The organism is Thauera sp. SWB20 (assembly GCF_000831325.1).
In the GTDB taxonomy this organism is placed as follows: domain Bacteria; phylum Pseudomonadota; class Gammaproteobacteria; order Burkholderiales; family Rhodocyclaceae; genus Thauera; species Thauera aminoaromatica.
Window position 1 is genome coordinate 112,635 of record NZ_JTDM01000015.1, and the last position, 115,343, is coordinate 227,977.

At 69.0% G+C, this 115,343-nt stretch carries 99 protein-coding genes and 1 tRNA gene (2 of these 100 cut by a window edge); 41 read left to right on the forward strand and 59 right to left on the reverse strand.

Annotated features, from left to right (window positions below; all coding sequences use genetic code 11):
• From PO78_RS06630 to PO78_RS06640, 3 genes are all read right to left on the reverse strand, one after another.
• Positions 1-397 carry the beginning of a fumarate reductase flavoprotein subunit gene (locus tag PO78_RS06630; RefSeq protein WP_043742838.1) on the reverse strand. The gene continues 1,607 nt to the left of window position 1, outside the view, so only the first 397 of its 2,004 coding nucleotides appear in the window; it begins with the start codon at positions 395-397; its stop codon lies off the left edge, out of view.
• A complete protein-coding gene (locus tag PO78_RS06635; protein ID WP_012585047.1) occupies positions 394-1,158 on the reverse strand; it encodes a fumarate reductase cytochrome b subunit in 765 nt (254 codons plus the stop codon). Before PO78_RS06635 ends, PO78_RS06630 begins: the two co-directional genes overlap by 4 nt.
• Positions 1,159-1,344: 186 nt before the next feature.
• Positions 1,345-2,463, reverse strand: a complete 1,119-nt coding sequence (locus tag PO78_RS06640) for an SGNH/GDSL hydrolase family protein (protein WP_012585046.1) — start codon at positions 2,461-2,463, stop codon at positions 1,345-1,347.
• A gap of 177 nt (positions 2,464-2,640) precedes the next feature.
• Between PO78_RS06640 and pyk the strand changes: the two genes are divergently transcribed.
• The 3 genes from pyk (at position 2,641) to PO78_RS06655 (ending at position 6,702) form a co-directional block, all read left to right on the forward strand.
• A complete protein-coding gene (gene pyk / locus PO78_RS06645; protein WP_004299849.1) occupies positions 2,641-4,095 on the forward strand; it encodes a pyruvate kinase in 1,455 nt (484 codons plus the stop codon).
• A gap of 107 nt (positions 4,096-4,202) precedes the next feature.
• The gene (fba, locus tag PO78_RS06650) at positions 4,203-5,267 is read left to right on the forward strand and encodes a class II fructose-bisphosphate aldolase (protein WP_004299846.1); all 1,065 of its coding nucleotides are present in this window, start codon (positions 4,203-4,205) and stop codon (positions 5,265-5,267) included.
• 133 nt (positions 5,268-5,400) lie between these two features.
• Positions 5,401-6,702, forward strand: a complete 1,302-nt coding sequence (locus tag PO78_RS06655; protein WP_012585045.1) for a DUF3422 family protein — start codon at positions 5,401-5,403, stop codon at positions 6,700-6,702.
• 25 nt (positions 6,703-6,727) lie between these two features.
• On the opposite strand, the gene PO78_RS06660 is transcribed toward PO78_RS06655, so the two are convergent.
• Entirely contained in the window at positions 6,728-7,834 is a 1,107-nt protein-coding gene (locus PO78_RS06660; protein WP_012585044.1) for an Acg family FMN-binding oxidoreductase, read from the reverse strand.
• Positions 7,835-8,019: 185 nt separating this feature from the next.
• On the opposite strand from PO78_RS06660, the gene PO78_RS06665 reads away from it, so the two are divergent.
• A complete protein-coding gene (locus tag PO78_RS06665; RefSeq protein WP_004299840.1) occupies positions 8,020-8,682 on the forward strand; it encodes a dioxygenase family protein in 663 nt (220 codons plus the stop codon).
• A gap of 115 nt (positions 8,683-8,797) precedes the next feature.
• Here PO78_RS06665 and PO78_RS06670 read toward each other — a convergent pair whose 3' ends face one another.
• Positions 8,798-9,343, reverse strand: coding sequence for a hypothetical protein (locus tag PO78_RS06670; protein WP_004299838.1), 546 nt, complete (start codon positions 9,341-9,343; stop codon positions 8,798-8,800).
• Between the two features lie 755 nt (positions 9,344-10,098).
• Between PO78_RS06670 and PO78_RS06675 the strand changes: the two genes are divergently transcribed.
• The 4 genes from PO78_RS06675 (at position 10,099) to PO78_RS06690 (ending at position 16,028) form a co-directional block, all read left to right on the forward strand.
• The gene (locus tag PO78_RS06675; RefSeq protein ID WP_004301215.1) at positions 10,099-11,421 is read left to right on the forward strand and encodes an IS1182 family transposase; all 1,323 of its coding nucleotides are present in this window, start codon (positions 10,099-10,101) and stop codon (positions 11,419-11,421) included.
• Between the two features lie 365 nt (positions 11,422-11,786).
• Positions 11,787-12,722, forward strand: coding sequence for a phosphoribosylaminoimidazolesuccinocarboxamide synthase (locus PO78_RS06680; RefSeq protein ID WP_043742839.1), 936 nt, complete (start codon positions 11,787-11,789; stop codon positions 12,720-12,722).
• A 301-nt stretch (positions 12,723-13,023) separates the two neighbouring features.
• Positions 13,024-13,797: a DUF2189 domain-containing protein gene (locus tag PO78_RS06685; RefSeq protein WP_043742840.1), complete on the forward strand. Its 774-nt coding sequence runs from the start codon at positions 13,024-13,026 to the stop codon at positions 13,795-13,797.
• 110 nt (positions 13,798-13,907) lie between these two features.
• Positions 13,908-16,028: a M3 family metallopeptidase gene (locus tag PO78_RS06690; protein WP_052484376.1), complete on the forward strand. Its 2,121-nt coding sequence runs from the start codon at positions 13,908-13,910 to the stop codon at positions 16,026-16,028.
• Positions 16,029-16,123: 95 nt separating this feature from the next.
• Here PO78_RS06690 and PO78_RS06695 read toward each other — a convergent pair whose 3' ends face one another.
• Both PO78_RS06695 and PO78_RS06700 read right to left on the reverse strand, forming a co-directional pair.
• Positions 16,124-18,493: an arylsulfatase gene (locus tag PO78_RS06695; protein WP_156147784.1), complete on the reverse strand. Its 2,370-nt coding sequence runs from the start codon at positions 18,491-18,493 to the stop codon at positions 16,124-16,126.
• A gap of 144 nt (positions 18,494-18,637) precedes the next feature.
• Positions 18,638-19,882, reverse strand: a complete 1,245-nt coding sequence (locus PO78_RS06700) for an anaerobic sulfatase maturase (protein ID WP_043742844.1) — start codon at positions 19,880-19,882, stop codon at positions 18,638-18,640.
• 200 nt (positions 19,883-20,082) lie between these two features.
• On the opposite strand from PO78_RS06700, the gene PO78_RS06705 reads away from it, so the two are divergent.
• The 3 genes from PO78_RS06705 to PO78_RS06715 all read left to right on the forward strand — a co-directional run bounded on the left by PO78_RS06705 (position 20,083) and on the right by PO78_RS06715 (position 24,289).
• Positions 20,083-21,759 carry a sulfatase-like hydrolase/transferase gene (locus PO78_RS06705; RefSeq protein ID WP_012585039.1) on the forward strand — a complete coding sequence of 559 codons (1,677 nt, stop codon included), beginning with the start codon at positions 20,083-20,085 and terminating at the stop codon, positions 21,757-21,759.
• 83 nt (positions 21,760-21,842) lie between these two features.
• Positions 21,843-23,231 carry a carbohydrate porin gene (locus PO78_RS06710; RefSeq protein ID WP_012585038.1) on the forward strand — a complete coding sequence of 463 codons (1,389 nt, stop codon included), beginning with the start codon at positions 21,843-21,845 and terminating at the stop codon, positions 23,229-23,231.
• 47 nt (positions 23,232-23,278) lie between these two features.
• Complete coding sequence (locus PO78_RS06715) at positions 23,279-24,289, forward strand: DUF1214 domain-containing protein (RefSeq protein WP_012585037.1); 1,011 nt, start codon at positions 23,279-23,281, stop codon at positions 24,287-24,289.
• A 63-nt stretch (positions 24,290-24,352) separates the two neighbouring features.
• On the opposite strand, the gene PO78_RS06720 is transcribed toward PO78_RS06715, so the two are convergent.
• The 12 genes from PO78_RS06720 to PO78_RS06775 form a co-directional block, all read right to left on the reverse strand.
• Complete coding sequence (locus PO78_RS06720) at positions 24,353-25,561, reverse strand: hypothetical protein (RefSeq protein ID WP_043742845.1); 1,209 nt, start codon at positions 25,559-25,561, stop codon at positions 24,353-24,355.
• Positions 25,558-27,198, reverse strand: a complete 1,641-nt coding sequence (locus tag PO78_RS06725) for a mechanosensitive ion channel family protein (protein ID WP_156147785.1) — start codon at positions 27,196-27,198, stop codon at positions 25,558-25,560. Before PO78_RS06725 ends, PO78_RS06720 begins: the two co-directional genes overlap by 4 nt.
• A 102-nt stretch (positions 27,199-27,300) precedes the next feature.
• A complete protein-coding gene (locus PO78_RS06730) occupies positions 27,301-29,478 on the reverse strand; it encodes a patatin-like phospholipase family protein (protein WP_231570639.1) in 2,178 nt (725 codons plus the stop codon).
• A 128-nt stretch (positions 29,479-29,606) separates the two neighbouring features.
• The gene (locus PO78_RS06735) at positions 29,607-30,419 is read right to left on the reverse strand and encodes an Lnb N-terminal periplasmic domain-containing protein (protein ID WP_231570640.1); all 813 of its coding nucleotides are present in this window, start codon (positions 30,417-30,419) and stop codon (positions 29,607-29,609) included.
• Between the two features lie 225 nt (positions 30,420-30,644).
• The gene (locus PO78_RS06740; protein ID WP_052484379.1) at positions 30,645-31,223 is read right to left on the reverse strand and encodes a YSC84-related protein; all 579 of its coding nucleotides are present in this window, start codon (positions 31,221-31,223) and stop codon (positions 30,645-30,647) included.
• Positions 31,224-31,295: 72 nt separating this feature from the next.
• Entirely contained in the window at positions 31,296-32,129 is an 834-nt protein-coding gene (locus PO78_RS06745) for a hypothetical protein (protein WP_043742849.1), read from the reverse strand.
• A gap of 89 nt (positions 32,130-32,218) precedes the next feature.
• Positions 32,219-33,148, reverse strand: coding sequence for a hypothetical protein (locus PO78_RS06750; RefSeq protein ID WP_043742851.1), 930 nt, complete (start codon positions 33,146-33,148; stop codon positions 32,219-32,221).
• On the reverse strand, positions 33,145-33,981 hold the full coding sequence (locus PO78_RS06755; RefSeq protein WP_052484380.1) for a DUF2092 domain-containing protein: 837 nt from the start codon (positions 33,979-33,981) through the stop codon (positions 33,145-33,147). The genes PO78_RS06750 and PO78_RS06755 overlap by 4 nt, the downstream gene beginning before the upstream one ends.
• A 99-nt stretch (positions 33,982-34,080) precedes the next feature.
• Complete coding sequence (locus tag PO78_RS06760; RefSeq protein ID WP_043742852.1) at positions 34,081-34,716, reverse strand: DUF3313 domain-containing protein; 636 nt, start codon at positions 34,714-34,716, stop codon at positions 34,081-34,083.
• Between the two features lie 122 nt (positions 34,717-34,838).
• Positions 34,839-35,234, reverse strand: a complete 396-nt coding sequence (locus PO78_RS06765) for a response regulator transcription factor (RefSeq protein WP_012585027.1) — start codon at positions 35,232-35,234, stop codon at positions 34,839-34,841.
• A 139-nt stretch (positions 35,235-35,373) separates the two neighbouring features.
• Positions 35,374-36,117 (reverse strand): response regulator transcription factor, encoded by a 744-nt coding sequence (locus PO78_RS06770; protein WP_052484381.1) that lies wholly within the window; start codon positions 36,115-36,117, stop codon positions 35,374-35,376.
• A 65-nt stretch (positions 36,118-36,182) separates the two neighbouring features.
• Positions 36,183-37,937, reverse strand: coding sequence for a sensor histidine kinase (locus PO78_RS06775; protein WP_231570642.1), 1,755 nt, complete (start codon positions 37,935-37,937; stop codon positions 36,183-36,185).
• A gap of 353 nt (positions 37,938-38,290) precedes the next feature.
• Between PO78_RS06775 and PO78_RS06780 the strand changes: the two genes are divergently transcribed.
• From PO78_RS06780 to PO78_RS06810, 7 genes are all read left to right on the forward strand, one after another.
• Complete coding sequence (locus PO78_RS06780) at positions 38,291-39,475, forward strand: IS4 family transposase (RefSeq protein ID WP_110820759.1); 1,185 nt, start codon at positions 38,291-38,293, stop codon at positions 39,473-39,475.
• A 556-nt stretch (positions 39,476-40,031) separates the two neighbouring features.
• Positions 40,032-40,592, forward strand: a complete 561-nt coding sequence (locus PO78_RS06785) for a YidH family protein (protein ID WP_043742857.1) — start codon at positions 40,032-40,034, stop codon at positions 40,590-40,592.
• A gap of 8 nt (positions 40,593-40,600) precedes the next feature.
• Positions 40,601-41,335 carry a hypothetical protein gene (locus tag PO78_RS06790; RefSeq protein WP_004299823.1) on the forward strand — a complete coding sequence of 245 codons (735 nt, stop codon included), beginning with the start codon at positions 40,601-40,603 and terminating at the stop codon, positions 41,333-41,335.
• Between the two features lie 32 nt (positions 41,336-41,367).
• Positions 41,368-41,745, forward strand: coding sequence for a hypothetical protein (locus tag PO78_RS06795; RefSeq protein ID WP_004299822.1), 378 nt, complete (start codon positions 41,368-41,370; stop codon positions 41,743-41,745).
• Positions 41,746-41,814: 69 nt separating this feature from the next.
• Positions 41,815-42,579 (forward strand): exodeoxyribonuclease III, encoded by a 765-nt coding sequence (gene xth / locus PO78_RS06800; protein ID WP_043742859.1) that lies wholly within the window; start codon positions 41,815-41,817, stop codon positions 42,577-42,579.
• A gap of 4 nt (positions 42,580-42,583) precedes the next feature.
• A complete protein-coding gene (locus PO78_RS06805) occupies positions 42,584-43,270 on the forward strand; it encodes a Crp/Fnr family transcriptional regulator (protein WP_043742861.1) in 687 nt (228 codons plus the stop codon).
• Between the two features lie 146 nt (positions 43,271-43,416).
• Entirely contained in the window at positions 43,417-43,608 is a 192-nt protein-coding gene (locus tag PO78_RS06810) for a YgaP family membrane protein (protein ID WP_004299818.1), read from the forward strand.
• 67 nt (positions 43,609-43,675) lie between these two features.
• Here the strand turns inward: PO78_RS06810 and rsmA are convergent, their stop codons facing one another.
• From rsmA to PO78_RS06830, 4 genes are read right to left on the reverse strand one after another with little or no spacing between them, the layout of a single operon-like run.
• Positions 43,676-44,494: a 16S rRNA (adenine(1518)-N(6)/adenine(1519)-N(6))-dimethyltransferase RsmA gene (gene rsmA / locus PO78_RS06815; RefSeq protein ID WP_012585021.1), complete on the reverse strand. Its 819-nt coding sequence runs from the start codon at positions 44,492-44,494 to the stop codon at positions 43,676-43,678.
• Between the two features lie 43 nt (positions 44,495-44,537).
• Complete coding sequence (gene pdxA / locus PO78_RS06820) at positions 44,538-45,554, reverse strand: 4-hydroxythreonine-4-phosphate dehydrogenase PdxA (RefSeq protein WP_043742865.1); 1,017 nt, start codon at positions 45,552-45,554, stop codon at positions 44,538-44,540.
• Complete coding sequence (locus tag PO78_RS06825) at positions 45,551-46,867, reverse strand: peptidylprolyl isomerase (protein ID WP_043742867.1); 1,317 nt, start codon at positions 46,865-46,867, stop codon at positions 45,551-45,553. The genes pdxA and PO78_RS06825 overlap by 4 nt, the downstream gene beginning before the upstream one ends.
• Before the next feature lie 30 nt (positions 46,868-46,897).
• Complete coding sequence (locus PO78_RS06830; RefSeq protein ID WP_043742963.1) at positions 46,898-49,432, reverse strand: LPS-assembly protein LptD; 2,535 nt, start codon at positions 49,430-49,432, stop codon at positions 46,898-46,900.
• A gap of 102 nt (positions 49,433-49,534) precedes the next feature.
• On the opposite strand from PO78_RS06830, the gene PO78_RS06835 reads away from it, so the two are divergent.
• The 6 genes from PO78_RS06835 (at position 49,535) to PO78_RS06860 (ending at position 57,857) form a co-directional block, all read left to right on the forward strand.
• On the forward strand, positions 49,535-50,575 hold the full coding sequence (locus PO78_RS06835) for an aminoglycoside phosphotransferase family protein (protein WP_004308719.1): 1,041 nt from the start codon (positions 49,535-49,537) through the stop codon (positions 50,573-50,575).
• 79 nt (positions 50,576-50,654) lie between these two features.
• A complete protein-coding gene (murU, locus tag PO78_RS06840; protein ID WP_043742868.1) occupies positions 50,655-51,341 on the forward strand; it encodes an N-acetylmuramate alpha-1-phosphate uridylyltransferase MurU in 687 nt (228 codons plus the stop codon).
• Entirely contained in the window at positions 51,338-53,923 is a 2,586-nt protein-coding gene (gene mprF / locus PO78_RS06845) for a bifunctional lysylphosphatidylglycerol flippase/synthetase MprF (RefSeq protein ID WP_052484382.1), read from the forward strand. The genes murU and mprF overlap by 4 nt, the downstream gene beginning before the upstream one ends.
• Entirely contained in the window at positions 53,920-55,266 is a 1,347-nt protein-coding gene (locus PO78_RS06850) for a virulence factor family protein (protein ID WP_043742869.1), read from the forward strand. The genes mprF and PO78_RS06850 overlap by 4 nt, the downstream gene beginning before the upstream one ends.
• 43 nt (positions 55,267-55,309) lie before the next feature.
• Positions 55,310-56,653, forward strand: a complete 1,344-nt coding sequence (locus tag PO78_RS06855) for an aminopeptidase P N-terminal domain-containing protein (protein ID WP_043742870.1) — start codon at positions 55,310-55,312, stop codon at positions 56,651-56,653.
• The gene (locus PO78_RS06860) at positions 56,646-57,857 is read left to right on the forward strand and encodes an FAD-dependent monooxygenase (protein WP_043742871.1); all 1,212 of its coding nucleotides are present in this window, start codon (positions 56,646-56,648) and stop codon (positions 57,855-57,857) included. Before PO78_RS06855 ends, PO78_RS06860 begins: the two co-directional genes overlap by 8 nt.
• A 241-nt stretch (positions 57,858-58,098) precedes the next feature.
• Here PO78_RS06860 and PO78_RS06865 read toward each other — a convergent pair whose 3' ends face one another.
• The 3 genes from PO78_RS06865 to PO78_RS06875 are packed head-to-tail and all read right to left on the reverse strand — an operon-like array spanning position 58,099 to position 60,610.
• Positions 58,099-58,899 carry a MetQ/NlpA family ABC transporter substrate-binding protein gene (locus tag PO78_RS06865; RefSeq protein WP_043742872.1) on the reverse strand — a complete coding sequence of 267 codons (801 nt, stop codon included), beginning with the start codon at positions 58,897-58,899 and terminating at the stop codon, positions 58,099-58,101.
• A 23-nt stretch (positions 58,900-58,922) separates the two neighbouring features.
• On the reverse strand, positions 58,923-59,582 hold the full coding sequence (locus PO78_RS06870; RefSeq protein WP_004308713.1) for a methionine ABC transporter permease: 660 nt from the start codon (positions 59,580-59,582) through the stop codon (positions 58,923-58,925).
• A complete protein-coding gene (locus PO78_RS06875; RefSeq protein ID WP_012585016.1) occupies positions 59,582-60,610 on the reverse strand; it encodes a methionine ABC transporter ATP-binding protein in 1,029 nt (342 codons plus the stop codon). Before PO78_RS06875 ends, PO78_RS06870 begins: the two co-directional genes overlap by 1 nt.
• A gap of 148 nt (positions 60,611-60,758) precedes the next feature.
• Between PO78_RS06875 and PO78_RS06880 the strand changes: the two genes are divergently transcribed.
• The 6 genes from PO78_RS06880 to hemF all read left to right on the forward strand — a co-directional run bounded on the left by PO78_RS06880 (position 60,759) and on the right by hemF (position 67,632).
• Positions 60,759-61,907, forward strand: coding sequence for a trans-sulfuration enzyme family protein (locus tag PO78_RS06880; protein WP_004308709.1), 1,149 nt, complete (start codon positions 60,759-60,761; stop codon positions 61,905-61,907).
• 458 nt (positions 61,908-62,365) lie between these two features.
• On the forward strand, positions 62,366-63,406 hold the full coding sequence (dusB, locus tag PO78_RS06885) for a tRNA dihydrouridine synthase DusB (RefSeq protein ID WP_012585015.1): 1,041 nt from the start codon (positions 62,366-62,368) through the stop codon (positions 63,404-63,406).
• A complete protein-coding gene (locus PO78_RS06890) occupies positions 63,403-63,639 on the forward strand; it encodes a helix-turn-helix domain-containing protein (protein ID WP_004308706.1) in 237 nt (78 codons plus the stop codon). The genes dusB and PO78_RS06890 overlap by 4 nt, the downstream gene beginning before the upstream one ends.
• Before the next feature lie 46 nt (positions 63,640-63,685).
• Positions 63,686-65,275: a bifunctional phosphoribosylaminoimidazolecarboxamide formyltransferase/IMP cyclohydrolase gene (purH, locus tag PO78_RS06895; protein ID WP_004308704.1), complete on the forward strand. Its 1,590-nt coding sequence runs from the start codon at positions 63,686-63,688 to the stop codon at positions 65,273-65,275.
• Between the two features lie 34 nt (positions 65,276-65,309).
• Positions 65,310-66,590: a phosphoribosylamine--glycine ligase gene (purD, locus tag PO78_RS06900; protein ID WP_004308702.1), complete on the forward strand. Its 1,281-nt coding sequence runs from the start codon at positions 65,310-65,312 to the stop codon at positions 66,588-66,590.
• A 133-nt stretch (positions 66,591-66,723) separates the two neighbouring features.
• Entirely contained in the window at positions 66,724-67,632 is a 909-nt protein-coding gene (gene hemF, locus PO78_RS06905; RefSeq protein ID WP_004308701.1) for an oxygen-dependent coproporphyrinogen oxidase, read from the forward strand.
• 73 nt (positions 67,633-67,705) lie between these two features.
• Here the strand turns inward: hemF and PO78_RS06910 are convergent, their stop codons facing one another.
• The 4 genes from PO78_RS06910 to hemC all read right to left on the reverse strand — a co-directional run bounded on the left by PO78_RS06910 (position 67,706) and on the right by hemC (position 72,158).
• Positions 67,706-68,899, reverse strand: a complete 1,194-nt coding sequence (locus PO78_RS06910) for a heme biosynthesis HemY N-terminal domain-containing protein (RefSeq protein ID WP_004308699.1) — start codon at positions 68,897-68,899, stop codon at positions 67,706-67,708.
• 10 nt (positions 68,900-68,909) lie between these two features.
• Positions 68,910-70,388, reverse strand: a complete 1,479-nt coding sequence (locus PO78_RS06915) for a uroporphyrinogen-III C-methyltransferase (protein WP_012585014.1) — start codon at positions 70,386-70,388, stop codon at positions 68,910-68,912.
• Between the two features lie 10 nt (positions 70,389-70,398).
• On the reverse strand, positions 70,399-71,133 hold the full coding sequence (locus PO78_RS06920) for a uroporphyrinogen-III synthase (protein WP_043742968.1): 735 nt from the start codon (positions 71,131-71,133) through the stop codon (positions 70,399-70,401).
• 92 nt (positions 71,134-71,225) lie between these two features.
• Positions 71,226-72,158 (reverse strand): hydroxymethylbilane synthase, encoded by a 933-nt coding sequence (hemC, locus tag PO78_RS06925; protein WP_004308695.1) that lies wholly within the window; start codon positions 72,156-72,158, stop codon positions 71,226-71,228.
• 257 nt (positions 72,159-72,415) lie between these two features.
• On the opposite strand from hemC, the gene ppc reads away from it, so the two are divergent.
• Positions 72,416-75,178: a phosphoenolpyruvate carboxylase gene (gene ppc, locus PO78_RS06930; protein WP_004308693.1), complete on the forward strand. Its 2,763-nt coding sequence runs from the start codon at positions 72,416-72,418 to the stop codon at positions 75,176-75,178.
• A 6-nt stretch (positions 75,179-75,184) separates the two neighbouring features.
• On the opposite strand, the gene PO78_RS06935 is transcribed toward ppc, so the two are convergent.
• Entirely contained in the window at positions 75,185-75,979 is a 795-nt protein-coding gene (locus tag PO78_RS06935) for a LytR/AlgR family response regulator transcription factor (protein WP_043742873.1), read from the reverse strand.
• Entirely contained in the window at positions 75,976-77,085 is a 1,110-nt protein-coding gene (locus tag PO78_RS06940; RefSeq protein ID WP_043742875.1) for a sensor histidine kinase, read from the reverse strand. The genes PO78_RS06935 and PO78_RS06940 overlap by 4 nt, the downstream gene beginning before the upstream one ends.
• A 96-nt stretch (positions 77,086-77,181) precedes the next feature.
• On the opposite strand from PO78_RS06940, the gene argH reads away from it, so the two are divergent.
• From argH to PO78_RS06975, 7 genes are read left to right on the forward strand one after another with little or no spacing between them, the layout of a single operon-like run.
• Positions 77,182-78,639: an argininosuccinate lyase gene (gene argH / locus PO78_RS06945; RefSeq protein ID WP_004311463.1), complete on the forward strand. Its 1,458-nt coding sequence runs from the start codon at positions 77,182-77,184 to the stop codon at positions 78,637-78,639.
• 16 nt (positions 78,640-78,655) lie between these two features.
• Entirely contained in the window at positions 78,656-79,951 is a 1,296-nt protein-coding gene (locus tag PO78_RS06950; protein WP_012585011.1) for a protein kinase domain-containing protein, read from the forward strand.
• Positions 79,948-80,871, forward strand: coding sequence for a fructosamine kinase family protein (locus tag PO78_RS06955; RefSeq protein WP_004311466.1), 924 nt, complete (start codon positions 79,948-79,950; stop codon positions 80,869-80,871). The genes PO78_RS06950 and PO78_RS06955 overlap by 4 nt, the downstream gene beginning before the upstream one ends.
• Positions 80,872-80,892: 21 nt before the next feature.
• Positions 80,893-81,645 carry a hypothetical protein gene (locus tag PO78_RS22800; protein ID WP_156147786.1) on the forward strand — a complete coding sequence of 251 codons (753 nt, stop codon included), beginning with the start codon at positions 80,893-80,895 and terminating at the stop codon, positions 81,643-81,645.
• A 6-nt stretch (positions 81,646-81,651) separates the two neighbouring features.
• Positions 81,652-81,939: a hypothetical protein gene (locus PO78_RS06965; RefSeq protein WP_004311471.1), complete on the forward strand. Its 288-nt coding sequence runs from the start codon at positions 81,652-81,654 to the stop codon at positions 81,937-81,939.
• Positions 81,940-81,950: 11 nt separating this feature from the next.
• Positions 81,951-82,808, forward strand: a complete 858-nt coding sequence (locus PO78_RS06970; RefSeq protein ID WP_012585009.1) for an HprK-related kinase A — start codon at positions 81,951-81,953, stop codon at positions 82,806-82,808.
• Positions 82,805-83,908 carry a nucleotidyltransferase domain-containing protein gene (locus PO78_RS06975; protein WP_004311474.1) on the forward strand — a complete coding sequence of 368 codons (1,104 nt, stop codon included), beginning with the start codon at positions 82,805-82,807 and terminating at the stop codon, positions 83,906-83,908. The genes PO78_RS06970 and PO78_RS06975 overlap by 4 nt, the downstream gene beginning before the upstream one ends.
• Positions 83,909-83,955: 47 nt before the next feature.
• Here the strand turns inward: PO78_RS06975 and grxD are convergent, their stop codons facing one another.
• The 9 genes from grxD to groES form a co-directional block, all read right to left on the reverse strand.
• Positions 83,956-84,285, reverse strand: coding sequence for a Grx4 family monothiol glutaredoxin (grxD, locus tag PO78_RS06980; RefSeq protein ID WP_004311475.1), 330 nt, complete (start codon positions 84,283-84,285; stop codon positions 83,956-83,958).
• 64 nt (positions 84,286-84,349) lie between these two features.
• Complete coding sequence (gene prmC, locus PO78_RS06985; RefSeq protein ID WP_004311476.1) at positions 84,350-85,219, reverse strand: peptide chain release factor N(5)-glutamine methyltransferase; 870 nt, start codon at positions 85,217-85,219, stop codon at positions 84,350-84,352.
• On the reverse strand, positions 85,216-86,298 hold the full coding sequence (gene prfA / locus PO78_RS06990; RefSeq protein WP_043742877.1) for a peptide chain release factor 1: 1,083 nt from the start codon (positions 86,296-86,298) through the stop codon (positions 85,216-85,218). Before prfA ends, prmC begins: the two co-directional genes overlap by 4 nt.
• Before the next feature lie 57 nt (positions 86,299-86,355).
• Complete coding sequence (gene hemA / locus PO78_RS06995; protein ID WP_004311478.1) at positions 86,356-87,612, reverse strand: glutamyl-tRNA reductase; 1,257 nt, start codon at positions 87,610-87,612, stop codon at positions 86,356-86,358.
• A gap of 139 nt (positions 87,613-87,751) precedes the next feature.
• A tRNA-Phe gene (locus PO78_RS07000) sits at positions 87,752-87,827 on the reverse strand.
• A 67-nt stretch (positions 87,828-87,894) separates the two neighbouring features.
• Positions 87,895-89,394: a sensor histidine kinase gene (locus PO78_RS07005; RefSeq protein WP_004311479.1), complete on the reverse strand. Its 1,500-nt coding sequence runs from the start codon at positions 89,392-89,394 to the stop codon at positions 87,895-87,897.
• Positions 89,363-90,055 carry a response regulator transcription factor gene (locus PO78_RS07010; RefSeq protein WP_004311480.1) on the reverse strand — a complete coding sequence of 231 codons (693 nt, stop codon included), beginning with the start codon at positions 90,053-90,055 and terminating at the stop codon, positions 89,363-89,365. The genes PO78_RS07005 and PO78_RS07010 overlap by 32 nt, the downstream gene beginning before the upstream one ends.
• Before the next feature lie 348 nt (positions 90,056-90,403).
• Positions 90,404-92,053 carry a chaperonin GroEL gene (gene groL, locus PO78_RS07015; protein ID WP_004311481.1) on the reverse strand — a complete coding sequence of 550 codons (1,650 nt, stop codon included), beginning with the start codon at positions 92,051-92,053 and terminating at the stop codon, positions 90,404-90,406.
• A 52-nt stretch (positions 92,054-92,105) separates the two neighbouring features.
• Positions 92,106-92,396, reverse strand: coding sequence for a co-chaperone GroES (groES, locus tag PO78_RS07020; RefSeq protein WP_004311482.1), 291 nt, complete (start codon positions 92,394-92,396; stop codon positions 92,106-92,108).
• Between the two features lie 265 nt (positions 92,397-92,661).
• Between groES and PO78_RS07025 the strand changes: the two genes are divergently transcribed.
• Together PO78_RS07025 and PO78_RS07030 are read left to right on the forward strand one after the other, a co-directional pair.
• On the forward strand, positions 92,662-93,795 hold the full coding sequence (locus PO78_RS07025; protein WP_231570645.1) for a glycoside hydrolase family 2 TIM barrel-domain containing protein: 1,134 nt from the start codon (positions 92,662-92,664) through the stop codon (positions 93,793-93,795).
• 178 nt (positions 93,796-93,973) lie between these two features.
• On the forward strand, positions 93,974-96,433 hold the full coding sequence (locus PO78_RS07030) for a Lon protease family protein (protein WP_043742881.1): 2,460 nt from the start codon (positions 93,974-93,976) through the stop codon (positions 96,431-96,433).
• Positions 96,434-96,508: 75 nt separating this feature from the next.
• Here PO78_RS07030 and PO78_RS07035 read toward each other — a convergent pair whose 3' ends face one another.
• The 9 genes from PO78_RS07035 to PO78_RS07070 form a co-directional block, all read right to left on the reverse strand.
• Positions 96,509-96,763 carry an acyl carrier protein gene (locus PO78_RS07035; protein WP_004328524.1) on the reverse strand — a complete coding sequence of 85 codons (255 nt, stop codon included), beginning with the start codon at positions 96,761-96,763 and terminating at the stop codon, positions 96,509-96,511.
• 24 nt (positions 96,764-96,787) lie between these two features.
• Positions 96,788-98,002 carry a dihydrolipoamide acetyltransferase family protein gene (locus tag PO78_RS07040; RefSeq protein ID WP_043742883.1) on the reverse strand — a complete coding sequence of 405 codons (1,215 nt, stop codon included), beginning with the start codon at positions 98,000-98,002 and terminating at the stop codon, positions 96,788-96,790.
• Complete coding sequence (locus PO78_RS07045; RefSeq protein ID WP_012585002.1) at positions 97,995-98,966, reverse strand: alpha-ketoacid dehydrogenase subunit beta; 972 nt, start codon at positions 98,964-98,966, stop codon at positions 97,995-97,997. Before PO78_RS07045 ends, PO78_RS07040 begins: the two co-directional genes overlap by 8 nt.
• Entirely contained in the window at positions 98,963-99,976 is a 1,014-nt protein-coding gene (gene pdhA / locus PO78_RS07050) for a pyruvate dehydrogenase (acetyl-transferring) E1 component subunit alpha (RefSeq protein ID WP_004322103.1), read from the reverse strand. Before pdhA ends, PO78_RS07045 begins: the two co-directional genes overlap by 4 nt.
• Positions 99,973-101,736, reverse strand: a complete 1,764-nt coding sequence (gene acsA / locus PO78_RS07055; RefSeq protein WP_043742971.1) for an acetate--CoA ligase — start codon at positions 101,734-101,736, stop codon at positions 99,973-99,975. The genes pdhA and acsA overlap by 4 nt, the downstream gene beginning before the upstream one ends.
• 75 nt (positions 101,737-101,811) lie before the next feature.
• On the reverse strand, positions 101,812-101,940 hold the full coding sequence (locus tag PO78_RS23510) for a hypothetical protein (RefSeq protein WP_269429727.1): 129 nt from the start codon (positions 101,938-101,940) through the stop codon (positions 101,812-101,814).
• Positions 101,937-103,538 (reverse strand): chaperonin GroEL, encoded by a 1,602-nt coding sequence (gene groL, locus PO78_RS07060; RefSeq protein WP_043742885.1) that lies wholly within the window; start codon positions 103,536-103,538, stop codon positions 101,937-101,939. Before groL (PO78_RS07060) ends, PO78_RS23510 begins: the two co-directional genes overlap by 4 nt.
• A 174-nt stretch (positions 103,539-103,712) precedes the next feature.
• Positions 103,713-105,458 (reverse strand): autotransporter assembly complex protein TamA, encoded by a 1,746-nt coding sequence (locus PO78_RS07065; RefSeq protein WP_231570646.1) that lies wholly within the window; start codon positions 105,456-105,458, stop codon positions 103,713-103,715.
• A gap of 16 nt (positions 105,459-105,474) precedes the next feature.
• Positions 105,475-106,476, reverse strand: coding sequence for a class 1 fructose-bisphosphatase (locus tag PO78_RS07070; protein WP_004322114.1), 1,002 nt, complete (start codon positions 106,474-106,476; stop codon positions 105,475-105,477).
• 153 nt (positions 106,477-106,629) lie between these two features.
• On the opposite strand from PO78_RS07070, the gene PO78_RS07075 reads away from it, so the two are divergent.
• Positions 106,630-107,898 carry a D-amino acid dehydrogenase gene (locus PO78_RS07075; RefSeq protein WP_004322115.1) on the forward strand — a complete coding sequence of 423 codons (1,269 nt, stop codon included), beginning with the start codon at positions 106,630-106,632 and terminating at the stop codon, positions 107,896-107,898.
• A gap of 59 nt (positions 107,899-107,957) precedes the next feature.
• Here the strand turns inward: PO78_RS07075 and PO78_RS07080 are convergent, their stop codons facing one another.
• From PO78_RS07080 to dnaX, 9 genes are all read right to left on the reverse strand, one after another.
• Positions 107,958-108,458, reverse strand: a complete 501-nt coding sequence (locus PO78_RS07080) for a hemerythrin domain-containing protein (protein ID WP_043742890.1) — start codon at positions 108,456-108,458, stop codon at positions 107,958-107,960.
• A gap of 9 nt (positions 108,459-108,467) precedes the next feature.
• The gene (locus PO78_RS07085) at positions 108,468-108,938 is read right to left on the reverse strand and encodes a ClpXP protease specificity-enhancing factor (protein WP_004325183.1); all 471 of its coding nucleotides are present in this window, start codon (positions 108,936-108,938) and stop codon (positions 108,468-108,470) included.
• A gap of 64 nt (positions 108,939-109,002) precedes the next feature.
• Entirely contained in the window at positions 109,003-109,599 is a 597-nt protein-coding gene (locus PO78_RS07090; protein WP_004325185.1) for a glutathione S-transferase N-terminal domain-containing protein, read from the reverse strand.
• Positions 109,600-109,706: 107 nt separating this feature from the next.
• Positions 109,707-110,462 carry a cytochrome c1 gene (locus PO78_RS07095; RefSeq protein WP_004325187.1) on the reverse strand — a complete coding sequence of 252 codons (756 nt, stop codon included), beginning with the start codon at positions 110,460-110,462 and terminating at the stop codon, positions 109,707-109,709.
• Complete coding sequence (locus PO78_RS07100; RefSeq protein ID WP_004325188.1) at positions 110,459-111,727, reverse strand: cytochrome b; 1,269 nt, start codon at positions 111,725-111,727, stop codon at positions 110,459-110,461. The genes PO78_RS07095 and PO78_RS07100 overlap by 4 nt, the downstream gene beginning before the upstream one ends.
• 3 nt (positions 111,728-111,730) lie before the next feature.
• Positions 111,731-112,324 (reverse strand): ubiquinol-cytochrome c reductase iron-sulfur subunit, encoded by a 594-nt coding sequence (gene petA / locus PO78_RS07105; protein WP_004325190.1) that lies wholly within the window; start codon positions 112,322-112,324, stop codon positions 111,731-111,733.
• 185 nt (positions 112,325-112,509) lie between these two features.
• Positions 112,510-113,103, reverse strand: coding sequence for a recombination mediator RecR (gene recR, locus PO78_RS07110; protein ID WP_004325192.1), 594 nt, complete (start codon positions 113,101-113,103; stop codon positions 112,510-112,512).
• Between the two features lie 11 nt (positions 113,104-113,114).
• The gene (locus PO78_RS07115) at positions 113,115-113,438 is read right to left on the reverse strand and encodes a YbaB/EbfC family nucleoid-associated protein (RefSeq protein ID WP_004325193.1); all 324 of its coding nucleotides are present in this window, start codon (positions 113,436-113,438) and stop codon (positions 113,115-113,117) included.
• A gap of 73 nt (positions 113,439-113,511) precedes the next feature.
• Positions 113,512-115,343, reverse strand: partial view of a DNA polymerase III subunit gamma/tau gene (gene dnaX, locus PO78_RS07120; RefSeq protein WP_012585001.1) — the 3' portion only. It continues 319 nt past the right edge of the window; only the last 1,832 of its 2,151 coding nucleotides appear in the window; its start codon lies off the right edge, out of view; its stop codon occupies positions 113,512-113,514.

The window sequence follows — 115,343 nt, forward strand, 5'->3', positions numbered from 1 at the left end:
GGGCCTCGTCGCGCTCGGTCAGCGTGACGCGCTCGCCGTTGATGACCACCTCGTGGGCGCCGCGCTGCACGCGGTTCCAGGGCACGCCCCAGGCCGCGAGCTCGCGCACCGCCTTGGGCGCCATGTGGGCGAACATGCGCGCGACGAGCTGGTCGCAGCCCCAGTCCGAGCCGCGCACGGTGTCGCCGAAGTGCACGTCCTCGTTGTCGCCCATGCCCTTGAAGGCGTTGCCCAGGCTCGCCTGCATGCCGCCCTGCGCCGCCACCGAGTGCGAGCGCTTGGCCGGCACCAGCGACAGCACCTCGACCCGCAGCCGGCGCCTTGCCGCGCCCACCGCGGTGCGCAGGCCGGCCAGGCCGCCGCCCACCACCAGCACGTCGGTGTATTCGATCCTCATCGCGCCTCCTCCACCGCAGTCGGGCTGCGCTGCCAGGTCGGTACGTAGCGCTCGCCGGCGCGCGGCGCATGCTCGATGCCCATGCGGATCTCCGCCAACAGCGTGGTCAGCCCCAGCGTGAGCAGGAAGGCGATCAGGCCCCACATCGCCAGCTTCAGCCGGCGCCGCGTCGTGCGCGCGTCGCGGCCCTCGAACCAGCCCCACTTCACCGCCAGGCGGTACAGGCCCACGCTGCCATGCACCTCGACTGCGAACAGCAAGGCGAGATAGAGCGGCCAGAAGCCGCCGGTCCACACGCGATCGGCGGACTCGTAAGGGCCGATGAGGTCGGGATGCATGAACATGGCGTACAGATGCACCGGCGCGAGGAAGAACATCGCGAAGCCGGTCGCCACCTGCACGAACCACAGCGTCGTGTCGCCATGGCGCAGACGGCTGCCGTGGCGCGCGGCGATGCGGTACTGGCGCCAGTCGGCGGGAAACCTGCGCAGCGCCAGCAGCGCATGCAGGGCGAACAGGAGCGCGATCGAAGCGACGAAGGCCGTCACCAGCCACGCCTGCGGACGCGGCAGGAAGAAGTAGCCCTCGAAGAAACGCGCCACCGCCCACGCGAAGTCCGCGCTGATCAGGATCGCGGACACGAAGCCCATGTGCAGCCACATGAAGAGGGCGAGGGCGAGGCCGGACAGGCTCTGGAGCAGATCCAGGCGTGCCGGCCAGGGCGAGGCGGCCGAAGCTGCGCAAGGTCGCGGGAGCGTCATGAAGATGCGATGTGCAGGACAGGCAGCACACTATACAACGGATGCCGCAGTGCACAACCCAGATCGCCGCGCCCGACGCCGCGCAAAGTCTCATTCAGTGGATTAAGTCACGCCCCCCGTTGCCGCAATGCAACAGCCCGAAAGGCGAAGCGCGCCGCCGCGCACGAAGCTGCGCGCTCCCGACGCCTACAGCGGCCTGGTCAGCCGCAGGCGACGAATAACGCCGAGGAACAACGCGCCCACCACGAGCAGCGCCGGCAGCGGGGGCTCGGGCACGAAGGCGGTGCGCACCTCGCGGTACATCTCGTCCGCGAGGATCACATGGGCGGCCGCCGACGGATGCACCACGTCCCAGAACAGATGCTCGTCCGGATTCGAGCAGATCGTCGGTGCGGGCGCACCGGGCGTCGGCGCGATGTACAGCCCCTGCAGGCAGGCCGTGTCGATGTCGGTGAAGCCGTTCGCCGCGGGATCGCGGACGACCTCGTCGAGCAGCCCGAACGCATCGAAGCGCAGCACCTCGAGTGCGGGGATGCCGGCGAAGGACTGCAAGGCCTGGTCGATCGCCTGGTTGAACGCGATGCTGTACTGGCGGGCGATTCCCTGGGCCTGCGCACCGAAGGCGGCCACCACCGGCAGCGCGCCGATGTCCGGCACCGTGGGCACGAGGAGCTGGCGCGCGCCCAGGCCGACCAGCCCGCCGATCACGCCGGCCACATCGCCGACCGCCTCGGCCAGCCGCGCACCGGCCGCGGCGGGGCCGCTCAGCTGGGCGAGCCGGAGCACGTCCTGCAGGTCGTTCGCACCGGCCCAGACCAGATACAGCGCCGACGCGTCCGCAGCGCCACCGGCGAGCCCGTCGCGGTAGCCCTGGAACTGTCCGGTCAGGCTGAAGGACGCGAAGTTGGCGGGCCACACGAGCGGCGGCAGGCCGTCGGGGCCGACATCGAAGGAGTGGTAGCGCGAGCGCGCCCCGCCTACCGCATGGTTCGTGCCGCCCGGCAGCGCCGCAGGAGCGAGCTCCCCGGGAAGGCCGAGCCTGTCCCAAAGGCGCTCCGCGTATACCGGGCCATTGGTGAAGGTTCCCTGCTCATAGGGGGGCGACACCGGGATCGGCAAGCCGAAGGTCACCGGATTCGACGGATTCGAAGTCCAGGCATACAGGTTGCCGTTGTCCGAAAGGCTGTCGCCGAACACGTACAGGCTGGACGGCACGGCCGCCGCGCTTGCGGACAGCATGCACAACACGACGCTCGACACCGCCATCGCGGCTGTGCGACGGCTCGGTTTGCCGGGTAGGGCCATGACGCTCCTCCAGTGGGTGGCGAGGCTGGCTCCGGTACCCGGGCGCCATCCGCGAACAGACTTCATCCAATATATGCCATGCAGGCCGATCCGCAAGCCTCGCATACGGTGCGCGCGAAGTCGCCGTCGCGGCCGCGCTGCTAGAATGCGGGCACGCCACCGACCGGAGCAGCCCGGATGTCCCGCCACACCAAGATCGTCGCCACCCTCGGCCCCGCCTCGTCCGACCTCCTCACCCTCGAGCGCATGGTGCACGCCGGCCTCGACGTGGTGCGGATGAACTTCTCCCATGGCAAGCCCGAGGACCACGTCGCCCGCGCCGAGACCATCCGCGACGCCTCCGCACGCGCCGGCCGCCCGATCGGCATCCTCGCCGACCTGCAGGGCCCCAAGATCCGCGTCGGCAAGTTCGAGGAAGGCCGCGTGACGCTGACCCGCGACGCGCCCTTCATCCTCGACGCCCGCTGCGAGCTCGGCAACGTCCAGCGCGTCGGCCTCGACTACAAGGACCTGCCCAAGGACGTGAAGCCGGGCGACGTGCTGCTGCTCGACGACGGCCGCCTCAAGCTCACCGTGCAGCGCGTGCTCGGCCACGAGATCCACACCACGGTGAAGGTGGGCGGCGAGCTGTCCAACAACAAGGGCATCAACCGCCAGGGCGGCGGGCTCACCGCGCCCGCGCTCACCGCCAAGGACATGGACGACATCCGCACCGCCGCGCTCATCGGCGTGGACTTCGTCGCGGTGTCCTTCCCCAAGAGCGCGGCCGACATGTACATGGCGCGCCAGCTCATGCGCGCCGCCGGCTGTTCGGCGCTGCTGATCGCCAAGATCGAGCGCACCGAGGCGGTGGCCAACCTCGACGAGATCCTCGACGCCTCCGACGGCATCATGGTGGCGCGCGGCGACCTCGCGGTGGAGGTGGGCGACGCCGCGGTGCCGGCGCTGCAGAAGAAGATGATCCGCGCCGCGCGCGACCGCAACAAGCTCACCATCACCGCCACGCAGATGATGGAATCCATGATCACCAGCCCGGTGCCCACCCGCGCCGAGGTCTCCGACGTGGCCAACGCGGTGCTCGACGGCACCGACGCGGTGATGCTGTCGGCCGAGACCGCCGCCGGCAAGTACCCGGTGGAGGTGGTCGAGGCCATGAGCCGGGTCTGCCTGGAGGCGGAGAAGTCCTACGACACCGGGCTCGACCGCGAGATGCTCGACCGCGTGTTCACCCGCATCGACCAGTCGATCGCGATGGCGGCAATCTGGACCGCCTACCATCTCAAGGTCAAGGCGATCGCCTCGCTCACCCAGACCGGCTCGACCGCGCTGTGGATGAGCCGCCTGATCGCCGGCGTGCCGATCTACGCGCTCACCCCCGAGGTCTCGGCGCGCAACCAGATGACGCTCTACCGCGAGGTCCATCCGCTGCTGATGAGCCAGACCCACCAGGACCGCGACGTGCTGCTGTGGGAGGCGGAGCAGGTCCTGCTCGAGCAGGGCGTGGTCGATTACGGCGACCTCATCGTGCTCACCATCGGCGAGCCGATCGGCAGCGCGGGTGGCACCAACACGCTCAAGATCGTGCGCGTGGGCGAACACCACCGCCCCGGCACGCTCGACGACCCCGTCTGAATACCCGTCCGCGACGGGAGACACGGTCAGCGTCCCCGCGCACACGCTAAAATAGAACTTTCGATCGTCCGGCCGCCCCGCCCGGCGGCCTTTTCCGGAGAGATTCCATGCCCCTCGTTTCCATGCGCCAGCTGCTCGACCACGCCGCCGAACACAGCTATGGCCTGCCCGCCTTCAACGTGAACAACCTCGAACAGGTGCAGGCGATCATGGAAGCGGCCGCCGAGTGCGACGCCCCGGTGATCATGCAGGCCTCGGCCGGCGCGCGCAAATACGCGGGCGAAGCCTTCCTGCGCCACCTCATCGATGCCGCGATCGAGGCCTATCCGCACATCCCGGTCGTCATGCACCAGGATCACGGCCAGTCGCCGGCGATCTGCATGGGTGCGATCCGCTCGGGCTTCTCGAGCGTGATGATGGACGGGTCGCTGCTGGAAGACGGCAAGACCCCCTCCTCCTACGAATACAACGTCGCCGTCACCCGCGAGGTGGTCAAGTTCTCGCATGCGATCGGCGTCAGCGTCGAGGCCGAGCTTGGCTGCCTCGGCTCGCTCGAGACCGGCCAGGCCGGCGAGGAAGACGGCGTAGGCGCCGAGGGCACGCTCGACCACAGCCAGATGCTCACCGACCCCGACCAGGCCGCCGACTTCGTCAAGCAGACCGACTGCGACGCGCTCGCCATCGCCATCGGCACCAGCCACGGCGCCTACAAGTTCACCCGCAAGCCCACCGGCGACATCCTCGCCATCGAGCGCGTCAAGGCCATCCATGCCCGCATCCCCAACACCCATCTGGTGATGCACGGCTCCTCCTCGGTGCCGCAGGAGCTCCTCGAGATCATCCGCCAGTACGGCGGCGACATGAAGGAGACCTACGGCGTACCGGTCGAGGAGATCGTCCAGGGCATCAAGTACGGCGTGCGCAAGATCAACATCGACACCGACATCCGCCTCGCCATGACCGGGGCGATCCGCAAGTTCATGTTCGAGAACCCGTCGAAGTTCGACCCGCGCGAGTACAACAAGCCCGCGCGCGAGGCCGCCAAGCTGGTCTGCAAGGCGCGCTACGAAGCCTTCGGCTGCGCCGGCATGGCCTCGAAGATCAAGCCCGTCGCGCTCGACAAGATCGCGGCGCGTTACAAGGCCGGCGAGCTGAGCCAGATCGTGCGCTGAACCAGCGCGGAGCACATGCTTGAAGCGACGACCGCGCCAGCTGGCGCGGTCGTCGCTTCAAGCGGCCGTGGATCCATTGTCTTCGATCGCGTCGCCCTCATCCAACCCGCCGCCGACTGCTCTGCGAGCCACCATGTCCTCCCTCTTCGAACAGCACCCCCTGCGCCAGACGCTCAGCGACGAGGTGCACGCGCGCCCGCCGGTGCCGCTGGACACCCCGGAATTCGTCACCTACCTCGCCTTCCTGCACCACGAAGGCAGCGCCGGGCGCGAGGCGGACCACCTCGCGGCGCTGGCCGGGCAGCTCGGCCAGCCCGCGCCGGACATCGACTCGGGCCACGTGCTGCTCGAGGCCGAGGGTTTCCGGCTGAAGTGGGAGCGCCACAACGAGTTCTCCAGCTACTGCTTCTTCCGCCGCATCGAGCCCGACGACAGCCCCGACGACTACGCCCTGCTGCACGTGCCCGCGGCCTGGCGCAAGGCCATCCCCGGCCTGCTGATCGCCGCCACCCACATCGAGCTGCGCGACGTCGGCGAGGTGCCGCTGGAGACGGTGCTGCACCAGCAGTCGCGCCACGGCCAGGCGCTGGTCGCCTCCGGCGTCTCGGACGGCGCCGGCTGGGTGCTCACCGACTTCCACCTGCACGACGGCTTCTCGCACTTCCTGCTGCTCGACAAGGGCTTCACCCCGCGCCAGGCCGGCCGCATCGCCCAGCGCCTGGTCGAGATCGAGACCTACCGCGTCATGGCGCTGCTCGCCTTCCCGGTGGCCAAGGACACCGGCCGCCTGGTCTCGCGCGCCGAGGACGAGCTCGCCGACCTCATGGACGGCATGGGCCGGTCGCGCAGCGCCGAGGACGACCGCGCGGTGCTCGCCCGCCTGTCCCGCCTGGCCGCCGAGGTCGAGCGCTCGGTGGCGCGCACCACCTTCCGCTTCGGCGCCGCCGCGGCCTACTACCGCCTGGTGCGCCAGCGCATCGACGACCTGCGCGAACAGCGCCTGCCCGGCTTCTCGCCGATCGGCGAGTTCATGGACCGCCGCCTCGTCCCCGCGATCGACACCTGCACCTCGATCGCGCGCCGCCAGGACGACCTCTCCGGCCGCATCGCGCGCAACTCGCAGCTGCTGCGCACCCGCGTCGACATCGAGATCGAGCGCCAGAACCAGGAGCTGCTCGCGCAGATGAACCGCCGCGCCAAGATCCAGCTCCACCTTCAGGAGACCGTTGAAGGGCTGTCGGTGGTGGCGATCACCTACTACGCCTCGCAGCTGGTGAACTACGTCGCCAAGGGCGCAAAGCACCTGATCGAGCCGCTGACGCCGGAGGTGCTCACCGCGGTGTCGATCCCGGTCATCGCCGGCATCGTCTTCATGGGGCTGCGGCGGATGCGCAAGCTGCTGGGCACGGAAGAGGACGGCCAGGCCCACCCTTGAGGTGGCCGGCGGCGGGCGCCGCCCCTCACAGCAGCACGGCGTCGAGCGGACGGCGCAGGGATCGGGGCATCGCCGGCCCCCTGCCGAAACGGATCACCAGATCCGGCCGGCCGTTCGTGATGCCCAGGTCGGCGGCAAAGGCGGGGCGCAGCGTGGCGAGCTCGACCGGCTGGTTGAGATGCGCGGTGCGGACGCCGATCGCGGTCGCCTGCAGCGCGAAGCGCTGGAAGCAACGCCCCGCCTCGATCCAGTGCGCGCGATCGTCGCGCTCCGAGACGAACACCGCGATCCCCGCGGCGCTGCGGACCTGCCGCGCGTACTTGTCGTTCTCGGCCGCCGCGGTGAAGAAGGCATCGAACAGCAGGCCGCCAAGCCAGGCCGGGGCGGAGGGGTTTCCGGACGCCCCTGCGAACAGGCCGTCGCCGGTGCGCGCCGCATCGCTGCCGTTGAAGCGGATCCACGCCTTCAGCTCGCGCACGAACGCCGGGTCCCGCATCTGCGCCGTGTTCCCCGCGACGACGAACTCCAGGACGCGTTCCAACGCCTGCGCCCCGGTGAGCAGGCGCACGCTCACGCCCCTGCCCGAGCCGGCCGCCTCGAGCCGCCGCAGCTCCTCGTTCGAAAGCGGCCGCGAGTCGAACTCGCCGCGGGTCGATTGACGCTGCGGAATGGCCTCGAACAGGGCGGTTCGTCGGCTCGGCGCGGGCGCCAGCGCGCAGTTCAGGACCTCGGCGGCCTCCCCGTCGAAGGCGGCCTCGCAGTGGAAACCCATCGCCGGCGCCGCCTGCACGAGGTTCTCGGCAGCGCAGCCCAGGCTGACGAAGAGGTGGTGATCGTCGGGATCCACCACCGGGCAGCGCCGCGAGTAGTCGGGGAGAATGGAAACCGACCGCTCCGCCAGCGCGAACTTCCAACACTGCGTGTTGTGGCTGGACGGCGCGAGGGTGGCGTAGCGCACGAGCTCGCGCAGTGCCGCACGCGTGTCCCGCTGCGCCGGCTCGCCATGGCGCCAGGTCGCACCCGCTGCTGCCTCGTAGACCGCCACGCTCTGCCGATGGGAAAGGACGCCGGTCCCGCCCGCCACCCCCAGCCCGGCCAGCGCCGCGGCGGCGATGAATCGTCTTCGCTCCATGCCCCGCCTCCGTCCGACCACCCAATCTCCAAGGCAGTCTGGACGCGCCTGCGGGCACGCGCGAGACCGCCTGCGCCGCCTGCGCCCCCACCGCCCGCCAAGCCCGACGCGCGCGTCCGGGCACGCGCGGAACCGCGCCCCACCGCGACGGTCTTCACGGCATGTCCACAGCCGGAGCCGCAAGCATGTCGCACCATTCCGGACTCCGCCGCCGCCTCGTCCTCGGCGGCAGCGCCACCCTGCTCTCCGCGCCGCTCGCCGCGGCGCAGCGCGTGCTGACGCCGAGCCAGATGCCCGGCCCCTTCTACCCGGTCACCCCGCCGCTGCACAAGGACAACGACCTCACCCGGGTCGAAGGCCGCAGCGGTCGTGCCGCCGGGCAGATCGCCGACCTGTCGGGCCGCGTGCTCGACCTCGACGGCCGCCCGCTGGCCGGCCTGCGCGTGGAGATCTGGCAATGCGACGCCAACGGCCGCTACCGCCACCCGCGCGATCGCGCCGAAGTGGAGGAGGACCCGGACTTCCAGGGCTTCGGCCACACCGTCACCGACGCCGACGGGCGCTACCGCTTCCGCACCATCCGCCCGGTGCCCTATCCCGGCCGCACGCCGCACATCCACGCCGCGGTGTTCCAGGAAGGCGGGCGTCCCTTCGTCACCCAGATCTATGTCGCCGGCGAACCGCTCAACCAGCGCGACGGCCTCTTCATGCGCGTGCCCGAGGCGCTGCGCCCGCTGCTGCTGGCGGACTTCGTCGCGGCGGACGATCCTATCGCCACGCTGGCGGCGGAGTTCGACTTCGTGCTGGCGCCGGCGCTGGCGGGACTGTTCGAGGCGAGCACGGCCTGAGGCTCTCCGGGAGCCCCGCAGGCCGGGCCGTTCGCGGTCTTTCGTCCTCGTGCTACGAGCACACGCGACATTCACCGTGACGACGTCGCGGTCCGGTGCCAAGGTCTCCGCGCGCCTACAGCTTCACGATGGACAGCGGCGTGCCCGACACGAGTTCCACGCCGCCAGCCCTCACCTGCAGCGTCGGCCCGCCGCTGACGACGTACTGCTTGTGCCCGCTCCAGCCCGCATAGCATCCCGCCTTCGAGACGCGCGACCTGTCATGGGTGAAGATTCCCTGCAAACCCGCGATCGCATCTTCGGTCGACATCTCGTCGAGCGGCCGGCCCTTGATCGTGATCGGCCGCTTTGCGCCCAGGGCCTGGGCCACGTCCTCGGTGATGCCATGCGATCCGGCGAGCATTTCGCCATTGATGAGCCAATTGCCGAGCATCACCTGCGGGAAGAGGATGTTCTTGAAGACATCGAAGACCGCCCCGGCCGTCGTGATGTGCTCCTTGTGGTCCAGCGCCACCGTGGCCTGAATGGTGAACCAGACCGCGCCCGTGCTTCTGGAGAAGGTCTGGGCGGGCTCGGTCAAGCCCCAGTACAGCGGACTCAGCATTCCGAGCGAGATCTCCAGCGGCCAGATCGTATCGTTCCTGATGTCGAAACCTGCCATGGCGAAGCTCCCTGTTTCTGGCGTTTGATGATTCCAGCGCTCCTTCTGCATCGACGCCGACTGATGCGGCCGGGAATGCACCCGCAGTTTGGCGGATGGATGGGACCAAGCAAATGTCGGCGCTGGCGGAACGGCATGAGCCGTGACCAATGCGTTCCCAATTGAACCTGGCCGGCTACCAGCTGACACTCTCGGGCTCGCTCCATTCTGGTCTTCGCATCCAGCACATCAACCACCACAACCTTGTTGCTTGCATCAAGAAGCGCCTTGAGTTGAAGTGTCCTTATCACCCGCGCGCCAGGAATGGACGTTGGCGTGGGAGCATGAGGGCGACCACTCCTTGGTGTCGTTGGCGCTTCGACGTTCCAGTCCTTGTCCTCAAAAGAATAGCCCGCTATCGGCTGCGGCAACTCGGGGAATGGCACTTGGCCGAAAACGAGAACCGGGAATAGGCCAGTGAGGAACAAAACGAGTGTTCAAATAATGACCGCCTCCAACCGAAAGGAAAGGCCCAACGTGTTTTAGCCCGCAAATCTGCTGGCTTGCACGGAACCCTGCGGCATGCCCAGTCGCCCCCCCAGGACGCCCACCGCCCCCCGTACTCGTCGGAACGAGTCGCCCGCCCCGCCGCGGTAGGCCTTGCGCTTGCTCGACGAGGTGCGGGAACGCGTTCGGCCCTAGGAGTCTGCGCGGCAGAAGCCAAGCGTCGGTGAGTTAAGTCCTCGCGGGCGTTTCGGGGCCGGTAGACTGTCGAGATGACGAGCTATCTGCCCTATTGCCCGCAGCAGCAGATGCTGCTGCCCCAGGCGCTGCAGGAGTGGCTACCCGAAGGCCACTTGGCGTACTTCATCAGCGACGCGGTCGACGGGTTGGATCTGAGCGCGTTCCACGCCCGGTATGCCGGTGGCGGACCGCGCAACCAGCCGTTTCATCCGGCCATGATGGTCAAGGTGCTGCTGTATGCGTACGCCACGGGCGTGTTCAGTTCGCGCAAGATCGCGCGCAAGCTGCACGAGGATGTGGCGTTCCGGGTCCTGGCGGCAGACAACTTCCCGGCCCACCGCACGCTGAGCGACTTTCGCGCGGTCCATTTGAAGGAGCTGAGCGAGTTGTTCGTGCAGGTGGTGCGACTGGCCCGCGAGATGGGGCTGGTCAAGCTCGGGACGGTGGCCATCGACGGCACCAAGGTCAAGGCAAACGCCAGCCGCCACAAGGCGATGAGTTACGGCCATATGGTGAAGGCGGAGGCCGAGTTGAAACGGCAGATCGAGGCGCTGCTCAATCGGGCCAAGGCCGCCGACGACGCCGAGCGGAACGAGCCCGAGTGGGATGTGCCGGCCGAGATCGCGCGGCGCGAGGCGCGGCTGACGGCGATTGCTGAAGCCCGGGCGCGGCTCGAGCAGCGCCAGCGCGAGGCCGATCAGGCGCGCGGGCGCAGCGACGATGACGAGCGTCGCCCGCGCGGCGGTGACGGCAAACCGAAGGGCGGGCGCTACAAGCGCGACTTTGGAGTGCCCGAGGACAAAGCGCAGGAGAACTTCACCGATCCGGACAGCCGCATCATGAAGCGCGCCGGCGGCGGTTTCGATCCGAGCTACAACGCCCAGACGGCGGTCGACGAGACCGCCCACATCATCGTGGCGGCCGAGCTGACCAACAACGCCAGCGACGCCGGGCAACTGGCGGGGGTACTGCAGGCCGTGCGCGACAACGTCGAACACCGACCGCGCCAGGCGCTGGCCGACACCGGCTACCGCTCGGAGCAAACGTTCCGGGAACTCGACGGGTGCGGGACCGAACTGGTGGTGGCGCTGGGCCGGGAAGGTAAGCGCCGACTCGGCTTCGATCGCGAACGCAATCCGCACACCGCGCAGATGGCCGACAAGCTCGAGAGCGAGGCGGGCAAGAGCGCCTACCGAAAACGGAAATGGATCGCCGAACCGCCCAACGGCTGGATCAAGAACGTGTTGGGATTCCGGCAGTTCAGCCTGCGGGGCCTGGAGCGCGTCAAAGCGGAGTGGAAGCTCGTCTGTATGGCGCTGAACCTGCGCAGGATGAGCACATTGAGGACGGCATGACGGGAAAAGGGGGCAAACCTGTCCCCGTTGCCGTCCGGCATGCGCGCCGCGCCGTCGCAAAGCAACTTGACCACGGCCTCAGTCTCGTGCCGCACCTCGCGGTTCGCCAATCATTCTGCTAGAAAACACGCTCTGGAGTTCTGCCGCGCAGACTCCTAGCATTGCAGCTTGCGAACCCGACAGCAATACGTTTATTGGATACGCGTTCGTGCGCTTCCCCGCGCTACGCCATCCTCGCGAGATGGGCGCCGCTGCGGTCGAAGACGCCGGTCCGTGTCCCACACGGTGCTGTCACGGGAGGAGCTCAGCGCGTTGCCGCGCCCTCCCCTATAATCCCGGCTTTGCCAGCAACCCGAGGCCCCACCGTGGCGACGCCCATTTTCGAGACTTCCATCCAGAGCCTGCCGCTGCTCGGCCGCGGCAAGGTGCGCGACATCTATGCCGTCGATGCCGACAAACTGCTGATCGTGACCAGCGATCGCCTGTCGGCCTTCGACGTGATCCTGCCCGACCCGATTCCCGACAAGGGCCGTGTGCTGGTGGCGCTGGCGAACTTCTGGTTCGACCGGCTCGGCCACATCCTGCCCAACCAGCTCACCGGCATCGACCCCGAAACCGTCGTCGCCGAAAACGAGCGCGAACAGGTGCGCGGGCGCGCGCTGGTGGTCAAGCGCCTGAAGCCGCTGCCGATCGAGGCGGTGGTGCGCGGCTACGTGATCGGCTCGGGCTGGAAGGACTACCAGGCCACCGGCGCGATCTGCGGCATCGCGCTGCCGGCGGGCCTGCAGCAGGCGGCGAAGCTGCCGGCGCCGATCTTCACGCCCTCGTCCAAGGCCGACATGGGCGAGCACGACGAGAACATCTCCTTCGCGCAGGCGCAGGCGCGCTGCGAGGCGCTGATGAAGGACGCGCTGGCCGGCACCGGCAAGACCGGCGCCCAGCTCGCCGACGAGGCGCGCGCCGCGGCGATCGCGCTGTATTCCGAGGCGGCCGAGTTCGCCGCGACCCGCGGCATCCTGATCGCCGACACCAAGTTCGAGTTCGGCATCGACGCCGCCGGCACGCTGCACCTGATCGACGAGGCGCTGACCCCCGACTCCTCGCGCTTCTGGCCGGCGGACGGCTACCGCGAGGGCATCAGCCCGCCCTCCTTCGACAAGCAGTACGTGCGCGACTACCTGGAGACGCTGGACTGGAACAAGGCGCCGCCGGCACCGAAGCTGCCCGCCGAGGTCATCGAGCACACCGCGGCCAAATACCGCGAGGCCTACGAACGCCTGACCGGCCGCAAGCTGGACTGAGCGCCGCGGGCGCACAGGACGTCGACAAGGGGCGCCCCACGGGGTGCCCCTTGTTCCTTTCTGCGTCCATCCGAATCGGCCGCAGGTTTCACGAACCCGAGCCGCCCGCTGCTGGGGACCGCGCCGCGCGCAGCATAGCCACGCCCTATCTGGATAAAGAATAGCTCTCATTCGCGAACTCTTCGCGCCTGTCCTATTCTAAGAACACGACCGCCCGAGGCATCACGCGCACTTTTCCATGCGCGTCGATCCCATCCTCGGACGACACGTCAAACATAACGAAGAACCTGCGGAGACGATCATGGACAAGCCCTACGACTCGCTGGATCAACATTTCAACCTGCCCCAGATCCGCTCCGTCGGCGCGGAGCGGCCGCTGCAGTGGCTGCGCATGGGCTGGAACGACATGCGCGAGAACCTCGCCGCAAGCCTCTCCTACGGCGTGATCCTGGCTGCGATCGGCTACCTGATCCTGTCCTACGCGGCGGACAAGCCCTATCTGTTCATGGCGGCGATCTCGGGATTCATGCTGGTCGGCCCGATCGCGGCTGCGGGTCTGTACGAGATTTCGCGTCACCACGAGAAGGGAGAGAAGGTCTCCTTCGCCGCATCGGTACGGGGGCTCGTCCGCAGTGCCGACGGTCTCGCGATGTTCGGCGCCTTCCTCGCCATCGCACTGATCGCCTGGGAGCGCATCTCGGCCATCCTCTTCGCGCTGTTCTATCGGGGCGAGGTCAGCAACGTGACGAACTTCGTCAGCGGCATCCTGGGGTCGGGCGACAACCTGTACTTCCTCGCCGCCTACGTCGTCGTCGGCGCCGTGCTGGCGATCGTCGTGTTCACGCTCTCCGCGATCGCGATTCCGATGGTGCTGGACCGCGACACCGACACCATCACTGCGGCGATGACCAGCCTGCGCGCGGTGCAGACCAATTTCGACACGATGATGCTGTGGGCCTTGCTGATCGTCGTCCTGGTCGGCATCGGCTTCGCCACCATGATGATCGGCATGGCCGTCCTGCTGCCGCTGGTGGGTCACGCCACCTGGCACGCCTATCGCGACGTGGTCCGCTGAGAACACGCAGTTCAGGCGGCGGCGGGCGTCGTACGCGGCGCCCGCCGTCTTTTTTGCGGCAGAATAGCCGCCTTGCCCGGCGAGGCCGGAACGAACAGACAAGGTCGAAGATGCACGACAGCACGTCCATTTCCACGTCCATTTCCACGTCCACTCCCAACGCCAATCCCCTGCTCGACTTCGCCGGCATGCCGCGCTTCGCCGACATCCGGCCCGAGCACGTCGAGCCCGCGATCCGCGGCCTCATCGACGAGAATCGTGCGCTCATCGAACGCCTCACCGCCGACCCCGCGACCCCGAGCTGGGACGGCTTCGTCGCTCCGATGGAAGAGGCTGGCGAGCGCCTCGGCCGCGCCTGGGGCGTGGTCGGCCACCTGCACAGCGTGTTCGACGTGCCCGAGTGGCGCGAGGCCTACAACGCGATGCTGCCCGAGATCTCGCGCTTCTATGCCGAGGTCGGGCAAGACCTCGCGCTGTTCGAGAAGTACAAGGCCCTGCACGACAGCCCCGAGTTCGTCACCCTGTCTCCGGTGCGCCAGCGCATCCTCGAGCACGCGCTGCGCGACTTCCGCCTCTCCGGCGCCGAGCTGCCCGACGCGCAGAAGCCGCGCTTCCAGGAGATCCAGGAAGAGCAATCCCAGCTCGCCGCCAAGTTCTCCGAGAACCTGCTCGACGCCACCAACGCCCACGCCGAGTGGATCACCGATGAATCCGGCCTATCCGGCATCCCCGACGACGCACGCCAGGCCGCCCGCGCCGCCGCCGAGGCCGAGGGCAAGGAAGGCTGGAAGTTCACCCTGCAGATGCCCTCCTACCTGCCGGTGATGCAGTACGCCGACGATCGCGAGCTGCGCGCGCGCATGTACCGCGCCTACGCCACCCGCGCCTCCGAGCTCGGCAACCCGGAACTCGACAACGGCCCGCTGATCGGCCGCATCCTCGCGCTGCGCGACGAAGAAGCGCGCATGCTCGGCTATCGCAACTTCGCCGAGGTGTCGCTGGTGCCCAAGATGGCCGACACGCCGGAGCAGGTGCTCGGCTTCCTGCGCGACCTCGCCGCCAAGGCCAAGCCCTTCGCCGAGAAGGACCTGGAAGAGCTCAAGGCCTTCGCCAAGGCCGAGCTGGGCCTAGACACCCTCGAACCCTGGGACGTGGCCTACGCCTCCGAGCAATTGCGCGAGAAGCGCTACGCCTACTCCGACCAGGAGGTGAAGCAGTACTTCCCCGAGCCCAAGGTGCTCGACGGCCTGTTCGGCGTGATCCGCGCGCTCTACCGCGTCGACATCCTGCCCGACGAGGCGCCGAGCTGGGACCCGGACGTGCGCTTCTTCCGCATCGAGAAGGAAGGCGCGAACGGTCCGGAACTCGTCGGCCACTTCTACCTCGACCTGCATGCGCGCAGCACCAAGCGCGGCGGCGCGTGGATGGATTCGGCACGCAGCCGCCACCGCAACACCTGGGGCAGCGACACGCCGGTGGCCTACCTGGTGTGCAACTTCCCCGGCCCGGTGGGTGGCAAACCGGCCACCTTCACCCACGACGACGTGCTCACCCTCTTCCACGAGTGTGGCCACGGCCTGCACCACCTGCTCACCCAGGTGGACGAGCTCGCGGTGTCCGGCATTCACGGCGTGGAGTGGGATGCGGTCGAGCTGCCCAGCCAGTTCATGGAGAACTTCTGCTGGGAGTGGGACGTGCTGCAGGGCATGACCGCGCACGTCGATACCGGCGAGCCGCTGCCGCGCGCGCTGTACGACAAGATGATCGCCGCCAAGAACTTCCAGAGCGGCATGCAGACCGTGCGCCAGCTCGAGTTCTCGATGTTCGACCTGCGCCTGCACGGCGAGGTGGAGGCCTCTGCCGGCCCGGTCGCAATCGAGCGCGTGATGGCCCTGCTCGACGAGGTGCGCCGCGAAGTCGCAGTGATGATCCCGCCCGCCTGGCACCGCTTCCCGCACAGCTTCTCGCACATCTTCGCCGGCGGCTACGCGGCGGGCTATTACAGCTACAAGTGGGCCGAGGTACTGTCGGCCGACGCCTTCGCCGCCTTCGAGGAAGCCGGCGCCGGCAAGGGCAGCCTGCTCGACCCCGAGACCGGCGAGCGCTTCTGGCGCGAGATCCTGGCGGTGGGCGGCAGCCGCCCGGCGCTGGAATCCTTCAAGGCCTTCCGCGGCCGCGAGCCCAGGGTCGACGCGCTGCTGCGCCACAGCGGCATGGTGGCGCAGGCATGATGCAAACTGGCTGCTGAACGTGCAAGCGGCGTCGCGATCACAGCGACGCCGCTTGGCTGACTGGCAGCCCGTGCAGGCTGCGGGCCGGCAGGCCCTTACTGACGGGCCATCGCCATGCGGATGACGTCCGCCGGATCGAGCAGGTGATCCAGGTCTTCCGCGGCCTCGTCGATCGCGAGCTGCACGCCCTTCACCTTGCCGTTGAAGGAATTGTTGCCAGGCTTGTAGTCCGGCGATACCGCCGAGCCGCCGTCCTTGCCGACATCCAGACCGTCGTCGGCGGAGAAGATCATCGCCAGCGTTGCGCCGACTTCACCTTCGCCGTCCTTCTGGCCATCGACGTACAGCGTCACCTTGCCGCCCTTGCCGAGGCCGCCACCGGCGTAGGCGAACTCCATGCGCACCTGATGCTCGCCCGGAGCCATGACCGAAGCGCCTTCGATCATGAAGTGCTTGAAGCCGCCCCAGTTGTAGCAGTACTTGAGCTTGCCGCCCTTGGCATACAGGCTCCAGCCGCCGATATCGGCGCCCTGCGCGATGATGACGCCCTCTGCCCCGCCTTGCGGGACCACGATCGCTGCGGTGACGGAGTGCGACTTGTTCTTGAGGTTGAGGACGCAGTTCTCGCCCAGGTGGCTCATGCCACCGGCCAGGAGCTGGGTCTTGCCCTTCACCAGCGTCGGCCGGCCGGCGGTGTCCGGATTTATCTTCTCGAACATCCGGTCATCGATCGGCAGCACCTTGTTGCGCGTCGCCTCGATGATCCACAGGCGCTGCAGTTCGCGCAGCTTGTCCGGCATCTCCTTCGACAGGTCCTTGGACTGCGCCCAGTCCGTGGTGGTGTCGTAGAGCTCCCAGACGTCGTCGTCGAGCGCGGGCTTCACGTTCGGAATCCACGGCGTGTAGTGCTTGGTCACCGCAGTCCAGCCCTTGTGATAGATGGCGCGGTTGCCCATGACCTCGAAGTACTGCGTCTCGTGGACTTCCGGCGCCCCGGCGTCGTTGAACGTCTTCAGCATGCTGACCCCATCGATCGGGTCCTGCTGGATGCCATCGACCGAGACCGGCTCGGGAATGCCCGCCGCCTCCAGGATGGTCGGCGCGACGTCGATCACGTGGGCAAAATGCGTGCGCAACTCGCCCTTGGCCTGGATGCCCTTCGGCCAGTGCACGATGGTGCCGTTGCGCGTGCCGCCGAAGTGCGAGGCGACCTGCTTGGTCCACTGGTAGGGCGTGTTCAGCGCATGCGCCCAACCCACCGCGAAGTGGTTGTACGACTCCGGCCCGCCGAGCTTGTCGATCCGCTCCGTCAGGTACTCGGCGGTCTCGAGGGACTGCAGGCCGTTGAAGTAGCTCATCTCGTTGAAGCAGCCGTTGAACGAGCCCTCGGCCGAGGCGCCGTTGTCGCCGATGATGTAATACACCAGCGTGTCGTCGGCGATGCCGAGATTCTCGATCGCCTCGAACAGGCGGCCCACGTGATGGTCGGTGAACTCGAGGAAGCCCGCATAGACCTCCATCTGCCGACGCAGCACCGGCTTGAACGCCTCGGGCATGTCGTCCCAGCCGGGAACGTCCTTGGGCCGGGCAGTGAGTTCGCAGTCGGCAGGAATGACGCCGAGCTTCTTCTGGCGGGCGAAGGTCTCCTCGCGCAGCACATCCCAGCCCGCGTCGAACTTGCCCTTGTACTTGTCGGCCCATTCCTTGGGCACGTGGTGCGGCGCGTGGGTGGCGCCGGGCGCGAAATAGGCGAAGAAGGGCTTGTCGGGCGAGAGGGCCTTCTGCTGCTGGATCCAGCCGATGGCCTTGTCGGTCATGTCCTCCATCAGGTGGTAACCCTCCTCGGGCGTCTTCGGCGGCGCGACCGGGGTGGTGCCCTCGACGAGCGCGGGATACCACTGGTGCGCCTCGCCACCGATGAAGCCGTAGAAGTACTCGAAGCCGCCACCGCCCGTGGGCCACTGGTCGAAGGGGCCGACCGGGCTCGACTGCCACACCGGCACCTCGTGACACTTGCCGAACTGCGCGGTGTTGTAGCCGTTGAGCTTGAGCGTCTTGGCCAGCGGCGCCATGGAGTTGGGCAGCACCGAGGAGTAGCCCGGCTGGCCGGTGGCGATCTCGGTGATGCCGGCCATGCCGGCGTTGTGGTGGTTGCGGCCGGTGAGCAGGGACTGGCGCGTGGCCGAGCAGATCGCGGTGGTGTGAAAGCGGTTGTAGCGCAGGCCGCCCGCGGCCAGCTTGTCGGCAAAGGGCGTGGCGCAGGGGCCGCCGAAGGTGCTGGGCGCGCCGAAGCCGCAGTCGTCGATGAGCACGATCAGCACGTTCGGCGCGCCCTCGGGCGGACGCAGTTGCTCGATCGGGGTGGTGACCGTGTCCGGATCCTTGGCGTCATACGAAACGAAGCGCGCCGGCGCGGTGTTCCGCATCGGAAGATGGGTACGGGGTTTCCTGTCCTGCTTGCTCATCATCGAACTCCTTGCATGAACGTAAGGTGGCGCCGCCTTGTTGCCCAACAGTGAGGGCGTTGTGCTCAGGCAGTGTAGGCGCCGGCCATGCCGGCGCCATTGGACCTTGGTCCCAGTCGGGCCGGCCGTCGCTGGGCGAGGGTCTCAGGGCGTGGCGCCCGCGAGGTCCATGATCTCGTCGGCGTAGCGCCCCTGCCTGAGCAGGCTCGCCATGGTCTTCATCGCCGGGTCGATGTGGGTGAAGAAGCCCTTGTAGCCCGCGCACAGGTAGTTCAGCCCCTGCTCGCCGTCGGGCGTGCGGATGAAGCGGTTGCGTGGGCATTCGCCGTAGCAGGCGAACAGCACCGGGCATTCCCGGCAGTACCTGGGCAGGGTGTCGTACTTGGCCTGGCCGAAGCGGCGTTGTTTTTCCGACCTGACCAGACCGCCCAGCGGCGTGTCCTTGAGGTTGCCGAGCAGGTGATCGGGCTCGACGAAGTGGTCGCAGGAATAGACGTCGCCGTTGTGCTCCAGCGCCAGCGCTTCGCCGCAGGTGGGCGAGACGATGCAGGCGTTGTGGTGCCCGAGCCAGCTGCCGAGGGCGATGTCGAAGGTCGTCACATAGACCTTGCCGACGTCGCGCCGGACCCATTCGTCGAAGATGCCGTTGAGGAACTGCCCGAACTTCTCCGCATTCACGGTACGCTCGGTGACCAGGCTGCCTTCCTGCCGGTAGAGCGGACGATCCGTGCCCTTGAGCCCGCCCCAGCCCTGGTTGGCGACGGCGAGGGTGTCGGGTGTCGCGCGCTCGACGATGGGAATGAGCTGGATGTACTCCGCCTGCAGCTCGTCACGGAAGAAGCGGTAGACCTCGAGCGGATGATCCTGGTTGGCCGCATGGACGGTGCACAGGATGTTCACATCCACCCCATGCTTGCGCAGCAGATTCCAGCCGCGAACCACCTCGTCGAAGCTGCCCTCGCCCTTCTTGGTGACACGATAGGCGTCGTGCATGGCGCGCGGCCCGTCGATGCTGATTCCGACCAGATAGTTGTGCCGCTTGAAGAAGCGCGCCCACGCATCGTCGATCAGTGTGCCGTTGGTCTGGATGGTGTGGAGGATCTGCTGATGAGGCTTCCGGTAACGCGCGGCAAGCTCCACCGAGCGCTTGTAGAAATCCAGCCCGCGCAGCATCGGCTCACCGCCCTGCCACGCGACATCGACCTGCGGCCCGAGCGAGGACTCCATCAACTGCCGGATATAGCGGTCGAGCGTGGCCTCGTCCATGAGGTGGCTATCACCGTGGTACAGGTTTTCCTTCGACAGGAAAAAGCAGTACTGGCACCCCAGGTTGCACGCGGCGCCCGCGGGCTTGGCCAGCAGGTGATATTGGGACAGGTTCGTTTGCATCTGCGCGTTCCTTCGCCTGGCGAGCGGTCTTCATCTCCGGGCAGCGCGCATGACCAGCTCCCTGGCAGGAACATCCCACGATACCCACGACGCCAACCCTAACCCGTCCGTCGGCAAGGGTGAATTAGACCTTGGTCCCATCGTCAGGCCCATGGCCTTCTCCTAAGATGGACCGACAGATCACACTGGAGGCTGGCGTCATGAGCATCGTCGAGCAAGGACAAGGACAAGGCGCACCGTACAACATCGTGTTCATCCTTACCGATCAGGAGCGTTACTTCCGCCCTGACGAACTGCCCGCCGGCTATACGCTTCCGGCACGCGAGCGCCTGGCCAAGAATGGTGTGGTGTTCGAGAACCACCGCATCAACTCCTGCGTGTGCACCCCCTCGCGCTCGGTGATCTACACCGGCCGCCACATCCAGCAGACCAGGATGTTCGACAACACGAACTTCCCCTGGATCAGCAGCATGTCCACCGACATCAAGACGCTCGGGCACATGATGCGCGAGGCCGGCTACTACACCGCCTACAAGGGCAAGTGGCACCTGACCCGCGAGTTCGAGACCGACAACACGCTCGCGGCGCCGCAGAAGATCTTCACCAAGGAGATGGAGGCCTACGGCTTTTCCGACTACCTCGGCGTCGGCGACATCATCGCGCACACTCAGGGCGGCTACCTGCACGACGGCTTGATCGCCGCCGCCGCGGCGAGCTGGTTGCGCAGCAAGGCCGCGGAGCTCGCCGAGCAGCAGAAGCCGTGGTTCCTCGCGGTGAACCTGGTCAACCCGCACGACGTGATGTTCTACAACACCGACGAGCCCGGCCAGCCCGTGCAGGGCAAGCACCATCTGACCCACCTCGCCGGCGATCCGGAGCACGCGATGTACAAGAAGCAGTGGGACATCGACCTTCCCGCCAGCTTCAAGCAGCCGATCGACGCCCCCGGACGCCCCGCCGCGCACATCGACCACACCATCGGCAACGACGTCATGACCGGCGTGATCCCGACGAACGAGGAATGGCGCTGGCGCAAGCGCCACAACTTCTACCTGAACGCCTTGCAGGACGTCGACCGTCACATCATGACGCTGCTCGACGAACTGGAGGACCGCGGGCTGGCTTCGAACACCATCGTCATCCTGACCTCGGACCACGGCGAACTCGGTGGCGCACACCAGATGACCGGCAAGGGTGCCACCTCCTATCGCGAGCAGAACAACGTGCCCTTGATCGTGGCGCATCCGGCCTTTGCGGGGGGCAAGCGCTGCAAGGCCGTGACCACCCACCTCGACCTCGCGCCGACCCTGATCGCGCTCACCAACGCGAGCCCGGAGACAAAGGCGGCAATCGCCCAGACGCTGCCGGGCAAGGACTTCTCGCCCGTGCTCGCCGCGCCGGAACAGGCGAACGTCGACACCGTGCGCGACGGGCAGTTGTACTGCTTCAACATGTTCGCCTCGCTGGACGGCAGCTTCCTGCAGAAGGCCAGCGCGCTCCTTGCACAGCCGGGTGGCGCGGCGAAGATCAAGGAATCCGGCCTGCGCCCCGACCTGAGCAAGCGCGGCGCGATCCGCAGCGTGTTCGACGGCCGCTACCAGTTCACCCGCTACTTTTCGCCCAAGCAGCACAACCGGCCGACATCGATCGACGAGCTGTTCGCACTCAACGACGTCGAGCTGTTCGACCTCCAGAACGACCCGGACGAAGTCGACAACCTTGCCCAGGACCCGGTCAAGAACGCCGCGCTGCTGCTCATGATGAACGACAAGCTCAACCGGCTGATCGACGAGGAAGTCGGCGAGGACGTCGGCCAGATGCTGCCGGGCGGCGTGGATGGCGGCTGGGTGGCGACCCCCGCGGTGCACGACCTCTGACTCGCACGCTGATCTGGCCCCTTCCGGGGCGGTCGGGCAAGGCCCTGCCGCCCCATGGACAACCTGAAAAAGAGACCGGAAAAATGAAGAAAACCCTTGGACTCGGCGCCTTGATCTCCGCGCTCGGCACGTCCATGCCGCTGCAGGCCATGCCCTACGACACGCCCGACACCTGGGGCGGCGATCTCGAATCCCGCGCCCGCCTGACCGGCAACTGGGGCGGTGCGCGCGACGACATGGCGAAGAAGGGGGTCGTCCTCGACATGGACGTGTACTGGATGCCGCAGAAGATCACCAGCGGCGGGCGCGACAGCGCCAGCGGCGACTGGGGCAACGCGATCCTCACCCTCAACGTGGATACGCAGAAGCTGGGGCTGTGGCCCGGCGGCTTCTTCAAGCTCCAGACCGTGACCAGCTTCGGCGACACGCTGCTGAAGGAAACCGGCGCCATCGTGCCGGCCAACCTGTCGTGGATGCTGCCGACCATCACCCCGGACACCGGCGTGCAGGAGATCACCTACACGCAGTTCCTCAGCCAGCATTTCGGCGTGTTCCTGGGCAAGATCAACGCCATCGCGCCGACCAACGTGCTGCATGGCGACTACACCACCGGCTTCCAGAACACGGGCATAAACATGCCACTCGCGCTCGCCATGGTTCCGCTGTCGGCGTATGGGATCGGCGCGCTGTACCTGCCCTCGCACGACGTGACGCTGGCCGGCATGGTGCTGGATGCGAACGGCACGATCAAGAACGACAACCTGAGCAATGCCTTCGACGACGGCATCATGGCGCTCGCCAGCGCGGACCTGAAGATCCGGCCCTGGGGCCTCCCGGGCCACCAGAACCTGACCGTCGCCTGGAGCAACAAGGACCGCACCTCGCTCGTCCAGGATCCGTCCAACATCGCCGGACTTCTGCTCACCGCGCACTTCCCGCGCCTCGGCAACCCCGGCCCGATCCTCAGCGAGATCCTCGACGCGCATCCCGTGGCCGCCAAGATTCCCCCCGACCCCTTGAACAAGGAAAGCGAAACCTGGGCCGCCGTCTACAGCTTCGAACAGTTCGTCTGGCAGCCCGCGGGTGACCCGAAGCGCGGCATCGGCACCTTCTTCAGCGTCGGCGTAAGTGACGGCAAGGCGAACCCGATCCGCTACAGCTACTCGCTCGGGCTGGTCGGCAAGGGCGTGGTGCCGGGCCGGCCGAACGACGACTTCGGCCTCGGCTGGGCGCGCACCGAGTTCAGCGACCACTTCGTGCCCTACCTGCGCGATCGCTTCAACCTCGGCCTCGATCACGAAGACGTCGTCGAGCTGTACTACAAGGCCTCGATCACCCCCTGGCTGAGCATCACTCCCAGCCTGCAGGTCGTCTCCCAAGGGCTGAACAAGGTGTTCAACGCGAGCGCACCCGGCTTCGAAGACCTGGACACCGCCTACATCGCAGGCGTGCGGGTCGGCGTACGCTTCTGAACGGGACGCCAACGCTCCGCAAACCAGCCGGGAAGGGACTTACGAGCATGAACAGATACCTGATGATCGCCGCAGTCACTGGAATCATGGGACTCGACCCAGGCGCCGGTTTCGCGGCGGAGAAGGTCACGGTGGACAGCTTCGTGCGCGCCGAGACCGACATGACGCTCGACCGCTACGTCAGGCAGGGCGCGCTGGGCAAACTCATCCACATCCGCATGCCCGTGCCGATCGACAGGCAGGACGTGATTCGCATGAATCGCGACACGCTGTATTCCGCCGGCGTCTTCGACCTCTCCGCACCGGTCACCATCGTCAAGCCGGAAACCGGGGGGCGATTCCAATCGATGCTGGTCATCAACCAGGACCACTCGATGCTGCCCGCAGAGCACGGCGCGGGCGAGTTCACCTTCACCCAGGAGAAGATGGGCACGCGCTACATGATCGTGCTCTTCCGCACCTTCGTCGATTCAAACGACCCGACTGATATCAAAGCGGCCAACGCCCTGCAGGACAAGATCGTGGTGAAGCAGGCGGCCCCAGGGAAGTTCGAGATTCCGGAATGGGATGAGGCCTCACTGAAGAAGGTCCGCGATGCCATCAACGTTCTGGCGGCGACCCGGACCAGCGCCAAGGGCATGTTCGGTGACAAGGCCAAGCTCGATCCGATCAGCCACCTGCTCGGCACGGCCTTCGGCTGGGGCGGGAATCCGGAAGAAGCCGCCATTTACGACAACGTTGTGCCTGCGGAGAACGACGGCAAGACGCCCCATTCGGTCACGGTCAAGGACGTGCCTGTCGATGGCTTCTGGTCCATCACCGTTTACAACAAAGACGGCTTCATGGAGAAGAACGACCAGAACGTCTACTCGCACAACAACGTGACGGCCAAGAAGAACCAGGACGGGAGCGTGACCATCCACTTCGGCGCTGGCACCGATGCGCTCAACAATGTGCCGATCACCCCGGGCTGGAACTACATCGTCCGCATGTATCAGCCGCGCAAGGAAATCATCGACGGCACCTGGAAGTTCCCGGTCGCCCAACCGACGAAGTAGGAGAAGAGCAAATCCGGCACAGTTCAGTGCCGGATTTGCTCTCCGAGAGCTCGCTTCCCAGTCTCAGAACATCAGGCCGACCAACGCCTTCACCAGCGCGTCGAGCGGCATCATGGTGAGGGTGAGCGGAAGCATCGGCAGCAGGATCGCCACCACCAGCGGGATCAGCGCCTCGGGGGCGATCGGCACCGAGCGCATGTTCTCGATGACCTCGTAGCTGCCCCCCATGTCGGCAAGGGCCGAGATATCCGGGCTGCCCAGGAGCGGCTCGTCGGCCGGGGCGCCGCCGCGCACCCACTTGGTGTCGAACTCGCCGGCCAGGCGCTGCGCGAGGACGCCATACTCGTCGAGCCCCGTCCGCCTCAGTTGCGCGAGTTGCCCGGCGAACACCGCCAGCGGCGCCAGCGCCAGCAGCAGCAAAACCACCACCATCGCACCAATCTCGAGCGCGAAATCGGGCAGGCTGGCGCCGCGATGCACGATGCGATTGAGCAACTGGCCGGCAAGCACGACGCTATGCGCCAGGGCCAGCAGCGCGAACGCGCTGATCGAATGGGCAAGGAAACCGAGACCGCCGGCGCGGTCCGGGTGGGTCGGTACCAGGCGGAGCGGGAGGCGCGACACCTGCCACATGAAGCGCGCCCAGATGAAGACCCGGTAGTACCAGCGCAGCATCAGGAACTGGAAGATGGGCAGGCTCACGAAACCGTACCAGAGGCCCGCCATCGACAGTTCGGCGCCGCCCGGTGACAGTTCCGAGAACCAGGTCGTGCCGTCGATCGGGACGTAGTGCTTCAACACCACCAGAACGCCCACGGCATACACCAGCGCAATGATCACCAGCTCCGCGACCACCGAGTTTCGCGCCTTGAAGGCCGAGCCGAGGGCGGTATCGAAGCACTCGCGGGCATCGAAGGGAATCAGGCCTCGCGCCTCGAAGGCCTTTACCACCGGGCGCAGGCGCTGGTGCGCCACGAACTCGGCGACGAACAACAAGGGCAGCGCCACCATAAACCGGATGTGAACCGCGAAGTCGTAGAAGAACGGGACAGGAACGCCCGCCCCCACCGCCCTGCCCTCGATGACCGACAGCAGCAGCAGCGGCAGCCAGGCAACGAACGCAACAACGACGATCCTGCGCCTTAGGAGCAGGAGCTCGTCGGTCGACAGATGAGTACGGCAGAACAGCCTGAACAGCGGACCGCCCAGTACGGGAGAAAAATACGCGCGATCGCCGTCAGCGTCCGCCTGCGGCGCACTCCAGTGGCTCATCTGTTGTCCTCGTGTTGCAGTGGCACGGCGTTCGGCGCTCCGGTAGCCGCGGCAGTAGGCTGCGCAGGCGCCGCATACCACCGCTCGCGCGGCACGAGCTTCGGCTCGTCCGGATCGCCCTCGTAGGCCGGAGTCATGATCTGCACGCCATACTCGTTGAAGACGTCGAGGATGTTGCGGTGCAGCACGTTGTACAGGCCGTACATGGCGTGCGCGTCCTTGCAGTAGGCGTTGATCTCATAGTCGACGCAGAAGTCGCCCAGCTTCTGGTGAATCACGAAAGGCGGCGGCTCGCGCAGCAGACCGGACGTGCGCGCCGCGGCCTCGAGCAGCATGGCTTCCACCTGACGCCACGGCGTCTCGTAGCCGATGCCGACGTTCGTGTGCAGGATCAGCCCCATCTTGCCCGCCAGCTTGCTGTAATTGACCACCTCGCTGCCGAGGATCATCGAATTGGGGATCGCCACGATCTCGTTCTTCAGCGTGCGCAAATGGGTCACGAGCAGGCGGGCCTCATGCACGTCGCCGATGTACTCCCCGATCCGCACGCGATCACCCAGCTTGAACACCCGGCGATACGTCATCGTGTAGCCGGCGATGATGTTGCCGATCACCGACGACGAACCCAGCGAGACGATCACCCCCAGCAGCAGGGACATGCCCTTGAAGGCATCGGAGTCCGACCCCGGGATGTAGGGATAGGCGACCGCGGCGGCGATGGCGATCAGCAGCACCTTGACGAGGCGATACGTCGGCAGGGCCCAGTCCGGCTCGAAGTCCGCGAGGGTGAGGCGGCCCGCCCCCACATTGTCGAAAAAGTGCTTGATCAGCCTCAGCGCATAGCGGACCAGGACGAAAAGCACCGCGAGGAAGATCAGATCCGGCAGCGCCGCGACCAAGCCGACCGCGAAGGTGCGCAGCGGCTTGACGACCAGGGCGATGAGGTCGATGGCGAAGCCGCGGGTCCACGGAAACAGCAGCAGCACGGAGCCGAAATAGACATGGAGAGCCACCAGCACGGCCGCGAGCCACAGCAGGTTCAGCACGCTGGTGAGCGCCGCCCACATCTGCCGGGCGCCGACTACCCGGAAGCCGAAGACCTTGACGTCGTGGATCCGGGTGCCGATGCGCTGCTCGGTGAACCGGCGCCAACGGCGCATGAGCAGCGCTCCCACCCAGAACCCCAGCCCAAGGGCAAGCGTCGCGCCGACCGCGTACAGCCCGTTGCGCACCAGAGTCGCCGGCAGGCGATCATGCCGCCAGACCTCGACCGCTTCGCCGACACGGTGGACGACCGTCGTGGCGAGCGTACGCGCATCGACCCCCTCGAGTTCCGCGTCGGCAGCATGGATGGCCATCATGCGCGTGTTCCCCGCCATGACCTGCGCCACACCGGGTTGCGACTCGTCGATGCGCAGATCCTCGCGCTTGAAGCCGGGGTCGGCGGCGAGCGCGACGATGCGCTCGGCGACCAACTGGGCGCGCTTTTCGGCGGGAAAGGCCGACGTGCCGCGGACCCTGAACAGCACCGCACCGTCGACGACGACCTCCACGCTGACCTCGTCGTCCGCCTCGGGACCCTGCGTGCGGACGTCCGCCGCGCCGGCCGCCGCCGCCCAGGCGAGGGCGAAGAGCAAGGAGCAGACAGACAGCCACTGAATACCTTTATTCAGCATTTTCCATCCCTCCAGGCATCGTCCACACCTCGATCCTCGGCGTATCCGCCCCGCTCGATCGCGCTAGAAGCTGAACAAGGGCCCGAGGTAAAGGTAGACGCTGCCCTTGCCCGAGTCGTTATGGCCGTACGCGAAATACAGCGGTCCGATCGGCGTATCGGCACCGATGAACAGGCTGCCGCCGACGATGTGGTCGCCGCCGAAGATGTCGCCGCTGTCCGCCCACACATTGCCCGCCTCCAGGCTGGCGCCCGCATAGGCCTTGAACTGCTGGATATCGTTGATCCGGCGCATGTAGATCAGGCGCGCGAGGCCGGACTGCTGCCCGCTCAGCCGTCCCTCCTCGAACCCGGACAGGCGCAGGAAGCCGCCGAGGCGTTGCTGGCTCTGCACAGGGGCGGTGCCGTCGATGGTCGCCTTCACCTCCAGGCCGCCGAGCAGCGTGTGGCGCCCCCAGGAGTTGGCGAGCAGGAAGCCGTAGTCCGCCTGATCGAAGTCGGTGTCGGCCCCCAGGTCGCGGCGCGACATCCGCCACTCGGCGCGGGCAGCGTGGCCGGTGCGCGGGAAGTACAGGCTGTCGAGCTTGTCGTCGGTCAGCCGCAGGAACACCTCGCCGGTCTCGAAATCCCGTGCCGGCATCGGTGCCCCGATCCCGACCTCGATGTCGCCCGTACGCCGCAGGTATCCCAGCCTCACCTCGCCCCAGGTCCCGAACTGCCGGCCGACGCCCAGTTCCGCACCGAACCCCCTCACGCGCATCTCCGCGATCTTGTTGTCGTCGTCGTCGAAGGTATTCACGTTGCGGGTCTGGTAGCCGGCCCTTGCAAAGCCGAAATAGCGCGCACCGGGGTCGAAGGGCTGGAAGATCTCGGTGAACAGGCCCGGCTCGTCGCCGATCTGCAGGCCGGTGCGCCATTCTCCGTTGAGCGGGTTCATCGCCGTGCGCGTGTAGGTCAGGCCCAGCCGGAACACCGCGTCGCCCTCGAAATTGCTCGAGGTGATCAGGCCCGTCTGCAGGTAGCCGGGGCCCCACGATTTCTCCTTCGCCTGCACGACGACACCGGATTTGCCATCCTCCTCGACCAGTGCATAACGCACCGACTCGAAGATCTCGAGGCCATAGATCTGCTGGATGTTGTGCTCGAGCTCGGCCACATCGAGCGGCTCGCCAACCTTTACCGAGAGGTGCGCGGCGATGACCTCGTCACTGACGCCCGACTGGTTCTCAATGCGAACGAAGTCGACCTGCCGCGGCCCCGCTCCCGGCTGGCTTCGCGCGGCCACATGCTGCCGGTAATCCGGCTCGGCGAGTGCGTAGCGGTTCAGCTTGTCCGCTGCGCCCCTCGCGGCCTGCTCGCCGAGCGGAATCGCTTCGCGGATCCGGCCGAAGCTGCCGGCGCCGATGTCGCCCAACTGGACCGAGATCTGGACGTCGTCCTCCGCCAGCGTCCTGAGCTGCTGGCGCGAATTGATGACGAAGAGGAAATTCACCATCTGTGCCGCGACGTCGAGGCCGGACTCGATCTCGTCGCGCGTCAACATCTCCGTGCCGAGTTCCGACACGATCACCACGTCGGCCCCCAGCTCGCGCGCCACGCTGATCGGGATGTTGTTCGCGATACCGCCATCGACGAGCAGGCGCCCATCCATCTCGACCGGATAGAAGGCGCCGGGCACCGCCATGCTCGCGCGCAGCGCACGCGGAAGACTGCCCGACTTCAGCACTACCTGATCCCCGGTCTCGAGGTCGGCCGCCACCGCGCGGAAGGGGATGGGCAGCTTGTCGAAGTCGCCGACGGCGGAAACACCCTGGGTCAGGCGGTTCAATTCCAGGTCGAACTTCTGCCCCTGCACCACGGCCAGCGGCAACTTGATCTTGCCGTCGCTGAAGCCCGGCTTGGCCTTGAACACATACAGGGCATCGTCCGCCTTGCGCCGGAAGGAGCGATCGGCCCGATCCGGCGCATCCTCGAACACATCGACCCAGTCGATCTCCCGGATCGCGCGCTCGATGTCGTCCGGGCGCATGCCCGACGCGTACAGCCCGCCGACGATCGAGCCCATGCTGGTGCCGACCACGACGTCGATCGGGATCCGCATCTCTTCGAGCACCTTGAGCACGCCGACGTGCGCGGCCCCCTTGGCGCCGCCGCCAGCGAGCACCAGCCCGATCTTCGGCCTGGCCGGCTCGGCAGAGACTCGCTCCCCGGCGCGCGCGACCGCCATCGAAGAACCCAGCACGATGACCACTGCAAAGCTCAGGATCGAGGTTCCCGCCCACCATGTCCTTCCCGGCCGCATTCCCATCACTCCCCCTTCGATTCAATCGATTGCAGGGCGCGGCGAAGCCGCACCCGATGCGCGCCCGCTTACTGGCCGGGCAAGCCGACACGGATCAGGCGGGAGAAATCCTCCGCATCGCCTGCCGCCCGTGCGCGCGGATTTATATACCCCAGGCGTTGCAGTTCGGCGAATGGCACCCCCGGCGCCAGCATGCCCACGCCATGCAGATACTCCGGCAGGTAACCGCTGGCGAAAACCTTCCACGACAGCGGAACATGGCCCGGATTGATGCGCGCGTTCATCCAGATGCCGGTCGTGCAGTTGTCGATCAGGGTGTTGTAGAACTCGGGCTTCGCCTGGAGGTCGTTGATGCGCTGCATGTACTGCAGGAACACCCGCCGCCCATTCTCGAGCGGGCCGTGCAGGCGATAAACGTACACATCCTCCGGCGGGTCCTTGCGGTAGCTGGTACGCAGGCGGACCACGTCACGCTCGTCGGCCACGACGTAATGGAGCTCGTACTGCTTGAAGAAGCCGCGCGTGGTGGAGTAGGTCTCGCCTCGTTCCTTGCGCGTCTCGATCGAGATGGCGAGCTGTTCACCACCTTCGAAACCGAAGCTCAGGATCGTGTGCGCAATGGCCGGCCCCATCCAGTACACCGCGATCAGGTCCACCGAGCGCAGCTTGCCGAGGTCGTAGGTCCGGTCGTAATAATGCGGCGTGTAGTCGGTCTCGCTGCGGTAGGCGAAATTGCGCACGTTGCGCACGGTAACCAGATCGCCATTGATCTCGGCATGTGCGAGCCGGGCGACGTCAGGCTGCCAGTCGCGATCGTTGGCGGGCTCGATGCCGCTCCACCATCCGAGCAGCACGGCGAACAGCAGGGCAAAGCCGGTCACGGCCGCCCTTGCCCGGCGCCGCGCGCCCACGGCAAGGGCGGTGAGCAGCCCGCAGAGAAGGAACGCTCCGGCCAGCACGGCGCTAGCCAGGGCGTTGGTGGTACTCGAATACAACAAGGCCAAGGCACCCCAGGCCGTTACACCCGACACCAGCAATACGAGCAGGACGCGCCCCGCAATGCAAAGAGCTCTCCGCGGCATCTGCGCGCCCCTATCGACCGCCGATCACTCCGGCTTGAACTTGGTCAGCTTCTGGCCTTTGAGCGAGTAGCCGCCCATCAGGCCTTCCTTGCCGAAGATGAAGGCCACGACCGACGACTTGGCCTTGAGCGTATCGACCGATGCGCCCACGCTCTCGTCGATCAGCGTTACACCCGCGTCGATCCCGGCATCCCAGCCCTTGCCGGTGCGGAAGTCGTTCAAGGCCGCCTCGGTCAGGAAAATGAACAGGTAGTTCGCCTGCTGGACGCCGGCCTGGAAGCCCACCGATGCGGCCGCCAGGCGGTAGTAATCGACCGTCTTCCCACCGATTCGCAGGGCGCCGTCGCCCCACTGGCCGCCGACCACGAGGCCGACCTTCTTGACCTCGGGAATCACCAGCACCCCCTTCGCCGCGGCCAGATACTCGTCGGCCCCCTTCACCGTCCTGCGAAACTCGGACAGCGCTGCATCGGCATGGGCATCGATCTCGCGAGCGGAATCGGCGTGAGCCGCGCCGACCGCCAGGAAGGCCAGCAGCGTCATGGCGAGCCGGATCAGCTTGCCGGCTGCGGGAATGGTCGTCGGAATGGTTCTCGCGTACATGGATTGAGCTCCTTCAGGTAATCGGTTGGTTTGGCGCGGCATCAGGCCGCTGAAAAATGGAACAGGCGCCCATCACTTCGGAAACAGGAAGGTCACGGCAAAGCGGAAGCCCCAGCCGTCCGGGCCGCCATCCGGGCTGTCTGCCCAGTAGCGCGCGCCCGCCTGCAGCGTCAGCGGCTGCCCGCCGACGCGCAGCATCTGCGTCGCCATCAGGTTGACCGGCACCGACCAGGTCTCGGTCTTCCAGTCGTAGGTCGACTCGGTGTTGATCATGAAGGTGGTGGAGGTGCGCGTCGTGTAGCCGAAGAAAGGCTGAATCAGGCTCGCGCTGATGTCGTCCCGATCATCCTCACCCGCCACCGACCAAAGGTGGTTGCCGAGCACGCCGTAGGTCCAGCCGTTCGCCTGCTTGACCACGACCGCGGTCGGCCCGAGCGCCCATTTCTCGCCTCCGAGCACCTTGTCACTCGCGGTCGGCAACAGGAGCGCCGGGCCGACGCCCCAGATCCAGCCGCCCGCGGTCGGCGCCTTGGGTGAAAAGAAAAGGTTCTGCTGCACGTCGCCCAAACCGGACTCATCGAGTGTGCCGCCAGCGGCGAAGTCCTCCTGATCGATCAGCGGCACGATGGTGCGCGAAATCAGGTTCCAGTCCTCGTTGAGATCGAAGGGAACCACCGGCCGGAGATTGAGCACCCACTTCTTGCCGTCTCCCGTCGCGCCGTAGCCCTCGTCGTAGTTGAGCTGCAGAGGAAAGCTGATCATGGCGGAAATCGGGTTTTGCGCTTTCATGGCCAGTTCGGCATCAGAGTCCGCGCTGGCAGCCGGGCTCATCGCCAGGCCAAGCACCGCCAGCAGGGTCGGCAGCACCGCACGCGCGGCGCCTGCGTACGCCTTGCATTCGTTCATGCACATGATTCCTGAATCTTCAACATTCAGTGGATCAGTCCGGGACGGCACCCGTGTGGGCGCACCGTCCCGGACTCACACCTGCACACCTACTTCGCCGGCGCCTGCTCGGGTGGCTGCACCGGCATGTAGACCGGCCCCGAAGGCCCGTAGGCCTGCATGTAGTAGGACTCGCCGCAACGGTAGTAGGTGACGCCATTGACCGAGCTCACGTCGGGCGCACATGGCAGCCCGGCCGCCGCCACCGGGGCGGGCGCAGGCGCCGGAGCGGGCGCAGGCGCAGGCGCGGGGGCGGAGCTTGCCGGCGGCGGGGGCGCACTGGAGGTCGACGTGCTGCTGTGCGCTGCGTCCGTCACCACCGCGCCAACGACAGCGCCCCCGATGAAGCCGACGGCGGCCGACCCGGCATCCCAGTCGTCATCGTCGTTGTCGTAGTAGTAGCCCGGCGGCGGGGGCGGATAGTAGCCGGCTGCCGGCGGACGGTAGCCCGGCGGATAGGCGGCGGCCGGATATGCGGGTCGTGCCTGCTGCCGCGCCGTCGCGCCGGCCTGGCGCGTCTCGACGTTCTCGTTCGACGCCTGCTGGCGTTGCGCCTGGTTCGCCGAACTGGTCGACTGGCGCTGCTGCTGGTTTTCCGCCGCCGCACTCTGGCGCTGCGCCTGGTTCGCCGAACTCGTGCCCGAGGCCGCACTTTGGCGCGCGGCCTGGTTGGCCGAACTGGTGCTCGAGGCCGCGCTCTGGCGCGAAGCCTGATTGGCCGAGGTCGTGCCGGCCGGTCGTGCCTGGCGAGGCTGTGTGGACACCGTGGCCGTCGCCGAACGGCTTCCGGCGAAGCTGCCTGCCGATGCAGTTCCCTGACGCGAAAAGCTCTTGCTCGCCTGCGGCGCGCCGGCAGTCCGGGCGGATGCACCGGCCGCCCTGGTCTCGCGGGCTTGCACGTCCTGCACCACGAACATGCCCGAGACGAGGAGCGCAAGCACCGCCATCGACATCACGCGCGCCTGTTTGCCTGCTTTCATGGCTTGACTCCTTCTGTGACGGCACCTTCCGCGGACTCGGCGGCGTCAGGCGGCGCGACGAGCTGGACGGCGAAGATGATCTGCCGCGCATCCGCACTCGGCTTGAATTCAAAGCGGTCTGCGGCGAAGCTCGGCGCCAGATCCCACTTGGAGAAATCGGCCCGGAACTGCGGATGTCCCTCCGACGCCGGATAGGTCATCACGATGCGCAGGGGCGTGGGCTGCTCGCCGTCGGCGATCCACACCTGGAAATCGGCCTGCGCGGTGCGGGCCGCAATGTGGTGGGCCGGTTTGCCGAGAATGTCGGTCAGGCCCACATAGTCGATGCTGCGAACCCGGCGCTGCAGTTCGCCGGCAAAATCCGTCAACAGCAAGGGCGCGAGCGGCATGCGCATCTGCAGGTCGCGGACGAAATACCTGACCGAGGCATCGATGTCGCCCGGCTGCGGCGCCTGCGCGAACACGCTCGTCGCGCCGTCCAGCACCGTGATCGACTTGCCGTCGAACAGGATCAGATCCTGGCTGCCATCACCCGCCGACTCCGCGATGCGGACCTTGTCCGGGCGCTGAACCTCGAGCTCGCGGATTTCACCGAACTCGATCTTTTGCCCATTGTCCTGAACGACGTCGTACGCGACGTTCAGCGAGACGCTGAAGCGCTCGGCAGCGCCGAGCGTCCTGGCCATCTCGAGCAGGCGATCGCGTGCGAACTGCTGCCCGACGCTCTCGGCAACCATCACGCCGCCCGGCTCCTGGCCGGAAGGCGCCCCCTGCGCATGCACGGCGCCCGCTGCAAACAGCGACGCCGCCAACACCAAACTGGATCGCAACATCACGCGTCCTCGAATTGAAAACCGACACTGGGGAAAAGGGCACCTGCGCCGCACGAACCAAGCTCGAACGGCACGGGGCGCCCGCTCGCCCCGCCTGCCTCACTTGCCCGCCAGCATGCGCGCCTTGAAGCGCTCGGCGTAGAAGGTGAAGTTGCTCTTGATCGTGTCCCACGACAGGGCGTCACCTTCAGGCGCCTTGGGGGCCTTGTCGATGAGCACGCCCAGGCGCTCGCCGCTGACCGCGTCGAGCATCTCGACCTCGAGTGCGGCCTCGTTCATGGACACCCGTGCGCCCGTCGCACTGGCGACCGCATGCACGACGAAGCCCACCGGCGTGTAGCTCAGCAGGCCGCGCTTGGGCTCGCTCAGCTTCACGTTGGTGATCGCCGAACGGAGGTAGATCACGCCCGGACCGCCCTGACTCAACACCGGGATCTCGGGCTCGAGCGTCCTGACCAGAGCCTCGTGAAAACTGTCGGCCAGCACCTTCATCTCGTTCGGATCGATCCCCTGATAGGGTGAATCCGGGCTGATGAAGATCTGCACGGGCGCCATCATCACCCTGGTATAGGCCGAACGGTCGAGACCCGGCTTTGTCCAGATCATCGCTCCCGGCCGATCGGCGTCCTTGACCAGCTCGGGCATGTTGTCGATGAATCGGGTGTCGGCAGCAAACGCCTGCTGCGCCGACACGAAAAGAAGCCCTGCAATGAAAAGTGCGCGCTTGGCGAACATGCTGCCTCCTGAAGTTGTGGAATCGGACACCGCGGGGGCTCTGGAGCGCCGAGGCCCCACCCGCGGCAATGCTCGCTGCCACTCTACGGACCGGCCCACCCGCATGCCATTAGACCTTGGTCCTAGCGCAGGGCGCGCGGGGTGCCGGCGTCGCCGGCGCTGACCCAGGCGATGGCGTCCATCAGCGCCTGGTCATCGACCGGCTTGCGCAGGAAGAAACTGGCGCCCAGCTCGCGGGCGCGCTCTCGGACCTGGTTGTCGTCGAGTGCCGACACGGCGACGACCGGCAGGTCGCGCCCCAACTCGCGCATCCGGATCTGCGTCTGCAGCCCGGAGAGCCTGGGCATCGTCATGTCGAGCAGAAGACAGCCCACCGCATCGGGCGCCAGCTCGGCGAGGAACTGCTCGCCCTGGGCATAGGCCTTGACCTGATATCCGCTGGCGCACAGCAGCCTGGACAGTGCCTTGCGGACGGATTCGTCATCGTCGACGACATACACGCAGAACGCAGACGCCATGACAGTCCCTGGGCAGCGGTTGACGGAGTGTCTCGACGGTATTGGCAGAGGCGAAACCGCGCCATTGGACCTTGGTCCTATCCCCAGCGTGGGCAAGATCGCTCGACACGGCCTGGCCAGGCCACAGGCCTGGGCTGGGTCAAGCCCGCGGGCGAGGCGCCCTTTCGCAACGGCCGCCCGAATTCAGGCAGGCACGGCGCGCGCAGCGCGGACCCGTGCGAGCGCCGAAGAGACACTCGCCCGATCCGCTCGAGGCCAGCTCGCACAGATGCACGAGCTCGGCCACCGACCGCACGGCCATGGTCTTCATCATATTGGCGCGATGGACCTTGACGGTCTTGATCGAGATCCCCAGGTCATCGGCGATCTGCTTGTTGAGGCGGCCGTCGATGACGAGCTTGAGCACCTCGCGCTCCCTGCCCGAGAGCGCCGCGAGACGGTCGGCGATCTCGTCGACCTGCTGGTCCCTGGATTGCAGCACGGCGTGGCGTGCAAGCGCCTCGCGCAGGGTGTCGACCAGCACGGACTCGTCTACCGGCTTTTGCAGAAAATCGACCGCGCCGTTCTTCATTGCCCGGATGCCGGTGGGCAGATCGCCATGTGCCGTGAGGTACACGACCGGCAAGGCGATGCCGCGCGCCAGCAGTTCGCCGTGCAGGTCCGGCCCCGTCACGACGGGCATCTGCACGTCGAGCAGCATGCATCCATGCTCGATGATGGGCAGGCGTTGCAGGAATTCGGGCGCCGAACCGAAAGCCTCGACCTTGAAACCGGCCGCACGCAAGAGCCGCACAAGGCCTCGGCGCAGGCTGTCGTCGTCATCGACGACGAAGATCGTGGGCTCACCGGCGATCACCGGCGCGTCGGAGTCGGGCCGCAACATCTGCAAAGTTCCTGACACAAGGCAAGGCTGCATCTTAGCCGGAGAATGCGGGGCGACCCGATCGATCAGCGCGCGAGCGCGGGCAAGGTGAAGCTGAAGGTCGCCCCCGGCCCCGCGTTGTTCTCGCCCCAGATCCGTCCGCCCTGCGCCTCGACGATCGACCGGCAGATCGCAAGCCCCATGCCGATGCCCGTCGTCTTGGTCGTCCAGAAGGGCTGGAACACTTTTCCGGGATCCAGGACTTCGAGACCATGGCCGACGTCCGTTACGGAAAACTTTACCCCCCTGGCTTCGTCTCGCGTCACCGTCAGGCTCAGCAGGCGGCCGCCGGGCGGAAGCTCGTGCATGGCCTCGATGCCGTTCATGATCAGGTTGATGAGGACCTGCTGGATCTGCGCCCGATCGACCTCGATGCAGCCCTCGGCAAGCAGATCGAGCTCGAACCGCACATCGTTCATGACCAGTTCGCTATGCATCAGGCCCATGACGTCCCGCACCAGTTGCGCGATCTCCACGCGCTGGCGCTCGGTGGGCCGGCGGCGCAGCATCGCACGCAGGGATTCGATGACCTGAGCGGCACGCTTGTCGTCGGCCACGATGTCCTCGAGGATCGCCTCGCCTTCCTCGGTGGGCAAGGCACCGGCCCGGAGCATTCGCAGCCCGGCCTGCGCATTGCTGAGGATGGCGGTGAGCGGCTGGCTCAGTTCGTGCGCCAGCGATGAAGTCATCACCGCGATCTGCGCGACGCGATCGGCGTGCCAGCGTTGCGCACGCAGGCTCTCGAGCTCGAGCTCGTCACGGCGACGAAGCGTGATGTCCTGCAGCGTGCCGAAAACACGCGGGCCGGACGCCGGGCCGCCCGCGACCCGCTCGAAATGGTTCTCGACGAAACGCTCTTCCCCACCTGCGCCCAGAATGCGGTGGTGGATGCGCTGGCGGGCGGGGGTCGCCGACAGGCAGGCGTCGACGGCCTGAGCCAGCGCCCCCCTGTCGTCTTCCGGCACCCTGTCCATGAAGGCCTTGAACGATCCGGCTCTGGAGCCCAGGATCAGCTCGGTCTGCGGCGAGGTCCACACCGCATCGGTCTGCACGTCCCACTCCCAACTGCCGAGCCCCGCGATGCGCTGCGCCTCGCGCAGGCCTTCTTCGCTGCGCCGCAGGGCATCGAAGACGCTTTTGCGCGCAAGCGCACTCACAAAAACGCCCCCCAATACCTGAATGCGCTCGACGAGCACCGGCGTCCAACGCATCTCGGCGGTGTTGCTGACCAAGGCCATCACGTGACGCACCTCATCGCCGACAACGTAGGGAATGTAAAGGCCCGAGCGCGTCCCCTTCATCTCGAGAAAACGGCGATCGATCTCGGCCTCGACGGGAATGTCATCCCAGCGGTTGAAGAAATACAGGCGACGCTGGATTACAACCTTGTCGTACACCCAGGGGCAGAGGCGGTCATAGGGCAAGACATGCTTTTCAGCCGGAACGATCCCTTCCGCATGGTTCAGGTGGGTCAGACGGAGATGCCCGGGCGTCTCCACCGTGGCGAAGAAGCCGGCCTGATCGGCGCCGGTGAAATCGAGCATGTCCTTCAGGGCCCGCTCGATCTCCAGGTCGATCTGATCGGACCAGGCACCGGCGAATCGCGCGCAGGCATCGGCGATCACCCGCTCGAAGCGCAGCGAATCGGCCTGCTTGTGCTCGAGGGCCTGATGCCGCAGCGCACCGGCAAGCGTTTCCCCGAGCAGGCGCAGGCGGGCGATCGTCTCATCGGTCCAGCCCGGATCGTCACGACAGCACCCCAGCCCCAGCACGAACTCCACCGCGTCCGCATGCGAGACGGGAACGAAGAGCGCGGACCGCAGCTGCCATCCGCTCAGCCCGGCACGATCGAGCGCTGCCGCGGGCGGCAGGCGATCGATCGACGGAATGCTCACCACCCGGCCGCAGACAACGACCTCGTCGAAGAGCCAGGGGAAGATCTCCGCCGCATCCGGCCCGCTCGCGGGCAGGTTCGCCCCAATGCTCTCAACTTTAGCTTATAGCCCTTGTGAACCCTATGGGAAACGGGTAAAATGGCGTTCGTTAAGTCATTGATAAATAGACAATATGAACTCGAATACTCGACCACGAGTCGCTGCTGTCCGAGTTCGCTGACTTTCTGCTCGACCCCGCGCTGGCCGAGCAGGTACGTCTTCGGCCTGGGGCCTTCACCCGCGATCGCAAGCTCACCCTGCCGCGCCTGGCGGCCATGATGATCTCGGGCATGTGCGCGAGCGTTCAAGCCGAACTCGACGCCTTTTTCGGTCGCCTGCATGCGGTGCCCGGGCGGATCCGCGAGGTCAGCGCACAGGCCTTCAGCAAGGCCCGCCAGGGGTTTTCGGGCCGGCTGTTCGAATTGGCCAGTGCGCACCTGCTGCACCTGGCGCGCCCGCACATAGAGGCGGCACGCTGGAATGGCCGCCGCGTGGTGGCGGCTGATGCGTCGCGCCTGCGTGTGTCGACACGCAAGACGGCCGCACTGACGGCGGACCACTACGCGTTTGCCTTGTTTCTGCCGGGCACCGAACTCACGCTGCACGCCAGTCTGCATCCGGCCGACGGCTCGGAGCGGCAGATGCTGTTCGAGGCGCTCGACGCACTCGATCCGGCGCAGGATCTGCTCGTGCTCGACCGAGGTTACGTCGGCAACACCATGGCAGCGACGCTGGCGCAACACGGCATGGCCTTCTGTCTGCGCGTCGATGCCAGCGGCTGGCGTTGCGTCGCCGACTTCCGACGCTCGAACGAGGCCGAGCGCGTGGTCACACTGTCGCCGCCCACCGCACGCGATGCCAGCACGTTCGATCTGGCCCGCACCGCCACCACCGTGCGCCTGATCCGCAACATCGCTCCGAACGGCCAGATCCGCGTCCTGATGACCAACCTGCTCGATGCCCAGTCGTATCCGGCCGCGCAGTTCAGCGCGCTCTATCACCAGCGCTGGCGCGTCGAGGAGGCCTTCAAGCGCATCAAGCATCGTCTGCGCCTCGAGGCCACGACGGGGTTGAACTACCTCGCCCTGCAGCAGGACTTCGCCGCCAAGATTCTGGCCGACAACCTGTGCGCACTGCTCAGCGGCAGCGGCACCGACGACGCCATCCAGACCGGCTCCCGCCCGAATCGCACCTACGCATTCGGCGCACTCAAGCCCATCCTCGCCGGGTGCCTGCTCGGCATCGCTCAGGCATGGGCGGCATTGCCCGATACCCTGGCCGCCATGGGCCGCAGTCGATGCCGCATCCAGCCAGGCAGAAGCTACCCACGACCGCCCCGAAGCAAGCCACATTTGCATATGTCCTATAAGGGAGCGTTAAGTTGAGAGCATTGAGGTTCGCCCCACCCCTGTGCACGCAGTCGCGGACGAGCACGCGGCGGTCCGCGTGCGCCACGGCGCACAGGATGCCCCGATCCGCGTCGAAGAACTCGGCGATGCGCTGCAAGGCATTGCGGACCTGCTCGTCGACCTGGGTGCCGCGGGCACGCACGAGGCTGGAGGACAAGGCCGACGCCAGCGCAAGAAAGCTGAGATCGTCCACGGCGGCGGCAGTCGCACGCCCTTGCTCCTCGGCGCGCAGATTGCCGCCCTCCTTGTCCGGCGAGCCGGCTCCCGTCCCGTTCAACATCGATGCCAAGACCCCGTAAGAAAGCGACCCGATTGACGAGCCCGCCGGACGCAGGGGCGCGCGCCGGGCCGGAGCCGGACTAAGCCCAAGGTCCAATGCCCTCCATGTCCCGCTGCGCGTAAGGTGCGAGCAATCCGATTCGCGGGCCTATCGATGCGCACGCCGGGCGCCGCGCTGCGGGCTCGATGCGCTCGGATCACCGCAAGACCCGCTTTTATCACAAGCAGATGGCCATCTGTGCAGGAGTCCGATGTGGCAGACGACGACAAGCGACCAACGGACGGCGAACCGGCCTCGGGCCGCAAGACGCCGCCATCCCACCCGTCCCTGACCGGAAAGCTCAAGGGCGTGTTCTCGGGTGCAGGCCCCGGACGCCCCCAGGCCAGCGAAACCAAGGCGGCCAAGGCGCTCGCGCACGAGCTCAAGTCGTCCAACGAGCTCGCCGAAGACCGCACCCTCCTCGCCATCAAGCGCACGGTGATGGGCGCCGATCGCACGCTGATGGCCTGGCTGCGCACCGCATTGTCGATGATCAGCTTCGGCTTCACCATCTACAAGGTGCTCGAGGGGCTCAAGGGCGGCGACGTCAATTTGGTCCCCCAGCAATATGAACCGCGCACCGTTGGCCTCTTCCTCGTCGGGCTCGGCACGCTGGCGATGGTCATGGGCACCGTCGAGTACTGGTTTTCAATCAAGGGCATGCGGCCGGTCGCGGCGGTCGCCATCTGGAAGCGCCCCTCCTTCGTCATGGCGCTCATCATCTCCCTCGTGGGCCTGGGGGTGTTCGTGAGCATCATCGCGAACCTGCTCTGAGAACTGGCATGGAAGCCGCCAAGCTCCTCGAAACGGGCCTCGCGGCGCTGCTGCTCGCGGCCGCCTTCCTCGTCGGCGAGCGCACCCGCATTCTCGGCCGGCTGCTCGGGCCGCGCAGCTTCACCTCGTTCGGCGGCGGAATGGCGGCCGCCTACGTGTTCCTCCACGTCATGCCGGAACTGCACGGCGCGCGCCATGCGTTCACGGAAGCGGCCGCCAGGGCGCTGCCCTACGAAGGCAAGGCGATCTACTACCTGGCCCTGGCCGGATTCCTGAGCTTCTACGGCATCCGGCACTTCCATACGCGCCAGTCGAGCGCGCGCGAGGGCAAGCCGGATCGCCTGGACTTCCAGGTCCAGATCGGCGGCTTCGCCGCCTACGCCTGGCTGATGGGCTATCTGCTGCTGCGCGGGCTCGAGGCGCATCACGCCGCCATCGAACTGTACGCGGTCGCCATGAGCTTTCACTGTCTCGCAATCAACCGCGAACTCAGTAATGAATACGGCAACGACTATCGCGGCAGCGGTCGCTTCGTCCTCGCCGGCATGGCGCTCGCCGGCTGGGCAAGCGCGGCGCTGCTCGACCTGCCGGCGAGCCTGATCCCGCTGCTGCTCGCCTTCCTGTCGGGCGCAGTGATCATGAACAGCCTGATCCTGGAACTGCCGACGGAGAAGGACGGCCGGTTCTGGCCCTTCCTGTCGGGCGGTCTCCTCTACGGCCTCATCCTGCTGCCCCTGGGCTGACGGCAAGGACACCTCAATGGAGAACACCCGAAATGGATGACATCTGGATTCGCATCCTCGACAACATGGGCGATCGCGTCAGCGGTCCGCTGAAGTTCCGCCTGCTGCTGCAACCGCTCATGGCGGCGTTCTTCGCCATCAAGGCCGGGCTGCTCGACGCACGGACCGGCAAACCGCCCTACTTCTGGGCGCTGGCAACCCATCCGGAGCACCGGATCGACATGCTGAAGCATGGCTGGAAGGACGTCAGCAAGGTCTTCCTCCTCGCCGTCGTGCTCGATGTCGCCTACCAGATCATCGTGCTGCGCTTCGTGTATCCGGGCGAAGTGATCCTCGTGGCGTTCACGCTGGCGATCCTGCCCTACCTGCTTCTGCGCGGGCTGGTCACCCGCATTGCCAGGAGGCGCTGATCGCGAGCCGGTGACTTGTGGCTTGGCGGCTTACAATGGCGGGCCTTGCTTCAATCGCCGGTTCGACAGATGAAGATCGCCACCTGGAACGTCAACTCGCTCAAGGTCCGCCTGCCCCAGGTCCTCGACTGGCTCGCCGCCAACCAGCCCGACGCGCTGTGCCTGCAGGAGCTCAAGCTCGAGGACAAGGCCTTCCCGCTCGCCGAGCTCGAAGCCGCCGGCTACCACGCCGTCTTCATCGGCCAGAAGACCTACAACGGCGTCGCCATCCTGAGCCCGCAGCCGATCGCCGAGGCCAGCGTGGTGCGCAACATCCCCGGCTTCGAGGACGAGCAGAAGCGCATCATCGCCGCCACCATCGCGGGCGTGCGTGTGGTGTGCGGCTACTTCCCCAACGGCCAGGCGGTGGGTTCGGACAAGTTCGAGTACAAGCTGCGCTGGCTCGCGGCGCTGACCGACTGGCTGCGCGAGGAGCTGAAGACGCACGAACGCCTGGTGCTGGCCGGCGACTTCAACATCGCACCGGAAGACCGCGACGCCCACCCCGACTGGAAGGACGAGATCCACGTGTCGGCGCCCGAGCGCGCCGCCTTCCGCGCGCTGCAGGACCTCGGCCTGATCGACGCCTTCCGCCTCTTCGAGCAGCCCGAGCGCGCGTTCTCGTGGTGGGACTACCGGATGATGGCCTTCCGGCGCAACTTCGGCCTGCGCATCGACCACCTGCTGGTGTCGCCGGCGCTGCGCACGGCATGCCGCAGCTGCGTGGTCGACAAGGAACCGCGCCGGCTGGAGCGTCCGTCGGACCACGCGCCGGTGGTGCTGGAACTGGCCTGAAGCGATGAGCGCCAGCACCTCCCCGACCGACGCCGGGCGCCTCGAAGCCCGCTACCCGGTGCTGGCCGAGCTGTCGGCACCGGCGCGCACCCGCCTGCTGCAAAGCGCGCACTGGATGCACGTGCCCGCGGGCGCGATGCTGTTCGACGACCACCAGGCCTGCGAGGGCTTTCCCTTCGTGGTCGAGGGCTCGGTGCGGGTGAGCAAGTGCGCGCCGAGCGGGCGCGAGCTGCCGCTCTACCGCGTCGGCCCGGGCGAGACCTGCATCATCTCCTCGTCCTGCCTGCTCGGCCACGAGGACTACAACGCGCGCGGCGTCACCGAGTCCGACACCCTGCTGATGCTGCTGCCGAAGGCGGTGTTCGACGAGCTGATGGGCGAACGCCCCTTCCGCGACTTCGTCTTCCACCTGTTTGCCGAGCGCATCGCCGACCTGATGCAGTTGATTGAGGAGGTCGCCTTCCGCAAGCTCGACCAGCGCCTGGCGGCGCTGCTGCTCGGCAAGGGCCGGGTGCTGCACGTCACCCACCAGCAGCTCGCCGACGAGCTCGGCAGCGTGCGCGAGATCGTCAGCCGGCTGCTCAAGAGCTTCGCCGAGCAGGGCCTGGTGAAGCTCGCGCGCGAGCAGGTCGAGATCATCGACCCGGCGGGGCTGCGCCGCATGGCCGCCGAAGGCCGGGGCGCGGCCTGAGCCCCCCCTTCCGGGATCCCGCTCCCGGGCGGACCGGCGTAGCATCCCGGATCGGGTACGGGCTGTGTAACCTCGGTTACAGACCGCAGCCGGCCGGGCGTGGTCCAATCCGGCCACTCACCTCATCCGATCCAAGGAGAACACACATGAAAACGAACGTTGGTGGCGCCGACAAGATCCTTCGCATCGTGGCCGGTATCGCGCTGCTCGCCTGGGCGGTGTTCGGCGGCCCGGTGTGGGCCTGGATCGGCATCGTCCCGCTCGCCACCGGCCTGCTCGGCTGGTGCCCCGCCTATACGATGCTGGGCATGAACACCTGCCCGCTCGGCAAGAAGTAAGCACGCCCCACCCCACGAAAAAGCCGGCGCACCGCCGGCTTTTTCACGCGCCTCTCGACTTGGCGCCTCACCCCTCTCGCCCCGCGCACGCATTCGCGATCGCGACGTACTGCTCCACCGACAGCTTCTCGCCACGCAGCCCGGGGTCGATCCCGAGCGCCTGCAGCCCGGCGTCGTCGATGAACTCGCGCAAGGTGTTGCGCAGGGTCTTGCGGCGCTGGCCGAAGGCGGCGGCGACGATGCGCCCGAGCAAGGCCTCGTCGCGCGCGCCGAGCTGCTCCGCCGGCAGCGGCGCCATGCGCACGATGCTGGACATCACCTTGGGCGCCGGACGGAAGGCGCCCGGCGGCACGTCGAACAGCCGCCCCATGCGGAAGCGGTACTGCAGCATCACCGACAGCCGTCCGTACTCCTCGGTGCCGGGCTCGGCCACCATGCGCATCACCACCTCCTTCTGCAGCATGAAGGTCATGTCCTTGACCTGGTCGGCAAAGCCGGCGAGGTGGAACAGGATGGGGGTGGAGATGTTGTAGGGCAGGTTGCCGACGATGCGCAGCCTGGGCCCGACGCCCCCCTCCTCGCCGGCGCAAAGGCTGCCGAAGTCGAACTTCAGCGCGTCGCCCTCGTGCACCGTGAGCTGCGCCGGCGTGTAGCGCTCGTGCAGGCGGGCGATGAGGTCGCGGTCGATCTCGACCACGTGCAGGTGGCCGAGACGCTCGATCAGCGGGTCGGTCATCGCCCCCAGGCCGGGGCCGATCTCGACCATCAGCTCGCCCGGCTGCGGGCGGATGCCGTCGATGATCTTGCGGATGATGTTGGGGTCGGAGAGGAAGTTCTGGCCGAAGCGCTTGCGCGCGCGATGGCCGTCGGTGTCGAAGTCGTGCATGGATTTCCTTTCGCCGGGGCAGCCCGGCCTGGCTGCGCCGCGCTCAGGCGGCGGCGCGCGCCTGCGTCATCGCGATCGCGAGCTCGAGCGCGGCGAAGAGGCTGCCGGGATCGGCGCGGCCGCTGCCGGCGAGGTCGAGCGCGGTGCCGTGGTCTACGGAAGTGCGGATGATCGGCAGGCCGAGCGTGACGTTGACGCCGCCGCCGAAGCTGGCGTGCTTGAGCACCGGCAGGCCCTGGTCGTGGTACATCGCCAGCACCGCATCGCCCTGCGCCAGCGTGTGCGGCACGAACAGGGTGTCGGCGGGCAAGGGACCGACGAGCTGCATGCCCTCGGCGCGCAGGCGCTCGAGCACCGGGATGATGACGTCGATCTCCTCGCGCCCCATGTGGCCGCCCTCGCCCGCATGCGGGTTGAGGCCGGCGACCAGGATGCGCGGCGCGGCGAGGCCGAAGTGGCGGCGCAGGTCGGCGTGCAGGATGCGCAGGGTCTCTTCGAGCACCTGCGGCGTGATCGCCGCCGGCACCGCGGCGAGCGGCAGGTGGGTGGTCGCCAGCGCTACGCGCAGGCCGCCGCCCACCAGCATCATCACCACCCGCGGCGTGCCGGTGTGCTCGGCGAGGTATTCGGTGTGGCCGGTGAAGGGCATGGTCTCGTGGGCGCCGAGACCCTCGCAGATCACACCCTTGTGCACCGGCGCGGTGACCATGGCGGTGAACTCGCCCTGCAGGCAGCCGGCGATCGCGCGGTCGAGCAAGCGCAACACGTAGGCGCCGTTGGCCGGATCGAGCACGCCGGCCCGGGAAGGCGCAGCGAGCGGCAGATGCAGCACCTCGACCGCGCCCTCGGGCGCAGGCCGCGCGGCGTCGAATTCGACCACGCCCACAGCGCTGTCGAGCGCCGCGGCTCGCGCACGCATCAACCCGATGTCGGCGAGCACCACCGGGCGCAGCGGCCAGGCGCGCTCGGCCAGGCGCAGGCACAGCTCGGGGCCGACCCCCGCGGGCTCTCCGCTGGTGATGGCGACGAGCCTGCGCCCCGCTTCCGCGGCGACACTCATTCGCGCTCGATGCGGTAGTCGACGTAGGTGCTGTCGCGCAGCTGGCGCAACCAGTCCTCGTAGGCCTGCTCGGCCTTGCGTTCGCGCAGGGCCTGACGCGCGGCGGCGCGCTTGCGCTCGTCGGTGACGTCCTGCATGCGGCGCTCCACGAGCTGGATCAGATGCCAGCCGAAAGGCGAGCGCACCGGCGCGCTGACCTCGCCCGGCCGCAGCGCGTTCATCGCGCGCTCGAACTCGGGCACGGTGTCGCCCGGGTTGAGCCAGCCGAGATCGCCGCCGCGGGCGGCGGAGAGGTCGGCCGAACTCGCCTTGGCCAGCTCGGCGAAGTCGGCGCCATTGACCACGCGTTCGCGGATCGCCAGCAGGCGGGCCTCCGCGTCGGCGTCGGAGAGGACCTCGGAGGTCTTGATCAGGATGTGGCGCGCGCGCGTCTGCTCGAGCTTCTGCACCGCCGCCGCACCGCCGCCGCGCGCGTCGACCAGGCGCACGATGTGCAGGCCGGCGGCGCTGCGCAGCACCGGCGAAGTCTCGCCCGGGCGCATGCGGCGCACGGCGTCGGCGAACAGGGCCGGCAGGCGATCGAGCGGGCGCCAGCCCAGGCTGCCGCCCTGCAGGCCGTCGGGCGCGTCGGAGACCTCGGCGGCGACGCGGGCGAAGTCCTCGCCCGAGCGCAGCCGAGCCATCACCTGCTCGGCGCGCCTGGCCACCGCCTCGACCTGCTGCGGCGAGGCGCCCTCGGGCGTGCGCAGCAGGATGTGGGCGACGGCGAACTCCTGGCCGGAGAAGGCGTCCGGGTTGTTGGCGATGAAGTTGTCGATCTCGGCGTCGGTGACGACGATGCGGCTGTCGACCTCGCGTTCGCGCAGGCGGGTGAGCAGGATCTCGCTGCGGATCTCGTCGCGGAAGCGGCCCCACGTGACGCCATCCTTCTCCAGCGTGGCGCGCAACTGGTCGATCGAGAGCTTGTTGTTCGAGGCGATGCGCTCGATCGCGCGGTCGAGCGTGACGTCGTCCACGCGCAGCGAGGACTCGCGCGCGAGCTGGAGCTGGGCACGCTCGACGATCAGGCGCTCGAGCAGCTGGCGCTGCAGGACTTCCTCGGGGGGAAGCTGGGCGCCCTGGCGGGCGAGCTGGCGGCGGGTCTGCTCGATGCGCGCGCGCAGCTCGAGGCCGGTGATGACCTCGTTGTTGACGACCGCGACGATGCGGTCGACCTCGACCGCGCGCGGCGCGGAATGCACCGGCAGCGCGAGCGTGGTGGCCGCGAGGCCGATGGCGATTGCGACGCGGGAGCGGAAAAGGAGTCGTTTCATGTGTTTGGAGGTGGAAGCGCGGAACCGGCTTCAGTTGTTGCCGAACACGCGGTTGGCCGAGGAGTCGTTGATCTTGCCATAGCCGGGGACGCTGCGCTTGATCAGGCTGAGCGGATTCGAGCCGATCCCGGCGAGGTCGTTCAGTTCGAGCTGGATGAAGATGGCGTTGGTCACGTCGTCCTCGTCGATCGCGAAGCGATGCACCGCGGTGCGGAACACCCAGCAGCCGCCGTCGTACTCGATACCCGCGACCGCCTCGGTGATGCGGTCGTCCTTGAGCGAGTGGGTGACTCGACCGACGCCGTACCACTGGCGCGCGAGCGGCCACTGGCCGGAGACGTCGATGTCCTCGAGGCCGACGATGTCTTGATCGACACGCAGGTTGGGCGCGTAGCGGTAGCTCAGGTTGAGGGTGCGCGCGAAGCCGGGCTGGTAGCGCACGCTCGCGTTGAGGCGCTCGGTGCGGCTGGTCTCGGTGTTGTACTGGGCGTAGGAATCCACCGTCACCGTGCTGGTGATGCGTCCGCCGAGACCGGCGAGGATTTCGTTGCCGGTGCCGGCGCGGCGCAGTTCGTCCTCGTCGTACAGATAGACTTTCTGGTCGGAGAAGTAGTAGCGCTGGCCGATCAGCGCGCGCAGGCGCTCGACCCCGGTCTCCGCATCGATGAAGCGGGTGGTGAGCGCCGCGGTGAGGTCGTTGGCGTCGCCGATGCGGTCGCTGCCCGAGTAGCGGTTCTCGGCGAAGATCTGCGCGAAACCGACGTCGAAGCGGTTGGTGTCGAAGAGCGGGATGTCCGACTGCTCGCGGCTCGGCACGCGCAGGTAGAACAGCCGCGGCTCGAGCGTCTGCAGGTAGTCGCTGCCGAAATAGTTCGTCTCGCGCTCGAAGAACAGGCCGGAGTCGAGCGAGACGATCGGGACCGAGCGCGTGATCGATTCGGGCTTGCCGGAAGTCGCCGCGACCCGGTCGATGTCGTAGCTGGTGTAATGCACGCCCGCCTTGGGCGTGACGAACCAGGCCGCGCCCTGCATCGGCAACGACAGCTGCGGATAGGCGACGACGCGCGCGGCCTCGTCGCGATCCCTCTCGCGATGGGCGAAACGGACGAACTCGGTCTCGAGCAGGCCGGCCATGCCGCCGGCGAGGTCGGCGCGCACGGCGTCGAGGCGCAACTGCGGCAGGCGGCGGTAGGGCTCGACGTTGCGCACGTCCGGATCCGGGTTCAGCGTCTGGTAGCGCTGCGCCAGCGCGGAGGCGGTCCACCAGCCGCCCGCGTAGATCAGCCGCCCCTCGCGCAGCAGGTTGACCCGCGAGGCCACGCCGATGTTGGAGGACAGGTCCTCGAAGTAGCCGTCGTCGGACACCGCGTTGAGATCGAGCGTGCCGTAGAAGTTGGGGGCGAAGCGCTGCTGGTGCTGGATCGAGCCAAGCCTGCGCTCCTCGCCGGTCACCTTGTCGTTCGGCATCCACTCGAGGCGCGTGGTGCCCTGGGAGTCCTCGCCGAGATAGCGCAACTCGCCGCCGAACTGGACGCCGCGCCGGGTCATGATGCGCGGCGCCAGGGTCGCGTCGTAGTTGGGTGCGATATTCCAGTAGTACGGCTGGGTGAAGTCCACCCCGGTCTTGTTCGACGAGCCGAAGGTGGGCGGCAGCAGCCCCGACTGGCGCTGGCCGCTGAGCGGGAATTCGGCCCAGGGCATCCAGAAGATCGGCGTGTCCATGAACACGATCGAGCTGGCGTGGGCGGTGCCGACCTCGCGGTCGTAGTCGAGCTCGAGCTCGCGCGCCTTGATGTACCAGTCCGGGTCCTGCGGGCTGCAGGTGGTCCAGGTCGCGTTGGCGAGGCGGTACTGGTTCTCGCCCTCCAGGCGCAGCAGATCGGCCTGGCCGCTGCCGGCCACGGTGCGCGGGGCGTCGCCGGCGAGCGCGGGCGGACGCGCACGCGAGAGCTCGTAGGTCGGTGTCTCGAAGCTGCCGACACGGTCGCCCACCACCAGCGTGGCCTTCGGCCCGCGGATCGTGTCGCCACCGCGGCTCAGCACCACGTGCCCCTCGGCGAGCACCTCGTCGGTCGGCTCGCGATAGGTGACGCGGTCGGCGGTGAGCAGGGTGTCGTCGCGCTGCAGCTCGGCCTCGCCCTCGGCGACCAGCTCGATCCCGCGCTCGCCATGGATGCGCAGCGCGCTGACCGCGGTCTCGCCCGGGGCGAGCGCGGGTCGCTCGACGGCAGGGGCAGGCGCGGCGACCACCGGCGGCTTGGCGACGGCCGCGGGTGCCGGTGCGGGTGCCGGTGCGGGTGCCGGTGCGGGTGCCGGTGCGGGTGCGACGGCCGCGGGTGCGGAGACGGGCGCCGGGGTCGGAGCGGGCGCGGCCGGGAGTGGCGTGGCAGAGGCCGCCGCGGGGGAGGCCTGCACCGGCGTCGCGGGTCGCTCCGGCGTGGCCGGCGACGCCTGGCGCAGCAGCTCGGGCGCCACCCGAAGCGCGGGCATGGTTTGCGCGAATGCAGCGCCCGACAGGCCCAGCAGGAGCAGTGGAATCAGTCGAATGCGCGTATTCGGAAGCATGCGGATCAAGCCCTTGCCGTCGTTCGCGGTGCGCGACTGCCCACCCGAACCACCGTGTTGATAAACTCGCGGATTGTACACGAACCCCCGCGGAGATCCGGTTTGCATCGCCTCGAACAACTCCGGACCTGGCTCGCCAGTGTCCTGCCCGGCCAGTCCTTCGAACTCGCCCCGGCCTCGGCCGACGCCAGCTTCCGGCGCTACTTCCGCGCCACCTTCGCCGACGGCAGTCCCTCGCGCGTCGTCATGGACGCCCCGCCCGAGAAGGAGGACGTGCGCCCCTGGCTGCACGTCGCGGAGCTTTTCCGCGCCGCCGGCGCCCACGTGCCGGACGTGCTCGCGCACGATCTCGAGCAGGGCTTCCTGCTGCTCTCCGACCTCGGCTCGACGACCTACCTGCAAGCCCTGAAGACGCAGGACGATGCGCCGCAAGCCGTCCGAACCGCACATCACCTGTACGCCGACGCCCTCGGCGCGCTCGCCGCCATCCAGTGCGCCAGCCGCCCCGGCGTGCTGCCCGAGTACGACCGCGCCCTGCTGCTGCGCGAGCTGCAGCTCTTCCCCGAGTGGTACATCGCCCGCCACAAGGGCGTCGCGCTCACCGAGGCCGAGACGGCGATGCTGAACACGGCGTTCGAGCGCATCCTCGCGGTCAACCTCGCCGAGCCGCAGGTCTTCGTGCATCGCGACTACCACTCGCGCAACCTGATGCTGCTCGACCCCGCCGAAGGCCGCGGCGCCAACCCCGGGATCATCGACTTTCAGGACGCGGTCTACGGCCCGATCAGCTACGACCTGGTGTCGCTGTTCAAGGACGCCTACATCCGCTGGGACGAGGAGTTCATCCTCGACCTGCTGATCCGCTACTGGGAGACCGCGAAGAAGCTCGGCCTGCCGGTGCGGGCGGAGTTCTCCGACTTCCACCGCGACTTCGAGTGGATGGGCGTGCAGCGCCACATCAAGGTGCTCGGCATCTTCGCGCGCCTGTACCACCGCGACGGCAAGGACGGCTACCTCGCCGACATGCCGCTGGTCATGGATTACCTGCGCCGCGCATGCAAGCGCTGGCGCGACCTCGGCCCGCTGTTGAAGCTGCTCGACCGCCTCGAACCCGAGGAGACCCAGGTCGGCTACACCTTCTGAACGGCGCGCCGCGGCCCCAACGCGGCGCCAGCCTGCGCCTGCCCATGCTCCCTTCAGCCGAGACACCATGACCCGAGCGATGATCCTCGCCGCCGGTCGCGGCGAGCGCATGCGCCCGCTCACCGACCACACCCCGAAACCGCTGCTCGAGGCGGGCGGCAAGCCGCTGATCGTGTGGCACATCGAACGACTGCGCGCCGCCGGCTTCCGCGATCTCGTGATCAACCACGCCCACCTCGGCCACCGGCTCGAAGAAGCGCTCGGCGACGGCGCGGGTTTCGGCGTGCGTATCGCGTGGTCGCCGGAAGCCAGCGCGCTGGAAACCGCCGGCGGCATCCGCCACGCCCTGCCGCTGCTCGGTGACGCCCCCTTCGTCGTGGTCAATGGCGACGTGTTCTGTGACGCCGACTTCGCCGCCCTGCGCGTTGCCGCCGCGGACCTGCGCGCCGACGGCGCGCTCGCCCACCTGCTGCTGGTGGACAACCCCGCGCACCACCCCGAAGGTGACTTCCGCCTCGACCCGGACGGCCTGGTCCACGCCGACGGCCCGCCGCGGCTGACCTTCTCCGGCCTCGGCGCCTACCACCCCGCGCTGTTCACCGGCCTCGCCGACGACACCCCCGCCAAACTCGCCCCCCTGCTGCGCGCAGCGATGGCCGCACACAAGGTCACCGGCCGGCGCCACGGCGGACGCTGGATCGACGTCGGCACGCCGCAGCGCCTGGCCGAACTCGACCGCGAGCTCCAACACAAGAGGCCCTCTTGAACACCGATAAAGCCAAGCGCCTGATCGAGACCGTGCTCGATCAAGCCAGACGCATCCGCCCGGCCGTGGTCCCCGCCCTGGCCGTGCTCGTCCTCGCGCTCGCCTGGACGGCCGTCAGCCACCTCGTCGGCGAGGTGTCGTATGCCGAGGTCGAGGCGGCACTCGCCGCGACGCCGGACCGGGCGCTCGCCATCGCGCTCGGCTGCACCCTGCTCAGCTTCGTCGCCCTGATGGTGTACGACCTCGGCGCGCTCGACTTCATCGACCGCAAGGTCCCGCGCAACGTCGTCGCGCTGACCTCGTTCTGCGCCTACTCGGTGGGCAACACGGTCGGCTTCGGGCCGCTGACCGCCGGCGCGATCCGCTACCGCTTCTACACGCCCTACGGCCTGGAGCCCGACGAGGTCGCCCGCATCGTCGCCTTCGTCACCGCCGCCTTCGCGATCGGGCTGGCGGCGACGGCGGCCATCGGTCTGCTCGTCGCCGCCGATGAACTGGCCATGCTGTCGGTCGCGCCGTTCGTGCTGCAGCTGATCGGCGGCGGCATGCTGGCCGCCTTCGTGGCGCTCTGCCTGGCCGCTGGAGAGGGCAGGACGGTGAGCCTGTTCGGCTCTCCTGCACGCCTGCCCTCGTGGCGCCAGATGGTCCGCCAGCTGGTCGCGACCATCGTCGACATCGGCGCCTCGGCCACCGTGCTGTGGGTGCTGCTGCCCGCCGGCAGCATCGACCTGCCGGCCTTCGTCGCGATCTACACGGTCGCCGTCGGCCTCGGCGTGGTGAGCCACGTGCCGGCCGGCCTGGGGGTGTTCGAGACGGTGATCGTCGCCGCGCTGAACGGACGCCTGCCGATCGACCAGATCCTGAGCGCACTCATCCTCTACCGCGTGATCTACCACCTGGCGCCGCTGATCCTGGCGGTGCTGCTGATCACCGCGCTGGAGCTGCGCAAGGCGGCCCGGACGCCGCTGATGGCCGCGGCCCTGAAGGCCGGGCACCGCCTGGCGCCCCCCTTGATCGGCGCATTCACCCTGGTGCTCGGCGCAGTGCTGGTGTTCTCGGGGGTCACCCCGGCGAGCGAGGAGGCCCTGGACGTGCTGAGCGACGTGGTGCCGCTGCCGCTGCTCGAAGGCGCCCACTTCCTCGGCAGCGTGCTCGGCATGGCCTTGCTGATCATCGCGCGCGGGCTGGTGTACCGCCTCGACGGCGCCTGGTGGCTGGCCGTGATCGTCGTTCCGCTGTCGGCCATCTTGGCCTTCTTCAAGGGCCTGGCCCTCGGCGAGGCGCTGATGTTGACGGCCCTGTTCGCGGCCCTGCTCGCCTCGCGGCGCGCCTTCTCGCGCCACGCCTCGCTACTCCATCAGGCGATGGCGCCGGGCTGGCTCGCCGCGATGGGCGTGCTGCTGGTGACGGCGGTCGCGATCCTGCTGTTCGTCTACAAGGACGTGGATTACAGCCACTCGCTGTGGTGGCAGTTCGAGTTCTACAGCGAGGCACCGCGCAGCCTGCGGGCGCTGATCGGCATCACACTCACCGCCGGCCTGGGCGCATGGTGGACGCTGATGAAGCCGGTCGGGGTGCGCTCGGCCCTGCCGGATGAAGAAGCGCTCGAGCGCGCCCGCCGGATCGTCGCCGCCCAGGCCCACGTCGACGCGGGCCTGGTCGCCATGGGCGACAAGCGCCTGCTGTTTTCCGAGGATGGCCGCGCCTTCATCATGTACGCGATCCAGGGGCGTTCCTGGGTCGCCCTGTCCGATCCGATCGGCCCGCGCGAGACCTGGCCGGAGCTGGTGTGGAACTTCGCCGAACTGGCCCGTCATGCCGGCGGTCGTGCGGTCTTCTACCAGGTCGCCCCCGAATCGCTCGGCCTCTACGCGGATGCCGGCCTGATGGCGTTCAAGCTCGGCGAGGAGGCGCGCGTCCGACTCTCCGAGTTCGACCTCAAGGGCGGCAAGCGCGCCAGCCTGCGACAATCGCTCAACCGCGCCGAGCGCATGGGCCTGAGCTTCGAGATCCTTTCCGGACCGGCGCTGGACGCCTGCATGGACGAGCTCTCCGCACTCTCGGGTGCATGGCTCGCGCAGCACAAGGCGCGCGAGAAGCGCTTCTCGCTCGGCGCCTTCGACCCGGCCTACGTGCGCCGCCAGCCCGTCGCCCTGCTGCGCCAGGAAGGGCGCGTCGTGGCCTTCGCCAACGTGCTGCTCACCGACCTCAAGCAGGAGGCCACCGTCGACATGATGCGCTTTTCCGCCGACGCGCCCAACGGCGCGATGGAGGCGCTGCTGCTGCACCTGATCCTGCACTTCCAGCGCGAAGGCTACGAATGGTTCCTGCTCGGCATGGCACCGCTGTCCGGCCTGTCGGCGAGCGCGGCCGCGCCGATCTGGCACCGCGTCGGCAGGACGGTGTTCGAGCACGGCGAACGCTTCTACAACTTCAGCGGCCTGCGCGCCTTCAAGGCCAAGTTCCTGCCCGAGTGGCAGCCCCGCTACCTTGCGGTGGCGGGTGGCATCAACCCCATGCTCGCGCTGGCGGACATCACCGTGCTGATCAGCGGCGGGCTCAAGGGAGTGATCGGCAAATGAACCTGCCCCATCGATTCCTCGCGTCCCTCGCCCTGGCCGCCATGCTGTCCGCAGGCGCGCCGGGCACGTCCGCCGCGGATCCCGAGATGACGATCGGCGCGCCGCTGAAGATCCTCCCCGCCACGCCGCCCACCGGCGCCGTGGTGCTGTTCTCGGACGCGGACGGCTGGGACGGCCCCGAGCGCGGCGCGGCGGAGGCGCTGGCGAAGCAGGGCTTCGTGGTGATCGGCATCGACCTGGCAGGCGTGATGCGACGCATGCGGGCGCGCCACGACGACTGCAGCATCCTGATCGGCGAGATCGAGGCGGTCAGCCACGAACTCCAGCGCCAGACGGGCGCCCATGCCTACCATTTCCCGGTGCTGGCGGGGGTCGGCGAAGGCGGGACGATGGCGCTCGCGGTCGCCGACCAGGCTGCGGCCGCGACCCTCGCCGGAGCGGTCGCGGTCGACCCGCTGCCCGCAGCCGCACTGCGCCGGGCGCTATGCGGCCACGACGGCCGGCCGACCGACGGCACCGCAAGGCTGATGCCGCCGCCCCTGCCCTTCTCGGTGGAATTGATCGCCAGCACGGACGCGGGCCAGGCCACACACACGCTCGTCGCCCGGCTCGCGGCGGGGCGGCACGACGTGCAGGTCACCGACAGCCCCGAAAAGCCCGCCGCCGCGCTGCTGGCCGGAGTCGGTCGCGCCGGGCATCCACGCCAGGACGACGCGCTCGGCGACCTGCCGCTGGTCGAACTCCCCGCGCCCGGCCCGGGCACGGGCGCCTTCGCCATCCTCTACTCGGGCGACGGCGGCTGGCGGGACCTCGACAAGGACGTCGCCGCGCTGCTGCAACGCGAGGGCTTGCCGGTGGTAGGCGTGGACGTGCTGCGCTACTTCTGGTCGCAGCGCTCGCCCGAACAGGGCGCGCGCGATCTCGCCCGCATCATCGACGCCTACGCCAGGCGGTGGAAGGCCACGCGCGTCGTGCTGATCGGCTACTCCTTCGGCGCGGACGTCCTTCCCGCGCTCTACAACCGCCTGCCGGCCGACATGAAGGGTCGCGTCGTGCAGATCTCGCTGCTCGGGTTCGCAACCCGCGCGAGCTTCGAGGTCACGGTCTCCGAATGGCTCGGCCACGCGCGCGAGGACAGCGTGCCGACCCTGCCCGAAGCGCTGCGCATCGATCAGCGCCTGCTGCAGTGCTTCCAGGGCGACGAAGACGACGAGGCCGCCTGCACGGGCCTGGGCGCCGGGGCAGAGATCATCCGCACCAGCGGCGGACACCATTTCGACGGCGACTACGAAGCCCTCGCCCGCCGCATCCTGCACGGCGTGGAGCGGCGTTCGCCGCATTAGGCGCAAGCGGCCCGCAGCGTCGCCGCGTGACATAATTCCGCCCATGAACGCACCCGGCACCGCCCCCATGGACACCACTCCCTTCCGCGCCCGCCGCGCCCGCCTGCTGCAGCGCATGCAGACCGCCGGCGGCGGCGTCGCCATCCTGCCCACCGCCCCCGAGCGCGTGCGCAACCGCGACGCCCACTACGCCTACCGCCACGACAGCTACTTCTACTACCTCACCGCCTTCCGCGAACCCGAGGCCGTGGTCGTGCTGGTGGCGGGCAAGGAGGCGAAGCAGATCCTGTTCTGCCGCGAGAAGAACGAGGAACGCGAGATCTGGGACGGCTACCGCTGGGGCCCCGACGCGGCGCGCGCGGCCTTCGGCTTCGACGAGGCGTGGACCATCGGCGACCTCGAAAGGCGCCTCCCCGACTACCTCGCCGACCAGCCCCTGCTGTGGACCAGCCTCGGCTACGACAACGACTGGGACGCGCGCGTACTCGGCGCGCTCAACGCCGTGCGCGACAAGGCCCGCAGCGGCCTCACCCCGCCGCATTCCGTGCGCGACCTGCGCGCCGAACTCGACGAGATGCGCCTCGTCAAGGACGCTTCCGAGCTCGCCACGATGCGCCGCGCCGCCCGCATCTCGGCCGACGCCCACTGCCGCGCCATGCGCGCCACCCGCCCGCGGCGCTTCGAATACGAGATCGAGGCCGAGCTGCTGCACGCCTTCCGCGCCGCCGGCAGCCAGGCCCCCGCCTACACCAGCATCGTCGCCGGCGGCGCCAACGCCTGCGTGCTGCACTACGTCGACAACGACCAGATCCTGCGCGACGGCGACCTGTTGCTGATCGACGCCGGCTGCGAGCTCGACGGCTACGCCTCCGACATCACCCGGACCTTCCCGGTGAACGGCCGCTTCTCCGGCCCGCAGCGCGAGGTCTACGAGCTCGTGCTCGCCGCCCAGGCCGCCGCGCGCGAGGCCACCCGCCCCGGCGCGCACTGGAACCAGCCGCACGACGCCGCGGTGAAGGTGCTCGCCCAGGGCATGCTCGACCTCGGCCTCCTCCAGGGCAGCCTGGACGGCGTGCTCGAGAACGGCGACTATCGCCGCTTCTACATGCACCGCACCGGCCACTGGCTGGGCATGGACGTGCACGACGCCGGCGAATACAAGCTCGGCGGCGAGTGGCGGCCGCTGGTCGAAGGAATGGTGCTGACCATCGAGCCGGGCTGCTACATCCGTCCCGCCGACGACGTGCCCGAGGCCTTCTGGAACATCGGCATCCGCATCGAGGACGACGCGGTCGTCACCGCCGGCGGCTGCGAGCTGATCACCGGGGACGCGCCCAAGGCGGTCGCGGACATCGAGGCCTTGATGCGGGACCTCCGTCATGGCTGACAACGCTCCCGACCGCATCCATGACCTGCTGATCGTCGGCGCCGGCCCGGTCGGCCTGGCGTTGGCGCTCACCTTGAAGTACGCCGGCCTCGACATCGTGCTCGCCGACGCGCGCACGCGCGAGGCGGTGGCGCGCGACCCGCGCGACCTCGCGCTCGCCCACGGCACCCGGCTCACGCTGCAGCGACTGGGCGTGTGGAATGGGCTGCCGAGCACGGCGATCGAGCACATCCACATCTCGCACCAGGGCGGGCTCGGCCGCACCCTGATCGACGCCGCCGAGCACGAACTGCCCGCGCTCGGCTACGTCGCCTCGGCCGGCGCGCTCGCCGCGGCCCTGCGCAAGGCGGTCGATGCAGCGGGCATCCCGGTGTTCGACGAGACCGAGATCACCAACCTGGCCGCGGGCGAGGACGACGTGATCGCCAGCCTGGCCGGTGCCGGCCGGCCCGCCCCCACCCTGCGCGCCCGCCTGGCGGCCTGCGCCGAGGGTGGCCTGCGCGCGGGCGACCCCAACGTGGTCGAGCACGACTACGGCCAGCACGCGCTCATCGCCGACGTGCAGGTCGCGGGCGGACATCGCCACACCGCCTTCGAGCGCTTCACCCCGCAGGGCCCGGTGGCGCTGCTGCCCAAGGGCGAGGGCTACGCGCTGGTGCATGTCGCCCGCCCCGCGACGGCCGACGAACTGCTGGCGCTCGACGATGCCGCCTACCTCGCCCGCCTGCAGGCCCACATCGGCGGCCGCGCGCGCCTCACCGGCGTCGGTCCGCGCCTGCGCTACCCGCTCGTGCTGCGCTACCGGCGCTCGACCATCGCCCAGCGCACGGTGTGGCTCGGCAACGCCGCGCAGACCCTGCACCCGGTCGCCGGACAGGGCTTCAACCTCGCGCTGCGGGATGTGTGGGCGCTTGCCGACGCGCTGCTGCGCGCAAGCGAGGCGGCTCGACAGCGTTCCGACGACCCGGCTGCGAGCCTATTCGACGCCGGCGCCACTTCCATCCTCGCAGGCTATGCGAACGCCCGCGCCCTGGACCGCCTCGGCGCGATGCGTTTCACCGACACCCTGGTGCGGGTGTTCAGCAACGACTTCGCACCGCTGCGGCATGCGCGCGGCGCGGCGCTGTTCGCCCTCGACCTGATTCCACCGCTGCGCAACTTCGTCGCACGCCGCATGATGTTCGGGGCGCGCGCCTGGCCGTGATGCCGGGCGGCCGCAGCACCGCGGTTCACGCGCCGCCCGAATCGCGACTTGCGTCGCTCCTACGAGAACCACCGCAACTTGGCGCGCGGACAGATGTCGATCGTGGGAGCGACGCGAGTCGCGATCGTGGGAGCGACGCGAGTCGCGATTGCAGCCGCTGCGCGCCCGCCAACGCCGGTCGCATCCGGCACCGCCGGTCGCGACGCGCGTCGCTCCTGCAAGACCGCCGCGGCTCGACCGATCAGAACGCCGGCACCACCGCGCCCTGGTATTTGTCGGCGAGGAACTGCCTGACCTCGGGCGAGTTCAGCGCGGCGGCGAGCTTCTTGATCGCCGGGCTGGTCGCGTTGTCCTCGCGCGCCACCAGCAGGTTGGCGTAGGGCGAGGTGGCGTCCTCGATGAACAGCGAGTCCTTGACCGGGTTGAGCTTGGCCTCGATCGCGTAGTTGGTGTTGATCACCGCCAGGTCGACCTGGTTGAGCACGCGCGGCAGGGTCGCAGCCTCGAGCTCGCGGATCTTGAGCTTCTTCGGGTTGTCGGCGATGTCCTTCTGGGTGGCCGAGATGTTGTTCAGGTCCTTCAGCGTGATGAGGCCGTTCCTGGCCATCAGCAGCAGCGCGCGGCCCGAGTTGGACGGATCGTTCGGGATCGCCACCGTCGCGCCCTCGGGGATGGCGGCCACCGACTTGTGCTTGGCCGAGTAGGCGCCCAGCGGCTCGACGTGGACCTTGGCGACCACGGTCTGGATGTCGTTCTTCTGCTTCTGCTTGAACGCGTCGAGGTAGGGCTGGTGCAGGAAGAAGTTGCCGTCGACGCGCTTCTCGTTGGTCTGCATCGAGGGCTGGACGTAGTCGGTGAACACCTTGATCTCGAGTTCCACGCCCTCCTTGGCCAGCATCGGCTTGACGAACTCGAGGATCTCGGCGTGCGGCACCGGGGTGGCGGCGATGACCAGGCGGTCGGCGGCCACGGCGGCGGTGCCGGCGGCCAGGGTGAGCGTGCCGAGGGCGGCCGCCAGGAGTTTGCGCAGGGTAAACGACATCGTTGAAGTCTCCTTCGTGGGGATCACTTGCGGGTGAAATACAGCACCAGGCGGTCGCCCGAGTACTGGATGATCTGGACGAGCACGACCAGCAGGGCGACGGTGATCACCATCACCTCGGTCTGGAAGCGCTGATAGCCGAAACGGATCGCGAGGTCGCCGAGGCCGCCGCCGCCGATCACGCCGGACATCGCAGCATAGGACATCAAGGTGATCGCCGTCACGGTGACCGCGGCGATCAGCCCGGGCAGGGCCTCGGGCAGCAGCGCACCGAAGATGATGCGATGCGTGCGGATGCCCATCGCCTGGCAGGCCTCGATGACGCCGCGGTCGACCTCGCGCAGCACGTTCTCGACCAGGCGCGCGAAGAAGGGCGCGGTGCCCACCACCAGCGGCGGGATCGCGCCCTCGACCCCGAGCGAGGTGCCGATCAGGATCACCGTGACCGGGATCATCACGATCAAGAGGATCAGGAAGGGCACCGAGCGCAGCACGTTGACCACGAAGGACAGCACCGTATAGACGAAGCCCTGCTCCAGCAGCTGGCGCCTGGCGGTGACGAACAGCAGGATGCCCAGCGGCAGGCCGAGCAGGATGGTGAAGAGCAGCGACACCCCGGTCATGACCAGGGTCTCCCAGGTCGCGATCCAGATGTCGCTCCAGTCGATGACGGACAGGTCCATTACTGCAGCACCTCGTGGTGGATCTGGTGGCGGTCGAGCTCGGCGAACACCTCGCGGATGTCGTCCTCGCTGCCCTCGAGCTCGAGCAGCAGCTGGCCGAAAGGGACGTCCTTGATGCTCGAGACCTCGCCCTGCAGGATCGTGATCTGCACCTTCGCGCCCGCCATGATGCGGCTCAGGATGGGCTGGTAGGTGACGTCGCCGATGTAGGTCAGGCGCACCAGCGTGCCGCGCAGCTTGTCCTTCATGTAGGCGTGCGCCGGATCGAAGCTCGCCGCGGCGAGCGCGTCGCTCTGCGCCACCATGCTGCGCGTGACCGGATGCCGCGGGTGCAGGAAGACGTCGGCCACCCTGCCCGACTCGACGATGCGCCCGCCGTCGATCACCGCGACGCGGTCGCAGATGGTGCGGATGACCTGCATCTCGTGGGTGATCAGCACGATCGTGAGGCCGAGCTGGCGGTTGATGTCGAGCAGCAGGCGCAGGATGGACTGGGTGGTCTCGGGGTCGAGCGCCGAGGTCGCCTCGTCGCACAGCAGGATCTGCGGCCGGTTGGCGAGCGCGCGCGCGATGCCCACGCGCTGCTTCTGCCCGCCCGACAGTTGCGACGGATACTTGTGGCCCTGCTCGGACAGTCCGACCAGCGCGAGCAGCTCCTTCACCCTCACCGCACGCTCGGCGGCATTCGTGTGCCCGGTCGCCTTCAGGGGCCAGTCGATGTTGTCGGCGACGGTCTTGGCGCCGAGCAGGTTGAAGTGCTGGAAAATCATGCCGACGCGCCGACGCAGCGCGTACAGGCCCTCGCTGTCGAGCGTGGTGATGTCCTCGCCGTCGATCAGCACGCGCCCGGCCGAGGGGCGTTCGAGCAGGTTGAGGGTACGGATCAGCGTGCTCTTGCCCGCGCCCGAGCGGCCGATGATGCCGAACACTTCGCCGGCGCCGATCTCGAGCTCGATGTCGGCGAGCGCCTCCACCTCGCGGCCGTCGGCAGCACGGTAGGTCTTGCGCAGGTTTTCGATGCGGATCACGGGAGCTTTCCGGACTGGAAAAAAGCCTGAGATCTTACCCGCAGCCCGGACTCGACACCACTACGGGGAACTTGTAGGCTCGCCGCCACCCGGGCACCCGCCCTCCTGCTCATCCTCACCGCATCCCCCGCCCGAAGGACCGCGCATCATGCAGCACGACGCCAAGCTCTCCCCTGCCACCCTCGCCGCCCAGGGCACGGGCGCCACCCCGATGCCGCACCGCGACATCGTGCCGCCGATCCACCTGGCGACCACCTTCGAGCGCGCCGAGGATGGCAGCCTGCCCGGCGGGCGCATCTACGCGCGCGACGCCAGCCCGGCCTACGACCCCGCCGAGGCCCTGCTGTGCGAGCTGGAAGGCGGCGCTCGAGCGGCGCTGTTCGCCTCCGGCATGGCCGCGGCCTCGGCGGTGCTGCTGGCGCTGAAGCCGGGCGCGCGCATCGTCGCGCCGCACGACATGTACTGGTCGCTGCGCAACTGGATGATCGGCTTTGCCGCCAACTGGCAGATCGCGCTCGATTTCTACGCCGACGCCGCGGAGCTCGCCGCACTGCTGCAGCGCCCGGCCGACCTGGTGTGGGTGGAGACGCCCGCAAACCCGACCTGGGAAATCCTCGACATCGCGCGCGCCGCCGAACTCGCCCACGCCGCGGGCGCGCGCCTGGTGGTGGACTCCACCGTGCCGACCCCGGTCTTCACCCGGCCGCTGGCGCTCGGGGCCGACGTGGTGATGCACTCGGCGACCAAATATCTGAACGGCCACTCGGACGTGGTCGCCGGCGTTCTGGTGACGCGCGCCGAGGACGACTTCTGGGCGCGCATCAAGACCGCACGGGCCGCCGGCGGCGCGGTGCTCGGCCCGTTCGAAGCCTGGCTGCTCAACCGCGGCCTGCGCACGCTCTTTCCCCGCGTGCGCACCGCTGCCGCCTCGGCGCTGCGCATCGCGCAGCATTTCGAACATCACCCGGCGCTGCTCGCCGTGCTCTACCCCGGCCTGCCCTCGCACCGCGGTCACGACATCGCCTGCCGCCAGATGGAAGGCGGCTTTGGCGCCATGCTGTCGCTGCGCGTGAGAGGCGGCGAGGATGCCGCACGCCGGGTCGCCGGCGCGGTGAAGATCTTCCGCCGCGCGACCTCGCTCGGCTCGGTCGAGAGCCTGATCGAGCACCGCGGCCCGATCGAGGGTCCGGGCACGCGCTGCCCGCTCGACCTGCTGCGCCTCTCGGTGGGCATCGAAGATAGCGACGACCTGATCGCCGACCTCGAACAGGCGCTGCAGCAAGCAAACGAGCCCTGAAGCCCGAGCGGGTTTCGTCCGCAAGCCGCCCCCACGTTTGCGGTCGCGGGGCCGGGGTGGGGGTCGCCAACTTCACGAGCGCCGAGGCGGAGGTCGTCGCGGGGGAATCAAGGCGACGCATGTTTGAGGCGCGCAGCGCCGAGTTTGCGTCGCCGCCCCCGCGACGTCCTCCGCCGAGGGCAGCCCGCAGCGCAGCGAAGGGCCGCGAGGGCAGGCGGCGACCCCCACCCCGGCCCCGCGCCGCGCACTGCAGCAGTTGCCCTTTCGCACTCACCGCCCCCTGCCTCCGCGCACACCACGACACGCAGAGCGCGCCACGCCCGACGCACCATCCGTCGTGCGCCCGACAGGCGCCTCCAGGGAGCTGCGCAGCATCAGCGTGTTGCACACGCGCCCCAACAAGCGCACGGCCAGGATCGATAGGGTAAAATGCTTTGTTTCCCCTCGTCCTTCCAACCATGCAGTTTGCCGGCTTCACCCTGCGCAACAACCTCTTCGTCGCCCCCATGGCCGGCGTGACGGACCGCCCCTTCCGCCAGCTCTGCAAAAAGCTGGGCGCAGGCGTCGCCGTATCCGAGATGGTCACCTCCAATTCGCTGCTCTACGGCAGCGAGAAGACCCGCCGCCGCGCCGACCATACCGGCGAGGTCGATCCGATCTCGGTGCAGATCGCCGGCGCCGATCCGGCGATGATGGCCGAAGCCGCGAAGTTCAACGCCGACAACGGCGCGCAGATCATCGACATCAACATGGGCTGCCCGGCCAAGAAGGTGTGCAACGTGATGGCCGGCTCGGCGCTGATGCAGGACGAGCCGCTGGTCGCGCGCATCCTCGAGGCCGTAGTCAAGGCGGTGCCCGATACCCCAGTCACGCTCAAGTTCCGCACCGGCTGGAACCGCGCCAACAAGAACGCGCCGACGATCGCGCGCATCGCCGAGGAGTCCGGCATCCGCGCCATCGCCATCCACGGCCGTACCCGGGCCGACCAGTACATGGGCGAGGCGGAGTACGACACCATCGCCCACGTCAAGACCCTCGTGAACATCCCGGTGATCGCCAACGGCGACATCGGCAGCCCGCAGAAAGCCAAGCACGTGCTCGACTACACCGGCGCCGACGGCGTCATGATCGGGCGCGCGGCGCAGGGCCGGCCGTGGATCTTCCGCGAGATCGAGCATTTCCTCGCCACCGGCGAGCTCCTGCCGCCGCCGCTGGTGAGCGAGATCCACCAGGTGTGCCGCGAGCACCTCGCCGACCTCTACGCCTTCTACGGCGACGACCGCGGCGTCAAGATCGCGCGCAAGCACATCTCCTGGTACACCAAGGGCCTGGTGGGCTCGGCGGCCTTCCGCCGCGCGATGAACCAGATCCCCGACATTCCCGCCCAGCTCGCCGCGGTGGACGACTTCTTCGGCCAGCTCGCCGAGGCCGGCGCCCGCCTGAGCTACGAGCACGAGCGCGCGCCGCACGCCGAATATCCGCAGGAACTCGCAGCATGAGCCGCAGCAACGAGATCGCGGACGCCGTCGTCCGCACCCTCGACCAGTATTTCCGAGACCTCGACGGCGAGAAGCCGGCGGCGATCCACGACATGGTGATCCGCAACGTCGAGCGTCCGATGCTGGCCTTCGTCCTCCAGCAGGCCAGGGGCAACCAGACCGTGGCCGCCGAGATGCTCGGCATCAACCGCAACACGCTGCGGCGCAAGCTGACCGAATACGACCTGCTCTGAGCGAGTGCTTCCCCTTTTCCTCCATCCTTCCGCTTCCGGCCCAACGATGAACGTGACCCAAGCCCTGATCAGCGTCTCCGACAAACGTGGCGTGCTCGACTTCGCCCGCAAGCTCTCCGCGCTCGGCATCAAGCTGCTGTCGACCGGCGGCACCGCCAGCCTGCTGCGCGAGGCCGGCCTGCCGGTGACCGACGTCTCCGAGCACACCGGCTTCCCCGAGATGCTGGACGGCCGGGTCAAGACCCTGCACCCGAAGGTGCATGGCGGCATCCTCGCCCGCCGCGATCTCGCCGAACACATGGACACCATCGCCGCCCACGACATCGGCCGCATCGACCTGGTGGTGGTCAATCTCTACCCCTTCCAGCAGACCGTGGCCAAGCCCGACTGCACGCTGGAAGACGCGATCGAGAACATCGACATCGGCGGCCCCACCATGGTGCGCGCCGCGGCCAAGAACCACGGCAACGAGCAGGGCGGCGTCGGCATCGTCACCGACCCCGAGGACTACGGCTGCATCATCGAAGAGCTCGAGGCCAACGCCGGCAAGCTCAGCCACAAGACCCGCTTCGCGCTCGCGGTGAAGGCCTTCACCCACACCGCGCGCTACGACTCGGCGATCTCCAACTACCTCACCGCGCTCGTCACCAACGAGGCCGGCGACGTGTCGCTGCAGACCTATCCCGAGCGCCTGCAGCTCGCCTTCGACAAGGTGCAGGACCTGCGCTACGGCGAGAACCCGCACCAGACCGCGGCCTTCTACCGCCAGCCCGGCGCGGCCGAGGGCGGCGTGGCCGGCTACACCCAGCTGCAGGGCAAGGAGCTGTCCTACAACAACATCGCCGACGCCGACGCGGCCTGGGAATGCGTGAAGGCCTTCGACGGCTCGGCGGCGGCCTGCGTCATCGTCAAGCACGCCAATCCCTGTGGCGTGGCCGTCGCCGCCAGCCCGCTCGAGGCCTACAAGAAGGCCTTCTCCACCGACCCCACCTCGGCCTTCGGCGGCATCATCGCGTTCAACGGCGAGGTCGACCGTGCCGCGGCCGAGGCCGTTTCGGCACAGTTCCTCGAGGTGCTGATCGCGCCGTCCTACACCGCCGACGCGCTCGAGCTGCTCGCGAGCAAGAAGAACGTGCGCGTGCTCACCTGCGCGCTCGGACAGCCTGCCGGTGCCTTCGACTACAAGCGCGTCGGTGGCGGCCTGCTGGTGCAGAGCGCCGACGAGGCCCGCATCCAGATCGCCGACCTCAAGGTCGTCACGAAGCGGGCGCCGACGGAAGCCGAGATGCGCGACATGCTCTTCGCCTGGCGCGTGGCCAAGTACGTCAAGTCCAACGCCATCGTGTACTGCAAGGACGGCATGACCATCGGCGTCGGTGCCGGCCAGATGAGCCGCGTCGACTCGGCGCGCATCGCCAGGATCAAGGCCGAGAACGCCGGTCTGCAGATCGCCGGCTGCGTGGTCGCCTCGGACGCCTTCTTCCCCTTCCGCGACGGCCTCGACGTGCTCGCCCAGGCGGGTGCGACCGCGGTGATCCAGCCCGGCGGATCGATGCGCGACGAAGAGGTGATCGCGGCAGCCAACGAGCAGGACATCGCCATGGTGTTCACCGGCTTCCGTCACTTCCGTCACTAAGAACGACCACCCCAGCAGAGCTTCGGAGCAGCACATGAAAGTCCTCGTCATCGGTTCCGGCGGCCGCGAACACGCGCTGGCCTGGAAACTTGCCCAGTCGCCCAAGGTCACCCGCGTGCTGGTGGCGCCGGGCAACCCCGGCACCGCTGCCGAAAAGCTGCTGCAGAACGTTCCCGTCACCGACATCAAGGTGCTGGTCGAGCTCGCCAAGCACGAGCACGTCGCCTTCACCGTGGTCGGCCCCGAGGCGCCGCTGGCGGCTGGCGTGGTCGATGCCTTCCGCGCCGCCGGCCTGCCGATCTTCGGTCCGACCAAGGCCGCCGCCCAGCTCGAGAGCTCGAAGGACTTCGCCAAGCAGTTCCTCGTCCGCCACAACATCCCGACCGCGAAGTACCAGACCTTCGCGGATGCCGCCGCCGCACACGCCTACGTCGACGCCGAGGGTGCGCCGATCGTGATCAAGGCCGATGGCCTGGCCGCGGGCAAGGGCGTGGTGGTGGCGATGACGGCCGACGAGGCGCACGCCGCGATCGACATGATGCTGCTCGACAACCGCATGGGCGATGCGGGTGCGCGCGTCGTCATTGAGGAGTTCATGGAGGGCGAGGAGGCCAGCTTCATCGTCATGGCCGACGGCAAGCACGCGCTCGCGCTCGCCACCAGCCAGGACCACAAGCGCCTGCACGACGGCGACCAGGGCCCCAACACCGGCGGCATGGGCGCCTACTCGCCCGCCCCGGTGGTCACCCCCGACGTGCATGCGCGCGTGATGCGCGAGGTCATCAACCCGACGCTGACCGGCATGGCCGCCGAGGGCCTGCCCTACACCGGATTCCTTTACGCCGGGCTGATGATCGACGGCGAGGGCAAGCCGCGCGTGGTCGAGTTCAACTGTCGCATGGGCGATCCCGAGACGCAGCCGATCATGATGCGTCTGAAGACCGATCTCGCCGATCTGATCGAAGCCGCCATCGCCGGCAAGCTCGACCAGACCGAGGCCGAGTGGGACCGCCGCTTCGCGCTCGGCGTCGTGCTCGCCGCTGCAGGCTACCCGGAGAGCCCGCGCAAGGGCGACGTCATCACCGGGCTGCCCGCCTCCGAGCAGGAGGACGTGCATGTCTTCCACGCCGGCACCGCGCTGCAGGACAGCCAGGTCGTCACTGCCGGCGGGCGCGTGCTGTGCGTGACCGCGCTCGGCGACAACGTGCGCAGCGCGCAGAAGCGCGCCTACGAGGTCGCCGACGGCATCGTCTTCGAAGGCCGCCAGTACCGCCGCGACATCGGCCACCGCGCGATCGGCCGCAAGACCGCCTGATCGCCGGGCGCCGTGCAGGCGCCCCATCGCCGTCTCCGCCTCCGCGAGCGACGGCGTAGCTCTCACCCAGCGCCGACGTCCGCGCGCGAAGCTCTCGCGGGGCGCTGGCGCGCCAATGCCACGGAGGTCCCGCATGGATCCACGCAGCGTCAAACCCTGGTTCACCGAGCTGCAGCGCCACATCGTCGAGCGCCTCGAGGCCTTCGACGGCCAGGCCTTCCGCAGCGACGGCTGGGACCGCCCGGGCGGTGGCGGCGGCCTCACCCGAGTGATCGAGGACGGCAATTTCTTCGAGCGCGGCGGGGTGAACTTCTCGCACGTGATGGGAGACGGCATGCCCGCCTCGGCCACGGCGCATCGCCCCGAGCTCGCCGGCCGCCGCTTCGAGGCCATGGGCGTGTCGCTGGTGCTGCATCCGCGCAATCCGTATTGCCCCACCGTGCATATGAACGTGCGCTGCTTCGTCGCGCTGGCCGAAGGCAAGGATCCGGTGTGGTGGTTCGGCGGCGGCATGGACCTGACGCCCTACTACCCCTTCGAGGAGGACGTGCGCCACTTCCATCGCAGCTGCAAGGCGGCGGTGCTACCCTGGGGCGGCGAGGCCGAATACGCCCGCCTCAAGGACTGGTGCGACCGCTACTTCTTCCTCAAGCACCGCAACGAGCCGCGCGGCGTGGGCGGGCTGTTCTTCGACGACCTCGGCGCCGACGGCAAGACCGGTTTCGACACCGCCTTCGGCCTCACCAAGGCGGTGGGCGAGGCCTTCCTGGGTGGGTACCTGCCCATCGTCGAGCGCCGCCGCGACATCCCCTACGGCGAGCGCGAACGCGACTTCCAGGCTTACCGGCGCGGCCGCTACGTCGAGTTCAATCTCGTCTTCGACCGCGGCACGCTGTTCGGCCTGCAGTCGGGCGGACGCACCGAATCCATCCTGATGTCGATGCCGCCGGTGGTGAAATGGCGCTACGACTGGCGCCCGCAGGAGGGCTCGCCCGAGGCCAGGCTGTACGAGGAATTCCTCGTCCCGCGCGCTTGGGCCTGATTTGTCGGATCGCGAGCAGCGGACAAAAAAACGGGGCCTCGCGGCCCCGGGATCTCTCTGCGTGATTCTTCGCTCAGGCCAGCGCGCCGACCGCCATCTTCTCGGCCGCGGCGCGGTAGTGGCGCTGGGACTCGTCACGGCGCTCCAGGGTCTCGAAGAGATGCGCGAGCGCCAGATGGGTGCCGACCTGCGGGTCGACGCTCAACGAGGCCTCGAGATAGCTCTGCGCCTTGCCCCATAGCTCCACCCGACGGCAAAGCTGGCCGAGGGCGAACAGCAGGCCCGCGTCGCGCGGCTGCTTCTCCAGCCAGGCTTCGGCCTTGTGCAGACAAGCGTTGGTGTCGTCCATGGTGTTCGCACAGCTCGCGTACAGGCGCGCCAGATCGCTGTCCCACTGCTCGTCGAGCAAGGTCTCGGTCTGCGCGCGCATGTGCATCGCCTGACCCGCGCGCGCCATCAGCGGCAGCACCTCCTTGATCAGCCCCCGGTCGGCAAGCTCCTCGGAGGGAATCTCCTGCCAGTACCCGAGCAAGGCGGACGCATCACCCACGAGCTGGCGCATGCGCTCGACGTGGGCACGACGCAGCGCGGGCGCAGCCTGCTCCGCGGTCAAAGCCTTGTGCTTGCGCAGCTGGCGCACATTGTTCACCAGCTCTTCCCAGCGCCCGAGCTCGTAGGCCACCTTGCTCTCCAGGCGCAGCATCGCGATGTGCTTTTGCCCCGTCTCGCGCAGTTGCGCCAGGCGTGCCGCCGCGAGCTCGAACTGGCGGGCATCGATGGCGAGCTCGGCCTCGGTCATCAGGCGGGCCACCTCGCTCTCCTTGCCCTGTTCGGCGGCGTGGTCCAGCCACTCGCGGTAGCGGGTGTCGTCCTGCAGGCCGTAGGCGGCGCGCGCTGCGACCAGCGCGGCCATCGGCGAACCATCGCTCGCCGAATAGGCGGTCGAGGCGGATTTGAGGGCTTCCGAGTAACGCCCCTCGAAGAGCGCCGTCACCGAGCCGTGCAGCGCCCGGTCGGCCTTGTCGCGACGCCGGCGCTCGCGCCAGCGCGCCACCCGGCCGGGCAGCTGCACGGTACGGGTCACCATGCGCAGCAGCAGGTGGATGAGGGCGACGCCCACCACCAGCACCACGATGAAGAGGTTCAGCGAAACCTGGGCCCGCCACGGCGACAGCACGACGAGAACGTAGCCGTCATTCACGCCGGCCAGCATCGTCACGCCGACGGCGAGGGCGAAGATGCCGATCAGCCAGATCAGTGCGCGCATCGTTCGGCCCTCACTGGCTCGCCGCCGGGGCGGCAGCGTCGGTCACGGAGCCCGCAGGCGCCTGCTCGGCCGGCGCAGCAGGCTGCGCCTCGGCAGCGGCAGGCTGGTTCGCCGCTCCCTGGGCTGCGGATGCCGGGGTCTCGGCAGTCGCCACGGGCGCTTCGGCAGGGGCGGACGCAGGAGCGGGCGCGGCAGCGGCTGCAGGCGCTGCCTGCGCAGGCGCGGCAGCGCCGCGCGCATCCGCGCCGCTGCGGCCAGCGCGCGACTGCACGCTGCGCAAGGCGCTGAAGGTCTCGCTCAGATCGGGCGGCGCGTAGCGCACCTTCACCGCCTCGAGTTGCTTCAACTCGCCGAGCGCGGCCTGCACCCGCTCGTCGCGCAGGTCGTAGAAACGCTCCAACCACTGGCGGGCCTGGGCAAGATCGGCTGCGTAGCTGCGGCCGTCGCGCGCCATCAGCGCGAGGCGCGCGGTGAGCAGGCGCATCTTGAGGTTCTCGCGCAGGAAGGTGTTCTGCTCGGGCGCGAGCAGCACCGGATCTTCCTGGTCGAGGCGCTCGACGCGGATCAGGGTGCGGATCTCGCTCCAGGCATCGGCCGCGACGTTCTGCGCGAAGCGCCACACACCGGCCATCCAGCCCACGAAGCCACCGCCATCGGCAGGCCCCATCTCCGCGCCCACCGCAGCGGCAGCCGGCAGCGGGCTCTCGAAGGCGAGCGGCAGCGTGTCCGCACGCTCGAGCATCAGCTCCAGGCGCAGGCTGAGGCCGGAAACATCCAGCACCGGCAGCAGGCGCAGCTCCTCGATGTCGCGCACGAGCGCACGGCGCAGGGTGGCGAGCTGGCCGCGATCGTGGATCGCCAACCGGGCCTCGGCCTCCTGCAGGCCGATCAGCGCGGCCTCGACGTTGCCCGCGATCTGCAGCTGCTGAGAGGCCAGCGCGACGGCCTGCTCGACTTCGGCGAGCACGCCGTCCTCGCGGCTGCGCGAGAACTCCTGGTAAAGCGCCTCGAGCGCCTCGGCCTGGCCCTGTGTGGTCTCGACCCTGGATTCGAGCGCACCGAGCTTGCCCTGCAGCGAGGCGATGACCTCCTGCTGCTGGCGCATCATCCCGCGCGCCTCGGTGGCGATGGTCTCGCCATCGGAGAGACGGCTGGCGACCTCCGCGCGCAGCTGTCCCGTCTGCAGGCGCATCTCGCGAGCCTGCCAGATCGACCAGCCGGCCACGCCGACGGCGATCAGCGCCAGCAGCAGCGCCCACCACGCGGCGGGACTGCGAGCGGGCTGCTCCTCGGCGGCGTTCGCCGTTCGTGCGGCGGGGGCGACCGGATCGCCCTCGCTCGCAGCGCCGCGCGCCGCGGGATCCACCTCGGCTGCGGGCGGTGCCTCGGGCACGCCCACCTCCTCGATGACGGGTCGGGTCTCCTCCGGGGCCGGCGATGCGGACGTCGCCGGCGGCGGCTGGGTCAGAGCGGGATTTTCTTGTCTCATGGTTCCACGTCTAGGCAAAATGGCTTTCTAGGGCCTGCATCAAACCGTCGTCTCCGGCCGGCGTCTCGACCACCCGTTCGAAACCGGCCGCACGCGCCTGCGCGACGATGCGCGGGTGCGCGGCGAACACCGTCACGGCGCGCAGGGCGGCGAGCCCCTCCGTGCCGAGCATGCATTCCAGATTGCGTACGCCCTCGCTGCTGGTCAGCAGCAGGCCGTCGAGCTCGCCCCGCGCCGCTGGCCCGAGCAGCAGCGCGGGATCGGCCTCGGGACAATGGCGTCGGTAGCAGGTGACATATTCCACGCTCGCGCCGCGTTCGCGCAAGGTGTCGGCGAGCAGTTCGCGGCCGCCGTCGCCACGGAAGATCAGCACCTTGCGCCCGCGCACCGCGTCGGCGGCGAATTCGGGCAGGGCGATCACGGCCTCGCTGTCGAAACCGTCCTGCGGCGCGATGACGTTCGCGAAGCCCCAGTCCTGCATCACGCGCTGGCTGCCCTTGCCCACGGTGGCGACACGCAGGCGGGCGGGCCAGGTGCGCTGCGGCAGGATCGCGCGCATGGCGTGGTCGACCGCGTTGGGGCTGACGAAGAAGGCGAGGTCGAACTCGTCGAGGCGGCCAACGATGGCCTGCAGCGGCGCCGGATCGAGCGCCGGACCGACCGCGATCACCGGAAAGCGCAGCGCACGCCCGCCGGCGGCCTCGAGGCGGGCGCACAGGCTTTCGGCCTGCTCGCGCGGGCGCATGACGACGAGGGTGCGCCCGGCGAGGGGACGCACGGACCGGAGATCGGAAGCTGCCGCCGGGGTCGTCACCGCGCGCCTCCCTTGCCGTCCGCTCAGCCGAGCTCGGCGAGGATCGCTTCCGCGCCCTGCGCCCGCAGGTCGTCGGCGAGCGCGCGCCCGAGCGCCTCGGCCTCGGCCGGCGCGCCCTCGCGTTCGGCGCGCACGATGGTGCTGCCGTCGGGGCGCGCGACGAAGCCGCGCAACCACAGCCGCCCCTCGCGCATCACCGCGTAGGCGCCCAGCGGCACCTCGCAGCTGCCGGCGAGCGCGCGTGCGACCGCGCGCTCGGCGAGGACGCACGCGGTGGTGTCGGCATCGACGAGCGGCTGCAGCCAGCCGATCACGTCCGCGCGCGCGGACAGGCATTCGATGCCGAGCGCGCCCTGCCCGGCCGCGGGCAACGAGACCTCGGCCGGCATCACCGAGCGGATGCGCTCGCCCAGGCCGAGCCGCGTGAGGCCGGCGGCGGCGAGGATGATGGCGTCGTACTGGCCCTCGTCGAGCTTGCGCAGGCGGGTATCGAGGTTGCCACGCAGGCTGGTGACGCCGAGGAAGGGATACTGCGCGTGGATCTGCGACTCGCGGCGCAGCGAGGAGGTCCCGACCACGGCACCCGGGGGCATGTCGGCGAGGCTCTCGTAGCGGCTGGAGACGAAGGCGTCGAGCGGGACCTCGCGCGCGGTGATGCAGGGCAGCGCGAACTCCGGCTCCATCACCATCGGCACGTCCTTCATCGAATGCACGGCGATGTCTGCGCGGCCGTCGAGCAGCGCGGTCTCGAGCTCCTTGACGAACAGCCCCTTGCCGCCGACCTTCGCGAGCGGACGATCGAGGATCTGGTCGCCACGCGTGGTCATGCCGAGCAGCTCGACCCGGCAGCCGGGGTGGAGCGCCTCGAGGCGTGCCTTGATGTGCTCGGCCTGCCACAGGGCGAGACGGCTCTCACGGGTTGCGATGACGATGCGCTCGGGGCTGCTTTGACTCACGATCGGGATTCACCTGGAAAAACGGGGGCACAGGTGCGGAGGCGACGGGCGCCAGGATGATGCATCGCAACATGACAGAATGCTGAATGCGTCCGCACGACTGGGCGCATTCTAGCACGCGGGCCGGCCGCGCCGCCTCCCACCGGGCAGCCGGCGCGAAAGACGGCAGCACCGGGGATCGACCCGAAACGGGCAGGAAAGCGACCCGCTTGCGGTAAGCTCCGCTCTCCCCTCCAATCGAATTCCGAAACGAAAGAATGAACCAAGACAAGGACGCCCCCCTCCGCGACGACATCCGCCTGCTCGGCCGCCTGCTCGGCGACACCGTGCGCGACCAGCAGGGCGAGGCCGCATTCGGCCTCATCGAACGCATCCGCCAGAACTCGGTGCGCTTCCGCCGCGACGACGACATCGCCGCGCGCCGCGAGCTGGAGGACATCCTCGACGCCTTGTCACGCGAGCAGACCATCCAGGTGGTGCGCGCCTTCAGCTATTTCTCCCACCTGGCCAACATCGCCGAGGACCAGCACCACATCCGGCGCTCGCGCGCGCACCTGATCGCCGGCTCGGCACCGCGCGAGGGCAGCCTGGCGCACGCGCTCGAGCGCGCGCTCGACAGCGGTGCGGCCGACCCCGCGGCGCTGGCCGGCTTCTTCGACGGCGCGCTGGTGTCGCCGGTGCTCACCGCCCACCCCACCGAGGTGCAGAGGAAGAGCATCCTCAACTGCGAGACCGTGATCGCGCGGCTCCTGGACGCGCGCGACCGCATGCAGCTCACCCCCGAGGAGGCCGAGGCCAACGACGAGGCGCTGCGTCGCGCGGTGCTGACGCTGTGGCAGACGCGCATGCTGCGCACCGCCAAGCTGTCGGTGATCGACGAGGTCAACAACGGCCTGTCCTACTTCGAGACCACCTTCCTGCGCGAACTGCCACGGCTCTACGCCAGCCTGGAGGACCGCCTCGCCGCCGCCGACCGGGCGCTGGGCACGCCCGAGCTCGCCGCCTTCGTGCAGGTGGGGAGCTGGATCGGCGGCGACCGCGACGGCAACCCCTTCGTCACCGCCGAGGTGCTCGAGCGCGCGCTCGCCATGCAGTGCGCGGTCGCGCTCGGGCATTATCTGGACGAGTTGCACATCCTGGGCTCGCAGCTCTCGCTCGGCATCGGCCTGGTCTCGGCCTCCGATGCCCTGCTCGCGCTTGCCGAGGCCTCGCCCGACCACTCGCCGCATCGCAGCGACGAGCCCTACCGGCGCGCGATCTCGGGCATCTACGCGCGCCTGGCCGCCACCTACCGCAGCCTGCTTGGCCACGACCCGCTACGCCACGCGGTCGCCGCCGCCCAGCCCTACCCGAGCGCGGCCGCGCTCGCCGAGGACCTCGAGGTGCTGCACCGCTCGCTCGCCGCCAACGGCTCGGGCGCGCTCACGCGCGGGCGGCTGCGCCACCTGCGCCGCGCGGTGAAGGTGTTCGGCTTCCATCTCGCCCCGCTCGACCTGCGCCAGAACTCGGATGTGCACGAACGCACGGTCGCCGAGCTGCTCGAACGCGCCTGCCCCGGCACCGCCTATGCCAGCCTCGACGAGGACGCGCGCTGTGCGCTGCTGCTCGAAGAACTCGCCACCGCGCGCCCGCTCGCCTCGCCGCACGTCCGCTACACGGACGAGACCGAGGGCGAGCTGGCGATCTTCCGCGCCGCCCGCCAGGCCCACCTGCGCTACGGCACGGCGGCGATCCGCAACTGCATCATCTCCAAGACCGACGACGTCTCCGACCTGCTCGAACTCGCGGTACTGCTGAAGGAGGCGGGCCTCCTGCGCCCGCTCGAGAACGCGCTCGACGTGAACATCGTGCCGCTCTTCGAGACCATCGGCGACCTCGAGAACGCCGCCGGCGTGATGGCGCGCATCTTCTCGATCCCCGCCTACCGCGGACTGCTCGAAGCGCGCGACCACACCCAGGAGGTCATGCTCGGCTACTCCGACAGCAACAAGGACGGCGGCTTCCTGACCTCGGGCTGGGCGCTCTACAAGGCCGAGGGCGAGCTGGTCGAAACCTTCGCGCGCCACGGCGTGCGCCTGCGCCTCTTCCACGGCCGCGGTGGCTCGGTGGGCCGTGGCGGCGGCCCGAGCTACCAGGCCATCCTCGCCCAGCCCGAGGGCGCGGTGCAGGGGCAGATCCGCCTCACCGAACAGGGCGAGGTGATCGGCGCCAAATATGGCAATCCGGAAGTCGGCCGGCGCAACCTCGAGGTGCTGGTCGCCGCCACGCTCGAGTCCAGCCTGCGCCCGGCCAGCGCCAGCCCGACGCCGCCCGCCTTCCTCGACGCCATGCAGGCGCTCTCGGACGCGGCCTTCGCGGCCTACCGGGGCCTGGTCTACGAGACCGAGGGTTTCGAGCGCTACTTCTGGGAGTCGACCGTGATCAGCGAGATCGCGGCGCTCAACATCGGCAGCCGCCCGGCCTCGCGCAAGAAGAGCACCGCGATCGAGGACCTGCGCGCGATCCCCTGGGTGTTCAGCTGGTCGCAGTGCCGGGTGATGCTGCCGGGCTGGTACGGCTTCGGCAGCGCGGTGCGCGATTTCCTCACCGCCAACCCGGACGACGGCCTGGCGCTCTTGCAGCGCATGAACATGGAATGGCCCTTCTTCCAGACCCTGCTGTCGAACATGGACATGGTGCTGTCCAAGACCGACCTCGCGATCGCCAGCCGCTACGCCGAGCTGGTCAAGGACGCGGCGCTGCGCGACACGATCTTCGGGCGCATCCGCGCCGAGCACCAGGCCACGGTCGGGGCGGTACTGCGGATCACCGGCCAGAGCGAGCTGCTCGACGCCAACCCGCTGCTCAAGCGCTCGATCCGCAACCGCTTCCCCTACCTCGACCCGCTCAACCACGTCCAGGTCGAGCTGCTGCGCCGCCACCGCGACGCCGCCGAGGCGGGCGGCATCGACGAGCGCATCCGGCTCGGCATCCACATCTCCATCAACGGCATCGCCGCGGGCTTGCGCAACAGCGGCTGAGCCGTCTTACAGGCCGAGCGCCTGCCGCACCGCCGGCCACTGCCGCCGGCTCACCGGCAGACGCTCGGGCAGATCGCGCAACAGCACCTCCCAGCGCGGCTCGGCCTCCTTCTGTCCATCCCGCTCCGCTGCCCGCTCCACACCCGCCACCGCGGCGAGCGCGACCAGGCAGTTGCGGTGCAGGCGCAGGAAACTGCGCGGAAACTCCTGCTCGATCTGCACCAGCGACTCGTCGAGCACATACTCGCGCGCCGCGGTGCGCGCGGTGACGTACTTGAGCTCGGCACGCAGATAGAGCACCTCGGCCACCGGCACCAGCAGAATGCGGCCGCACTCCGCGACACTGAAGTGGCGACGCGCGCGCGTCGCCAGCGTGGCCAGCACGTCGGCCGCCGGCGGCGCGCGGCGCGCGCGTACGCGCTCGAGCGCCGCGGCCAGGCGCTGCGCGCGCACCGGCTTGAGCAGGTAATCCACCGCGGCGAGCTCGAAGGCCTGCACCGCGTACTGGTCGTAGGCGGTCACGAAGACCAGCGCCGGAGGCGCCGGCAGGCGGGCGAGGTGGCGGGCGAGCTCCACGCCGTCCATCACCGGCATGCGGATGTCGGCCAGCACCACGTCCGCCGCCGCGGAGTCGAGCAGTCGCAGTGCCTCGACGCCGTTGGCGGCCATGCCGACGATCGCGTTGGGCTGCTGCCCGGCGACGTCGCCGAGCAGGTCGCGCAGGCGCGCACGCGCCGGCGCTTCGTCATCGACGACGAGCACGCGCAGCGCCGCAACAGCCTCAGGTGCGGTTGCGGTCATGCGGACTCCATCTCCCAGGGCAGGCGGATGCGCACCCGGTAGCGGCCATCCGCCTCGTCGATCTCCAGCCTCGCCTCGAGGTCGTGGAACAGCATCAGGCGCTCGCGGATGTTATCCAGCGCCATGCGGTTGCCGACATGGTGCAGCCCCTGCGCGGCGACCGGGTTGTCCACCTCGATGCAAAGCTCCTTGCCGTGGCGCGCGATGCGGACGATCACCTCGCCCGCGGCGGCGGCAGGCTCGATGCCGTGGTAGACGGCATTTTCGAGCAGGGGTTGAAGCAGCAGCGAAGGCATGCGGGCGCGCAGCAGTTCCGCGGGCACGCGCGTACGCCTCTCGCCGCCTTCACCACCTCGTCCGCCCTCCCCGCCTTCCCCGCCTTCCCCGTCCTCTCCCGCCTCTCCACCCCCTCCTCCAAACTCCCAGCGCACCGCGAGGCGCTCGCCGAGCCGCAGGCGCTCCAGCCCGATGTAGCGCTCGGCGAGCTCGATCTCCTCGGCCAGCGTCACGCGCTCGCGGCCGTCCTGCATCAGCGCGCGGAACAGGTCGGCGAGCTCCTCCAGCGCCTGTTCCGCGCGGCGCGGCTCGGAGCGGATGACGCCGAGCACGCCGTTCAGGCAGTTGAAGAAGAAGTGCGGCCGGATGCGCGCGGTCAGTGCGATCAGCCGCGCCTCGGCGAGCGCCGGCGACAGGCGCCGGCTGCGCCAGTCGAAATACGCCAGGCAGAGCGCAGCGGCGAGCCACGCCCAGCCCAGTGGTCGCCACCACTCCGCGGCCGGCACCGCGGCGAGCAGGCTGGCGGCGATCGCCGCCAGGCTGGCGAGCACGAGTACGACGCCGCGCCCGGCCGCGACCGGCAGCGCACTCAGCCCGGGCGCGCCGAGGTAGAGGAGCACCAGGCTCAGCAGCAGCGGCAGCTCCACCCGCCCGGCCATCAGCGCGAGCTCGTCGGCGAGCCGGGCGGGCGCATCGAGCCGGATCGCCACGGTGAGCGCGGCGAAGAGGTTCACCGCCAGCAGGACGCGCAACATCACCCCGAGGTTGCGGAAGTCGGGCAGGCCCGGCGCGCCGAGCGCCGGGGGCTTTTGCTTTATACTTTCGGCCATCTACGCGCGCCACCGCAGGCGGCGCCCCTTCCCGTAATCGTTCCATGCCGGGCCGGCAGCGCAGGGCCGGCCTTTTCCGTTTCCAACACCCCGATTATGACAGACACCACGACGCCGGCCGCCAGCGCCAACGCCCCCGCCGACGCGAGCGCCAAGGCCTGGTCCGGCCGCTTCTCCGAACCCGTTTCCGAACTCGTCAAGCGCTACACGGCGAGCGTGTCCTTCGACCAGCGCATGGCCGCGCAGGACATCCGCGGCTCGCTCGCGCACGCCAGGATGCTCGCCCGCCAGGGCATCATCGGCACGCAGGATCTCGTCGACATCGAGCGCGGGATGGCACAGATCGCCGGCGAGATCGAGCGCGGCGAATTTGCCTGGAGCCTCGACGACGAGGACGTGCACCTGAACATCGAGAAGCGCCTCACCGCGCTGGTGGGCGACGCGGGAAAACGCCTGCACACCGGACGCAGCCGCAACGACCAGGTCGCCACCGACATCCGCCTGTGGCTGCGCGACGCGATCGACCGCATCCTCGGGCTGATCGCCGAGTTCCAGTCACGCCTGCTCGAGGTCGCCGAAACCCATGCCGGCACGCCCCTGCCCGGCTTCACCCACCTGCAGGTGGCGCAGCCGGTCACCTTCGGCCACCACCTGATGGCCTACTTCGAGATGAGCCGGCGCGACGCCGAGCGCTTCGCCGACTGCCGCAAGCGCGTCAATCGCCTGCCGCTCGGCTCGGCCGCGCTCGCCGGCACCAGCTACCCGATCGACCGCGAGTTCGTCGCTTCCGAGCTCGGCTTCGACGAGGTCTGCTACAACTCGCTCGACGCCGTCAGCGACCGCGACTTCGCGATCGAGTTCTGCGCCGCCAGCGCGCTGCTGATGACCCACCTGTCGCGCCTGTCCGAGGAGCTGATCCTGTGGATGAGCCCGCGCGTGGGCTTCATCGACCTCGCCGACCGCTTCTGCACCGGCAGCTCGATCATGCCGCAGAAGAAGAACCCCGACGTGCCCGAGCTGGTGCGCGGCAAGACCGGCCGCGTCAATGGCAGCCTGGTCGCCCTGCTCACGCTGATGAAGGGCCAGCCGCTGGCGTACAACAAGGACAACCAGGAAGACAAGGAGCCCTTGTTCGACACCGCCGACACGGTCATCGACACGCTTCGCATCTACGCCGACATGATCGGCGGCATCCGCGTCAAGGCAGAGGCCATGCGCGGCGCGCTCAGCCAGGGCTATGCCACCGCCACCGACCTCGCCGACTACCTGGTGAAGAAGGGCCTGCCCTTCCGCGACGCCCACGAGGCCGTGGCGCTGGCGGTGCGCGCAGCCGAGGTCAAGGGCTGCGACCTGCCGCAGTTCACCCTCGACGAGCTGCGCATCGCCATGGCCCACGTGCCCGGCGCCGCCGAGCGCCTCGGTGAGGACGTCTTCGGCGTCCTCACCGTCGAAGGCTCGCTGGCCTCGCGCAAGCACATCGGCGGCACCGCGCCCGAGCAGGTGCGCGCCGCGGTGGCGCGCGCCCGCATCGGCCTCGGCCTCGGCCAAGGCTGAGCCCGATCCGACGCCCATGACCACAGCGGCGGCCGAGCGCATCGGCAAGTACGAGCTTCTCCGCCGCATCGGCAAGGGCGCCACCAGCAGCGTCCATCTCGCCTGGGACCCGTTCCGCCAGGTCGAGGTGGCGATCAAGCGCCTGCGCCGCGAGATCCTCGCCGATCCGCAGCGCGGCCGCCTGCTGCGTCAGCTCTTCCTCAACGAGGCCGCGCTCGCCGGCAAGCTCGCCCACCCGCACATCGTGCGCATCCACGATGCGCTGGTCACCGACGAGGATGCCTGGCTGGTGATGGACCACGTGCCCGGCGGCACGCTCGAGGACATCGCGACGCCGGCGACGCTGGCCCCCTTCGGGCGCGTCATCGAGATCGTCTTCAAGGCCACGCGCGCGCTCGACTACGCCTTCCACCAGGGCATCACGCACCGCGACATCAAGCCGGCCAACATCCTGCTGATGGCGCCCGGCGGCAGCGACATCCGCATCTCCGACTTCGGCGCCGCGCTGCACACCGCGCGCGAGACCACGCAGATCGCCGGCGTCGGCTCGCCCGCCTACATGTCGCCGCAGCAGGTGCGCGAGGTGCCGCTCGACCACCGCACCGACATCTATTCGCTCGGCGTGGTGATGTTCCAGCTCCTCACCGGCCACCTGCCCTTCGAGCAGGAGAACAGCTACAGCCTGCTCTACAGCATCGCACACGACACCCCGCCGCCGCCCTCCGAGCTGCGCCCCGAGGTACCCGAGGCGCTCGACGCGATCGTGCGCCGCGCCACCGAGAAGGACATCGAGCGCCGCTACCAGAGCTGGAGCGAGTTCTCCCACGACCTCGCGCTCGCCTTCCGCAACCGCAGCCTCGCGCTCGCCCCGGACCGCCTCGGCGACACCGGCAAGTTCGAGGCGCTGCGCACGATGCGCTTCTTCCGCCGCTTCGCCGACGCCGAGCTGTGGGAGGTGATCGGGCTGTCGCGCTTCGACCGCGCGCTCGCGGGCACGGTGATCATCAAGGAGGGCGAGCGCGGCGACGCCATCTGCTTCGTGCTCGCCGGCGAGGCGCGGGTGAGCAAGCAGGGACGCCTGCTCGAGGTGCTCAACCCGGGCGACTGCTTCGGCGAGATCGCGGTGTTCTCCACCATCTCCGGCGTGCGCTCGGCCTCGGTCGAGGCCGCCGCGGACACCGAGCTGGTGACGATTCGCGCGCGCGCGCTCGAGCGCGCCAGCGAGACCCTGCGCATGCATTTCTACCAGGCTTTCCTCGAGGTGCTGGCGACGCGCCTGTCGCAAGCCAGTGCCCGCATCGCCAATCTATGAACGAATCGCCGACGCCCCACCCCGCCCTTCCCGCCGTCGAGGCCGCCCTGCGCGCCGCCATGGGCGAGCAGCTGCGCATCGTCTCCGCCGAGCCGGTGAGCGGCGGCAGCATCCACACCGCGCTGCGCCTCCAGGACGCCGGTGGCGCACGTTTCTTCGCCAAGCTCGCCCCTGCCGCCCAGGCGCCGATGTTCGAGGCCGAGGCCGACGGCCTCGGCGCGATCGCGGCAAGCGGCAGCCTACGCACCCCGGCGGTGATCGCGCGCGGGGGGGACGAGGCCCACGCCATCCTGGTGCTGGAATGGCTCGACCTGCAGCCGCTGACCAGCGCGGCCGACGGCGCCCGCTTCGCCGAGGCGCTGGCGGCGCTGCACCGCAACGTCGGCGAGCACTTCGGCTGGCCGCGCGACAACTTCATCGGGCGCACGCCGCAGGCGAACACCGAGCGCGACAACTGGGCGCGCTTCTTCGTCGAGCAGCGCCTGCGTCCGCAGTTCGCGCGCGCCCGCGCGCAGGGCTTCGACATCGAGCTGCAGCGCCAGGCCGACCGCCTTCTCGACCGTGTCCCCGCGCTTTTCCTCGACTACCGCCCGCCCGAGAGCCTGCTCCACGGCGACCTCTGGCACGGCAACGCGGCGGTGCTCGCCGACGGCACGCCGGTGGTGTTCGATCCCGCGGTGCACCGCGGCGACCGCGAAGCCGACCTCGCCATGAGCGAGCTCTTCGGTGGTTTCCCCTCCGCCTTCTACACCGCCTACCGGCGCGCCTGGCCGCTGCACGAGGACTACGAGCAGCGCAAGCCGCTGTACAGCCTCTATCACCTGCTCAACCACCTCAACCTGTTCGGCCGCGCCTACCTGCGCGAGTCCCTTCGGCTGGCCACGCGGCTGAACGAGGAGTTGGCGCGGCGCAGGGACTGAAACGCCCCGAAGCAGGAGCGGATGCGTCGGCGTTTTTTACACTCGGCCCCGGAGCGCGATCTGCCCGCACAGCACACCTATTTTGAAATCAGCGACTTGCGTCGATTTTTCGACGCGGGCGTGATATTTGCTACGGTCTGGGCAAGGTTCATCGGAAAGACGTCGGGCGGCAGATATAATGAAATCAGGCACCAGCGGAATCAGGGATTGATGATGGACAGGATCCGGAACAACGAGACGGTCGAGCAGCGAAGGCGAGTCCTGAAGGGCGCGCTGGGTGCATCCACCGTGCTCACGCTGGGATACGGCGGTAGCGCGGCTGCGGCATCGATCGGATGCGTGAAGAACACGTACATTGAAGAAACCCCGCCTGCGAACGGTAACCAGTTTTCGTGGACCGACCCGGCGGCCATGACCGGGGTTGACGAGTGGGCCTGGAGCAAGGTCGACGTGTGGGAATGCAGCGGGAACGTGGGGGGCGTTCCGGATACGGACTTCGAGGGCTTCTCGCTCGACAACGGCATCAATTGGTACCGCGTGCCGGCGGTGGTCGGCGAAGCTCCGACGCTGATCGCCTTGGCGACGAAGAAGAGCTCGCAGTCGCCCGCGTACCCGAAGACCGCTTGGGTTTTGGCGTACTTCGACGCGAACGGCAACTTCGTCGGCAACTACCCCGCGATCACCATGCGCACCGAGCAGAATACCCCTCTGGAGGGTTCCTGCCTCGCGTCGGTGAATCCGAATGCGAAGAGTGGCTTCACCTACGGCGGCTGAACGCCGATGCAGCCGACCTCGCCGCTGGGGCCGCTGGCCTGGATCGAACGCTACTGCCCGTCCCTCGACGGGCAGTTTCTTTTTCTCGATCCGCTGCGCTGGGATACCCATCTGCTGAGCGCGGGCGCCGTGATCGTGCTGCGCGAGGCGGCGCTCGCCATCGAAGCCGGATGTTTCGAGGCCTTCCGCGCCGAGGTCGCCGCGAACGGCGGCTGGCCGGCGGGACTGGAACGCCTGGCGGTCGCGCTGACCGCGCTCGCCGAGCGCGCTGCGGGCACGGGGACCGAGGCTTGAAGGGCGGCGTGATGCAGCGCTCGATCGACCTCGGTGCGGCCAGCGTGGTGGTGCGCTCGCCGCTTCGCGAGTTCAATGCCCAGCTCGACCTGCTCTACCGCGACCATTCGCAGGCAGGGGACAGCGGCTTCGCGGACGTGCGCGTCGCGCTGCTCCCCGGGCCGCCCTGGCGCGTGTGGGGCCCGCAGGTACGCCTGTGGTCGGAGGCCTCCTGCCCCTTCGACCCCTACCCGCTCGACAGCGCCCTGCCTCTTTTCGAATGGGGCACCAACTGGCTGCTGGCGCAGCGCCTCAACGCGCATGTGCTGCTGCATGCAGGCGTGGTCGCGCGCGAGGACCGTGCCCTGATCCTTCCCGCCGCACCGGGCTCGGGCAAGAGCACGCTGACCTGCGCCCTTCACCTCGCAGGCTGGCGCTTCCTCTCGGACGAGTTCGGGGTGCTGGATACCGAATCCGGACTGCTGCACCCCCTGCTCAAGCCCGCAGCGCTGAAGAATCGCTCGATCGACATCATCGGCGGCCAGCCGGGCGCGGTCCTCGGCCCCGTCTTTGCCGGTACGCGCAAGGGCGACGTGGCGCACTTCGCACCCGACCGTGCGAGCGTAGCAGCACGCCGCCGGCCGGTCACACCCGCGCTCGTGGTGTTCCCGAGATATCGCGAAGGCGCAGCCCTGCGCTGCGAACCGGTGCGCCGGGCGGAGGCCGCGATGCGGCTGGGGCTCAACAGTTTCAATTACCGCAAGCTCGGCCCGGTCGGCTTCGACGCCATCCTCCGCCTCGCGCGCACGGCCCCCGCCTGGGAGATCGAGTATGGCGCGCTCGCCGACGCCCTCCCCTGCATCGAGCAGCTATTCGGAAAAGCCTCATGAGCACGCATCCGGCGGCCGACTGTGCCCTGCTGCTGCGCGGCCTTCACGAAGCCCTCGAGATCCCGGAGGCGCGCTGGGATCGGGTGCTGCGGCTCGCGCGCATGACCGGCCTGCATGGCCGCCTCGCCGCCGCCAACGCGGACAATCCGACCGTGTCGGAGCGGGTCCGCCGCCATCTGCTGTCGGCGACGAGGATGGCGGACTTCAGCGCGCGCATGCTCGACGCCGAGCTGCGCGACGTGGCCCCGCTGTGCGGCGGCGATTTCCCGGTGATCGCCCTGAAGGGCGGCGCCTACGCACTGCAGGCGCTCGGCTTCGCCCGCGGCCGCTTCGTCTCCGACATCGACCTGCTGGTGCCCGCACGCGCCCTGCGCACCATGGAGGCGAGGCTGCACGCCGCGGGCTGGGAGAGCGCGGCGCTGGACCCCTACGATGAACGCTACTACCGCGACTGGAGCCACGAGACGCCCCCCCTGCGCTTCCCGGGCCATTTCCTCGAACTCGACCTGCATCACGCGATCACGCCGGTGACCGGGCGGCGCCATTTCGATCCGGCGCCGCTGTTCGACGAGAGCTTGCCGATCGCCGGCAGCCGCTTCCGCGTGCTGTCGGCGCGGGACCAGGTGCTGCATGCCTGCGTGCATTGCTTCCAGGACGGCGATCTCGCCCTGCGCGTGCGCGAGATCGCCGACATCGACGGCCTGCTGCGCAGCTTCGCCGGCACGACGGGCTTCTGGCCGGGCCTCGTCGAGCGTGCCAATGCGCTCGGGCTGGGCCGTCCGCTCTGGTATGGGCTGCATTTCGCCCGCAGCTGGATGCAGACGCCGGTCCCCCAGGAGGTCCTGAGCGCCCTTCCCGGCCCCGCCGCCGTACTCCGCCGGCCGATGGAGGCCTACATCTCGCTCGCCCTGCTCCCGCCCGACCCCGATCGGCCACCCGGCCTGTCGGTGCGATTCGCGCGGCGGCTGGCACTCGCGCGCTATCACCTGCTGCGCATGCCCCTGCACATGCTCCTGCCCCACCTCGCGCGCAAGGCCTGGTTGCGCACACGCCGCCGCACACCCGACGGTGCGAATGAAAACGCCGGCGGCGGACCCTGAAAACGGGTCGGCAGCCGGCGTTCCACGACGAAGGTCGTCGCGCGGGATCAGTCCTCGCCGACGAGTCCGGCGTCCTTGAGCATCTGCTGCAGTTCGCCGCTGTCGTACATCTCGCGCATGATGTCGCTGCCACCGACGAATTCGCCCTTGACGTAGAGCTGCGGGATGGTGGGCCAGTTGGAGAATTCCTTGATGCCCTGACGGATCTCGGGGTCGGCAAGCACGTTGACCGCGAGCACCTCGCGCACGCCGCAGCCCTTGAGGATCTGCACCGCGGTGGAGGAGAAGCCGCACTGCGGGAACTGGGGCGTGCCCTTCATGTAGAGCACCACGCCGTTGTTGGTGACCTGATCGCGGATGACGTCCTGGATGTCCATTCTGGAAACCTGAAAAAGTTGAGTTAAACAGTCGGGAAATAATAGGCGTTGCGCGCCGCCAGCGTCAACGCGAATCGCGCGTTGCGCGCCCCAGCCAGCGCCCCCCCGAGACGCGCTCGATGCCGGCGAGGTCGGCCCACGAGGCGATCGCGGCAAAGCCGGCGTCGGCGAGCAGGCCGCGCGCCGACGCCGCCTGGTCGTAGCCGTGCTCAAGGAAGAGCCAGCCGCCATCGACCAGGCGTGCCGGCGCGCCGGCGACGATCTCGGCGAGGTCGTCCAGGCCCTGCGGCCCGGCGGCGAGCGCGCCACGCGGCTCGAAGCGCACGTCGCCCTGCTCGAGGTGCGGGTCGCCCGCAGCCACGTAGGGCGGATTGGACACGATGAGCTCGAAGTGCTCGTCGCCGAGCGCGCCGAACCAGTCGCTCTGCACGAAGGAGACGCTCGCGCCCAGCCTGGCGGCGTTGGCCATCGCCACCCACAGCGCCTCGCGCGAGCGGTCGAGCGCGACCACCTCGGCCGCCTCGAGCTCGAGCGCCAGGGTCACCGCGAGCGCCCCGCTGCCCGTGCCGAGGTCGAGCACGCGCAGCCCGCGCCGTCCGGGAAAGTGCGCGAGCGCGAGCTCGACCAGCAGCTCGGTCTCGGGGCGCGGGATCAGCACCGCCGGGGTGACGAGGAACTCGCGCCCGTAGAACTCGCGCGTGCCGGTGAGATAGGCTACCGGCTCGCCGGCGGCGCGGCGCTCGACGAGGGCGCGGTACTCGGCCCAGTCCTCCGCAGCAAGCTTCTGCTCCGGCCACGCCACCAGACGCGCGGCCGGGCACTGCAGCACGTGGCGCAGCAGCACGCGCGCGTCCATCTGGTCGATGCGCGCGCGTGCCCAGGCGAGCGCGCCGGCGATGTCGATCCCGTCGGCAGACGGCGCGGCGGGACTCATGCATCCTCCCCGAGTGCCGCGAGCAGGTCGGCCTGGTGCTCGAGGGTGAGCGCGTCGACGATCTCGTCGAGCTCGCCCTGCATCACCGCATCGAGCTTGTAGAGGGTGAGGTTGATGCGGTGGTCGGTCACCCGCCCCTGCGGGAAGTTGTAGGTGCGGATGCGCTCGGAGCGGTCGCCGCTGCCGACCAGGCTCTTGCGCTGCGCGGCCTCGGCGCTCTGTTGCGCGCGCACCCTGGCGTCGTACAGGCGCGCGGCGAGCACCGCCATGGCCTGCGCCTTGTTGCGGTGCTGCGAGCGATCGTCCTGGCACTCGACGACGATGCCGGTGGGAATGTGCGTGATGCGCACCGCGGAGTCCGTCTTGTTGATGTGCTGCCCGCCCGCGCCCGAGGCGCGGAAGGTGTCGATGCGCAGGTCGGCGGGGTTGATGTCCACCGCCTCGACCTCGTCGGCCTCGGGCAGCACGGCGACCGTGCAGGCGGAGGTGTGGATGCGCCCTTGGGTCTCGGTCACCGGGACACGCTGCACGCGGTGGCCGCCGGATTCGAACTTGAGCTTCGAATAGGCGCCGTTGCCGACCACGCGGGCGATGACCTCCTTGTAGCCGCCGAGGTCGGATTCGCTCGCCGACACGATCTCCACCTTCCAGCGCTGGCGTTCGGCGTAGCGGGTGTACATGCGCAGGAGGTCGCCGGCGAACAGCGCCGCCTCGTCGCCGCCGGTGCCGGCGCGGATCTCGAGGAACAGGTTGCGCGCGTCGTTGGGATCGCGCGGCAGCAGCGCGCGCTGCAGCTCGGCCTCCAGCGCTTCGATGCGCGCCTCGCCCTCGGCAAGCTCGAGTTCGCCGAGCTCACGCATCTCGGGGTCGGCGAGCAGCTCGCGCGCGGTCGCGCAGTCGGCTTCGGCCTGGCGATGCTCGCGGTACAGCGCCACCACCGGCTCGATCTCGGCGCGCTCGCGCGAGAGCTCGCGGAAGGCGTTCATGTCGCGCGCGCCCTCCTCGGAGGCGAGCGTGCGGTCGAGCTCTTCGAGCCGGTTTGCGAGGTGTTCGAGTTTGTCGCGGATGCTCTGCTTCATGACGGAGGAAGGACGCGCACACGCCGCCGGCGGGCGGCGGCCTGCGGAGCCGTGCGGCTAGTGGGAATCGCGGGACAGGTTGAAGAGCTCGCGCACCACGCGGCCGGCTTCGACCTTGTGCTCGCCCTCGGCCTGGTTCAGGAAGCGGGTGGGGCCGTGCATCAGCTTGTTGGTGAGGCCGTGCGACAGCGCCTCGAGCACGCGCTGCGGGTCCTCGCCCTTGGCGAGCAGGCGCACGGCGCGCTCGAGCTCGGCCTGGCGCAGGCTCTCGGCGTGCTCGCGCAGCGAACGGATCACCGGCACCGTCTCGCGCGCCGACATCCAGTGCAGGAAGCCATCAACCCGGCTGGCGATGATCTGCTCGGCCTCGATCACCGCCTGCTGGCGCGACTCCATGCCGGCCTCCACCACCTGGGCGAGATCATCCACGGTGTACAGGAAGATGTCGTCGAGTTCGGCGATCTCGGGCTCGATGTCGCGCGGCACGGCCAGATCGACCATCACCATCGGGCGATGGCGGCGCGCCTTGACCGCGCGCTCGACCATGCCCAAGCCGACGATGGGCAGCGGCGCAGCCGTACAGGACACGACGACGTCGAAACGCGGCAGCGCCTCGCCAATCTGATCGATGCGCATGGTGGTGGCGCCGAAGCGGTCCGCCAGGGCCCTGGCACGCTCCTCGGTACGGTTAGCCACCGCCATGGATTTGGGCCGAGCGCCGCCGAAGTGGGCGGCACAGAGCTCGATCATCTCGCCCGCGCCGATGAAGAGCACGTGCTGGTCGGCAACGCGCTCGAAGATGCGCTCGGTCAGATGCACGGCCGCAGCGGCCATCGACACCGTGTTGGCGCCGATCGCGGTGGTCGAGCGCACCTCCTTGGCCACCGCGAAGGTGTTCTGGAACAGCTTGTGCAACAGCACGCCCAGGGTGCCCGCCTCTTCGGCGTAGCGCGCGGCGTCCTTGACCTGGCCGAGGATCTGCGGCTCGCCGATCACCATCGAGTCGAGCCCGCTCGCCACCCGGAAGACATGGCGGATCGCGTCGCGCTGCGGGTAGGAATACAGGTAGGGCGAGACCTCGGCGAGCGCGAGGCGGTGGAAACGAGCGAGCCAGTCGGCCGCGTGCTGGGGCTGCTCGGCGGCGAAATAGAGCTCGGTGCGGTTGCAGGTCGACAGGATCGCCGCCTCGCGCACCGAATCCGTATGGGCCAGATCGTGCAGCGCCTGCCCCATGCGCTCGGGCTGGAACGCGACGCGTTCGCGGATGACGAGCGGCGCGGTGTGATGGTTCAAGCCGAGGGCGAAGAGTTGCATGCGGGAGGGGGGTGGGACGGAGCGAGCCGGATTATAACACCGCGCCTGCGCCCCAAAATTGAGCCGGAACAGCGACTTCTGGCCGCAAATTGACGCCGCAAAGCAAATGGGCCGACACTCGGTCGGCCCATCGGGATTCTGGTGGCCAGTCGCGGAATCGAACCACGGACACGCGGATTTTCAATCCGCTGCTCTACCAACTGAGCTAACTGGCCAACGAGGTCCGCATTATAGCCAGTCTTTTTCCTTTGTCAAAGGGTTTGGCGAAAATGCCCGAAAAGCTCAGCCCAGGGCGTCGTGATCGCCCTGCACCTGCCGCGGTGGCTGCAGGTGGCTGCGCGGGAAGACCACGCGGGCGAGCGTGCCGCGTCCGCCCGGGCCGGCGTCCAGGGTGACGGTGCCGCGGTGCAGCTCGGCAATCTCGCGCACGATCGGCAGGCCGAGGCCGGAGCCATCGACGCCGCTGCCGAGCACGCGGTAGAAGCGCTCGAAGACGCGCTCGCGGTCGGCCTCGGGGATGCCGGGACCGTTGTCCTCGACCTCGAACACCGGTGAGCCGGCGTAGCGCGTGCGCGCGGTGACGCTGCCACCGCGCGGGGTGTACTTGATCGCGTTGTCGACCAGGTTCTTCAGCATCTCGCGCAGCAGCACCGGGTTGCCCTCCACGCGCAGGGCCGTGTCGCCCGCCTCGACACCGAGGTCGATCCGCTTGGCCTGCGCGCGCGGATAGAGCTCCAGCGCCACCTCGCGCACGATCGCATCGAGGTCCACCGTCTCCACCGCGTAGAGCTTCTCGAAGCTCGCCTCGGCGCGGGCGAGCGAGAGCAGCTGGTTGATCAGGTGGGCTGCGCGGTCGGTGCTCTCGGCGATGCGGGTGAGCGACTGGCGCAGCTGGTCGGGGTCGGTCTCGTGCATGGCGAGGTCGGTCTGCATCTTGAGCCCGGTCAGCGGCGTGCGCATCTGGTGCGCGGCGTCGGCGATGAAGCGCTGCTGCGCCTGCAGGTTCTCTTCCAGGCGCGCCATCATGTCGTTGTAGGCGATGATGAGCGGACGCACCTCCTCGGGCACGCTGGATGGCTCGACCGGTGACAGGTCGGTGGGACGGCGGCGGCGGATCAGGCTCTGCAGCCGGTTGAGCGGCGCGATGCCGCGGCTCAGGCCCACCCACACCAGCACCACCGCGAGCGGGATGATGGCGAACTGCGGCAGCAGCACCCCGGTGACCACGCGCGAGGCGAGGTCGGTGCGCTTGTTGCGCGTCTCGGCGACCTGCACGAGCACGAAACGATCGGCCTGCGCAGGGTCGGGGCGCACGAAGCGCCAGGCGATGCGCACCTCCTCGCCCTGGATCATGGCATCGCGCAGCTGCACCTCCTCGCCGTCGACTGCGGACGAGGTCGGCATGGGCGGGATCTCGGCGTCGCCGCTGACCGTGACGCCATTGACGTCGGCCACCTGGTAGTAGACGACGTCGTCCTGGTCGGCGCGGAACAGCGCGCGCGGCGGCGCCGGAAAGCGCACCACCACCTGGCCGTCCTCGACCTCGACCAGGCGCGCGAGCGCGCGCACGCCGTCGGCGAGTGCGAGATCGTAGGGCTGGTTGGCGATGCTGTCGGCGACGTTGTGGGTGACGATGATCGAGATCGGCCACAGGAACAGCAGCGGCGCGAGCATCCAGTCGAGGATCTCGCCGAACAGCGAGTTCGGCGGCCCGGACTTGCGCGGCGCGTTTGCGCCGCGCGGCGCGCGCTCAGGCCTGGACTTTCGCCGCAGGGGCAGCATCGGGGTTTTCCAGGCAGTACCCCAGGCCGCGCACGGTCACGATGCGCACGCCGCTGTCCTCGAGCTTCTTGCGCAGGCGATGGACATAGACCTCGATCGCGTTGCTGGACACCTCCTCGCCCCAGCCGCACAGGTGGTCAACGAGCTGGTCCTTGCTGACCAGGCGGCCGACACGCAGCAGGAAGATCTCGAGCAGGCCGATCTCGCGCGCCGACAGCTCGACGAGCTGGCCGCCGATCTTGACCACGCGGTCGGCCTGGTCGTAGCTCAGCTGGCCGATCTCGATGCAGCGCGGCTGGCCGGTGCCGCGGCGGGTAAGCGCACGCACGCGCGCTTCCAGTTCGGGCAGGGCGAAAGGCTTGGTGAGGTAGTCGTCGGCACCGGCATCGAGCCCGCGCACGCGGTCGTCGACGCCATCCTGCGCGGTCAGGATCAGCACCGGCTGAGCCGACTTGCGCGCGCGCAGGCGCTTGAGCACCTCGATGCCGTTCATGCGCGGCAGGCCGAGGTCGAGGATGAGCAGGTCGTAACCCTGGCCCGCGAGCGCGGCATCCGCCTCCATGCCGTCCGCCACGTGATCGACTGCACAACCACCGCGCCGCAGGGCGCGACAGATGCCGTCGGCGATCACCGGATCGTCTTCCGCCAACAGGATACGCATAGCATTCCGGCTGTAAGTTGCTTGTAAGCGGAGATTCAGAGAATGTTTCCGCTGTTCTCCTTTTGCTCGGTCTTCGGGGACGTGGCTGCTGCGCGCAGCGGCGTTCCGGGGAGCGCCCGCCCATCTGGGCCGCGGCGCTCCCCACCGACTTTTACTCCCCGAATTAAATAATTATCCCACGCTTTGCGCAGTCGCAGGCAGCCTCCCCGGCGGCTGGACGCGGGACGGCTCGCGCCGTGCCGGAACCGATGGACGCAAAAAGGCCCCGCCGAGGGCATTCCTCGACGAGGCCTTGTTCGCTTGCAGCGGGCGGGAGGTCCGGCGGACCGGACCTTCCCGGGCAGGCAGTTACATGCCCATGCCCATGCCGCCCATGCCACCCATGCCGCCCATGTCGGGCATGCCGCCCATCGGCTTGTCCTCGGCCAGCTCGCCGACCATGCAGTCGGTGGTCAGCATCAGGCCGGCGACGGACGCGGCGTTCTGCAGCGCGGTGCGGGTGACCTTGGTCGGATCCAGCACGCCCATCTCGACCATGTCGCCGTACTCGCCGGTGGCGGCGTTGAAGCCGTAGTTGCCCGAGCCCTCGACGACCTTGTTCACCACCACGCTCGGCTCGTCGCCGGCGTTGGCGACGATCTCGCGCAGCGGCTGTTCCATGGCGCGCAGCACGATCTTGATGCCGGCATCCTGGTCGTGGTTGTCACCCTTGAGCTCGCCCAGCGCGGCGCGGGCACGCAGCAGCGCGACGCCGCCGCCGGGGACGATGCCCTCTTCCACCGCAGCGCGGGTGGCGTGCAGGGCGTCCTCGACGCGGGCCTTCTTCTCCTTCATCTCGACTTCGGTGGCGGCACCGACCTTGATCACCGCAACACCGCCGGCCAGCTTGGCCACGCGTTCCTGCAGCTTCTCGCGGTCGTAGTCGGAGCTGGCTTCCTCGATCTGCACGCGGATCTGCTTGACGCGCGCCTCGATGCGGTCGGCCTGGCCGGCGCCGTCGATGATGATGGTGTTTTCCTTGCCGACTTCGATGCGGGCAGCCTGGCCGAGGTCGTCCAGGGTGGCCTTCTCGAGGGTCAGGCCGACTTCTTCGGCGATGACCTGGCCGCCGGTCAGGATGGCGATGTCTTCCAGCATGGCCTTGCGACGGTCGCCGAAGCCCGGGGCCTTGACGGCGCAGGTCTTGAGGATGCCGCGGATGTTGTTCACCACCAGGGTGGCGAGCGCTTCGCCTTCGACGTCCTCGGCGATGATCAGCAGCGGACGGCCCGACTTGGCGACCTGCTCGAGCACCGGCAGGAGGTCGCGGATGTTGGAGATCTTCTTGTCGAAGAGCAGGACGAAGGGCTGCTCGAGGATGGCAACCTGCTTGTCCGGGTTGTTGATGAAGTAGGGCGACAGGTAACCGCGGTCGAACTGCATGCCCTCGACCACGTCGAGTTCGTTCTGCAGCGACTTGCCGTCTTCGACGGTAATCACGCCTTCCTTGCCGACCTTGTCCATCGCACGGGCGATGATGTCGCCGATGTCGCTGTCGGAGTTGGCCGAGATCGAGCCGACCTGGGCGATCTCCTTGTTGGTCGAGCAGGGCTTCGACAGCTTCTTGAGCTCGTCGATGGTGGCGACGACGGCCTTGTCGATGCCGCGCTTGAGGTCCATCGGGTTCATGCCGGCGGCGACGAACTTCATGCCTTCGCGCACGATCGACTGCGCCAGCACGGTCGCGGTGGTGGTGCCGTCACCGGCGATGTCCGAGGTCTTGGAAGCGACTTCCTTGACCATCTGCGCGCCCATGTTCTCGAACTTGTCCTTCAGCTCGATTTCCTTGGCGACGGAGACGCCGTCCTTGGTCACGGTCGGGGCGCCGAACGAGCGCTCGAGCACGACGTTGCGGCCCTTCGGGCCCAGGGTCACCTTGACCGCGTTGGCGAGGATGTTGATGCCGGCGACCATGCGCTCGCGGGCGGAATCACCAAACTTGACTTCTTTAGCTGCCATTCTTCAGAACTCCGGAATCGTTTCGATTAGGGTTGATCGGTGCGGGGGAGGCTCAGGCCTCGACCACGCCCATGATGTCTTCCTCGCGCATCACGAGGAGTTCGTCGCCTTCGACCTTCACGGTCTGGCCGGCGTACTTGCCGAACAGCACCTTGTCACCGACCTTGACGGCCATCGGACGGACCTTGCCGTCGTCGAGGATCTTGCCGTTGCCGACCGCGAGGACTTCGCCCTGATCGGGCTTCTCGCCGGCGCTGTCCGGGATCACGATGCCGCTGGCGGTCTTGCGTTCGGCTTCGAGGCGCTTGACGATCACACGATCATGCAGGGGACGAATCTTCATCGAGTTCTCTCCTAACTGAGGTTCAACTGTCTGGGTTGATGAAACACGCGGAACCAGTCCGCAGGAAAAGGATCTGCTGTGGCGATGGACGGGCTTGCACCCGTCGATCGAGGCTTGTTAGCACTCGACGCCAACGAGTGCTAATAATAGGGACGGGTCCAGAGGATTTCAAGTGCGCTTCCTGTTAACTTTTTTCTGCGCCGTGATGGCGCTCGCCGCGGCGCCCCTCCACGCCCAACGCCAACCTCCCCCCCTCGCCGCCTCCATGGACGCACGATGGAAGGGCGCCGCCTTCGAGGGCGACCGCGCCAGCCTCGCCCGCCTCGCCGCCGCCGGCGCCAAGGTCGTGCGCGTGTACCGCCAGTCCGACGCCTGGGTGCTCGACGAGGCGCACCGCCTCGGCCTGAAGGTGGTGATGGGGCTGTGGCTGGAGCACCCGCGCCACGGTTTCGACTACGCCGACGCGCGCGCCGTGCGCGCACAGGAAGACGCCCTGCTCGACTTCGTCGCCCGCCACCGCAAGCACCCTGCCCTGCTCGCCTGGGGCGTGGGCAACGAGATCGAGACCGGGGTCGCCGACCCGCTGCCGCTGTGGCGCGCGGTCGACCGGCTGGCCGCGCGCATCCGCGCGCTCGACCCCGACCACCCCACCATGATGGTGGTCGCCGACACCGGCATGGACGCCTTCCGCGCACTCGCCGGCTGCTGCCCCAACGTCGAGCTGCTCGGCATCAACGTCTACGCCGGTGCGGTGTTCGACCTGTCGCAGCGCCTGCGCGCGGCCGGCATCGCCAAGCCGGTGGTGGTCGCCGAGCTCGGCCCGCTCGGGCAGTGGCAGGCCGGGCGCAAGCCCTGGGGCGCGCCGGTCGAGCTCACCAGCACCGAGAAGGCGCGCTTCTTCACCGAGGCCCTCGCCTTCCTCGACCAGCAGGCGCAGATCCGCGGCGTCTTCCCCTTCCTGTGGGGCGCGAAGCAGGAACAGACCGCGACCTGGCACGGACTGCTGCTCGCCGACGGTAGCCCCACCGCGATGAGCGACGCTCTCGCCGCCGCCTGGGGGCGGCCGCAGCCCCGGCCCGCACCGCGCATCCGCGGCATCGGCATCGGCGCGGACGAGTTCGCCGCCGGCGCGGAGATCTCCGCCGGCATCGACGCGGTCGCCCACGACGGCAGCGCGCTCGCCGCCGAGTGGGCCGTGCACGCCGAGGCCACAGACCTGCGCAAGGGCGGCGATGCCGAGACCCCGCCCACGCGCATCGACGTGCGCGTGCTGCACGCCGATGCCGCCAGCGTGCGCTTCGTCGCCCCGGCGCAGCCCGGCGCCTACCGCCTCTTCATCACCGTGCGCGACCGCGAGGGCAAGGCAGGGACGGCGAACCTGCCGTTCCGGGTGAGGTAAACGAGGCCTCGCCCGCAGCAGCGTCGTCTCCCTCGCGCCTGCGGCTCTCGCACGTTCGTGCCCCCTCCTCCCGTGGGCGCACGGTGCCCGCCCCGCGCATTCCTCCCCGCTTGGTCCGCCGCCCCGCCCCGGGGTTAAGATGACTCGCAGAAGAACCCCAAGCGCAGGAGGCGCGCCCATGTCCGCTCCGCTCACGCCGCCGGCCCCCTTGCCCGTCGAGCGCCTGGCGACTCGCTGCGACCCGGCAGCGCTCGGCATCGAAACCTCCGCCCAACTGCCCGAGCTCGACGTCGCCCGCCTCCACGGCCGCGCGGTCGACGCGATCCGGCTCGGCCTCGACATCCGCGCCGAGGGCTACAACCTCTTCGTGCTCGGCGACCCCGGCAGCGGCCGCCACGAGCTCGTCCGCCGCCTGCTCGAGGACACGCGCGGCCGCGGCGATGCACCCGCGGACTGGTGCTACGCATGGAACTTCGCCAACGCCGCCCAGCCTCGGCTGCTGCGCCTGCCCTGCGGGCGCGGCCCGGCGCTGCGCGACGATCTGGCCCGCTTCGTCGAGGAGCTGGTGCCGGCGATCGGCGCGGTGTTCGAGAGCGAGGAGCACCGCAACCGCATCGAGGCCCTGCAGGAGGAGGCCAAGACGCGCGAGGAGAGCGCCTTGCGCAGCCTCGGCGACGAGGCCCAGAAGCTCGGCGTCGCGCTGCTGCGCACCCCGCACGGCTTCGCCTTCCTGCCGATGAAGGACGAGGGCAGCACGCTCACGCAGGAAGAATTCGAGCAGCTGCCCGAGGCACGCCAGCACGAGCTCGGCGAGCACATCCGCGCGCTGCACGAGCGCCTGCACCGCCTGATGAGCGATTTCCCGCGCTGGCGGCACGAGCTGCAGAACCGCATCCGCGACGCCGGGCGCGAGGCGATCCGCGCCACCGTCACCCACATGGTCGACGAATTGAAGGCGCGTCACGCAGACCTGCCCGAGGTGTGCGCGCATCTGGACGCGGTGCTCGCCGACGTCGTCGCCAGCGGCGAGTCGCTGCGCGCGACGCCGCACGCCGACGAGGACAGCGAGACGCTGACCTACACCGGCAGCATCAGCGTGCAGCGCTATCTGGTGAACCTGCTCGTCGCCAACCCCGCCGACGGCACCCGACCGATGGTGTACGAAGACCACCCCACGCTGCAGAACCTGGTCGGCCGCATCGACCACCTGGTGCACATGGGCACGCTGGTGAGCAACTTCACCCTGATCCGCGCCGGCGCCCTGCACCGCGCCAACGGCGGCTTCCTGGTGCTCGATGCGCTCAAGCTGCTGTCCCAGCCCTTCGCCTGGGAGGGGCTCAAGCGCGCGCTCAAATCCGCACGCCTGCGCATCGAGTCGCTCTCGGAGCTGATCGGGGTGACCGGCTCGGTGCAGCTCGAGCCCGAGCCGATGCCGCTCGAGCTCAAGGTGGTGCTGATCGGCGATCGCCTGACCTACTACCTGCTCGGCCGCTACGATCCCGAGTTCGCCGCGCTGTTCCGCATCAACGCCGACATGGAGAGCGAGATCGAACGCTCCGCGGACAACACCGCCGCTTACGCCTGCCTGCTCGCCACCCTGGCGCGCCGCGCCGGCCTGCCGCCCTTGTCGGCGCCGGCGCTGGCGCGCCTGATCGAGCACGCGGCGCGCCTCGCCGCCGACGCCGAGCGCCTGAGCGCGCGCACCCAGCCGCTCGACGACCGCCTGCGCGAGGCGGCCCACTTCGCCCTCGCCGCCGGCGCCGCGCGCATCGAGCGCGAGCATGTGGACGCCGCGATCGCGGCCCACCGGCGCCGCCACGAACGCATCCGCCTCGGCCACCTCGACCAGATCCTGCGCGGGCAGTGGCTGATCGACACCGCGGGCAGCCACGTCGGCCAGGTCAATGGCCTGGCGGTGGTGCCGCTCGGCGAAGACAGCTTCGCCCACCCGCAGCGCATCACCGCCACGGTGCGCGCCGGCGCCGGCGAGGTCATCGACATCGAGCGCGAGGTCAAGCTCGGCGGGCCGATCCACTCCAAGGGCGTGCTGATCCTGTCCGCCTTCCTCGCCGCACGCTTCGGCTGGATGCTGCCGCTCTCGCTCAAGGCGAGCCTGGTGTTCGAGCAGTCCTACGGTGGCGTCGAGGGCGACAGCGCCTCGCTCGCCGAGCTGGTGGCCCTGCTCTCGGCGCTCTCGGGCGTGGCGGTGAAGCAGTCGCTCGCCGTGACCGGTTCGGTGAACCAGTTCGGCGTCGTGCAGCCGGTAGGCGGGATCAACGAGAAGATCGAGGGCTTCTTCGACCTGTGCGCGGTGCGCGGTCTCGACGGCCGCCAGGGCGTGCTGATTCCGCGCGCCAACGTCTGCCACCTGATGCTGCGCGACGACGTGGTCGAGGCGGTGCGGGCCGGGCGCTTCGCCGTGTGGGCGGTGGCCGACGCCGACGAGGCGGTGGAGCTGCTCACCGGCGTGGCGGCGGGCGTGCCGGACGAGCAGGGCAGGATGGCTGCGGGCTCGATGAGCCGGCGCGTCGTCGAGGGCCTGCGCAAGCTGGCGAGGATGCAGCGCGAGTTTGCGCGGCGGGGACACGAAGACGACGCCGACGCGGCCGGGCATCGAGGCCGGCCGCACGCATCCTGACGCAGGTGGCGCGCGCCGAGAGCGGGGTCGGCACCGGCCGGACGTTTGCGGCCGTTCGGGCGATCGTCGTCGGGCTCAGCCGGCTCGCCGGCGCGCGTCGCGCAGGTACGCGACCAGGTCATTCACCGTCGCGAGCTTGCGATAGTCCGCCTCGGGAATCTCGACCGCCAGCCGCCCGGCAAGACCGACCAGGAAGTTCAGCCAGTCCATCGAATCGAGGTCGACCTGCTGGCGCAGCGGGCGCTCGGGGCGCAGCCCGGCCTCCTCGATTTCCGGAGCGATTTCCTTCAGCGTTGCGATGACGATGCTGCGCAGTTCGGTGTCGTCCATGGCGGTTCCGTCCGGAATGGGAGTTCACAGTTCCTCCGGCCGCTGCAGCAGCTCGCGCAGCTCGGCGAGGAACAGCGCGCCGCGGTGGCCGTCGGAGACGCGATGATCGGCGGCGAGGCTGGCGGTGACGACGGGCATCACGCACAGCTCGCCGCGGTCCTCGCGCACCCAGGGCCGCGGCGCGATGCGGCCGAAGCCGACGAGGGCGACCTGGGGCGGATAGATCACGCCCGCCACCGCCTCCACGCCCTGCTCGCCGAGATTGGTGACGGTGACCGTCGGATCGCCCATCTCCGAGCTGCGCAGCGAACCGGCACGCGTGCGCCTGACCAGGTCGGCGAGCTCGCGCATCAGCACATCCAGCGGCTTGTGGTCCACGTCGTGCAGCGCCGGGGCGATCAGGCCGCCCTGGCGCAGCGAGATGGCGACGCCGACGTGGATGCCCTGCGCGGCGACGAACTGGCCGTCGCGGTGGAAGCCGTTGAGCTCGGGGTACTTGCGCAGCGCCAAAGCAACGGCCTTCAGCTGCAGCACCGCCATCAGCAGGCGCTCTGTGATCGGGCGTCCCGCGTTGGCGCGGCCGAGCCAGTCCTGCGCGCGCGCCATCGGCACGGTTTCGAACAGGTAGTAATGCGGGATCTCGCGCTTCGAGCGGCTCATCGCCGCGGCGATGGCGCGGCGGGTCTCGGCCTGGCGCTCGGCAGCGGAGATCGGGCTTGGCGTCGCCGCGGGTGGTGAAGCAGGCAGTCGTGCAGCCGCCACGGCACGCTCCACGTCCTCCAGCGTGACCGCGCCGCCCGGGCCGCTGCCCGACAGCGCGGCAAGCTCCACTCCCAGCGCCTCGGCGCGCTTGCGCGCGGCGGGCGAGACGCGCAAGCGCCCGGCCGGCGCGGGCGAGACGTCCGGCGCGGGTTTCGCCGCGGGCGCTTCGACCACCGGCACCGCCGCCGCTGCAGCCGCCTTCACGGTCTTCGTGCGCGTCCTTTTCGCCGCCGGCGCCTCGCCGGGCTCCAGCAGCGTCGCCATCACCGTGCCGACCGCCATCCGCGTCCCCGGCTCCACGAGCAGTTCATGCACCGTGCCGTCCTGCCAGATCTCGACATCCACCGCCGCCTTGGAGGTGTCGACGATGGCGACGACCTGACCCTTCACGACCCTGTCTCCAGGGCGCACGAGCCACTCCAGCAGCTTGCCTTCGTCCATGTCGGCGCCCAGCGAAGGCAGCTTGAACTCAAACATTCAGCAGCTCCTTCACCGCGGCGACGATCTTCGGCACCTGAGGCAAGGCGGCCTCCTCGAGGTGCTTGGCGTACGGGATCGGCACCTCCTCGCTGCACACCCGCGCGGGCGGCGCGTCGAGCTCATAGAAGCAGGTCTCGACGATGCGCGCGATCAGCTCGGCAGCGAGGCTGCCGCTGCGCCAGCCTTCGTCCACCACGACCGCACGATGCGTCCGGCGCACCGATGCGGCGACGGTGTCGATGTCCAGCGGGCGCAGCACGCGCAGATCGACCACCTCGACCTCGACGCCCTGGGCCGCCAGTTCTTCCGCCGCCTGCAGCGCCTTGGGCAGGCAGCCACCGTAAGCGAACACGCTTGCCTGCGCGCCGGCGCGGCGCACCGCGGCGCGGGCGATGTCGCAGCGCCAGTCGTCCGGCAACTCGTCTTCCAGGTTGTAGAGCTGGGCGTGCTCGAAGATCACCACCGGATCGGGGTCGGCGAGCGCCGGCGCGAGCATGCCGCGCGCGTCGGCCACGGTGGCCGGCGCCAGCACGCGGATGCCGGGAATGTGGGCGTACCAGTTCTCCAGGCTGTGCGAGTGCTGCGCGCCGAGCTGGCGCCCGGCGCCGGTGGCCATGCGCAGCACCAGCGGCACCGAGCACTGGCCGCCGGACATGTGGCGCAGCAGGGCGGCGCTGTTGACGATCTGGTCCAGCGCCAGCAGGCTGAAATTGACCGTCATCACCTCGACGATCGGACGCAGGCCGCCGAGCGCCGCCCCCACGCCGGCGCCGACGAAGCCGAGTTCGGACAGCGGCGTGTCGCGGATGCGCTCGGGGCCGAACTCCTCCAGCAGGCCTTTCGACACCGCATAGCTGCCGCCGTAGCGGCCGACGTCCTCGCCCATCAGGAACACGCGCGCATCGTTCTGCAGCGCCTCGCGCAGCGCCAGCCGCAGCGCCTCGCGGTAGCTCATCCTCATGGCGTACCCCCTGCGGCCGCGCCGGCCGGCGTGTGCACGTCCTTCAGCAGATCCGCCACCGGCTCCCATGGCGCCTGTTCGGCGAACGCGACCGCGGCGGCCACCTCGGCTTCGGCCTCGGCATCGAGCGCGAGGAAGGCCTCCTCGTCGAGCCTGCCCTCGGCCTTCAGCTGCGCGGAGAGGCTGTGGATGGGGCCGCGCTGCTTCCACTCCTCGATCTCGGCCTTGTCGCGGTACAGATCGGGATCGAACATCGAGTGCGCGCGGAAGCGGTAGGTCTGCAGCTCGACGAAGGCCGGGCCGCCCCCCTCCCTCACCTGCCGCACCGCGCGGCTCACGGTGTCGAACACCGCGCGCACGTCCATGCCGTCGGCGCGGAAGGTGGCGACCCGGTAGCTCGCCGCCTTGGCGCACAGGTCGGTCTGCGACTCCGAGCGCGCCAACGCCGTACCCATCGCGTACAGGTTGTTCTCGCAGCAGAACAGCACCGGAAGCTGCCACAGCGCGGCGAGGTTGATCGACTCGTGGAAGGCGCCTTCGGCCATCGCGCCTTCGCCGAACACGCACAGGGTGACGCGGCGCACGCCTTGCAGCCTGTCCGCCAGCGCCAGGCCCACGGCCAGCGGCAGGCCGCCGCCGACGATGGCGTTGCCGCCGTAGAAGCGGCGCGCCACGTCGAACAGGTGCATCGAGCCGCCGCGCCCGCGCGAGCAGCCCGCCGCCTTGCCGAACATCTCGGCCATGATCGCGTCCATGCCCACACCGCGCAGCAGCGCGTGGCCGTGCTCGCGGTAGGTGGCGACGACGTTATCGTCGGCGGCGAGCGCGTGCATCGCGCCGGTGGCGCAGGCTTCCTCGCCGATGTAGAGGTGCAGGAAACCGCGGATCCTGCCGGCACCGTAGAGCTCGGCGCATTTCTCCTCCATGCGGCGGATGCGCAGCATGTCGGCCAGCAGGCGCAGCTCCAGCGGACGCTCTGCAGAGGCCCTGGGCTTGCGTGTGCGCGTCATGCTCCGGCCTCCAGCGTGGAGGTGTCGCCTTCGGGCAGGCCGAGTTCGCGCGCCTTCAGCAGCCGGCGCATGATCTTGCCGCTGCGCGTGCGCGGCAGCACCGGCAGGAAGTCGATCTCCTTGGGTGCCACCGCCGCGCCGAGCTTCTTGCGCGCATGACCGAGCAGCTCCTTGCGCAGCGCCTCCGAAGGCTCGAAGCCCTGCTTCAGCGACACGAAGGCCTTCACCACCTCGCCGACCATGTCGTCGGGCTTGCCGATGACGCCGGCCTCGGCCACCGCCGGATGCTCCATCAGCGCGCTCTCGACCTCGAAGGGCCCGATCAGGTGGCCGGCCGACTTGATCACGTCGTCGCTGCGGCCGACGAACCAGTAGTAGCCGTCGGCATCGCGCCGCGCCAGGTCGCCGGTCAGGTACCAGTCGCCGGCGAAGCACTTGCGGTAGCGCTCCTCGTTGTTCAGGTAGCCGCGCAGCATCGATGGCCAACCACGCTTCAGGGCCAGTTCGCCCTCCTCGTCGGGCGCATCGACGAACTCCACGCCGCCGCCTTCGCGCGGACGCACGATCGCCGCCTCGACACCGGGCAAGGGCTTTCCCATCGAGCCGGGCTTGATGTCGAGCGCGGGAAGGTTGGCGATCATGATGCCGCCGGTCTCGGTCTGCCACCAGTTGTCGTGGATCGGCTTGCCGAGCACGTCGCGGCCCCACCACACCGCCTCGGGATTGAGCGGCTCGCCCACGCTGGCGACGAAGCGCAGGCGGGGGAAGGAAAAACCGCGCGCCAGCTCCGGCCCGGCCTTCATCAGCATGCGGATCGCGGTGGGGGCGGTGTACCAGACGCTGACCCGCTGCTCCTGCAGGATGCGGTACCAACGCTCGGCATCGAAGTCGGCCACGTCGACGATGGAGCTCACGCCGTGCAGCAGCGGCGCGACGATGCCGTAGGAGGTGCCGGTGACCCAGCCGGGGTCGGCGGTGCACCAGAAGATGTCGCCATCATGCAGATCGAGCGCGTAGCGGCCGGTCGCCCAGTGGGTGAGGACCGCGCCATGCACGTGTATGGCACCCTTGGGCGTGCCGGTGGTGCCGCTGGTGAAGTGCAGCAGGGCGAGGTCTTCGGGCCGGGTCGCCACCGTCTCGAACGTGTCCGCGGCCTGCGCCATCAGCGTGGCGAGGTCCTGGGTGGCGGGGATGGCCGTCGCGCCATCCTCCTCACCCACCAGCAGGACATGGCGCAGGCTCGGCAGGCGATCACGCAGCTTCGCCACCTTGCGCTCGTACAGCAGGTCGGTGGTGACCAGCACCGCCCCCTCGCCGATGCCGATCCGGGTGGCGATCGGCTCCGGGCCGAAGGCGGAGAACAGCGGCGACACCACGCAGCCCGCCTTCAGGCCGCCGAGCACCGCGATGTACAGCTCCGGGATGCGCCCGGTCAGCACGAAGACACGCTCGCCGCGCCGCACGCCCAGGGTCCGCAGCACGTTGGCGAAGCGGCTGGTAAGGCGCGACAGCTCGCCGTAGCCGACATCACGGAGCGAGTTCTCACCGAGGAAACGGAAGGCGATGCGCTCGCGCAGCGGGCCATGCGCGTGGCGCTCGACCGCCTCATGGGCGATGTTGAGCCCGCCGCCGGGCAGCCCCGCCAGCTCGGCGCGCGCCGCGTCCCAGGAGAAGCCGGCACAGGTCGCGGCGTAGTCGGCAAGATTGGGCGGCACGGCCAGATCGGCGGCCGTCTTGTGGATGATCGCGGGGCGCTGCATCGCCTTCTCCTCACCATCGTCTTCATCGTCGCATGGCAGCGACGTCTTCGCGTCGGCCACCTCCCCGGTTTCTTTTTAGGCCAGCAGGGCCGCCTCGGCCATGCTGCCGAAGCCCGGGCCGCGCATGAGGAGGCCCATCGCCGCCGTTTCGACGTCCCCCTTGCGGTGAATGCAGCGGCGCAGCGCCTCGCTACGGCCGATCACCCGCCCGGCGCAACAGCCCCGGCTTGCGGCAGCTCGGCCACCAGGCAATCGGTGGTGAGGATCAGGCCCGCCACCGAGGCCGCATTCTGCAGCGCACTGCGCGTGACCTTGCACGGGTCGAGCACGCCCATCGCGATGAGGTCGCCGTATTCCTCGGTCGCGGCATTGAAGCCGAACGCGCCGCTGCCCGCCGCCACCTGGTCCAGCACCACGGAAGGTTCCAGGCCGCCGTTGGCGACGAGCTGGCACAGCGGCTCCTCCACCGCGCGCAGCACGATCTGGATGCCGCAGTCCTCGTCGTGGTTGACGCCATGCAGCACGCCCAGCGCCGCGCGCGCGCGCAACAGCGCCACGCCGCCGCCGGGCAGGATGCCTTCGGCCACCGCGGCGCGTGTCGCATGCAGCGCGTCCTCGACACGCGCACGGCGCTCCTTCATCTCGGACTCGGTGGCCCCACCCACCTTCACCACCGCCACGCCGCCGGCCAGGCGCGCGATGCGCTTCTCCGGGCCCTCGCGCTCGAAGTCGGAGCGCGTGCCCTCGAGCTCGGCGCGGATGCGGGCGATGCGGGCCTCGATCAGCGCGTGCGCGCCGCCGCCACCCACCAGCGTGCAGCGGTCCTTGTCCACCTCGATGCGGCGCGCGCTGCCCAGCTCGGCCGCGGTGGCGTGTTCCAGGCCGATGCCGGTCTCGCCGCCGACCAGCGTGGCGCCGGCCAGCACCGCGATGTCCTCGAGCATGGCGCGGCGGCGCTCGCCGAACTCCGGCGCCTTCACCGCGCAGGCCTTCAGCGTGCCGCGCGCGGCGTTCACCACCAGCAGCGCCAGCGCCTCGCCCTCGACTTCCTCGGCGATGATCAGCAAGGGCCGCCCGCTGCGCGCCACGACCTCGAGCACCGGCAGCAGCTCGGCCACGGCGCCGATCCTGCGGTCGCACACGAGGATGACGGCATCCTCGAGCACGACGCGCGCACCCTCGGTGTTGATGAAATAGGGCGACAGGTAACCACGGTCGAACTGCATGCCCTCGACCACGTCCAGCGTGCTCGCGAGGCCCGAGCCCTCCTCCACGGTGATCACGCCGTCCTTGCCGACGCGCTCCATGGCGTCGGCGATCAGCTCGCCGATGGCAGCGTCGTTGTTGGCCGAGATGCTCGCCACCTGGGCGATCTCGGTGCGCGTCCCGCACGGCCGCGCCATCGCCTTCAGCGCGCCGACGAGCGCGTCGACAGCCTTGTCGACGCCGCGCTTCAGATCCATCGGGTTCATGCCCGCGGCGACGTGCTTCATGCCCTCGCGCACGATGGCCGCAGCCAGCAGGGTCGCGGTGGTGGTGCCGTCGCCCGCCACTTCGGAAGTGCGCGCCGCCACCTCCCGCACCAGTTGGGCGCCCATGTTCTCGAAGGGATCGGCGAGCTCGATCGCGCGCGCGACCACGACCCCGGAGTTGATCACGATCGGCGGCCCATAGGGCTGCTGCAGCAGCACGGTGCGCGCGCGCGGCCCCAGCGTCTCCTTCACCGCATCTGCCAGCAGGGACACGCCGCGCAGGATGCGGTGGCGCGCGTCGTCGCGGAAAAGCAGTTGTCTGGCGGTCATCGTATCCTCCCTGTTCGGCCTCGCCGCGCGGATCACCGTGAAAATCTACTCCTGTTCCGCGGGCAATGGCGAGGCGACCAGGGGTGCGAGCAGAACGCGGACGGCGCGGGGGCGAAGGGCAGCGCTGCGCGCGCAGACGCCGATCGGCCGATGGCGCCCATCGAGCGCCGCGCCTCAGAACGCCACCGCGACCCCGAAATGCAGCCGCAGGCTGCGTTCCTGGTGGCCCCAGGCGAGATCGATCGCGAGCGGGCCCGCCGGGCTGCGCCAGCGCGCGCCGACGCCGTAGCCGACGCGAAGATCGTAGTCCGCGCGGGTATCGGCGGCATCCCCCGCATCGACGAAGACGGCCGCACCCCACTGCGGCCGGAACCAGCGCACGTACTCGGCGCTCGCGGTCGCCAGGTAGCGGCCGCCGACGGTCGCGTCGCCCTCCTTCACGCCCAGGCTCTGGTAGTCGTAGCCGCGCACCGACTGCGCGCCGCCGGTGCGGAAGAGGAAGTCCTGCGGCACGCCCTCGCGGCTGTCGGCCAGGGTCACGCCAGCCTCGCCGCGCAGGATGAACACGTCGGTGCCGCGCACCGGCTGGTAGCGCGCGACGCGCGAGTAGAAACGCAGGAAGTCCTGGTCGGAGAATAGCGTCTTGCTGCCCCCGCCGACCTGGAACTCGAGCACGTAGCCGCGGCTGGGGTCGAGCAGGTTGTCGACCGCGCGCTTCTTCCAGGTCCAGTTGGCGCTCAGGGTGTTGGTCGAGCGCGAGGGCGCGCCGGCCGGTTCGATGTTCTCGTGCTGCAGGCGCAGCGCGAGCTGGGTCTCGATGTCGCCGCGCAGCGTGGTGCGCGCGGCGCCGAGCGCCTGCGAGTCGATCTTGAGCCCTTCGAGGTCGCTGGCCTCGTAGAGCGCGCCGAAGCTGTCGCGGTCGCGCCCGCGCGGCGGCAGGAAGACGTCGGCGAACAGCGCCTGGCGGCGCTCCTCGATGCGCAGGCCGGAGGAGAACTCCCAGCCGCGCTTGCGCAGGTTGGCGTCGCGATAGCTGAACTCGACGCGCGCGCCGGTGTTGGTCGAATAGCCCGCCCCCACCCCGGCATAGCGCGGCAGTGCTTCGGTGACCTTGACCCGCACCGGCACCGCTGCGGACAGCGTCGGGTCGCGCTCGATGTCGACGATCACCGAACCGAAGTGCGGGGTGTTCTGCAGTCCGGTCTGAAAGGCAAGCAGCTCCTCGCGGTCGTAGGGCGCACCGGGCTTGAGCCGGCTGTAGCGCTCGACGAGATCGGTCGGCAGATGCTCCAGGCCCTGCACGTCGAGCTCGCCAAGGTAGAAGCTCGGTCCGCTGTCGATGCGCACCCGCAGCGTGGCACGCGCGCTCTCCGGGTCGATCTCGGCGCGGCTGTCCACGATGCGCGCCGCGGCGTAACGGCGCGCCGCGACCGCATCGAGCAGCGCCTGCTTGGCGCCGTCCCAGCCGCCCTGGCTGAAGGACGCGCCGACCGGCAGGCTCCAGCCCGCGCGCAGCAGGTCGAGGTACTCGCTGCCGCCCGGCCCGGAGGTGGCGATCTCGCCGACGAACTGCAGCTCGACCTGCGCGATCTCGGTGCGCGGACCAGGTTCCACCTCCAGCACCCAATTGCGCGCGTCGCTGCGATCGAAGCGCACCCGCGGCGAGAAGTAGCCCTCGGTGGCGAGCAGGCCCGCCACCTCGCGACGCGCCCGCCGGGTCATCGCCGAGCGGTCGGCCTGCTCCTCGGGCAGTTCGAGCGCCTCCTGGCGCAGCAGGCGCACGTGGCGCTCGAGCAGCGGTCGCACCTCGTCGGGCGCCTGCAGGCGCACCTCCAGGGGCTCCTGCGCCAGCGCGCCACCCCCTGCGAACGCGAGGGCCAGCGCGAGGAAGCGCAGCCCCCGGCGCAGCGGGTGTCGCACTCCCGAGCGCACCCGCTCAGTCCTCCTGGTGGTAGCCCGCGACGCGCTCGACCTCGTTCTTCGAGCCGAGGATCACCGGCACGCGCTGGTGCAGCCGGTCCGGCATCACGTCGAGGATGCGCTCGCGCCCGGTGGAGGCCGCGCCGCCAGCCTGCTCGACCAGCATCGCCATCGGGTTGGCCTCGTACATCAGGCGCAGCTTGCCGCCCTTGCTGCGACACTTCTCGTCCATCGGGTACATGAACACGCCGCCGCGGGTGAGGATGCGATGCACGTCTGCGACCATCGAGGCCACCCAGCGCATGTTGTAGTCCTTGCCGAGCGGACCTTCCTTGCCCTGCACCATCTCGGCGACGTAGCGCTTGACCGGCGCCTCCCAGAAGCGCGCATTGGATGCGTTGATGGCAAATTCCTGGGTATCGACCGGGATGGTCATGAAGGGCTGGGTGTAGATGAAGCTGCCCATCTCGCGGTCGAGCGTGAATCCGTGCACGCCCTGCCCCACGGTGAGCACGAGCTGGGTGGCAGGACCATACACGGCGTAGCCGGCCGCGACCTGCTCGCGACCGGGTTGCAGGAAGCTCTCCTCGGTGGGCTCCGTGCCGCCCGGCGGGTTGCGCAGCACCGAGAAGATGGTGCCGACCGAGATGTTGACGTCGATGTTGGACGAGCCGTCGAGCGGATCGAAGAGCAGCAGGAAGCCGCCCTTGGGCAGGTCGAAGGGGATCTGGCAGATGGTCTCGACTTCCTCCGAGGCCATGCCGGCGAGATGGCCGCCCCACTCGTTGGCCTGCAGCAGGATCTCGTTGGCGATGACGTCGAGCTTCTTCTGCGCCTCGCCCTGGACGTTGTCGGTGCCGGCTTCGCCGAGCACGCCGGCGAGCGCGCCCTTGGAGACGTTGACGCTGATCGCCTTGACCGCGCGAGCGACGACCTCGATCAGCAGGCGCAGGTCGGCGGTGATGCGGCCGGCGCGCTGCTGCTCGATGAGGAACTGGGTAAGGGTGACTCGGCGCATGACAAGGCTCCACGACATTGAACGAAACGGACAAGGCGGGATTATCGCGGTTCCGCGCCACGAGCGCACGGGCCGTGATGCCCGAAACCGCGAGACTGCTGCCGCAGCCGCCGAGGCGCTATCATCGGCACCCCCAACCCGCTTTTCCACTTCATGCACGTCATGGTTCTCGGCGCCGGCCTGTCCGGCGTCACGACCGCCTGGTACCTGACCCGCGCCGGCTTCCAGGTCAGCCTGGTCGACCGCCAGCCCGGCGCCGGACTGGAGACCAGCTTCGCCAACGGCGGGCAGATCTCGATCAGCCATCCCGAGCCCTGGGCCAACCCCGGCGCACCCGCGCAGGTGCTGCGCTGGCTCGGACGCGCGGACGCGCCGCTGAAGTTCCGCCCGCACCGCGCCCTTGCGCAGTGGACCTGGGGCCTGCGTTTCCTGCTCGAATGCCTGCCCGCACGGGCGCACCGCAACACCGTCGCGATCGCCGCGCTCGCGCTCGCCAGCGGGCAGCGACTGCGTGCGCTGCGCGCCGAACTCGGCCTCGAATACGACCAGCTCGAGCGCGGCATCCTGCACCTGTTCTACAGCCGCGGGGAGTTCGCCAAGGCCCCCGCGCGCGCTGCGCAGCTGCGCGCCTTCGGTATCGCGGCCGAGGTGCTGGACCGCGATGCCTGCCTGGAACGCGAGCCCGCGCTGGCCACGTGCGCCGGCAGCCTGGCCGGCGGGATCTTCGCCCAGGGCGACGAATCGGGCGACGCGCACAAGTTCACCCGCGCGCTCGCGCACAGGCTGGAAGAAGGTGGTGTGGTCCTGCACCGGGAGACCGAGGTGAGCGCGCTCGAGACCGGATCCGGCGGCCGGGTCGTGGGCGCGCGCGTGCGCCGCGCGGACGGCAGCGTCGACAGCCTGCGCGCGGACGCCTGCGTGCTCTGCCTGGGCAGCCACGGCCCGCGCCTCGCCGCGCCGCTCGGCTTGCGGCTGCCGATCTACCCGGTCAAGGGCTACTCGATCACCGCACCGGTACTCGAGCCCGCGCTCGCACCCTACGTGAGCCTGACCGACGAGTCGCGCCGGATCGTGTGCTCGCGCCTGGGCGACCGCCTGCGCGTCGCCGGCACGGCGGAACTGGACGGCTTCGACACCACGATCCGCGCGGCGCGGATCGCGCCGATCATGGCGTGGGTGCAGGCGCGCTTCCCGCACGCGATCGATCTCGAACGCGCGGAACCCTGGGCCGGGTTGCGCCCCGCCACGCCGGGAAACGTGCCACTGATCGGACGCAGCGCGCGCCCCGGGCTATGGCTCAACACCGGCCATGGCACGCTGGGATGGACGCTGGCCTGCGGTTCGGCCGCCGCACTGGCGGATCTGATGAGCGGGCGCAGGCCGGAGGTGGCGTTTCCTTTCCTCGCGGCGGCGGAGGTCTAGCGCCGCGTGCGCCCGGCGACGCGTTGCGGCGGGCCGAACGCATCGCGGAGGAGGCCGCGTCAGGCCGCGCGCGCGGCCTCGCCGGCTGCCGCATCCTCGGCAGCGAGCGTGGCGCAGCCACAGCCGGCGGCGCGCGTCTCGCCTTCGGCGAGTGGGCGCAGCGTGCACGAATCGACGTCGAAGCCGATCGTCGCCAGATGAAAGGCGAGCGCGGCATCCATGCCGTTCACGTGATTCACGAACCAGGCCGGCAGCTCTTCCATCAGTCGGCGGCCAAGGAAGTGGTCGCCGCGCTCGGCGCGCTTGCGGATGTCGGCCATCACCGCGAGCACGCGGTCATGCTCGGCGCGATGGCAGCCGGGAAAGTCGACCGCTTCCATCCAGCCGTTCTCGAGATCGAAGTGGGCCTTCGCATGCTCGATGAGCGCGTCGAGCGCACGCAGGAAATCATCGGGCGCGGCGTTGGCCGCGGCGTTGTAGCACTCGACGAACTCGCGATGGGTCTCGTCCATCGGGGCGAGGTTGTTGTCGAGATCGGCGCTCCAGGCAAGGCTAGGCATCGGTGTTCCTCACTTGACGATCTTGAGATGGCTGCCGCGCGGCGGGCGCGCGGGGGGCTGCGGCTCCGCGGAGCGCTCGCGACGCAGTTCGGCGGTGGTGTCGCTCATGTCCTGGACGACGTCGGCGGACGGATCCTGCACCGCCACGGACGCATCCTCCACCGCCTCGAGCTCGGGCTCGAAGGCCATGCCCTGCCCGTTCTCGCGTGCGTAGATCGCGACCACGTTGGCCACCGGGATCACCAGCGAATGCGCGGCACCGCCGAAACGGGCCTGGAAGCTGATGAAGTCGTTGGCCATTTGCAGCTGGCCGGTGGCGTCGGGCGAAAGGTTCAGCACGATCTGGCCGTCGCGCGCGTAACCGGGCGGCACCCGGGTGTCCTCGTCCACCAGCGTGGCGAGATAGGGCGTGAAACCCTGATCCACGCACCATTCCCAGATGGCGCGCAACAGGTATGGCTTGGTCGAGACGGTGCTCATCGGCTCTCCGGTGGCCGTGCCACGCCCCTGCGGGCGCCGCACGGCCTGACTGCGGTCGTGCGGCTCAGCGCCGCATGACCTTTTCGGACGGGGTCAGCGCGTCGATGAATCCCTGACGGCTGAAGATGCGTTCGGCGTACTTCATCAGCGGCGCAGCAGCCTTGGGCAGTTCGATGCCGTAGTGCTCGAGGCGCCACAGCAGCGGGGCGATCGCGACGTCGAGCATGGAGAACTCCTCGCCGAGCATGTATTTCTGCTTGGTAAACACCGGCGCGAGCTGGGTGAGATGGTCGCGCACGTGGGCGCGCACCTTGTCCACGCCCTTCTGCGCGGCCTCCAGGGCCTCCAGGTGGGTGAACAGCTCCTGCTCGAAAGTGTGCAACAGCTGGCGGGCACGCGCACGCATGATCGGGTCGGGTGGCATCAGCTGCGGATGCGGGAAGCGCTCGTCGATGTACTCGTTGATGATGTTGGCCTCGTAGAGCACGAGGTCGCGATCGACCAGCACCGGCACGCGGTTGTACGGGTTGATGACGGCGATGTCTTCGGGCTTGTTGTAGAGGTCGACGTCGATGACCTCGAAGTCCATGCCTTTTTCGAACAGCACGATCCGGCAACGATGACTGAAGGGATCGGTCGTGCCGGAATACAGGTTCATCATGGTGTTACGACTCCGGAATTCAAAAGCAAAAGCGCACCACGCGGGTCCGCGTGGTGCGTCAGGGTCAGGACCGCACTAGCCGGCCCGGAGGGCCGCGGCGACAGGAATCAATGAATGTCCTTCCAGTAGTTCTTCTTCAGCGCGTAGCTGAGCACGAACATGCCGGCGAGGAAGATCAGCACGAGGGCGCCGATCGACTTGCGCTTCTCGGCCACCGGCTCGCCCATCCAGACCAGGAAGGAGACGAGGTCGGCGACCGCCTTGTCGTACTCCTGGACCGACAGCTTGCCCGGCTTGACGAGTTCGAGGGCCGTCGTCGTCGTGCCGTCCGCATTCTGCGTGATCTTGGCGACCTGCTCGCCCTGCAGCTGCCAGAACACGTGCGGCATGGCCACGTTGGCGAAGATGGCATTGTTCCAGCCGGTCGGGCGGCTCGGGTCGCGGTAGAACTGGCGCAGATAGGTATACAGCCAGTCGGCCCCGCTGCCGTCCGCCGAGGCGCGCTGCCGCGCCACCAGCGTCAGGTCGGGCGGCGCGACGCCGAACCACCCCTTGGACTCCGCCGGCCGCATCGCGATCTTCATCAGGTCGCCGACGCGCTCGCCGGTGAACATTAGGTTGTCGCGGATCTCCGCCTCGGAGAGGCCGATGTTCTGCAGCTGGTTGTAGCGCACGAAGCTGGCGCTATGGCAGTTCATGCAGTAATTGACGAACAGCTTGGCGCCGTGCTGCAGCGCGGCCGGCTCGCTGCTCACCGGCGCCTTGTCCAGATGCACGCTGGCACCGGCGGCCATCGCCACGGCCGGCGCGAACAGCGCCACGGCCGCGAACCGCTTGATGAAGTTGATCACTCGCGTTTTCATTTGAAGTTCACCCTTTCCGGTTCGGGTTTGCACTTGTCGAGCTTGCTGTACCACGGCATCAGCAGGAAGAAGGCGAAGTAGATCACCGAGCAGATCTGCGACACCAGCGTGCGACCCGGGGTCGGGGGCAGAACACCCAGGTAACCCAGGATGAAGAAGGCGATCACGAAGACGACCAGCACCATCTTGAAGATCGGCCCCTTGTAGCGGATCGACTTGACGGGGCTGCGGTCCAGCCAGGGCAGGAAGGCGATGATCACCACCGACGCGCCCATGGCCACCACGCCCCAGAACTTCGCATCGAGACCGAACAGCGGATAGGTCACGGCGCGCAGGATCGAATAGAAGGGGGTGAAATACCACACCGGCGCGATGTGCGGCGGGGTCTTCAGCGGATCGGCCGGGATGAAGTTGTTGAACTCGAGGAAGTAGCCACCGCCCTCGGGCATGAAGAACACGACCGCGCTGAAGAAGAACAGGAAGACGACGACGCCGACGATGTCCTTCACCGTGTAGTACGGGTGGAAGGGGATGCCGTCGAGCGGCTTGCCGGTCGCATCCTTCTTCTTCTTGATCTCGACACCATCGGGGTTGTTGGAGCCGACTTCGTGCAGCGCGACGATGTGCGCGAGCACCAGGCCGATCAGCACCAGCGGCACGGCGATGACGTGGAAGGAGAAGAAGCGGTTCAGCGTGGCGTCGGAGACGACGTAGTCGCCGCGGATCACCAGCGACAGGTCCGGACCGATCACCGGGATCGCCGAGAACAGGTTCACGATCACCTGGGCGCCCCAGAACGACATCTGGCCCCACGGCAGCAGATAGCCCATGAACGCCTCGGCCATCAACACCAGGAAGATCAGCGTGCCGAAGACCCAGATCAACTCGCGCGGCTTGCGATAAGAGCCATAGAGCAGGCCGCGGAACATGTGCAGATACACGACGATGAAGAAGGCCGACGCACCGGTCGAGTGCAGGTAGCGGATCAGCCAGCCGCCCGGCACCTCGCGCATGATGTACTCGACGCTGGCGAACGCCACCGGAACGCCCGACGCGTTGAGCGAGGCGTCCGGCTTGTAGTGCATCACCAGGAAGATGCCGGTGAGGATCTGGATCACCAGCACCAGCAGGGCCAGCGAGCCGAAGAAGTACCAGAAGTTGAAGTTCTTCGGCGCGTAGTACTCGGACAGGTGCGCCTTCCAGGTCGACGTGAGCGGGAAGCGCTCGTCGATCCAGTTGAGAACGGCTTGGGATTTGGTCGTCATCGCTTATGCCTTCCCGTCATCGCCAACAAGGATTTTGGTGTCCGCGAGATACTGGTGCGGCGGCACCTCGAGATTGTCCGGCGCGGGCATGCTGCTATACACGCGGCCGGCCAGATCGAAGATCGAGCCGTGACAGGGGCACAGGAAGCCACCCGGCCAGTCGGCGCCCATGCCGCTGTCCGCGCCCACCTTGAACTTCTCGGAGGGCGAGCAGCCGAGGTGGGTGCAGATGCCGACCGTGACCAGGTACTCCGGCTTGATCGAGCGGTGCTTGTTCTTGGCGTACTCGGGCTGCTGCGGCTTCACGGAGTTGGGGTCGCTGACCTTTTCGTCCGTCTTGTCGAGCGAGGCGAGCATCTCGGGCGTGCGGCGCAGGATCCACACCGGCTTGCCACGCCACTCCACCGTCATCATCTCGCCCGGCTTCAGCTTGCTGACGTCCGCCTCCACCGGCGCACCGGCCGCCTTCGCGCGTTCGGACGGCGTCAGGCTGGCGACGAACGGCACCGCGGTCGCCACTGCGGCGACGCCACCTGCGGCGGACGTCGCCAGCAGCAGGGTGCGGCGGCTGCTGTCCATTTTCTGATCAACGCTCATGAGCCTCTTCCCAAAAAGGAAAACGAAAGACCTGGATACAAATAACCATCCGATTATATCGAAGACGCTGCAGCAGAGAAAGCGCGACGGGCCGATCGCCAGCCGGAACAAGGCCTTCGGCACGAAAACCGACACCGATCAGGAACCGCCCGGGGCATGCGTTGCTGCATTGCAGCAACGGAAATTCAGACCGCGCGGCGCTCGATCAGAGCCTGGCCGATGGTGCCGATGTCGGTATGCTCGAGCTCGCCGCCGACCGGGACGCCGCGCGACAGCCGGCTGACCTTGACCCCGCGCGCGCCGAGCAGGCTCGCGACGGTGTGCGCGGTGGCCTCGCCCTCGTTGGTGAAGTTGGTGGCGAGGATGACCTCGCGCACCCCCTCCTCGGTGGCGCGCGCGATCAGCTTGTCCAGGCGCAGTTCGCGCGGCCCGACGCCATCGAGCGGCGAAAGCCGGCCCATCAGCACGTAGTAGAGGCCGTTGTAGGACTGCGTCTGCTCGATCATGGCGAGATCGGCCGGCATCTCCACCACGCACAGCAGCGCGGCGTCGCGGCGCGGATTGGCGCAGCGCGGACACACCTCGTCCTCGGTGAAGCTGTTGCAGCGCGCGCAATGGCGCAGCACCTCGAGCGCATGCAGCAGGGCATTGCCCAGCCGCGCCGCGCCGCGCTGATCACGCTGCAGCAGATGATAGGCCATGCGCTGCGCCGACTTGGGGCCGACCCCGGGCAGGCAGCGCAGTGCCTCGATCAGTTCGTCGAGGCTGGAAGGCGACATCGGCGCGCCGCTCAGAACGGCAGCTTCATGCCCGGCGGCAGGTTCAGCCCGGCGGTGACGCTGGACATCTTCTCCTGGGTGGCCGCCTCGACCTTGCGCACGGCGTCGTTGAGCGCTGCGGCGACGAGGTCCTCGAGCATCTCGCGGTCGTCCATGACCGACTCGTCGATGGACACCCGGCGCACGTCGTACTTGCAGGTCATCTGCACCTTGACCATGCCGGCGCCGGACTGCCCCTCGACCTCGATCGAGCCGAGCTGGTCCTGCATCTTCTTCATGTTTTCCTGCATCTGCTGGGCCTGCTTCATCAGGCCCGCGATACCGCCTTTCATCATGATGGTGTTCTCCGTCGGATCGGTTGTCGGGTGGGGTCGATCGGGAGGGCGCGCCTCCCGGCATCGAAGGGGTTCAAAGGGGTTTCACCGTGTTCTCGACGAGCGTGGCGTCGAAACGTTCGATCAGCTCGCGCACGAAGGGGTCGGCCTCGAGCGCTGCGACCGCCTCGGCATGGCGGACCTGGCGCTCGATCGCGTCGCGCTGCGCGGGGGTCTGTCCGGAGATGTCGCCGATCGCGATGCGCACCGCGAGCGTGCGTCCGAGCGCGGCGCACAGCACGTCCTGCAGGCGCTCGACCGCGCCGCGATTCATGTCGAGCAGGTGGCGGTGCGCGGTCGACAGGCGCAGCTGCAGCACGCCATCGCCACACTCGACCCATTCGCAGTGCTGGGCAAGCTCGCGCACCAGTCCGCCGAGCCCGAGCGCGCGGATCAGGCCGCGCCAGTCGCCGAGCGCAAGCAGCGCCGCGGCATCGCCACTGGCGGCGGGCGCATCCTGGGTCGGCGCAGCCGGAGACGTCGCCGGCTCGGGCGCGCGCACCGCGGGAAGGGGCGCGGACCGCGACGGGACTTCCTCCGCCCGCCGCGCGCCACCGCCACGCGGCTCCGGGCGTGCCCGTGAGATCGCCCCCGTGTGCGCACCCGCGGAGGCGGCGTAGGCCTCGTCGTGGCCGTTGCGCGCCTCGCGCGGCGGCGGCAGATCGGAATCGGCATAGGCCTCGGGCGGGAGATCCTCCCAGGGCGGAACGTCCTGCACGCTTGCCGGGGCAGCACGCGCCGGCTGCACGGCGTGCTCCTCGCGCGCGGATCTGCGCGGCGGCGCGCTCGCAGGCGCAGGTGCGACGGCCTGCTGCGCCGCCGGAACGGAGCCGGGCTGCATGGATGCGGGCGCCGCAGCCTCGAGGACGGTCTGCTGCGCGCTGGGGATCGCCGCATCGGCGCCGGCCGCCGGTGCGGGGACGGCCGCCGGTGCGGGACCGGCGATCCCGGCCGACGCGACGGTCCGCGCGGGCACCTCGGCCGGAACGCCCGACTCCGCGGCACGCCCGGACTCCGCCGGGCCGCCGGCCGCCAGTGCAGGCGCGCGCGCGCGCCCCGCATCCGGCCCGGATGGCACGCCCGGCCCGCCAAGCGCAGCAGGCTGCTCCGGGCGGAACGCATGCAGGCGCAGCAGGGTCATCGTGAAGCCTGTGTAGTCGTCCGGCGCCAGCGGCAGCTCGTCGCGGCCGTGGACGGCGACCTGGTAGGCGAGCTGGAGGAACTCGGCGTCGAAGCGCTCGACGTAGCCGAGGATGCGCGCGCGCTCGAGCTCGTCGGCGATCGCCGCAGGTGCGTACTGGGCGAGCGCGACGCGATGCACCAGCGTGGCCAGCGCCTGCAGTGCGGCGTCGAAGGACAGGCTCCTCGCCTCCATGCCGTCGGCCACCGCGAGCAGCGCGGGCACGTCGCCCGCGGCGAGCGCGTCGAGCACCGCGTAGAGGTGGTCGTCCCCCACCGTGCCGAGCATGTGGCTGACCTGCTCCTCTTCCACCCGGCCCGCGCCATGCGCGATCGCCTGGTCGAGCAGCGACAGCGCGTCGCGCATCGAGCCCGACGCCGCCTTGGCGAGGTGACGCAGCGCGCCCGGCTCGAACGCCACCTCCTCGGCCTGCAGGATGCGCGTCAGGTGATCGACGATATGGCCCTGCGGCATCTGCTTGAGGTTGAACTGCAGGCAGCGCGACAGCACCGTGACCGGGATCTTCTGGGGGTCGGTGGTGGCGAGGATGAATTTCACATGCTCCGGCGGCTCCTCGAGCGTCTTCAACATGGCGTTGAAGGCGTGCCCGGTGAGCATGTGCACTTCGTCGATCATGTAGACCTTGAAGCGCCCCTGCACCGGCGCATACACCGCCTTGTCGAGCA

Bases quoted from the DNA above. Each gene is read 5' to 3' on its own strand.
- PO78_RS06635 (WP_012585047.1), bottom strand. From the start codon at position 1,158: ATGACGCTCCCGCGACCTTGCGCAGCTTCGGCCGCCTCGCCCTGGCCG.
- PO78_RS06640 (WP_012585046.1), bottom strand. From the start codon at position 2,463: ATGGCCCTACCCGGCAAACCGAGCCGTCGCACAGCCGCGATGGCGGTG.
- pyk (WP_004299849.1), top strand. From the start codon at position 2,641: ATGTCCCGCCACACCAAGATCGTCGCCACCCTCGGCCCCGCCTCGTCC.
- fba (WP_004299846.1), top strand. From the start codon at position 4,203: ATGCCCCTCGTTTCCATGCGCCAGCTGCTCGACCACGCCGCCGAACAC.
- PO78_RS06655 (WP_012585045.1), top strand. From the start codon at position 5,401: ATGTCCTCCCTCTTCGAACAGCACCCCCTGCGCCAGACGCTCAGCGAC.
- PO78_RS06660 (WP_012585044.1), bottom strand. From the start codon at position 7,834: ATGGAGCGAAGACGATTCATCGCCGCCGCGGCGCTGGCCGGGCTGGGG.
- PO78_RS06665 (WP_004299840.1), top strand. From the start codon at position 8,020: ATGTCGCACCATTCCGGACTCCGCCGCCGCCTCGTCCTCGGCGGCAGC.
- PO78_RS06670 (WP_004299838.1), bottom strand. From the start codon at position 9,343: ATGGCAGGTTTCGACATCAGGAACGATACGATCTGGCCGCTGGAGATC.
- PO78_RS06675 (WP_004301215.1), top strand. From the start codon at position 10,099: ATGACGAGCTATCTGCCCTATTGCCCGCAGCAGCAGATGCTGCTGCCC.
- PO78_RS06685 (WP_043742840.1), top strand. From the start codon at position 13,024: ATGGACAAGCCCTACGACTCGCTGGATCAACATTTCAACCTGCCCCAG.
- PO78_RS06690 (WP_052484376.1), top strand. From the start codon at position 13,908: ATGCACGACAGCACGTCCATTTCCACGTCCATTTCCACGTCCACTCCC.
- PO78_RS06695 (WP_156147784.1), bottom strand. From the start codon at position 18,493: ATGAGCAAGCAGGACAGGAAACCCCGTACCCATCTTCCGATGCGGAAC.
- PO78_RS06700 (WP_043742844.1), bottom strand. From the start codon at position 19,882: ATGCAAACGAACCTGTCCCAATATCACCTGCTGGCCAAGCCCGCGGGC.
- PO78_RS06705 (WP_012585039.1), top strand. From the start codon at position 20,083: ATGAGCATCGTCGAGCAAGGACAAGGACAAGGCGCACCGTACAACATC.
- PO78_RS06710 (WP_012585038.1), top strand. From the start codon at position 21,843: ATGAAGAAAACCCTTGGACTCGGCGCCTTGATCTCCGCGCTCGGCACG.
- PO78_RS06715 (WP_012585037.1), top strand. From the start codon at position 23,279: ATGAACAGATACCTGATGATCGCCGCAGTCACTGGAATCATGGGACTC.
- PO78_RS06720 (WP_043742845.1), bottom strand. From the start codon at position 25,561: ATGAGCCACTGGAGTGCGCCGCAGGCGGACGCTGACGGCGATCGCGCG.
- PO78_RS06740 (WP_052484379.1), bottom strand. From the start codon at position 31,223: ATGTACGCGAGAACCATTCCGACGACCATTCCCGCAGCCGGCAAGCTG.
- PO78_RS06745 (WP_043742849.1), bottom strand. From the start codon at position 32,129: ATGAACGAATGCAAGGCGTACGCAGGCGCCGCGCGTGCGGTGCTGCCG.
- PO78_RS06750 (WP_043742851.1), bottom strand. From the start codon at position 33,148: ATGAAAGCAGGCAAACAGGCGCGCGTGATGTCGATGGCGGTGCTTGCG.
- PO78_RS06755 (WP_052484380.1), bottom strand. From the start codon at position 33,981: ATGTTGCGATCCAGTTTGGTGTTGGCGGCGTCGCTGTTTGCAGCGGGC.
- PO78_RS06760 (WP_043742852.1), bottom strand. From the start codon at position 34,716: ATGTTCGCCAAGCGCGCACTTTTCATTGCAGGGCTTCTTTTCGTGTCG.
- PO78_RS06765 (WP_012585027.1), bottom strand. From the start codon at position 35,234: ATGGCGTCTGCGTTCTGCGTGTATGTCGTCGACGATGACGAATCCGTC.
- PO78_RS06770 (WP_052484381.1), bottom strand. From the start codon at position 36,117: ATGTTGCGGCCCGACTCCGACGCGCCGGTGATCGCCGGTGAGCCCACG.
- PO78_RS06790 (WP_004299823.1), top strand. From the start codon at position 40,601: ATGGAAGCCGCCAAGCTCCTCGAAACGGGCCTCGCGGCGCTGCTGCTC.
- PO78_RS06795 (WP_004299822.1), top strand. From the start codon at position 41,368: ATGGATGACATCTGGATTCGCATCCTCGACAACATGGGCGATCGCGTC.
- xth (WP_043742859.1), top strand. From the start codon at position 41,815: ATGAAGATCGCCACCTGGAACGTCAACTCGCTCAAGGTCCGCCTGCCC.
- PO78_RS06805 (WP_043742861.1), top strand. From the start codon at position 42,584: ATGAGCGCCAGCACCTCCCCGACCGACGCCGGGCGCCTCGAAGCCCGC.
- PO78_RS06810 (WP_004299818.1), top strand. From the start codon at position 43,417: ATGAAAACGAACGTTGGTGGCGCCGACAAGATCCTTCGCATCGTGGCC.
- rsmA (WP_012585021.1), bottom strand. From the start codon at position 44,494: ATGCACGACTTCGACACCGACGGCCATCGCGCGCGCAAGCGCTTCGGC.
- pdxA (WP_043742865.1), bottom strand. From the start codon at position 45,554: ATGAGTGTCGCCGCGGAAGCGGGGCGCAGGCTCGTCGCCATCACCAGC.
- PO78_RS06825 (WP_043742867.1), bottom strand. From the start codon at position 46,867: ATGAAACGACTCCTTTTCCGCTCCCGCGTCGCAATCGCCATCGGCCTC.
- PO78_RS06830 (WP_043742963.1), bottom strand. From the start codon at position 49,432: ATGCTTCCGAATACGCGCATTCGACTGATTCCACTGCTCCTGCTGGGC.
- murU (WP_043742868.1), top strand. From the start codon at position 50,655: ATGATCCTCGCCGCCGGTCGCGGCGAGCGCATGCGCCCGCTCACCGAC.
- PO78_RS06850 (WP_043742869.1), top strand. From the start codon at position 53,920: ATGAACCTGCCCCATCGATTCCTCGCGTCCCTCGCCCTGGCCGCCATG.
- PO78_RS06855 (WP_043742870.1), top strand. From the start codon at position 55,310: ATGAACGCACCCGGCACCGCCCCCATGGACACCACTCCCTTCCGCGCC.
- PO78_RS06860 (WP_043742871.1), top strand. From the start codon at position 56,646: ATGGCTGACAACGCTCCCGACCGCATCCATGACCTGCTGATCGTCGGC.
- PO78_RS06865 (WP_043742872.1), bottom strand. From the start codon at position 58,899: ATGTCGTTTACCCTGCGCAAACTCCTGGCGGCCGCCCTCGGCACGCTC.
- PO78_RS06870 (WP_004308713.1), bottom strand. From the start codon at position 59,582: ATGGACCTGTCCGTCATCGACTGGAGCGACATCTGGATCGCGACCTGG.
- PO78_RS06880 (WP_004308709.1), top strand. From the start codon at position 60,759: ATGCAGCACGACGCCAAGCTCTCCCCTGCCACCCTCGCCGCCCAGGGC.
- dusB (WP_012585015.1), top strand. From the start codon at position 62,366: ATGCAGTTTGCCGGCTTCACCCTGCGCAACAACCTCTTCGTCGCCCCC.
- PO78_RS06890 (WP_004308706.1), top strand. From the start codon at position 63,403: ATGAGCCGCAGCAACGAGATCGCGGACGCCGTCGTCCGCACCCTCGAC.
- purH (WP_004308704.1), top strand. From the start codon at position 63,686: ATGAACGTGACCCAAGCCCTGATCAGCGTCTCCGACAAACGTGGCGTG.
- purD (WP_004308702.1), top strand. From the start codon at position 65,310: ATGAAAGTCCTCGTCATCGGTTCCGGCGGCCGCGAACACGCGCTGGCC.
- hemF (WP_004308701.1), top strand. From the start codon at position 66,724: ATGGATCCACGCAGCGTCAAACCCTGGTTCACCGAGCTGCAGCGCCAC.
- PO78_RS06910 (WP_004308699.1), bottom strand. From the start codon at position 68,899: ATGCGCGCACTGATCTGGCTGATCGGCATCTTCGCCCTCGCCGTCGGC.
- PO78_RS06915 (WP_012585014.1), bottom strand. From the start codon at position 70,388: ATGAGACAAGAAAATCCCGCTCTGACCCAGCCGCCGCCGGCGACGTCC.
- PO78_RS06920 (WP_043742968.1), bottom strand. From the start codon at position 71,133: ATGCGCCCGCGCGAGCAGGCCGAAAGCCTGTGCGCCCGCCTCGAGGCC.
- ppc (WP_004308693.1), top strand. From the start codon at position 72,416: ATGAACCAAGACAAGGACGCCCCCCTCCGCGACGACATCCGCCTGCTC.
- PO78_RS06935 (WP_043742873.1), bottom strand. From the start codon at position 75,979: ATGACCGCAACCGCACCTGAGGCTGTTGCGGCGCTGCGCGTGCTCGTC.
- PO78_RS06940 (WP_043742875.1), bottom strand. From the start codon at position 77,085: ATGGCCGAAAGTATAAAGCAAAAGCCCCCGGCGCTCGGCGCGCCGGGC.
- argH (WP_004311463.1), top strand. From the start codon at position 77,182: ATGACAGACACCACGACGCCGGCCGCCAGCGCCAACGCCCCCGCCGAC.
- PO78_RS06950 (WP_012585011.1), top strand. From the start codon at position 78,656: ATGACCACAGCGGCGGCCGAGCGCATCGGCAAGTACGAGCTTCTCCGC.
- PO78_RS06955 (WP_004311466.1), top strand. From the start codon at position 79,948: ATGAACGAATCGCCGACGCCCCACCCCGCCCTTCCCGCCGTCGAGGCC.
- PO78_RS22800 (WP_156147786.1), top strand. From the start codon at position 80,893: ATGCGTCGGCGTTTTTTACACTCGGCCCCGGAGCGCGATCTGCCCGCA.
- PO78_RS06965 (WP_004311471.1), top strand. From the start codon at position 81,652: ATGCAGCCGACCTCGCCGCTGGGGCCGCTGGCCTGGATCGAACGCTAC.
- PO78_RS06970 (WP_012585009.1), top strand. From the start codon at position 81,951: ATGCAGCGCTCGATCGACCTCGGTGCGGCCAGCGTGGTGGTGCGCTCG.
- PO78_RS06975 (WP_004311474.1), top strand. From the start codon at position 82,805: ATGAGCACGCATCCGGCGGCCGACTGTGCCCTGCTGCTGCGCGGCCTT.
- grxD (WP_004311475.1), bottom strand. From the start codon at position 84,285: ATGGACATCCAGGACGTCATCCGCGATCAGGTCACCAACAACGGCGTG.
- prmC (WP_004311476.1), bottom strand. From the start codon at position 85,219: ATGAGTCCCGCCGCGCCGTCTGCCGACGGGATCGACATCGCCGGCGCG.
- prfA (WP_043742877.1), bottom strand. From the start codon at position 86,298: ATGAAGCAGAGCATCCGCGACAAACTCGAACACCTCGCAAACCGGCTC.
- hemA (WP_004311478.1), bottom strand. From the start codon at position 87,612: ATGCAACTCTTCGCCCTCGGCTTGAACCATCACACCGCGCCGCTCGTC.
- PO78_RS07005 (WP_004311479.1), bottom strand. From the start codon at position 89,394: ATGCTGCCCCTGCGGCGAAAGTCCAGGCCTGAGCGCGCGCCGCGCGGC.
- PO78_RS07010 (WP_004311480.1), bottom strand. From the start codon at position 90,055: ATGCGTATCCTGTTGGCGGAAGACGATCCGGTGATCGCCGACGGCATC.
- groL (WP_004311481.1), bottom strand. From the start codon at position 92,053: ATGGCAGCTAAAGAAGTCAAGTTTGGTGATTCCGCCCGCGAGCGCATG.
- groES (WP_004311482.1), bottom strand. From the start codon at position 92,396: ATGAAGATTCGTCCCCTGCATGATCGTGTGATCGTCAAGCGCCTCGAA.
- PO78_RS07025 (WP_231570645.1), top strand. From the start codon at position 92,662: ATGGACGCACGATGGAAGGGCGCCGCCTTCGAGGGCGACCGCGCCAGC.
- PO78_RS07030 (WP_043742881.1), top strand. From the start codon at position 93,974: ATGTCCGCTCCGCTCACGCCGCCGGCCCCCTTGCCCGTCGAGCGCCTG.
- PO78_RS07035 (WP_004328524.1), bottom strand. From the start codon at position 96,763: ATGGACGACACCGAACTGCGCAGCATCGTCATCGCAACGCTGAAGGAA.
- PO78_RS07040 (WP_043742883.1), bottom strand. From the start codon at position 98,002: ATGTTTGAGTTCAAGCTGCCTTCGCTGGGCGCCGACATGGACGAAGGC.
- PO78_RS07045 (WP_012585002.1), bottom strand. From the start codon at position 98,966: ATGAGGATGAGCTACCGCGAGGCGCTGCGGCTGGCGCTGCGCGAGGCG.
- pdhA (WP_004322103.1), bottom strand. From the start codon at position 99,976: ATGACGCGCACACGCAAGCCCAGGGCCTCTGCAGAGCGTCCGCTGGAG.
- acsA (WP_043742971.1), bottom strand. From the start codon at position 101,736: ATGCAGCGCCCCGCGATCATCCACAAGACGGCCGCCGATCTGGCCGTG.
- groL (WP_043742885.1), bottom strand. From the start codon at position 103,538: ATGACCGCCAGACAACTGCTTTTCCGCGACGACGCGCGCCACCGCATC.
- PO78_RS07070 (WP_004322114.1), bottom strand. From the start codon at position 106,476: ATGCGCCGAGTCACCCTTACCCAGTTCCTCATCGAGCAGCAGCGCGCC.
- PO78_RS07075 (WP_004322115.1), top strand. From the start codon at position 106,630: ATGCACGTCATGGTTCTCGGCGCCGGCCTGTCCGGCGTCACGACCGCC.
- PO78_RS07080 (WP_043742890.1), bottom strand. From the start codon at position 108,458: ATGCCTAGCCTTGCCTGGAGCGCCGATCTCGACAACAACCTCGCCCCG.
- PO78_RS07085 (WP_004325183.1), bottom strand. From the start codon at position 108,938: ATGAGCACCGTCTCGACCAAGCCATACCTGTTGCGCGCCATCTGGGAA.
- PO78_RS07090 (WP_004325185.1), bottom strand. From the start codon at position 109,599: ATGATGAACCTGTATTCCGGCACGACCGATCCCTTCAGTCATCGTTGC.
- PO78_RS07095 (WP_004325187.1), bottom strand. From the start codon at position 110,462: ATGAAAACGCGAGTGATCAACTTCATCAAGCGGTTCGCGGCCGTGGCG.
- PO78_RS07100 (WP_004325188.1), bottom strand. From the start codon at position 111,727: ATGACGACCAAATCCCAAGCCGTTCTCAACTGGATCGACGAGCGCTTC.
- petA (WP_004325190.1), bottom strand. From the start codon at position 112,324: ATGAGCGTTGATCAGAAAATGGACAGCAGCCGCCGCACCCTGCTGCTG.
- recR (WP_004325192.1), bottom strand. From the start codon at position 113,103: ATGTCGCCTTCCAGCCTCGACGAACTGATCGAGGCACTGCGCTGCCTG.
- PO78_RS07115 (WP_004325193.1), bottom strand. From the start codon at position 113,438: ATGATGAAAGGCGGTATCGCGGGCCTGATGAAGCAGGCCCAGCAGATG.